The organism is Thermostichus sp. MS-CIW-34 (genome assembly GCF_054060435.1).
Genome location: NZ_JBSSDE010000001.1, coordinates 1 through 114,267, shown reverse-complemented (window position 1 = coordinate 114,267; position 114,267 = coordinate 1). Strand labels below are relative to the sequence as shown.

Sequence of the window (114,267 nt, the reverse complement as noted above, 5' to 3'; positions counted from 1 at the left end):
ACCATCATCTCTGGGATGGGCGAGCTGCACCTGGAGATCTTGGTGGATCGGATGCTGCGGGAGTTCAACGTAGAAGCCAATGTTGGTAACCCACAGGTGGCCTACCGCGAAACCATTCGCAAGCCGGTCAGCCGCGTGGAAGGCAAGTTTGTTCGCCAGAGCGGTGGCCGTGGCCAGTACGGCCATGTGGTGATCGACCTAGAGCCGGCGGAGCCGGGTACAGGGTTTGAGTTCGTTTCCAAAATTGTGGGTGGCGTTGTGCCCAAGGAATACATTGGGCCGGCTGAGCAAGGGATCCGAGAAGCCTGCGAATCCGGTGTGCTGGCGGGCTATCCCCTGATTGACATCCGCGCCACCCTGGTGGATGGCTCCTACCACGAGGTGGACTCCAGCGAAATGGCCTTCAAGATCGCCGGTTCGATGGCTCTGAAGGAGGCCGCTCGCAGGGCAAGCCCTACCCTGCTGGAGCCGATGATGAAGGTCGAGGTGGAAGTCCCTGAAGCCTTTGTGGGGGATGTCATCGGGGACATCAACGCCCGCCGCGGCCAGATGGAGGGGATGAATACAGAAGGCGGCATTACCAAAGTCAATGCCAAAGTTCCCTTGGCGGAGATGTTTGGCTATGCCACCGACATTCGCTCCAAGACCCAGGGTCGAGGCACCTTCACGATGGAGTTCAGCCACTACGAGGAAGTTCCTCGCAGTATCGCCGAAGCCATCATTGCCAAAAACAAAGGAAATGAGTAGCTGACTGAAACCAAAAAGGAAGTGACGATTCATGGCACGCGCTAAGTTTGAACGCACCAAACCCCATGTCAACGTTGGCACCATCGGCCATGTTGACCACGGCAAGACCACCCTGACGGCTGCCATCACCACCACCTTGGCCGCTTTGGGCCAGGCCACAGCCAAGCGGTACGATGAAATCGACGCAGCGCCAGAGGAAAAAGCTCGCGGCATTACCATCAACACCGCCCACGTCGAGTATCAGACTGCCAACCGTCACTACGCCCACGTGGATTGTCCCGGCCACGCCGACTACGTGAAGAACATGATCACAGGCGCGGCTCAGATGGATGGGGCCATCTTGGTGGTGTCTGCAGCTGATGGTCCCATGCCCCAAACACGGGAGCACATCCTGTTGGCCCGTCAGGTAGGGGTGCCCAGCTTGGTGGTCTTTCTGAACAAGGCAGACATGGTGGACGATCCAGAGCTGCTGGAGTTGGTGGAGCTGGAAGTGCGGGAGCTTCTCTCCAAATACGACTTCCCCGGCGACGACGTTCCCATCATCAGAGGATCGGCGCTGAAAGCCCTAGAAAGAATGACCGCCAACCCCAAAACCCAGCGGGGCGAAGATCCTTGGGTGGACAAAATTTATGAGCTGATGGATGCGGTGGACTCCTACATTCCCACGCCTGATCGGGATGTGGACAAGCCCTTCCTGATGGCTGTGGAGGATGTCTTCTCGATTACTGGTCGGGGCACGGTGGCCACGGGCCGGATCGAGCGGGGTCGCATCAAGGTGGGCGAAACGGTGGAACTGGTGGGCCTGCGAGAAACTCGCTCTACCACTGTTACCGGCCTGGAGATGTTCCAGAAAACCCTCGACGAAGGGATTGCCGGCGACAACGTTGGTGTGCTGTTGCGGGGCATTCAGAAGAACGAAGTGGAGCGCGGCATGGTGCTGGCCAAGCCCAAGACCATTACTCCTCACACCAGCTTCGAGTCTGAGGTGTATGTCCTCAAGAAAGAAGAAGGAGGTCGCCACACGCCGTTCTTCGCTGGCTATCGTCCCCAATTCTACGTGCGCACCACCGATGTAACCGGCACCATCTCTTCCTTTACGGCTGATGACGGATCCCAGCCAGAGATGGTGATGCCTGGTGACCGCGTCAGGATGACGGTGGAGCTGATCCAGCCCATCGCCATTGAGCAGGGGATGCGCTTTGCTATCCGCGAGGGTGGCCGTACCGTCGGAGCGGGTGTTGTCTCCAAGATCCTGAAGTAAGCTGCTTTTTCTCGGCAGGGATTGAGTGCTGGCGGCCCCAGACCAACTCAGTTGCGATAGTGGCGCGGAGCACTTTCCCTGCCAGCTTTTTTGAGTCCCCCTTTTTCTGGATTGCTCTCCGGCCATGCCTACCTTAACTCAACAGAAAATTCGTATCCGCCTGAAGGCTTACGATCATCGGCTGCTGGATACTTCCTGCGACAAAATCGTGGATACGGCTCGTCGTACCGACGCCGTGCCGGTTGGCCCGATTCCTTTGCCTACTCGGCGCCGCATCTACTGTGTGCTGCGCTCCCCCCACACCGACAAGGACTCGCGGGAACATTTTGAAACCCGCACCCACCGGCGCATTATCGACATCTATTCCCCCTCTTCCAAAACCATCGATGCTCTCATGAAGCTGGATCTGCCGGCAGGGGTAGATATCGAGGTGAAGCTGTGATGGATCTGCAGGGATCCCCCGCTTTCGCAGTCATTTCGTAGAGCTTGGATGAGGGCAGCAGCGGGTGACAACATCGGTTGATCCGGTCGATCGCGATAGTGGTGCAGACCCCTCTCAGGGGTTGGCAACTCCAGGAGCGGCCCAATCCCCCATCCCGGTTTTGGTGGTGGGGGCCCTGGGCAAAATGGGGCGGGAGGTGGTGCGGGCCGTTGCCCAGACGCCCGACATGAGGTTGGTGGGGGCGGTGGCCCGCTCTCAACTGGGCTCGGATATTGGCGAGGTGCTGGGCCTGGGATCCCTGGGGGTGGAGATTACCGATGACTTGTCGGGGCAGTTGCTGAGGTTGTCGCAGCGGAGCAACCGCGGCGTGATGGTGGATTTTACCCATCCTCGGTCGGCCTTTGAACATGTTCGCTCGGCCATTGCCTTTGGCGTACGCCCGGTGGTGGGGACGACGGGCCTGACGCCGGAGCAGGTGGAGCGGCTGCGGGATCTGGCGGACAAGTCGGGTGTGGGCTGTTTAATCGCGCCCAATTTTGCCATCGGCATGATTTTGCTGCAGCAGATGGCGCTGCAGGCGGCCCAGTATTTTGACCACGTTGAGATCATCGAGCTGCACCACAACCGCAAAGCGGATGCCCCCAGCGGCACGGCTCTACAGACGGCCCAACGGCTGGGACAATTGGGCAAAACCTTTAACCCGCCCGTTCGCGACAGCGGGACGGAGTCCTCAGTGGAAGAAAAAGAGCTGATCCCCGGTGCGCGGGGAGGGCTCTCTGGCCCCAACATTCCCATTCACAGCGTTCGTCTGCCGGGGTTGATCGCCCATCAGGAGGTCATTTTTGGTGGGATGGGGCAAACCCTCACCTTGAGACACGACACCACCGATCGGATAGCTTTTATGCCGGGGGTGATCCTGGGGATCCGCAAGGTGCTGCAGCTCAAAGGTTTGGTCTACGGGCTGGAGCAAGTGTTGAGCTAGCCGGTCAGGGGAGGGATCCCGGCCTCATCCAGAATGCGGGGGATGAGGTGCTCGGCTTTGACGGCCATCAGATGCACCCCGTGGCAGATTTGGCGGGCCTGCCGCACCTGTTCGGCGGCAATGCGGATCCCTTCTTCGAGGGGGTGGGCGGCGTTGGCCAGCCGCCGGATGATCCCGTCTGGGATCTGCACCCCTGGCAGGTTGCGGTTGATAAACTCGGCATTTTTGGCCGATTTGAGCAAAAAGATGCCGGCCAAAATGGGCTTGCCGGCGGGACGGCCCAACTTATCCATGAAGCGCTCCAGTTGCTCAAAGTCGGTAACCATCTGGCTCTGGAAAAATTGGGCCCCGTTTTCCAGCTTGCGGTGGAAGCGCCGCTCCAGGCCGGAAAAGCTGCCCGATTGGGGTTCCACCGCTGCCCCTGCCAACAGATGCGTGCCCCCATCCGGGAGAGGTTTGCCATTGCAATCGAGGCCGTTGTTCAGCCGTTGGATAAGCTGCAGCAGGCGCACCGATTCCAGATCGAACACGGCGCGGGCATCGGGGCAATCGCCGATGTGGATGGGATCCCCGGTGAGGGCCAACACATTGCGCAGGCCAAGGGCTGAGGCCCCCAACAGATCCCCTTGCAGGGCCAGACGGTTGCGATCTCGACAGGCCAACTGCAGGATCGGTTCAACACCCGCCTGATGCAACAGCACCGAGGCCGCCAACGGGCTCATGCGGGCCATGGCTCGGTTGGAGTCCGTGATGTTGATGGCATGCACCCGCCCCTTGAGCTGCTGGGCCAAAGACAGCAGGGTGCTGGTGTCGGATCCCTTGGGGGGGGTAATCTCGGCGGTGAGCAGAAATTCCCCCTGCTGGATGGCCTGGGCGAAGCGGGACAGGGGAGGTGATGAGGGGATCAGGGCCACAATTCCTGAAGGAAAGGTAAAACGGCTGGCTTATTATCGACTTTTCCGGGAGGTTTTTCCAGACAGGGCGCCCTTTCTCAGAGCTTGGGCGAGGGAAGGGGGCTGGGCGGGAGTTGCACCCGCATTTCCCCCAGCCATATCTTGGGATCCCCCTGTTGCAGATGCTGCCGCCAATCTTGTGCGGCTGCAGGAGGGATCCCGTCCGGGCTTAAAGTCCAGCTCCAGCCGATCACCTGAGGCCAGCGTTGGGCCTCTAGGGCTGCCAGCAGAGGTTGAGAGGCTTCCGAGCCCAGAGCTGGCCCGCGGATCACCACAGGCACTTCCGGGTTGAGGGCCTCAAGGCGGCGGTACAGCGGTTCAAAAGCGGCGGGATCCCCCGTTACCTGTAGGCTCAGCCAGTCCATCCCAGGGAAGTTAGCCCAGGCGGACACGGCCTCTGCATCTTCTCCGTCCAGCTCCACCACCCAGAGCAAATTGGCCGGGGACTCCGTCCCGCTAACGCGAACAGAGCGCAGGGTTTGCATCAGGTGTTGGTAGGCCCGTTGTTGCAGGGAGGACTCCGCACCGCTACCGCGAACGGGATCCCCGTCGCCAACAACGACGGCCAGGATGATGGGGGTGGCAAAGCGCTGGATCCCGCGGGCCCAAGAGCGCAAGGTCTCATCGTGATCCCCATTGGCCAAGGCAGAAAGTTGGGCTGGATCTAGCCGCAGGCGCAGGTAGGGGACTGAGCCGCTTTCCCGCAGGCGACTGGCCAACTGCTGTGGAAAGTCCTGGCGGGGATCCCAGAGGTGATCCACGGCTGCCCAGGCGGGGGGTTGACCGATGGCCTGGCGGTAGGACAAGAGCTGATCCCAAGTGGGAATGCCCGGCCAAGCAGCCCCGTGATATAGCCGGCCCGGAGGTGGCGGCAGCGGCCTACCCCGCAGAAAGGGGGCGGAATCGGGTGGGATTGGCGAGGTGAGAACAACCTCCAGCCGCAGCGGCGGCAAGACCTCACCGGCAGGGGGATGCGGCAGGGAGAAAGGGAGGATCCAACTGCGCTCCTGGAACTGGCCTCGGATGATCTGCTGAGGGTGAAAGTCCTGGGGAGGTGGCAGCGGTTCCAGCGGGTCTTCCCCCCAGAAAGCCCGTTGGATTACCAAGCGCACCCCTGCGCCGGGGTGGATCAGAGGCGTGGTGGTATCCAGGTGAAAGCTACCCCTGAGGCGGGTGGACGTCTCATTGGGCTCAACCCGGAAGGAGAAGGTGAGCTGGTCAGATCGGTAGGTGCCTGGAGCGGGGGAAGCAGTGGGGGGTGGGGATCCCGGCTGCCATCGGAGGCTCTCGCAGTCGGTGCAGGGGAGAATGGCCTGCGGATGGAGCGAAACGGGAGCCTCGCGGGCAGATTGCAATTGCTGGGGGCTGATGACAAAGCTGGCCCAAAGATGCTTCAGACGGGGATCCCGACCGGGCGAGATATCGGAGAAGGTTCGGCCCTCAGGAGTGGCCGTGCGGGTGCCGGCAGCCGTGCCGTCCAGAGGCACCGTGGAAACTGGGTCGCCAGCACAGCCCCCCAAAAAAACGACCGACAAGATCAGGGGCAGCGCCCAGCAGATTAAGGGTTTGAGTTTGCAGTTGGATGGCTGGATCATGATCTCACCTCAATACACCACTCCTGCCCGGCTACCGAAGGGAGTCGATGCCGCTCTCGTCTTGTGGACGGTGCGGTTCCCGACGGGGCACCAACGCAAACGGCCAGCAAGATCCCTTTCCCTCCGGTTGCTAGAGGGATCCTCGCCCAGAGGCACACCCTTTGAGATTGATCCCGATCACACCCGTTGCTGAACGGGAAAGGTCTCCGTCCTGCCCAGGCGAACTATCCCTGCGGCACGGTTGCGACTTCTGGGTAAATGGTCAGGATCCCTTCGTAGAGGATTTGGCCGGGCTGCAACTCCAAGCGGTCGATGCGCACGCCGGGATCCAACTGAATGGGGAAATCGGCCAGGCCGGGGATGGGGATCTCTTGGCCTTCGCTCACCCAGAGGGGATTGACCAGCCGCAACCGGTTGGGACCTTGGGCTTCTAGGCCGGTCAGCACCGTCACCGGCGCTTCCACCCCTTCGGGAGTGGTCAGGTTAGCCTGGATGCGCAGCCGACCCTGTTCCAGCGTGACCTGAGGCTGGCGGATAAGAAAAGGCACCACTTGGCCCCCAACAGGCAACTGCACCTGGGCCTGAGCCAGTTGGGCTTGGATGAGGGGAGCCTGGAGGGTGCGGTTCAGGTCTTCCTCGGTGAGGCGTAAACTCACCTGCACCGGCACAGGGGCCAATAGCCGCAGTGAGCTCCGTCCCTGGATGGCTTCGCCCACATTGAGGCGAATATCCTGGCCCCGCAGCCGCAGATGACTGATCTGAAAGCCTTGATAGCTGAGGTTGTCTCCCGACACCTGGGCCTGAGGGATCTGCCCGTTCAAAATCTGGGCGTCAGAGCCGACAATTTGCACTTGCAGGTTATCGACCCTCTGCACCTCAGAACGGATCCAAGCGGCCACCAAGGGGCTGAGAAGGGATCCGGCAATCTGGGCAAATCCGGGGGGCCAAGGCCAAAACATGGTGGGTAGGCTGAGCAGCAGAGCAAACCCCAGCCGCTGCCCTGCTTGCGAGAGCCGTTGACGGCGACAGGTTGCCGATTGGGCTTCGAGAGGAGACGGATCTGGAGCAGGCCGATGGCAAGACGTGAGCAGCACTGGATACCTCAGGAGCAACAACAAGCGATGGTTTCCACCCAACTACGACCAGACTAGGGCAGGACTTCTCCGCCGAACAGAGGGATCCCCCGCACACTTGGAGAGGCTATCCATCCGTCAACTGCCACCAAAGATACCCCAGCCGCAGGTAGTGAAGCCGTAGCCAGGGCAAAGGGAAAGAGCGGGGCGGCTGGCGAAACAGAGCGCTCATCTGAGAAGGGATCCCGGCGATCTCCTGGGCCAGCATTTTGCCCGCCCACACTGCTGTGGCCACACCGCTGCCGTGATAGGCCAAGCCGTACCACAGGCTGGGATCCGCCGGCGAAGGGCCAATATGGGGGTGAAACTGTCGAGAAAGGCAGACCAGTCCATTCCAGGCGTACTCGATCTCCACCCCTTCCCAAGCAGGGAAAAGACGATAGAGCTGTCGGGTCATCCAAGTGCGCAACTGCTGTCGCTCCGTCGGGGTATCGCGGGTGCCGCCCCGCCCCCCAAACAGCAAACGCCCATCCGGCAGTAGGCGGTAATAAAACAGCAGCCGCCGCATGTCGTAGAGCGGCGTCGGATCCCACCACCCCTGCGCTTTCTGCTCCTGAGGCGTTAGAGGTCGGGTGACCAGGATGTTGGACAGTGCCGGCAACAGGGATCCCGCCAGTTGGGGATACAGGGCCTCTGGGGTGTAGCCATTGGTGGCAATGACCAAGTGTCGAGCGCGCACCGTTCCTCCCGGCGTGTGACAGATGTGTTGGGATCCCACCTTTTCCCAGGCCGTGACCGGACTGCCGCTGTACAGCTTCGCCCCCCACCGGTGGGCCGCTTGGGCCAGTCCTTGGGTGAGCTTGAGGGGGTTGAGGCCAAACCCCACCCCGATGTGCAAAGCGCCGTGGTTCTCTTGGCTGTCGAAGCCGCGTTCCCGCAGCTCTTTGGGGTTGAGGAGCTGGGCCGGGTAGCCCGCCACCTGAGTACAGATCTGGTACTCGGCCTCCAATTCCGACCACGCCTGGGGACGATGGGCCACTGCGTAGCAGCCCTGTCCCTGGGCCTCTAGGGAGAAGCCCTCGCTGGCCGCCAGCTCCCGAACGGTTTCCACCGCCTGCCATTGATCCCGATAGTAGCGCTCCGTCTCCGCCAGCCCCACCCGCCGCACCATCTGGGTGTGGGTAAGGTGGCTCGACCCCACCCCGCAAAAGCCACCGTTGCGTCCCGAGGCCCCCCAACCCAGGGATCCCGCCTCCAGCAGGCAGGCAGAAATGCCATGGTCGCGGGCCAGGTGCAGAGCCGTCGATAGCCCCGTCAATCCTCCCCCCACAATGACCACCTCCGCGCCCACCTGCGCTTGCAAAGGTGCCGGATGCCGCCAGCCGGGATCTTCTATCGTGCTCTCCCAGTAGCTGCCGACCGGGCAGGCAGGATCGTAGGTGCTGGCAGGATAAAGGCCCTTTCTCATACGAGCAATGGGAAGAACATCTTGCTGGGCAACGCCGAAGTGCTCGGTACCGCTGAGGCGACCGGTCGCAGGACAAGTGCTGAAGGGGATCCCCTTACTCCTGGGCAACGCTGTCGCAACCGGCAGCAGCGGCCTCCATATCGGCAGGGGTATTGCAGTCCAGGAAGATCTCAGGAGTGTAGAGCTCCACCTCCTGTACCCGCCTGCCCAGATCCTGCAACAACCGGCGCAGGCCCAGGGTTTCTTCTCGGAGATCCAACAGCTTTTCCCGCAAGCGCCTGTCGATCAGGGTAGGGTGCCCCCGTCGCCCTCGATGCACCGGCACAGTAACCCAAGCGCGATGGCGCAGATGGTACTCCAGCAAGCTGTGGTAGATCCACGCCGGGCGGGGCTGATCCACCGCCGAAATGGCCAGCACCTGAAAATCGGCAGGGATCCCTTCCACCCCTACCCGAATGGAGTGGGTCTTGCCCAGCTCAGGAGCCGGATTGACCAGCACCTCTGCCCCTGCCAAGTGGGGTTGGGCTGCCGCCAAATGCTGGGATCCCAGCACCACCCAGGGTTGAAACCCCGCCTGTCGCCACTGAAAAATCTGGTAAGAGAGCAGGGTTTGCCCGTCTTTCCAGGGCAGAAAGGCTTTCGGCTCTCCCATCCGCGTGGAAAACCCAGCCGCCAAGATCAGCGCATGCAGCTTCGGCTCATTTGCCAAGGAGCTTCACCAGCAGAATGCCAAACAAATATAGAAACGTCACAGCCCCGGCCAAAAGGCTCTGGGTGAGGGGATCCGTCGAAGGGGTGAGAATGGCCCCCGCCACCACCGCGCCCAGAACCACGTAGCGCCAGCCCTTGAACATCTGCTCGGCAGTCACCAGCCCCAGCGCCCCCAGCAGCGCCTGCAAAATCGGCACCTGAAAGGCCAGGCCGGTGCTGAACAGCAGCAGCAGCACAAACTCAAAGTAGCGGTCGATGGACCAAGCCTGATCCACCACCCCTTCGCCGTAGCGGATGAAAAAGTTAAGCGCCGCCGGAATGAGGAGATAGTAGGCAAAGACCAAGCCGGCCACAAAGAGAAGGCTGGATCCCAGCACCACCGGCCCCAGCAGCTTGCGCTCCTTCACGCTCAGCCCCGGCAAGACGAAGCGGGCAATTTGGTAGAGCAAAAAGGGTGTGGCCAGCAATAGCCCCGAGTAGGCCGCCACCTTCACAGAAACGAAAAAATACTCCCCCGGCGCCAGTTGCAAAAAGGTAACCCCCCGAGCGGGCACCTCCAGCAGGGCGACAATGCGATTCACCACGGCAAAGCAGGCGATGATGCAGATCGCCACCGCGATCACGCTGGCCAACAGGCGGCTGCGCAGCTCTTCCAAGTGCTCCATCAAGGTCATCTCGACCTCGTAGGGAAACTCCGGATCCCGCACCCGACCAGACTCAGGGGCCGCCGCGGCTTGCTCCGGGGATTCGGTCTCAGAGGCAAGGGTCATGGGCCAAGGTGTAACGAGACGTTCCCCGCTATCTTAGCGCTGCCCCCTCTCCAGGGAAAAGCACTTGTCGAGCCGCTATAGGGGGATGTAGCCCTGGCCTGTTAAGGGGATCTTGGGGCCTGAGCAGAGGGGACGGGGAAGGGGAGTGGCTGCAATTTCTAGCGCTTGCCCAAGCCCAGCGCCTTTTCCACCTGCTGGGCGGCATAGGCCATGGCAAAACAGCAGATGAAGTAGATTAGGCCGATAAAAAACAGCACTTCCCGCTGGGTGCCTAGCCAGTTGGGGCTAGTGAACACCACCCGCCCCGCCTGCAGCAGGTCGATGAGGCCGACAATGAACACCAGCGACGTGTCTTTGAAGAGAGTGAGGAACTCGTTCACCAGCGCCGGAACGGCTGCCCGCAGTGCCTGGGGCAAAATCACCAAAGCGGTCACTTGAAAGGGGTTCAAGCCGAGTGCCCGTGCCGCTTCTAGCTGGCCCAGAGGGATCGACTGCAGGCCGCCCCGCACGTCCTCGGCCACGTACACGGCTGTAAACAAGATGAAGGCCACCTCCGCCCTGATGATCAGGTTGACGCTGATCCCCCCCAGAAAGAAGGGCACCAACAGCCAGGCGGCAAACAGAATGGTGGTCAGGGGCACCCCCCGCACCAGCTCGATCACCAGCGTGCAGAAGATCCGGATTACCGGCAACGCCCGATTGGCCCGGCCCAACGCCAGCAACACCCCAATGGGGAAGCCGATGATCATGGCGGCTGCCGCCAAGATCAAGGTCAGCAGCAGTCCAGACAGTTGCTCAGCCCGCACTGCCGGCCAAGGGGGGCCCAGGTCGCCCAGCAGCAGCTGCAGACAGAGGGGCAAGATCAAGGCCCAAACCCAGATGGAAGCCAGCCGCCAGGATTCCCGTCCCCGACTGAGGGCAATAGCGGCAAAAGTCGCTCCAGAGCAAACCGCCAGCCACCCCTGCGACTGGGTTCCCAAAGGCAGGAACGCGGCTAAGCCCATAGCAGCTCCCAAGAGAATGAGGTAGTGCAGCAGCACACCGCCCCAAGCCCCCCCCGCTACCCCTAGGGTGGCCAGCACAATTCCCAACACCGCCCACACCCGCCACAGTTGGCTGCTGGGGTAGGTGCCGCTGGCAAAGATTTTGAGGTTGGCCGGGATCACTTCCCAGCGGGCTTGAGTGAACGCCCAGTTCCAGAACAGGGAAATTGCCCAGGCCAACACCAAGGCAGAGACCAAGGTGAGCAAGGTGCTCAGCCAGGAGTCGAACAGGTTGCGGCGCACCCAAGCCAGAGGACTTTGTTTCTCCCTGGGGGGGAGTACCTTTTCTTCTACAAGGGGAGAGGAGAGACTGCTGGGCATGGGTTAGCGCTCCACCAATTTGACGCGGGCATTGAGCCAGTTCATGCCGTAGGAAACCACCAGGTTAAAGGTCAGGTAGGTGGCCATGAGGATGGCGAACATCTCCACCGAGCGTCCCGACTGATTGATGATGGTGCTGCTGATGTTGAACAGATCGGAAAAGCCAACGGCAATGGCCAAGCTGGAGTTTTTGATCAGGGTGAGATACTGAGTGTTCAACGAGGGGATCATGATCCGCAGGGCCTGGGGCACAATCACCAAGCGAAAGGTTTGCAGCTCCGACAGGCCGATGGCCCGGGCTGCCTCCCACTGCCCCCGCGGCACCGCCAAAAAGGATCCCCGCACCACTTCGGCGATATAGCAGCCGGTGTAGGTCACCAAGCCCAGCATCATGGCGGTAAACTCCGCCGAAAGTTGGATCCCGCCCCGGAAGTTAAAGCGCTCCAGTACCGGGACATCCAGCCGCACCGGCGGCTCTGGGAAGAGCACCCAGCAGGCCACCGCCAGCAGCGCCACCCCCGCAGCCACCCACAGGTTCCGCTGCCGGGATCCCAGCTCGGGTCGGCAGACTAGGAGCAGCTTGCGGATCCCCCACCCAGCCGCGATTACAATGGCCAGCGCGGGAACCAGCCAGCCGCTGGGATCCAACCCGGGCAGCTTCACTCCCCGCTGGTTGATAAAGACAAGCCCGCCGATGGAGAGACTGTTGCGCACCCCCGGCAGGGTGAGGATCACCCCCTGGTACCAGAAGATCACGATCAGCAGCACCGGGACATTGCGAAAGATCTCGGTAACAACGGTGGCCAGCTGGCGGGCCAGCCAGTTGCTGGAGAGGCGAGCCATCCCCAGGACAAAGCCCATCGCCGTCGCCAACACAATGCTGACTGCCGACAGCCAGAGGGTGTTCACCGCCCCCACCACCAGCGCCTTCAGGTAGCTCTCGGAAGGGTCGTAGGGGATAAGCCCTTCGGTGATGCCGAAGTTGGCAGAGTTGCCCAAAAAGCGGAATCCCAAGCTGATGCCCAGGCGACGCATGCTGGCGAGGAGATTTTGGGCGAGGATCCCGAACACCAGCAGCACGGCCACGACAAAGGCCACCTGCAGCAAGAGCTTCAGGATACGCTCATCCCGCCACCAGGGGGGGCGAAGGTGGGGCTGGTCGGACAGAGAAGTCATGCGGGGCAAGCAAAAATTCAGAGCACAGCAGAGAATAGGGGATCCCTGGCCGGTACTGACCAACCGGGATCCCTAGGCCCGGATTCCGAATCAGCCGATCAGCGGAAAGGCGGCGCGTACTGGATCCCGCCTTTGGTGTAGGGCTGGTTCAAGCCCCGCGGCACGCCCAAGGGGGTCAGGTGGCGGTCGAAGATCTCGCCGTAGTTGCCCACCGCCTTGATGACATTGACCACCCAATCCGGCTTCAGGCCCAGCAGCTCTCCCAGGTTGCCTTCCTGGCCCAAGAAGCGGCGAATGTCGGGATCCTCGGACTTGAGGAACTCGTCCACATTGGCGCTGGTGATCCCCTTTTCTTCTGCATAGAAGAGGGCGTAGACCGTCCAGTTCATAATGTCGGAGAAACTCTCATCTCCGTGGGGAACCAGCGGCCCCAAGGGCTCTTTGGAGATCACCTCCGGCAAGATCACGTGGTCGTCGGGAGAAGCCAAGCTGGCCCGGCGGGAGATGAGGGCGCTTTGGTCGCTGGTGATGGCATCGCAACGGCCCTCTTCGTAGGCGTTGAAAGAGGAATCATCGCCGTCGAAGGTTACTGGCGTAAAGGCAATGCCACGGGCGCGGAAGGTATCCGCCAAGTTCAGCTCGGTGGTGGTGCCGGCAATCACACAGATGGTGGCCCCGTTCAGGTCTTCCAGCTTTTCCACCCCCAGCGACTTCCGCACCATAAATCCTTGGCCGTCGTAGTAGGTGGTGGGGCCGAAGGTCACCGCCCACTCGCGATCCCGAGTGAGGGTCCAGGTGGTGTTGCGGCTAATCATATCGACCTCGCCCGACTGAATCGCAGACTGGCGATTGGCCGCCGTCAGGTAGACGTATCGAACCTTGTCCGGATCTCCAAAGAGAGCGGCAGCTACTGCCCGGCAGATGTCGATATCAAAACCCACATACTTGCCTTGGTCATCCAGGTTGCCGAATCCGGGCAGTTGGTTGTTTACCCCACAGATCAACTCGCCCCGAGCCTTGATGCGGTCGGTGAGCGGCCCCAGCTGCGCCCAAGCGGGAAGGGACTGCAGGCCCATAGACAACGCCAGTGCCCCGGCCAAGGGAGCCAATCCGTTCAAATGCTTTATCCAGTTCATAAAATTACCCCATGTCAATCCTCAAGATCTTCGTCGTCAACAGTCGTTCATACACGGCACTTCAACCGAGATACCGTGCCATTGGGTTACACTCCTGCCACACCCCACACCCCATAGAATGGTTTGCCATAGGCGCCTACGATTTTCTCAAAGCCTTACATGTCAGGGCGTATGGAAATGTTGCAGAGGCTACGGTTGTGGCTCGGCCAGTTCTGCCATGGTACCCATGCCTGCTTTGGTGAAACTTAGGGAGTCACCCACCCATGCAAGGATCCCCGCACATAAGGTCTTCACTCTCTCCGCAAAGTGCAGCCAGCGCTGACATTATCCAATGCGAAGATGTTCACAAATGGTACGGCGATTTCCACGTCCTCAAGGGCATTACCACCCGCATCCGCCGCGGAGAGGTGGTGGTGGTCTGTGGGCCTTCAGGCTCGGGCAAGTCAACGTTTATTCGCACGTTGAACCGCTTAGAAGAACACCAGAGAGGGCGCATTGTGGTAGATGGCATTGAGCTAACCAGCGACCTGCGCAACATCGATGCCATTCGCCGCGAGGTGGGCATGGTTTTTCAACAGTTCAACCTGTTTCCCCATCTCACGGTTTTGCAAAATGTAACCCTTGGCCCAATCCACGTGAAAAAGATGAAAAAAAGTGAGGCGATAGAGCGGGCTATGGAACTGCTAAGCCGCGTGGGGATCGCCGAGCAAGCAGAAAAATACCCGGGGCAACTTTCGGGGGGGCAGCAGCAGCGGGTGGCGATTGCCCGCGCCTTGGCCATGAATCCGGCGGTGATGCTCTTCGATGAGCCCACCTCGGCCTTGGATCCAGAGATGATCAAGGAGGTGCTGGACGTGATGCGGGAGTTGGCCCGCTCGGGGATGACCATGGTGTGTGTAACCCACGAGATGGGCTTTGCCCGCGAGGTGGCGGATCGGATTATCTTCTTCGACCGCGGCAAGATCGTGGAGGAAAACACCCCCCAAGAGTTTTTCAGCAATCCGAAAGAAGAGCGCTCCCGCCTGTTTTTATCCCAGATCCTTTCCCACTAGCGAGTCCTTCAGAAGGGGGTGAGGCGTGCCAGAAAAGCCCCCTCCGGCTCTTGATAGACAATCTGCCCCTGCCAGCCGTTGGCGTGGGCACACTGCAGCAGGGTTTCCGGATCTACAAATAGCCAGGGAAAGGGATCCCCCCGCTGGCCGTTGTACTCGGCTACAAAGTTCACTACCTTGGCTTTTGCCTCGCTCCCTTCCTGCCAATCTTCTGAGCCACCTGCTTCGAGGTGGGCAGGAGCGGCCAGCTTGCCAGAGGGATCTTCCAAGTTTTCTAAACGCCCTCCCTCTTCTGCCGGCAGATTCCGCAGATCTGCGAGGTCGCTGGCATCGCTCAGATCGGTGGAATCCAGGAGCAACTGGCCAGTGGGCTGAACCCAGTGGCGAGCCAGGCGCAAAAAACGCTCCAAGCCCGACAGGGATCCCGCCAAGCCGACGCCATTCATCAGCAACAGCAGCGTATCGAAGGGATCCTCCGGCCCCGGCCAGTGGAAAAGATCGGCGGCAATGCGGCAGCGCACCCCCCGCTCTGCCATGATCTGCAACGCCACCGGGGAGCGATCCAAGGCAGCCACGGCCAATCCTTCCTCCTGCAGCAGCAGGCTGTGGCGGCCCGTACCGGCGCCGATGTCTAGCACCCGACCGCGGCATAGATCCAAAGCCATGGCCTCCACCTCCGGCAGCTCCTGGGTGAAGAACACCTCTGGGGAGACCACCTGGGGCTCTTCCGCCAACGGGATCCCCTCCAGGCCGTAGGCATGCAAGAGCAGGGATCCCTTGGCCTGTCCCCGATGCCAGTCCCACAGCGCTTGCTCCAAGGGATCCTGAAGTGGGTAATTCTCGACAGCCTTTATCATGGAAGGGGAAAGCTAAACCATTGACCCGATGGCCATCGTCGCCTTTCTTTACGGTGCCGCTATCGTCCTTTTGCTGATTGCAGCAGTGGTTTGGGCAACATCTCGGCAGTTCAATGTGGAGACCGAGACGCAGATCGGCACCTCGCCAGAAGAGCCCTCCGAGACCTCATCCGTTCCCATTTCCATTGTGGAGCAGCTAGAGCGTCAATACCGCAACAGCCCTTCCTACCGTCCCGATCCGTGACATACTCCCGCACTCATGCTGATGCATAGTCGGAGATCCTTAGAGATCCTTGGAAAGATGACTTTTGAGGATTCCTGAGGATACAAGCAGTGTCTTTGCTGGCCAAAAGCTAGCGTTTTCTCTCTCTATAGTGTGATATATGGTTGCCAAGTCTCCACCACCCATTGTCTACATTGCCTTGGGGCTATTGCTACTCTGGGGCGGTCATCGCGCTTGGCAGGCGGGCTATGTTCGCTGGCCGGAAAGCATTTCTCTACCGCCAGTATCGCTGCCAGGGTTGGGGGGTGGAGCACAAGATCTGCTCCTGACCAGCGGCGAGCGCACCTTGTTTGCCGATAGCAGTCCCGCTGCCGTTGCCGCTGCAGAGCTGTTGCGCCAAGGTAACCTCAGCGCAGCCATCCCGGTGTTGGAGATGGGGCTGCAAAGCAACCGCAACGACCCGGAAGCTCGCATTTTCTTGAACAATGCCCGTGCCCAGCAGCAGGGCAGTCCCTTGAGCCTGGCGGTGGTGGTGCCCATCTCCAGCAACCCCAACCGCGCCAAAGAGACCCTGCGCGGGGTGGCGCAAGCTCAGGAGGAGCTTTTCCAACAGGGGGGAATCGGAGGACGGCTGCTGCGGGTAGTGATTGCCGACGATGGCGACAACCCTGAGCGAGCAACGGCGGTGGCCAAGGCTCTGGTGAGCCAGCCCGAGATCTTGGGGGTGATTGGCCATAACACCAGCGACGCCACCCTGGCTGCAGCCGAGGTTTATCAGCCTGCCGGCTTGGCCATGATCTCCTCCACCTCCACCAGCACCCGCATCAGCATGCTGGGGGATGCCATTTTTCGCACCGTGCCCTCGGATCAAGTGGCCGGCACGCAACTGGCCCGTTATGCTCTCAACACGTTGCGGTTGCAAAGGGTGGCCATCTTCTACAACCCCAACAGCGCCTACAGCTCCAGCTTGCGCGATGCCTTTGCCTCCACCCTGACCAGCGAAGGGGGCATCGTGCTGGCGGAGTTCGACTTATCGGCGTCGGACTTCAACCCCCAGGCCAGCCTGCAAAGGGCCGTCGGCCAAGGATCCCAGGTAGCTTTTTTAGCTCCCACGGCTTCCGTAGCCGAAAAAGCGCTGGCCGTAGCCCGCGAGAACGCTGCAACCGGTAAGCCCCTTGCTCTTCTGGGCGGCGATGTGCTCTTCAGCCTCACCACGTTGCAAGACGGGGGAGCAGCGGTAGAGGGCTTGGTGGTGGCGGTACCCTGGCATCCTCAGGTGCCGCGCAACCGCGGCTTTGCCCAGGCGGCGGCTCAGCTTTGGGGAGGGCAGGTCAATTGGCGCACTGCTCTGGCTTATGATGCCACCCGGGTTTTCTTGCAAGCTTTCAGCCAAGGAGCCACCAGCCGCAACGCTGTGCTGGCCCGTTTGCAGGATCCCAACTTCCTCCTCCAGGACGGCGCTTCCGGAGAAGTGCGCTTCTTGCCCTCCGGCGACCGCAATGCTCCCCATGTGCTGGTGCAGGTTGAGCCCGGCAACCGCTCCGGTACCGGCTACGATTTTGTGCCTCTCCCCTAGGGATCCCGGCAGACGCTACAGTGGGGGATGCTCTCAATCTCCTCAGAATCGAATGGATCCCATGCCCACTCGGATCACAGCCTGCTTTCAGGCGCTGCGCAGCCGTGGTGAAAAAGCCCTCATCCCCTACCTCACCGCTGGGGATCCCAACTTGGAAACCACCTTTGAGGCTTTGCAGGTTCTGGATCAGAGCGGCGCCGATCTTATCGAGCTGGGGGTACCCTACTCGGATCCCTTGGCGGATGGGCCGGTGATCCAAGCAGCAGCCACCCGCGCCCTCAGTCGGGGAGTCACTTTGGGCGCCATTCTACAAGGCTTGCGCTGTCTCTCGCTGCAGGCCCCCCTGATCCTGTTCACCTACTACAACCCCATCCACCAGCTCGGCATCCCCAACTTTCTGCATCAACTGCGGCAGGCCGGCTGTGCCGGCTTGGTCGTCCCCGATCTGCCTCTGGAAGAGGCGGGATCCCTGCGACAAGCAGCCCAGGCCGAAGAGATCGACCTCATCCTGCTGGTGGCCCCCACCAGCCCCCTGGAGCGCATGCGCCGCATTGCCCAGCAGTCCAGTGGCTTTGTCTACTTGGTGAGCACTACCGGCGTTACCGGCGAACGGGCCACCCTGGAAAAGCGGATCCCGGCTTTGCTGCAGCAACTGCGCCAACAAACCCCCCTGCCGATTGGGGTGGGCTTCGGCATCTCCACTCCCGACCAGGCCCGCCAGATCGCTCTCTGGGGAGCAGATGCGGCGATTGTGGGCAGCGCATTTGTGCAACGGCTGGCCAAAGCCCCCACGCCTGAAGAAGGACTGCAACAAATAGCTCACTTTTGTCGAGCCCTCAAAGCGGCCCTGCAAGAGGTGACCACTCCAGAGTGTTAACTTCTGTTCAGGAAGGTGCCCACTCAGACTGCTTCCATCTCAAAACAAATGTTTACATTTTGTGAGCCAGCCCGCAGACCCATTTCCCCCCTGCTGCGCCCCATAGTCCAGGGATCCCAGCCTAGGCAGACATTTTGGGGTTGGTAGGTTTGCAAATCTTCACAAAACACTCATCCATCCCGCGATATAAAATTAGGCTGGATGCTCGGCTGTCTGAAAGTCGCAGAGGTTCTTGACCTATCTAAAAATTTAGGGGTTCGGTGGGGGGTCTGCTGCCACGGAATCCTTGATTTTTGGGGGTCAAAGAGGATCCCGCAAAAAAGCTTGGGATTCGGCTTTTGGGAGGTTCAGCCAGTCGCTCACCACTTTTTGGAAAGACCAGAAGGAGATCCATCATGCAAGATGCTTTTACCCGGGTGATCGCTCAGGCAGATGCACGCGGTGCCTTTTTAAGTGACCAAGACTTTGACCGTCTGGCGGCTTTGGTGGCAGAGGGCAACAAGCGCCTAGATGCTGTCAACCGCATGACCAGCAATGCCGCCCAAATCGTAACCAATGCAGCTCGCTCTTTGTTTGCTCAAGAGCCAGATCTGATCGCTCCCGGCGGCAATGCCTACACCAACCGCCGCATGGCTGCCTGCCTACGGGACATGGAGATCATCCTGCGCTACATCACCTATGCCACCTTGGCCGGGGATAGCTCTGTGCTGGAAGATCGCTGCCTGAACGGCCTGCGGGAAACCTACATTGCTCTGGGGGTGCCCACCACTTCTGTGGCCAACGGCATTGCTGCCATGAAGAAAGAAGCCCTGGCCAAGATCATGGATCCGAAAGGCATCACCCCTGGGGACTGCTCTGCGCTGCAAAGCGAAGTGGCCAGCTACTTCGATAAGGCTGCTGCCGCCATCGTTTGAGCTTTGGGTCGAAGCCAGCTTGGTCGTTCCTTTCAGAATTGAGATCCGTTAGATCCCTCATTTCTGATAGGCAGGTGGAAATCCAGTCCGCCTTTCCTACAGAACGTCCATTAACAACACAATCGATGAATTTAGGAGTTGCAAGGTGAAAACTGTCATCACTGAAGCGATTGCTGCCGCTGACAATCAAGGGCGTTTTCTGAATGCCAGCGAACTGCAGGCCGTGAATGGTCGTTACCAGCGTGCTGCTGCTTCTCTGGAAGCGGCCCGTGTCCTAACCAACAACCAGCAAACTCTGGTGCGGGAAGCGGTGCAGGAAGTGTTCAAGAGGTTCCCTTACCTGACTCAGCCGGGTGAAATGGGCCACGGCGATGTGTTTCAGGCCAAGTGTGCCCGCGACATCGGCTACTACCTCCGCTTCATTACCTATTCTCTGGTTGCAGGTGGCACCGGCCCCCTCGATGAATACCTGGTGGCCGGACTGCGGGAAGTGAACCGCTCCTTTAACCTCTCTCCCAGCTGGTACATCGTGGCTCTGCAGTACATGAAGAGCCGCGCTCTGGGCATGCTGAGCGGTCAAGCGGCCAACGAAGCTGCCATCTACTTCGATTACGCCATCAACGCCCTCAGCTAGGGGATCCCAGGGCAGAGATCCCTGCTTGTTGGGAGGGGACGATCTCTTTCTTTGTCTTCCAATTGTGTGTCTCTCCAGAGCAGGCGACGGCTCCAAAGAGGTCTATTCCACCTGTTTCCAGGTTGGTTTGGCGCCTTGGCTTCTCTTAAGCCGGTTGGGTTGGTCGCCTGCTCTCCAGTCTGGGGTAGTTAGCCTTTGGATTGTAGGCATTGCCCAACGGCAGCGTGCTGGTTCGCGAGAATAGCCGGTACGGCTTGTTCGCTGGTCAGTTTGCCTGTCTTCCAAACGAAGTCTCATAGATACCTGGGGAAAGCGATGTTTGGTCAAAGCACCACCAGCCCTGAAGCCCTGACAGAAGCCGGCAGCCGGGTTTACCGAGTTGAGTACACCGGTCTGCTCAACCCGCCCGATGCTCTGGCCACCTCTGCCAAAGTTCGCCGCAGCACCCTGAGCACCACCGTTCCCTACAGTCGGTTGTCTGCCGAGATGCAGCGCATTCTGCGGATGGGTGGCAAAATCGTGCAGGTCACTGCCTTGTCGGGAGCCAATGCCTCTCCCGCTCAGGGCAACGGCGCTGCTGAGTGAGGGAGGCCCGACGGCCGACTGAAGTTACCGGCAAGGTTGCCCAGGTGTCATGAACAGCTCTGCAACGGTTCGTATGGCATCCAACACGGCGGTGCTGCCGCAGCAGCTCACTTGGGAGCAGGCGATAGCCCGGCTGCAGGGGGATGACTTGCAAGATCGCTACTATGCTGCCTGGTACCTGGGCACAGTTCGGGATCCAAGGGGGGTAGAGCCGCTGCTTTTGGCGTTGCAGGATGAGCGGGATCGCACTGCCTTGGGGGGCTATCCTCTGCGCCGCAATGCCGCTAAGGCCCTGGGGCAAATTGGGGATGCGCGGGCCGTGCCCGGTTTGATCGAGGCGCTCACTTGTACCGACTTTCATGTGCGGGAAGAGGCTGCCTATGCCTTGGCTCAATTGGGGGACAAGCGAGCGGTGGATCCCTTGCTGGCACTGTTGCAGTCCCGCGAGCAGGAGCAGCCCTGGGAAGCCCTTATCGAGGCCTTGGGTCAGCTTCAGGCCACCGAGGCTGAGGCAGCAATCCGGCCCTTTTTGAACCATCCCTCTGAGCGGGTGCGTTCGGCAGCGGCTTGGGTGCTCTATCGCTTTACGCAAGCCGAGGAGCTGACCCAAATCCTGGTGGCGCTACTGGCCCACTCCAACTCCAGCCTACGACAGGCCGCTTTGTTCGACCTGGCCGAATCGGGATGGGTGGCGGGGGCGCCGCTGCTGGCCACAGCCGACGTGGCTCTCAACCTGCGCATCAATGCTCTGAAGCGGCTGTTCGATGTGGCGCTTCAGTTGGGGTGGGTGCCGCTGGCTCAGGTGACGGCGGTGATCCTGCCGCAACTGGAGAAGCTCTTCTAGGATCCTGGGGCGCTCAGTGCCTTTGATCAGCGGTTTCAAGTGTACCTTTGACTATTCGTTGCCTATGTCCTCCGCCTCGGCTGCTCAAGCGTTTCCCATTGCTGTGGCTCAACTGGCAGCAGAATTGGAGCAGGCCACGTCGCCTGAGGAATTGTTGCGGGTGGTGAGGGCGCTGGGCGCTTTGGGCCAAGTGGAAGGGATCCCCATCTTAATTCGCGCCTTTGGGTTTAATCGCCCTGCAGTTGGGGAGGCTGCTCTGGAGGAGGTGCTGCGCTTTGGGGAAGCCGCGGTGCAGCCCTTGCTGAGCCATATTGACGGTTTCGATTACGGGGCGCGGGCCTATTCGGTGCGGGCTCTGGCCCGTATTGGCCATGGGGATGCCTACCCCTTTTTGGCGGAAGCCATTGTAGCGGACTTTGCCCCCAGTGTGCGACGGGCGGCGACCCGTGGGCTAGGACGAGTGGCGGCCAAGCGGCCCTTGCTCGATCAAGAGCGAGCCTTGCAACTGTTGCGGCAATGTCTTGCCGATGCCGATTGGGGAGTCCGCTACGCCGCCGTTGGATCCCTGACGGACTTGGCTCGCCAGGGTGAACAATCTCTGCGCCCCTCAGTCGAGGCTGCGCTCCAGATGGCCCTGGAAGATGCCGATCCTCTGATCCCTCTCCGCGCCCAGATGAGCTGGCAGGAATTGGCTGCCGAGCCTTAGCTTCCCTGCCCCACTGTGTTTTTCTTAAGTTTTTCTCGTTTTTTTAGGAGCACCATCTATGTCCCTTCCGTTGCTTGCCGATCGCCCCACCACCCAAAATGAACGGGTGCCTCGCTACTTTGTAGCCAGCGACGAAACCCCGCCGGTCTACCGTCCTGACGACCCGACAGGAATTGACAACATCATTCGCGCCGCCTATCGCCAGATCTTCAGCGAGCATCTGATGCTGGAGAGCTATCGGCAAAAAGCTCTGGAATCCCAGTTGCGCAACGGGGCAATCTCGGTCAAAGAGTTTGTGCGCGGCCTGGGCAAGTCGGAGGTGTACCGGGATCTGGTCATGGTTCCCAACGACAACTACCGCTTCATCGAGGTCACCTTCCAGCGCTTTTTGGGTCGGCCCACCTACAGCCAACAGGAGCGCATCAAGTACTCCATCATCGTTGCCACCAAGGGGCTAGATGGCTTCATCGACGCTGTGGTGGATAGCGAAGAGTACAATGCCGCCTTTGGGGACGATGTGGTGCCTTACCAACGCCGTCGCCTGTCGGAAAAGCCCGCCAACCTGGTGACCCCCCGCTATGGAGCCCGTTGGCGCGATGTCTCCGGCGTGAAGCGCTCGACGCGGGAAGTGGTGCGCACCTATCGTCTCACCCGTCCTCCCAAAGCCGGGGATCCAGAAAACTTCCTCAACATGGCCCGCATGCTCAATCCCAAGCCGGCAGCGCGGCAAAACATCAGCGTCTTCGATCTGAAGATCCCGGACATGACCACCAGCCGCCGCTAGGACTGGGCAAGCTTCCGGGGACAACCCTTTGCGGGCTCTGCCGGGCCGATCGATCCGAGGCTGTTCGGGTGGGTCGGCTCGCCGCTGTGTTTGAGCAGGATTCGTTATAATCTGGGTGATGCTTCTTAACACTTGGGTCGCATGAAGAATCCGGTTGTGCAGGCTTTTTTTGTCGGCAAAGCTGTGGCAGACGTTCTGCGCGAGCGTTTGGAAAGCGCCCTCACCGATATTGCCGGGGAAGTGGGCAAGGTGTGGGCTGAGCTGCAGGAGGGCTGGCAAACCTTTGCCCAGGATGTCATGACCCGGGCTGAGGCAGAAGCATCCATGGCCGCCCAGGAAAGGGTGCCGCTGCCTTTCCAGACAGAAGATTTGCAGGCAACTCTGGACGACTTGCGGGCGGAAGTGGCGCAGCTGCGCTCCGAGTTGCAGAAGTACCGGAGTCGAAACGCTTGAACGCGAGCCTTTTGGGATCCCGGACTTCTTTGGGATCACAACCCGTCAAGCCCTATACCGCCTACCGCTGGGCCCGGGAGAACTATACTCGCCAGGGCCGCATGCTGGACATTTGGCGATTTGTGCTCACCTGGCTGTTTTACCTTTGGCTGGATCAGCAGGCTTGGAGCTATGGGGGACAACCCACGCCCGAGCGAAAGGCCAAGCGCCGCCGGGCCAGAGCCATTTGGATCCGCGAAACGCTGCTTAACTTAGGCCCTACTTTTATTAAAGTGGGGCAGTTTTTCTCCACCCGCGCCGATCTCTTCCCCTCGGAATATGTCGAGGAGCTCTCCAAGCTGCAGGATCGGGTGCCTGCTTTCAGCTACGAACAGGTGGCGGCAATTGTGCAGCAGGAGCTGGGCAGGCCGATAACCCAAATCTACAGCTACTTTGATCCCACCCCTTTGGCCGCTGCCAGCTTGGGGCAGGTGCATCGCGCCAAGCTGAAAACCGGGGAAGAGGTGGTGGTGAAGGTGCAGCGTCCGGGGCTGACCCGGCTGTTCACCATCGATTTGGAGATCTGCCGTGGGATTGCCGAGTTCTTTCAGTATCGCACCTCTTGGGGCGGGCCGGGCCGCGACTGGATCGGCATCTACGAAGAGTGTCGGCGCACCCTCTGGGAAGAGGTGGATTACCTCAATGAGGGCCGCAATGCCGATACCTTCCGTCGCAACTTTCGGGATATGCCGCAAATTGCTGTTCCCAAAGTGTATTGGCGTTACACCTCTCCTCGCCTGTTGACGTTGGAATACCTGCCGGGGATCAAAATCAGCGATTACGAAGCCTTGAGTGCGGCAGGGTTGGATCGCAAGGTTTTGGCTCGTCTGGGGGCAGAGGCTTATCTGCGGCAACTGCTCAAGGATGGTTTTTTTCACGCCGATCCCCACCCCGGCAACATTGCCGTGAAGCCCGATGGCACGTTGATCTTCTACGACTTCGGCATGATGGGCCGCCTGCGCTCCGATGTGAAAGAAAAGCTGATGGGCACGCTGGCAGGTGTGGTCTCCAAAAATGCCGATCGGGTGGTGGCCTCGCTGGTGGAACTGGGGGTGCTGGTGCCCACCGCCGATCTGGCTCCGGTGCGCCGCTCGGTGCAGTACATGCTGGATCACTTTATGGACAAACCCTTTTCCAGCAACTCGGGAGAAATCTCGGTGGCGGCCATTAGCGAAGACCTTTACGAGCTGGCCTACGATCAGCCGTTTCGTTTTCCGGCTACCTTTACTTTTGTGATGCGGGCCCTGACCACGCTGGAGGGATTGGGGAAGGGGCTGGATCCGGAGTTCGACTTTATGGAGGTGGCCAAACCCTTTGCGGAAGAGCTGATGAGTTTAAACGGAAGCAAGACTGAGACCCTCTTGGCCCAGGTTGGCCGTCAAGCGGCTGAGTTCACCAGCAGCAGTCTCAGCTTGCCGCGCCGGATCGAATTGACCTTGAGCAAGATAGAACAAGGGGAGCTGCGCCTGCGGGTGCGATCCAGCGAGACGGAGCGCTTGCTGCGCAAGCTGAACAACACCGGGCTGGGAGTCATTTACGGGGTGTTGTTTGCGGCCTTTTTTTTGAGCGCAACTCAGCTCTTTTTGGCCGGACATGCTACCTTAACGGTTATCACTTTGGTTTTGGCTGCCCTCGCTGCTCTTGCTTTAATCAGAGTACTCTTAAGGTTGAATCGGTCAGAGCGATTGATGTGATGCGACGATATGCCTGCGCTACGGATCCCGGCAAGATCCGCAGCAGCAATCAGGATGCCTACTACTGCGATCCGGAGGGACGCTACTTTATTGTTGCCGATGGTATGGGAGGACATGCTGCCGGGGCTACAGCCAGCCTGTTGGCTGTCGAGACCATCCGAGAATATCTGGATCGAGGCTGGAAAAACGTGCCGGCACCCCGGTTGCTCAGCGAAGCCGTAGAAGCAGCCAACAGTGCCATCCTCAAGGATCAGCGGGAAAATCCAGAGCGGGCAGACATGGGCACTACGGTGGTGGTGGCCATGGTGGATCCCAAGGGCAACTGCTGGAGTGCTCACATTGGCGATTCTCGCCTCTATCGCCTACGGGGATCCGAAATGCAGCAAATGACCGAGGATCACACCTTAGTGGCTCGCTCCATTCGACTGGGGGAGCTGACCTATGAGCAGGCCCGGATTCACCCTTGGCGACATATTCTCGAGCGCTGCCTGGGCCGACCCGATGCGGGTCCACCTTCTGTGCAGCCGATTACAGTTTACCCAGGGGATCGCCTGTTGTTGTGTAGCGACGGCCTAACTGAGGAGCTGGACGACGAAGTGATCATCGAGTATTGCCTGCAGGTGGAAGATTTGGAGCAACTTCCCCTAAAGCTCATCGAGGCGGCCAAAGAGCGGGGCGGGCGAGACAACATCACAGTAGTGATTGCCGAATACGCCTAGTTTGCGCCCGGCTAAAGACGGTATTGGCGGTACACTTCGCTGGCCGCTCGGTGCAGCAGGGAGTGGCGATACACGAGGCGGTTGAGGTCTTTGCCGTAGCCGCCGCCGATGACGCAGGCGACAGGATAGCCCTGCTTTAGACAAGTGTTCAGCACCTGCATGTCTCGCCGAAACAGGCCCTGGTCGCTAAGGGCCAGCTTGCCCAGGAGATCTTCCTCGTGGGGATCCACACCGGCATCGTAGAGCACCAGGTCAGGGCGCACCTGAGCCAACAGATCGGGCAAGTGGTCGGCCAAAGTCTGGAGATAGGCTTCATCTTCCATGCCTACTGGCAGGGGCACGTCCAGGTCGCTCTGTTGTTTGGTGGCGGGGAAGTTGGCCTCGCAGTGCATGGAAAAGGTGAACACCCGCGGCTCGGAGCGAAAGATCCAAGCAGTGCCATCTCCTTGATGGACATCCAGATCCACGATCAAGAGCCTTTGCACCAGCCCTTGCTGCAGCAGGACTTGGGCGGCAATGGCCAGGTCGTTGAAGATACAAAAGCCGGAGCCGTAGGCGGGGAAGGCATGGTGGGTGCCGCCGGCGGTGTTGCAGGCCAGGCCGTGGCGCAGGGCCAATTGGGCGGTCAAGACGGTACCCCCCACCGCTCGACAGGTGCGCTGCACCAGCTCCGGGCTCCAGGGCAGGCCGATGCGCCGCTGCAGCTTGGCCTCCAGGGATCCCTCACAGTAGGCTCTGACGTACTCAGGGGTATGTACCGACTCAATCCAGGCGAGAGGGGGCAGCTCAGGGTGGTGCACTTGCTGGGGGCGGATCACCCCTTCCCGCAGCAGCAGCTCTTGCAAGAGGCGAAATTTCGGCATGGGAAAGCGATGGCCCGGCGGCAGGGGGGCACTGTAGTCGGGGTGGTAAACAATTGGCAAAGACATCAAGGGCAACTGGATTGACGGCGGCGAGCATGGCCTATGACGGCTCCAGTGCTTATGGTAGAGGTAGCCCGCTCCTGCCGGATCCCTTCGAGACTCTTGCAAACCTGTTCTCCGTACCGCCGCGATTCCCTATGTTTACTGCGTCGGATCCCTTTTTGGGTCGCCTCTTGGCTCAGCGTTATCGACTCGTACATCTGCTGGGACAGGGGGGCATGGGGCGAGTCTATTTGGCTCAAGATTTGCTCTTTGGTGGGGTGGAAGTGGCTGTCAAGCTGCTTTCCCAGCCGGCAATGGATCGGCGCACCCGCCTGCGCTTTGAACGGGAAGCGAAAGCCTGCGCGGCTTTGGGCCAAAAAAGCCTGCACATTGTCAAAGTCAATGACTATGGCCTTACCCCCGATGAGGTGCCTTTCTATGTGATGGAATACCTGAACGGCCAAACCCTCAAGGATATTCTGGCCGCAGGGGCTTTGCCTTTGGAGCGCTTCTTCCGGCTGGCCCGCCAAATTGGCCTGGGGTTAAAGGCGGCCCACGAGGGGATCCTCATGGAAGGGCAACGGGTGCAGGTGATCCACCGCGATTTGAAGCCGGCCAATGTGATCGTGGTGGCCGATGACAGTTTTGGGGAACTGGCGAAGCTGGTGGATTTCGGCATTGCCAAGCTGCTCAACAGCCATGAATCTTTGAGCTTTACCCATGCCTACCTGGGAACGCTGGCCTATTCTTCCCCGGAACAGCTGGAAGGGTTGCCGCTGGACGCCCGTTCCGATATCTACAGCTTCGGGATCATGCTGTACCAGATGGTGTCCGGGGAGATGCCCCTCAAGCCCACCACCGAATCTTTCCCGGGCTGGTACCAGGCCCACCACAAGCACCGGCCCATCCCTCTAGAAGACTGGGGACTGAAGTTTCCGCTGCCCGCCGGTTTGTCTGACTTGATCCTCGGTTGCCTGGCCAAAGATCCTGCCGCCCGCCCGCAATCGGTGGCCAATGTGTTGGCGGAGCTGGAGCACATTCAAGCCAGAGCACAGGGATCTATTGCCCCTCAGGTCCCAGTCGCCTCGTCGGAAGAGGCTGCCTCTGGCCCACTTTCTGGAGGTCTCCCTGCCGCTGCGCCGTCCTTGGTTACAGCCGGTACTCTGCGGCTCAGGCCCCTGACGGCGGCCACGGAGGTCGAGAACGGGGGATCCCTGCTTTGGGTGCGCCTGATTCCCTTTCTGATGGGCGGGCTGCTGGGCTGGGTTTTGGTGAGTTGGCAATGGGGACAGTTGCTGCAGCGCCCCTCGGCCCCCCGTGTTTCCGGGCCAGGATCTCGTCCGGCAGTGGAAGATCCCATTGCCCCAGAGAATGCCCATCCCCTGTCTGAGGAGAGTGGTTCGAGCGAGGAGCCGCCGCTGGAGGGGATCCCTGAGTTCCTTGTTTTGGCTTCAGAGCAGAGCAAACGGCGGGACCCGGCACCGGAGCTGGAACCCTACACCCGGAGCGAGCCGGTGTTTCGCGCCTTTCCCTTGGAGACTTCCCGCGAGACGGTACGAGCCAGCCTGGGATCCCCCAACCAGCAGGGGCAGGGCGCTTGGCCCAATACCGTGTACGACCTGTACCGCTTTGGCGGGGTGAACCTGGGCCTGCTCTACGACGCATCCAGTCTGGCCCTGCGGCAAACCGAAGCTACCGTCACCGCTGGCGTACCCACCCCGCAAGTGGAAGGACTCTTGGAGGATATGCTGCAAGCCCCCTTGCCTGCTCAACTGCAGCGAGAACTGCAGGCTGTGCGCGAGGGACGTTCCGGGCGAGTGCAATTCCGCGTTGGCCCCTGGGCCGGCAGGATCGAACGCAACGCCCAAGGCCATCTTTACATGGCCCTCTGGGATCCCGCGCTGCCCAGCGGTGCTCCACCCCCTTCTCCTGTCTCCTCTCCCACCCTACCCCCGGCTGCCCCTGTTGCCCGGCCTCCCAAGGCCCGTAACCTCAATTCAGCAGCAGGCGGCCCTCTTCCCGGCCAGACCATGCAGGAGCTGCTGCGCCGTGCGCGCGAATTGCGGGGGGACTGAGCCATGTCTGCTTCTGAAGACAAAAAGCCGCTGTTGGGCACCGTCGCTCGCTTCTTCAAAACCCTGGCCAGGCCCTTCCCTATCGGGCCTACGGCTCTCCTCAAACCCCCCGAACCTCCTCCCCCCAAGCGCCCGGTGCGCCTGTGGATTACCTGCCCGGGAGAGCCCCCTCGAGTGGTTGCCCTGAAGGGATCCGACATTCTCGGTCGCAGCCAGACGGTGGCCACCATTCGCATCCCTGCCCCCGCGGTGAGCCATCTCCACGCCCACATCCGTCCCCGCCCGGATTGGCGCCTGCCCGGTCTGGGTTGGCGGATCCCGTTGCCCTCTATTCTCTACTGGCTGGGGTGGAATGCCGGTCGCTACCAGCTAGAAGATCAAGACTCGACCAACGGCGTTTTCCGCCTCAAACCCTTCGGTGGCGCCGAGCGGGTGCGCCGGGTGATCTTGCGCCACGGCCAGCAACTGAGCCTTGGCCCGCCTCGGGATCCGGAGAGCGTCTGGATTCAAGTGCTGGATCCACCCCCACCACAGGTGTATGGGGTGCGCGGCTGCCTCATCCTGATGGTAGTCTTGGGGCTGGGGGCGAGGATTTGGATCGGCCATGAGTGGAGCAAGTTCTCAGTGGAGCCACCCCTCTCCGCAGATCGCAACCCCCTGATCGTCCTGGCCGGGGATCAGCAGACGGAGCTGCGCCGCCATCAGGGGGACACCTACCGGGAGCTGCCCGACCTGGAAGCTTTTGGGCCGATTTTGCCCAAGGTGGTGGTCGCCGCCGAAGATCACCGCTTTTACTCCCACTTTGGGGTGGATCTGCTGGGCATTGCCCGCGCCTTCTGGGTGAACCTGCGCTCAGGGGAGGTGCAGCAGGGGGGCAGCTCCATCAGCCAACAACTGGCCCGCACCGTGCTGCGGGACTACACCGGCTCCGGCAACACCTTCGGGCGCAAGCTGCGGGAGGCCGTCGCTGCCCTGAAGCTGGAACAGCGCTACAGCAAAGACGAAATCCTCGCTCTCTACCTCAACAATGTTTACCTGGGCAACGGCATCTACGGCTTTGAGACTGCTGCCCAGTTCTATTTCGGGATCCCAAGCCGCCAGCTCAGCCTTTCCGAAGCTGCGACTCTGGCGGCCATTTTGCCCGCGCCCAACGCCTTTAACCCTGTCGCCAACTATGATGCCGCCGTTCGGGGCCGGGATCGGGTGTTGGATCGCCTGAGCGAGCTGAAAGTCTTCCCCGAAGAGGAGATTCGGCGGGCCCGGCGCAGTCGCCTCACCCTCAACCCCAATTTGCGCTCCCAAACCTCGACAGTTGCTCCCTACTTTTACAGTGCCGTCTTCCAGGAGCTGCGGCAGCTCTTGGGCCAAGACCTCTCGGCAGAGGGCAACTTCATCATCGAAACCACGGTGCATCTGCCCTACCAGCGTTTGGCAGAGCAAGTCCTGGCCCAAACTGTGCGCGAGTCGGGATCCCGCTTGGGCTTCAGCCAAGGCGCTTTGGTCAGTCTCGACAGCCGCAACGGCGAAGTGCTGGCTTTGGTGGGCGGGATCGACTACGACGCCAGCCCCTTCAACCGGGCTACCCAAGCTCAAAGGCAGCCGGGCTCCACCTTCAAAGTGTTCACCTATGCGGCTGCCCTCACCCAGGGGATCCCTCTCTCCCAAGTGTTGTCTTGCGAGCCCCTCACCTGGGGCAACCTCACCTTTCGCGGCTGTCGCTCGGGATCGGCCCCTATGGATTTGGCCCGCGGCCTGATCCTCTCCGAAAACGTGATTGCCCTGCGGTTGGCCCAACAAGTAGGTCTAGAGCAAGTGGTGGCGACGGCCCGGCAAATGGGCATCCAATCGCCGTTGCAACCCTATCCTTCTATGGTGATTGGCACCATGGAGGTGAACTTGCTGGAGTTGACAGCAGCCTTCACTCCTTTTGCCAATCGTGGCCTTTGGTCAAGGCCCCACACCATCCGCCGCATCTTGGATAGCAGCGATTGCGCCAACCCCAACGACTTTCGCACCTGCCGTGAGATTTACCCTGGTCGGGAGGATCCCCGTTCTCAGCGACTTGTCTTACCAGAAACCGCCGCCCAACAGATGACAACCGTACTGCAAGGGGTGATCAGCTCCGGCACCGGTACTACTGCCCGGCTCGGCATTGGAGAAGCCGGTAAAACCGGCACCACCACCGCCAACAAGGATCTGCTCTTTATCGGCTACACGCCCAACCCTCCCCTGGTGACCGGCATTTGGCTGGGCAATGATGACTCCAGCCCAACACGAGGAAGCAGCAGCATAGCTGCTCAAACTTGGGGAAATTACACGAGGCAAGTCATTACCAATAGTTTGACGATGGTTCAATAGAGCAACTCCGAGAGCAGCCTTGGCAATTGGCAACCCCAAATCCTGACAACCCGACAGAAAACTCTCCTGCATCCCAAGTGAGAAATGCCTAATAACCAGTTTGGCCGTACCCCTCAATAAACCCACAATCTAGGTTCACCCACTTTCTCAGCGCAGATCTCGGCCAAAGGGCAACAACGACAAAATAATTAACTTCATGTGTTGTTTGGCAAAGGGGATCCCAACAATGGTGATTGCCAGAATCACAGCCCAGAAGAGATGGTTAAGCACCAACGGCCAGCCAAACAGCAATAGCCAGATGACGTTAAAGATCAGCAGCAGCGGGCTGTTGGCATCGGGATACTCCACCACTTCCTTTCCGAAGGGGGCAAGCACTGCAAACCCCAGTTTGATGCTCTGCCAGCCAAAGGGAATGCCGATGATTGTCAGGCAAAGGCTCAGTCCTCCTAAGATGTAGCCCAAACCTGTCAGCAAACCCCCGAAGATTAGCCAGATGATGTTGCCAATCAAGCTCATGATTCAGATCCTCCACCGTTGAGACCAAATTGCAGGGTACAAGAGCAGAACTAGCCTTCCTGTTCGACATCCATACTCTAACCAGCTGTTGGCCAAGACTGGGATCCCAAAATCTGCTTCTTTCCTGGGCTCTAGCGTTCTGCGTCACCGAGGGGAGCGGGCTCCATCACCGGAGGCACTGCGGCCCTATTCACCTTGCAGGGCAGAATGCGGTTCAGAAAGCGGAGGATCCCCCAAACCCAACTGACGGTGATCACCCAAAAGATCCACAACCCGCTTGCCCACGGTTGCGGCAAGTCCAAGGCCATCCCCCCAATCATTGGGCCAAGAGCAAACCCCGCCGCCCAGCAGAGGGAGTTGACCGACAGATACACCCCCCGCAAGTGATCCGGCGCCAAATCCGCCACCAAAGCAGAGGCAGAGGGGTTGTAGCTCACCAACGCCAAAGAGAGCACCGCCAGCGCCAAGACTGCCACCGCCGGGGCCGGAGCCCCCAATTCCGCCGCCAGACCGCTAAGCCAAACCAAAAGAAATCCCACCCCCCACATCAGGGCGGATCCCTGCAACCCTTGGATGCGCGTCCGGCGATTCAACCAACGGGCCACCGGCATCTGCAGCAGAGCGATTAAGGCCCCATGCAAGGCAAACAAAATGCCGATTTGCACCTCTGGGATCCCTACCCCATTGCGGAAGTAAAGGGGCATGCTGCTGCTGAGCTGGGCCACATAGGTGGTGAACAGGATATTCGACAGGCCAAACACCAAAAGGGAGCGATCTCTAAGGGCGGTTTTCCAACCTGCCAACACAGGCTCTGCTGCCGGACAAGTCGCCCGAGTTTCCCGGATAAAAAACCAAAGTACTGCCAGAAAGATTAGAAAAGTGACACCGTCGATTACAAACAAGAGCCGATAGGCCCCCGTCAGAGCCACCAGCGTGCTGGCCATAGCCACCCCAAGGCTGAGGCCCAGGTTATCCCCTAGACGGTTGAGAGCGTAGGCTTCGTTGCGCTGCTCACGAGTGGTTAGATCTGCTACAATCGCTTCCGCAGGCGGCCAGTACAACCCCTGCCCCAAGCCTGCAGCCATATTGGCCAGGGCAAAACTCCAGAAGTCATAGGAGAGCGCAAACCCAAACGACCCCAAGGTGGAAATAGCCAGAGAGAGGATCAAAGTGGAACGGCGCCCCCAAGCTCCATCGGCCATCGAGCCGCCCAGGATGCGGCCAAACACCCCGGCAAAAGCCATAATGCCTAGCCCCAGGCCCACTTGGGTGGCGGTCAGCCCCACCTGATTCACAAAAAAGAGACTGGCATAAAACAAGGTAAAGCCGGTTCCAGTTTGGGAAAGCAGCCGACCGATAAAGATCAGCCAAACCTGAAAACTGAGCTTCGGCCACCAAGAAGGGATCCACATGTTGAGTGCAGCAGGATGTTGAGTGCAGCAGGGGAGGGCCTACCTAGCCTACGGGATCCCGATCCTTGAGGCCAGGGCAAGGAGCCTGCTCTGACAAGTAAACTGAAAATTTGTGCAGCCAGGCTTGATGTTCGTTGCCAGAAGGCTCTTCACCCAGCGAGCCAGCAGACAGGGCAACCCATTTCCCCAACTCCAAATATTCGCTCAACAGCCGCGCCAACTTATAAACTCGATAATCGAGCTGCACTAAGCTACTTTTCATCTGCCCCAAAACACCCAGTCCTCTTCTGAGCCAACTTACAACCTTCAACCTTTCCCAAAACCTGCTGATCGCGTCAGCGGGACGGAGTCCTTGCAGGAAGCCAACCCCCATCTTGCTTGCTGCAGCCGAGGCGCAAGTTCCCTTTGCCCACAACAGAGCACCTGTAGCTCAGTCGCAAACCTGGACAAAGCTAGAAGAAGCTGTGCCTTACAGTTCTAGTACCAACAATTTTAACTAACGGGGGTGCGGGGGCAATAGGTCCCATGCTCTAGCCGCAGGGTGAGCACTGGGATACATGGATCCCCGCCATACCCCTGAGCGAAATCTGTAGTAAAGTCTACTTATGCTGGCGGTAACCTACAAGTACTGGGCTTATCCAGATGCCTCCCAACAAACCAGCTCACGGGCGGACGACGGGGATTGACCTGGTTTTGGAGCAATTCCTGACAACTTCAGAGGGCGCTTTTGGGAACGGCCCAAGGGCTTCAAAGCCCTGCAAGGCCAGCTGAGAAGGCTGCAACCCAGGGGGGCGAGAAAACAGCAGGGGTCTTGCCACTGGAAGAGAGCACCACTGCAGGTTGCCAGGATGCAGCAGGGCATTGCCAATGGTTGCCAAGAGTTTCATTTCCAGAGGGCCCATTGGCGTTGAGACCGAGGGCAGACCCTCTCTATCTTTTCTTTGTGGAAGATCTTTGTGGAAGACCTCAAGGCCAAGGGCTGGGCAAGGGGGATGTTGCCCAAGGATTGCGTCGAGGCTGCCTGGGGATAGATTCTCTGCCTTCTGGAGTGGGTTTGCTGGAAGGGTGGGGTGGACTTTGCCAAGGTTGACCCCAAAGGAAGCGGCCAAATCGGTTGCAAGTGCTGGGGGATGGTTAGCAACAGCTGGGCTGTCGGGGGGCCTCAGTGCCCTGAATGCCGGTACCGGGTGCATCGGGACTCAGCCTCAGCCTTGGGAACTGTGCTGGGTGGATTAGAGGTTGTTTTGCGAGCTGGCAGTGCCTAGGGGGGAGGCTGGGGAAGGGGAACCGCCTGTCCAGTTGTTCTGTCGGGGGTTGTAGACCCAGACAAGTGGCGTGGGGCAGGAATGCCCGACCGCGAGGTAAGGACTCCGTCCTGCTGACGGGAAGGGTGGCCCGCGCTCTGTCCATAGGATGAGCGCCGGGAGGATGTCACTCTTGCCGACTTTGGTGTTCGCGCCAGAACTGCTCCGCAAAAGCCACCGTCGGGTGGAGAGGGGCACGGGGTTTGCTGCGCAGGGGCATGTTGGCTTCTTCAGGGGTGCGGTTGCCCTTGCGTTGATTGCAGCGTTCGCAAGCCGTCACCACATTGTCCCAACTGTGGGATCCCCCTTTGGAGAGGGGCACGACATGATCCAAGGTCAGATTGTGGGTGCTGCCACAATACTGGCAGGTGTGGTGATCCCGCCGCAAAACCTCCCGCCGATTCACAGGGGGCACGCGCCAAGCGCGCTCTTTGCCCTTGATGGTCAGGCGAATATGTTCGGGCACTTCAATGACCTGGCTGGGGGAGCGCACCTTCCACACCGGCACATTCATCATCGAGAGCGGTTCGGCTTTGCCTGTTAGCAGCAGCACGATTGCCCGCTTGATATTGACCCGGCTGATGGGCAAATAGTTTTGGGAAAAGACAACGATCGACTGTTCCAGAAGGTGGGTAGCGGCAGTCATGGCTCAGCTCTTCCTTTTGCCGCCATTCTCCTGAGGAATCTTGCGAATGGCAAGCTTTTCCCCACCGCCATCGACACCGGCAGCGCTCAGACATTCAAGAGTTTCTTACGATCGCGAGCCAGACAGATGGGCTAGTATCCGGGTGATGGTTGGATCCCGTACCGCCCATGACTTACCCGCTGCACGTCGCCCTGGTTTGGCACCAACACCAACCCCTCTACAAAAGTCCGGTGGCGGGTAAATATCGCATGCCTTGGGTGCGCCTACACGGGATCAAAGATTACCTGGACTTGGTGTTGCTGCTGGAGCGCTATCCCCGCCTGCACCAAACGGTCAACTTGGTGCCCTCCCTGATTGTGCAAATCGAAGAGTACGTAGCCGGCTCGGCTTTTGATCCTTACCTGGAACTGACCTTATCCCCTGTCGAAAAGCTCAGCCCCGATCAACTGCGCTTTGTGGTCGAGCGTTTTTTCGACAGCCACTACCCCACCATGATCGAGCCCTACCCCCGTTACCGGCAGCTCTACAACCAACGGGAATCTCAGGGGGTGAACTGGTGTCTGCAGTACTGGACTCCGCAGGACTTCGGGGATCTGCTGGCCTGGCACAACCTGTCTTGGTTTGATCCCCTCTTTCAGGAGGATCCTGAGATTGAGGGCTGGATCAAAATGGGATCCGGTTTTACCCTGGCGGATCGGCAGCGGATCTACGCCAAGCAACAACAGATCCTCGGCGCTATCCTGCCCCAGCACGCCAAACTGCAGAGCAGCGGCCAACTGGAGCTGACCACCAGCCCCTATACCCACCCCATCTTGCCCCTGTTGGTGAGCGAGCGCTCGGCACGGGTGGCCCGCCCAGGGTTGCCCTTACCTCGCTACCCCTTTCACTGGGAGCAGGATGTCCACACCCAACTGGAGCGGGCTAAGCAGATCTATCGGGAGCGCTTTGGCCGCGAGCCGCGGGGCCTGTGGCCTTCGGAGCAATCGGTGAGCCCTGCCATTGTGCCGATTGTGCAAGAACAGGGCTTTGATTGGATCATCTCCGACGAAGGGGTTTTGGGGTGGAGCCTGGGCCAGCCTTTTCATCGCGATGGGCAGGGCCACATTCTGGAGCCGGAGAAGCTCTACCGCCCCTACCGCCTGGAAACCGAGCGGGGGGATTTGGCGATTGTCTTTCGGGATCACCGCCTTTCGGATTTGATTGGCTTCAGCTACAGCGCCATGCCCGCCGATGCTGCCGCCAAAGATCTCATTGGCCATCTGGAGAGCATCCGCAACCGCCTGCCCCAGGAGCAGCCCTGGCTGGTGACCATCGCTCTGGATGGGGAAAACTGCTGGGAGTACTACCCCCAAGATGGCCGGCCCTTCTTGGAAAACCTCTATACCCGCCTCAGCCAGCACCCGGCGCTGCGCTTGGTGACGGTCTCCGAGTTTCTGGATCAGTTTCCTCCCACTGAGTTTTTGCCGGCAGAGCAGCTGCACAGTGGCTCCTGGATCGAGGCGGACTTCACCACCTGGATTGGGGATCCCGTCAAAAACCGCGCTTGGGAGCTTCTGGCCCAAGCCCGTCAGGTGATTCAGGATCATCCCCGCGCCAATCCCCAAGCCTGGGAGGCCCTCTGGGCCGCCGAGGGATCCGATTGGTTCTGGTGGTTTGGGGCAGGCCACTCCTCCGCCCATGATGCCGTTTTCGATCAGTTGTTTCGGGAGCACCTGCAGGCGCTCTACACCGCTTTGGGAGAGGCAGTGCCGACCGTGCTGCGATTTCCCCTGGAGGATCATGACGGCCTAGGGGATCGCCTGCCGCAGGGGTTTATCCACCCGGCCATCAACGGTCGTCCGGCAGAACGGGAGTGGAGCCAAGCGGGGCGGGTGGAGATTGGAGCGGCCCGAGGCACCATGCACCGCAACAGCATTGTTCGTCGCCTCTGGTACGGGTTCGATCACTTCAACCTCTACCTGCGGCTGGATTTTAACTCGGTGGTGCAGCGGCCCAGGCAATTGCTGGTGCTGTGGTTCTACCCCAACCGTGTCACCGTCAACAGCCCCATTCCCCTGCAGGGGTTGCCGGCAGAAGCTCCTCTCAACTACCACTACCGCCACCTGCTGCGGTTGTCGCTGCCGCCTCCCGGCACCGGCCAGCATCCGGCAGAGGTGCAAGCCCAGCTCTTGCAGGCAGGGGAGTACCACACCTGGCACGCCATCGGCCATCAAGTGAAGGCGGTGGTGGATGCCTGTTTGGAGGTGGCCATCCCCTGGAGCAATTTGGGCGCCCAGCCGGGTCAGGAGCTGCAATTTGTCATCCTGGCCGCGGATGGCGAGACCTTTCAGGAAGGGATCCCGCCCAAGGCCACCATTGCCCTGCGCAGACCCTGAGAGTGATGACCAGCAGAGCTTCAAGTTATGTCGCGCGATCTCTATCCCCCCATCGAGCCCTACGATCAAGGCTTTCTGGCGGTTTCCTCCCTCCACACCCTGTACTACGAGCAGTGCGGCAACCCGGCAGGCAAGCCGGTGGTGTTTTTGCACGGGGGGCCTGGAGGCGGGATCGATCCCATCTACCGGCAGTATTTCGATCCCAGCCGCTGGCGGGTGGTGCTGTTCGATCAGCGGGGCTGCGGGAAAAGTCGCCCCTATGCCGAGCTGCGGGAGAACACCACCTGGGATCTGGTGGCGGATATCGAGAAGTTGCGCCAGCATCTGGGCATTGATCGCTGGTTTGTGTTCGGGGGCAGCTGGGGCAGTGCCCTTGCCCTGGCCTATGGGCAAACCCACCCCCAAGCCTGCCTGGGGTTTATCTTGCGGGGCATTTTTCTCTTGCGCCCTTTTGAGCTCCGCTGGTTTTACCAGTCGGGAGCCGGCTACTTTTTCCCCGATGCTTGGGAACATTACCTGGAGCCGATCCCTCCCGAAGAGCGGGATGACCTGCTGGCAGCCTACCACCGCCGCCTCAACGACCCAGATCCCCAGGTACGGCTGAGGGCAGCTCGCGCCTGGTCCGTCTGGGAGGCCAGCACCAGCAAGTTGATCCCCAGCCCAGAGCTCATCGAGCGCTTTGGTCGGGGAGAGTTTGCCGAGGCCTTTGCCCGCATTGAGTGCCATTACTTTGTCCACGGCGGTTTTTTGGATCCGGAGGATCAGCTCCTCAGGGGGGTGGGACGGCTGCGGCATCTGCCGGCGGTGATCGTCCAGGGGCGCTACGACGTGGTCTGCCCGCCCATCTCTGCTTGGGAGCTGCATCAGGCTTGGCCAGAAGCAGAGTTTCGGATGATCCCCGATGCTGGCCATTCCATCACCGAGCCCGGAATCCGCACCGCCCTCCTGGAAGCCACCGATCGCTTTGCCGGTTTGTGAGCCCCGCCGAGCCAACCCAGTGCTGCCAGGGATCCCAAGACCTTGAAGAATTGCTACAGGAAGGCCGGCAAAACCTTGGGATCCAGCCCAGAAGCACGGCCAAGCCTATCGACAGTTGGCGATTTTGGGTTTATCACTGAGGGAGGGGCGGTGCAAGCTGCCCACACCTGGCTGGTGCATCCACCCAAGTGCTTCGCGGATTCAAGCTCATTTCTACTTCACCGTTTCCAGGGTCGAACCATGCAGAAACCAACCCATCTGTTCAAGCTTGCCCTAGCCCTGCCCATCTCCTTCTTGCTGGCAGATGCAGTTGTGGCCTACCCCTGCGACTCGGTTGGGGGTGAAGCTTACAACCACCACGGCTCCACGGTTCAGGTCAGCAGCGACGCCAACAGCTTCGGGGTTCAGTGGTCGCCTGCCTCCTATGCTGTCGGCAACGGCTTCATTGGAGTTGCCATTGAAACGGTGAACGGCGAGCAAGCCCAGAGCGCCATCAGCCGTCGTCTGTTCGGCCCCGCACTTCGAGTTCAGGGGGTGCAGGTGGTCGGCTTGCTCCAGGATGGTCCTGCTCAACGAGCCGGTCTGGCCCAGGGCGATATTTTGATTGGAGTGGATGGGCAGCGGGTCACCTCCGTGCAACATGTGCAGCAGATCATCCAAAATACCCCGGTAGGCCAATCGGTGCCGATTACCTTCCGCCGTGGTGAGCAGGTGCTGTCAACGGTGGTTGTGGTGGGGGATGGCCGGGTGTTGCGCCCCTTGATGCTGCAGCAGCAGTGAGCCTTGTCGGGATCCCTACCCGGAGCTCTCTGTGAATGCCAATTGGAGTTCGGGATGGGCTGTCTGGGCAGTTTGCGGCCTCAACGGCTTGCTGTTTTTGGCCCTGGTTGCTCTCATTCCTGTCATTTTGAAGCTGCGCTCGGCTCTTGGGGTCACAGAGCAGGCCATGGCGGATTGGCGAGAAGCAGCTCAACAGGCCTTGGCTCCCACTCCCGCTGAGTTGCTGCGTCTGCGGGATCGTCTGCGCGAGAATCGCCATACCCTTGACCGCTGGCAACGTCGTTTGCAGTTCTGGCAAGGGATCCGCAGGGTGGCCGTTTGGCTGGGGCGTAGGCTTTGAGGGATATGGATAGCAACTATCCTGTCTCCAATCCCATCCGGTTGCAGGTCATGGCCAACGCTCTGGCGGGGATTGCCGAAGAGATGGGGGCGCGCCTCATCCGCGGTTCATACTCGGCCAACATCAAGGAACGGCGGGATTGCTCCACAGCTCTGTTTGACTCGCAAGGGGCTTGCATTGCCCAGGCAGCTCACATCCCAGTGCATTTGGGCGCCCTTTCGCAGGCGGTGCGAGCGGTGGTGGCAGCCAACCCGCGACCCGGAGATGTGTTTCTCCTCAACGATCCCTACCAGGGGGGATCCCATCTGCCGGACGTTACGGTGGTCGCGGCCATTCCCGGCTGGAGGGATCCCGACCGGATTTGCGCCTATGCTGTGAACCGTGCTCATCACGCTGATATTGGAGGGATGCGCCCTGGCTCCATGCCCGCCGACTCCACAGAACTTTGGCAAGAGGGGCTGGTGATCCCGCCGGTACGGCTGGCTGGGCTCTCTCTAGAAGGAGAGTTGTACTGGCAGGAGGATCTGCTGCGCCTAATCCTGGCCAATGTGCGCAATGCCGAGCAGCGGCGGGGGGATCTGCAGGCCCAGGTGGGGGCCAGCGCAGTGGGGATGAGCCGGTTTCGGGAGTTGCTGGCCCGCTTTGGAGAAGAGGAAGCTTGGCAGTTGATCGCAGGGGTCATCGAGTACAGCCGCCGGCGGATGCGGGCGCAAATTCAGGCTCTGCCCGATGGGATCTACACGGCTGAGGATTGGTTGGAGGGCTACGGGGATCCGCCCGCGCCCCTTGAGATTCGGGTGCAGGTGGAAGTAGAGGGCGAGAAGCTGCGGGTGGACTTCACCGGCACTGCTCCGGCCATGGCGGGAAACCTGAACGCGCCCCTGGCCGTCACCCGCTCGGCGGTGTTGTTTGCCCTGCGCTGTCTGTTGGATCCCACGGCCCCCAGCAATGTCGGCTTGGAGGATCCCATCGAGATCGTGGCGCCGCCCGGCTGCTTGGTGAATGCCCAGTTTCCGGCAGCAGTGGTGGCGGGCAATGTGGAAACCTCGCAGCGCATTGCCGATGTGGTGTTCAAAGCTCTGGCTCCCGTGGCCGGATTGCGGAGCATCGCTCAGGGGCAGGGCACCATGAACAACTGTGTGCTGGGCAACCGCCACTTCACCTACTACGAAACCTTGGGGGGTGGTCAGGGGGCCAGCCGACAGCGACCGGGCCTGGATGGAGTGCATGTGGGCATGAGCAATACCCTCAACACCCCCATCGAGGCTCTGGAGCTGGAGTATCCCCTGCGGGTACTGCGCTACGAGCTACGCCAGGATTCCGGCGGCCATGGCCAACAGCGGGGCGGCTGGGGGCTAATCCGCTCCATCCAGACTTTGCAGGATTGCACCCTCTCCCTGCTCACCGAGCGGCGCCACTATGCCCCCCAAGGAGAACAGGGAGGCGGGCCAGGCCAAGTGGGGATCAACCTCCTCAACGGGGATCCCTTGCCTGGCAAAATCAGCCGCTCCCTAAAAGCCGGCGACGTGATCACCCTCTACACGCCGGGCGGCGGGGCTTGGGGCTCAAACGAGGATGAGCAGGCTCCCGAACCCAGGTAGCGCAGGTGGTCAAGAAACAACTGCTCGCAGCGGCGAAGCACCTCATCGCGGCTGGCGAAGTGCTCCAGCCTTTGCACTTCTTGACCTTTCTCAAACAAAATTAGGGTTGGCAAAGAGCGCACCCGATAGCGGCGCGGCAGCCAAAAATTGTCGTCTACATTCACCCGCAGTACTTTGACCGCCCCTCCCCACTCGGCTACGAGACGGTCGGTAATCGGCTGAATGAAGCGACACAGGCCACACCAAGGGGCGCCGAAATCCACCAAAACCAACCCATCACTTGTCAAAAGTTCTTGATTAAAAGCATCTAAAGCAACTTGCAAGGCCATCACTCCCAAACTAAAGAAGTTCTTTGGGATCATGCTACCAGGCAACTTGGCTGGCTGCAGAAACCATTTGTGGATGGAAAGCATAAAGAATCAATACAAAGCTGAATACCCCCAGATAGGCCCAGCGCAGAAACTCTCGCGGGCGCAGTTGCTGTCGCTTCTGCAGAATGGCCAAGCCGGGGATCACGGAGGTGCGCGCCTTGAGATCGCGGAAGGCCTGCCCGTATTTCCGCTCCAGGCGGTGATCCCCGTGCCAAACCGCAAACAGGTGGTAGGCAATGAGCCCAAGCGAGGTCACCGCCATAAAGCTGGAGCCAATCCAAAGGGTATGGGCTACACACCAGATCACCTGGCCCACCATTTGCGGATGACGGGTGATGCGGATGATCCCGGTTTCAAACAGGTGGATCTCCGGCTTGCGAATGGCGGCGATCTCCAGCAAGTTGAAGGTGGCCGGATACAAAAAGAAAAAAGAGAGGGCAGACAAAAGAGCAACGGTGGTGCGAATGCCCGGGACGGCTTGGAGATCCCAGAGAATCACCCCGTCGTAGCGATGGTTAAAAAAATAGATCAGCAACAGTGGTGCCAAACTGAGGCTCACCAGAGCAAAGAAGATGCGGTACAGACGGGATCCCAGCCAGCTTTCCCCCCAGGGCCGCAAGTAGGCTAATCCGCTGTGAGCACAGGCAAACCCCAAGATTAGGGCCAGCATTGTCCAATGGGATCCGTACTGGCCCAGCTTCTGCAGAAAGTCGCTGAAGGGCGTGAACAGCATCTTTTGGATGACTCCTCTGGTGTTGCTGTGGCTTATGCTTAAAAATAAGTTACATTAGGTTCCCCATGCTCAAAACTTTTTTTCTGCGTCTTGTCAGCCTGCTCCTGTCTGTAGCCCTTTTGCTGGGATCAGGGAGTTCAGTTGCTCAGGCTGCCCGTCTCACCGGCAAGTATTACGAAGACAGCATGACCTTGATCCAAACCCTGCGCACCGTCCTTTCCGAAGGGGATCCCCTGATGAACCCGGAAGAGGCGCGAGCGGAAGCCATGCAAGCCATCCAGGAGTTTTCTGGGCGCTACCACGGCCATCGCTACGATAAGCTGCAGTCTTTTACCACTTTGCGCACGGTGTTTAACACGCTGGCCTCCCAGTACCGCACTTCCAGTCGACCTCTCAACCCCGAAAAGGTGGAGCGGGTGCTAATGCAACTGGATCGGGCCGAATTGGCCCTGCGCCGAGAAGGTTGAGCTTTTTTTAGATTGGATCTCCCCGATCCAAATCACAGGCAAATCTCCTCGCTGTGGCCAAACTGTTCCCAGTCCCCGGAAGCCAGCATCTCCTCAGATGTCTTTTGTCAGATGTCTTTTGGAACCTGAAGGGGAAGAGTAAGGCTTTCTTGCTCATTTCGATTTTCGATTGAGGACTTGGGAGGTCGTGATGGTCAAAAATCGTTGGGTTTTGCTCTCGCTGCTGCTGATGGTTGGAGCTGTTGCTTCTCACCCAGCTTGGCTCCTGTCTCGCCCAGCCCAAGGACAGGTTGTTGGGGCTGCCGAGGAGGGATCCCCAGGCCCTTTTTTTGCGACGGACGGCCTGGCCCTGCGGGGCTATGACCCGGTGGCCTATTTCATCGACGGCAAGCCGGTCAAGGGATCCCCAGAGTATGAATGGGAGTGGGGAGGGGTAACCTGGAGGTTTGCCAGCGCCGACAATCGAGAGCGGTTTCGCAACAACCCAGAGCGCTTTGCCCCCCAGTACGGCGGGTTTTGTGCCTGGGCCGTGGCCCACAACTACCTTTACCCGGTGGATCCCTTTGCCTGGAAAATCGTCGATGACAAGCTGTACCTGAACGCCAACCAGCGGGTACAGCGTAACTGGGAGCGCGACATCCCCGGCTTGATCAAGAGGGCAGATGCCAACTGGCCAGCTTTGAGAAGCCGATAGGCCCAAGTCCCTCTGGCCTGGGGTTCAATGGGCGAGGCGCAGGGTCACCTTGATGCCAACTCGGTAGGGGCCGCTTTCGCAGAGTTCCAGCTGGCCTCCCATTTCTCTCAGGAGCCGCTCGCTTACCCGCCAGACGGCACAGCCCTCTGTTTGAATGGGCACATGGCATCGCCCCTCAAGGTTCCACCCCAGGCACAGTCGCCCCTCTTCTTCTGCGGTGGGATAGGGGTGCAAAGCCATCGAACCGTAGCGTAGGGTGCGGATGCCCCAGCGACACACTCCCAGCAGCGCCTGCACCAAGCCGTGGGGATCCGCCCAAACGGTGAGGCTGTCGGGGAGAAGGGGCACCTCAAAGGCCGAGGTGGGTTGTAGAACCGGCCATTCGTAGCGAATGCCCTGATCCTGGGCCTGTAGGCGAGTTAGGCTGTACACATCCTGCAGGAGGGGGCGTAGTCGAGTCGGTTCCGGTCGCAGAGGTTTGATGGGCAGGTTATGGCGAGCCAGGCGGGTGTATTCCTCAAGCAGCTTGATCAGGCGCTCTACCGCCTCTTTGGCACTTTGAAGGTATTCCCGCTCCTCTTCGGGAGAGTCACATAGATCCGACAACACCAACTGCAGGGATCCCATCTGGCTGCTGAGGGGGTTGCGCAGCTCGTGGCCGATGCTGACGAGCAACTCTTGTTGAAAGGCCCGCATCACCTCAGAGCGTTCAAAAGCAAACTGCCAATCCACAGCCCCTTGCCCGTCGGCAGGGGCGGCCTGCTGGGGGAGTGGATCGGGTTTGGCTGCAGGCAAGGGTTTCCTCAAGAGGTGCTCCGAAGGAAAGACGGGGGATCCCGTCGAGGTTCAGATCCTTGGGTTTGGATCTTTGAGTTTTGGACAGCGAGGACTACGTCCCGCTGAGGCAATCGGGCTGCGGCAATACCCTGTCTTATGGGATCCTACCCTTTTCTATCCGACGAAGTGGGCGCTGACCACCCGTTCAACCCCGGCCAGATCTCGGTGAACTTGGATCTGCCGATAGCAGCCTCTAGCTTGCAACTGCTCCGCCACCCAAGGGGCTTGGCCTCGCATCACTTCCACCGCCCAAAAGGAGTTCGGGGCCAAGTAATCCGGTGCTGCTTGAATCAACAGCCGCAAGTGGGCTAGGCCGTCTTCTCCCCCATCCAGAGCTTGTCGCGGCTCGTGCAGTCGCACCTCTGGCATGAGCGAGGCCAGCTCGGCAGAGGGAATGTAGGGAGGGTTGGAAACCAGGCCGCGCAGCTGCCCCCGCCAGGGATCCAAAGGTACAAACCAGGATCCCAGCAGCAACTTCACCCGCTCCTGCAGATGGTGGGCTGCCACATTGTCTGCTGCAATAGCCAAGGCCTCTGGGCTAGAATCCACGGCCAGAAGCCGCAACTGGGGGTGCTGATGGGCCAACGCAATGGCAATCGCCCCGCTGCCTGTACCCAGGTCGGCAAAACAGGATCCCGGCGGCAGAGGATTGGCCTGTAGCCAAAGGGAAGCCTGCTCCACCAGCAGCTCGGTCTCCGGGCGTGGGATCAGCACCGCCGGCGTCACCCGCAAGCTCAAGCCCGCCCACTCAACTTTGCCCAACAGGTACTGTAGGGGGATGCGCTCTTCCACCCTTTGCCGCCAAAGGGCCTGCACCTCCTCCAGGGGATCCCCCTCCCCAGCCGGAGCGCGACCCATCAACCGCTCCAACGGCCCCCACCCCAGCCGTTCTTTGAGCAAAATCTCCACTTCCTCGGCAGGGATCCCAGCCGCTTTTGCCGCCCTCAGGGCTTGGGCACGCCACTCTGTTAACCGCTTCACCAGAGCAGACGGGGATCCCATCAGGGGCTTAGGTTAACGCTGAGGCTGGGGACTTGCGGAAGGATTGGCCGGTCGGGCCAGCGATTGGATGTACTCCAGCGCCGAGCGAGAGGGGATAAAAGCGATCTTCTGCACATCGGCCTGTGCGTCGGGAGCCAACATGCGCTCCACCACAATGGCCAGCGAGGTCACTTCAATCTGGGTCTTTCCAACTACATCCGGGTTCTGCGCCGCCGCCCGATCCAAAGCCCTCCGCAAATCGTTGCGGTCGAAGAAGAAGGGCACCACCTCATGGCCATCCTGCTCGATGGTCAGCAGCCCCTCTCCGGAGCGGCCATAGAACAGAGGCACACCAATCGCTTCTGCAGGCACATCTTGACCGGTTTCCTTCAGCACCTGCTTGGCTGCTTCCACATCAGAAGCCCGAGGCACCACCTCAAAATACAGGTCACTATTCTTGGCGCGCTCCTCTTCCGATTTTTCGTAGGCATACCCCAGCGAGAGAGGCACCACCCGGGCTTGACTGGCTATCTCGGGGTTGCTGGCTTTCACCTGCTCCAACATTTGTTGGGCCTGGGCCTGATCCAGCCAGAAGGAAACCACTTGGATGGTGCGGCCATCTCGCTCCACATTGGCGACAACGGGGGTGCCGTTCTGAGACACAATGGCAAAAACAGGCACCAGATTTAGCCGCTCCGCCACCTCTTGCCGGCTCATGGGGCCTGCCGCAGCCTGAGCCAGTAGAGCACTCTCCTGAGCCCAAACAGGAGTCACAGCCAAACCCCCCCAAGCCGTCCCGATCAGGATCCCGGCTATGCTGCTCACCTGAGCTGCACAGCGGCAGAGGGAGCGCACAGGCGATACTACATTACAACGCGTCATTCTCATCTCAACTCCCGGCATCGCGCCTTGTTCTGGTTGCTATGGGGTCAGCTTCCTAAGTACTAACCAACAGCCTGGGGCAAATCAAAAGCTGCCTAGATTAAACCCGCTCAACAGGGCTTAGGCTAGCGATGCGGCACACTCTCAGCCTTAGGATCCCGGTTGGCCATCGCTGACAACACCCCGGCACACCTATCTTGAAGAGCGCTCTTGGGCCACCCTAGAAGCCAAGGTTAGAACATCTGCTCGACCTCTGTCGAGGGGCAAAGCCCCTATTTTGGGTGGGGATCCCGCATCACCCAATACTATATACGGAGTCGCATACAACTGATCCACGCTAGATGCAGATCCCTCCGAGGGTTGTGTACCCAGCTCTCCCATAAAACGCTGCCTATTCCAGCCTTGTTCGGCGGTGTCCTGATGTAGCCGCGCAAACGTGGCAGCTGCTGTTAACTTTTGTTAAGGTAGGGGTGCGAACCCACAGCTGTAGGGAGCATTGAGTCATGGCTAAGATCTTCACCACTGAATTCAACCAATTTGAGACCATCAACGCTACTCAGGCCTGGTCTTTGTTTTTCACCATCAGCGCTTCCGATCGGCTGCTGGGTGACAACCCGGCTGTTGGCCGCTACCTAACGTTGGCTTTGTTCAGCGCCGTCCTCACCGGGATCCTGAATGTGCTGGTGGCTTCTTAGCTTATGGGGGTGTGGGGGTAGCTAAGCCCCGTACTGTACGTAGGGTCAGTGCCGGGATACAGATACCCCCACATGGTGTATGATGGGAGCAGTTGCACAAAACGGCTTTTGCCGGAATCTGGTGCGACTACGCGGTGGGACATCCCGTGTCTGCTCGCTGAGGGTTCTTGCGAAAGCTCCCCGATGAAGCGAGAAGCCCACCCTGTACCCGTAGGGTCAGCGATGGGAGTATGTCACCTAGACCCTTTGCGGACGGAACGAGTTTTTTGTTAAGAGGCCGCCGGCAGAGGCAGCTTGACCTGAGACAAGGGGATCCTGCTCTCAGGTTTTTTGATTTTGAATGGGAAAGGATCCCTTGTTCTCTTTGTGGGGCTGTCTTCCGATGAAAGCTGCTGGGATAGATTTCGCGGAAACGGATCACTTTGAGGCGCCGCCTCTGACCACCAAGTTGCCCCTGCTGCTGGCCCCGGCGGGGGATTGGGAGTGTGCCAAGGCGGCAGTGGAAAACGGAGCCGATGCCATTTACTTTGGGCTGGAGCGCTTCAACGCCCGGATGCGCGCCCGCAACTTTACGGAAGCGGATTTGCCGGAACTGATGGCCTGGCTGCACCGGCGGGGGGTACGGGGCTATGTTACTTTGAATACTCTGGTTTTTCCAAGGGAGCTGACGGAAGCCGAGGGATACATCCGCTCGATGATTGCGGCGGGGGTGGATGCGGTGATTGTGCAGGATATTGGCATCGCCCGCCTGATCCGGCATCTTTCCCCCGATTTCCCCATCCATGCTTCCACGCAAATGACCATCACCAGTGGAGTGGGAGCGGAGTTTGCCGCCGAGCTGGGCTGTGAGGTGGTGGTGCTGGCGCGGGAATGTTCCCTGCGGGAAATCGCCCAGATCCAGGCCTATCTGCAAGAGAAGGGATCCCCTCTATCTCTGGAGGTCTTTGTGCATGGGGCGTTGTGCGTGGCCTACTCGGGGCAATGTCTGACCAGCGAGGCGCTGGGGGGGCGTTCGGCCAATCAGGGGGAATGTGCTCAAGCCTGCCGCATGCCCTATGAGCTGGTGGTAGACGGGATCCGCCGCGACTTGGGGGAGAAGCGGTATCTGCTCAGCCCTCAAGATTTGGCCGGGCTGGAGGTGCTACCGGAGCTGGTGAAGCTGGGGATCCGCTGTCTGAAAATTGAGGGCCGGCTGAAATCCCCAGAATATGTAGCCAATGTAACGCGGGTGTATCGGCAGGCCTTGGATGCGCTGGGGGTGGGACAGCCGTGGCAGCCCTCGCAACAGGAACGCTACGAGCTGGAGATGAGCTTTTCTCGTGGGCTCTACACAGGCTGGCTGCGGGGCATCAACAACCAGGAGCTGGTGCACGCGCGGTTTGGCAAGAAACGGGGGGTTTACCTGGGGCAGGTGGTGGGGATCCAACAGGATCAGGTGGGGATCCGGCTGGAGGCACCCCTCAAAGCTGGGGACGGCGTGGTGTTTGACCAGGGGCAGCCGGAGTTGCCGGAGCAGGGGGGGCGAGTTTACCGGGTGCAAGAGAAGCAGGGGCTGGCCTGGCTCAGCTTCGGAGAGGGGGTCATTGATCTCAAACGTCTGCGGGTGGGGGATCGCCTCTGGAAGACCAGCGACCCGGAACTGGAAAAGCGCCTGCGCCAGAGCTACGCCGGGGATCACCCCCGCTTTCAGCGGCCCGTCCACATGGAGGTTCACGGCCAAGTGGGATCCCCGCTGACGCTGATCCTGCGGGATGAGCAAGGCCATACGGTGCAGGTGGATTCGCCGCTGCCCCTGGAAGCTGCCCACCGCCAACCCCTCACCACCGAAAAACTGCGACAGCAACTGGGCCGTTTGGGCTCCACTCCCTTCAAGTTGGGATCCCTGCACAATGCCTTGCAGGGGGAGGTAATGCTGCCGGTGAGCCTGCTCAACCAGATGCGCCGACAAGCGGTGGAACGCCTACAAGCTCTGCGAGCTCAGCCCCCGCGCTGGCAACTCAATCCCGAAGCTCGCTGGCAAGATCTGGTGCCTTCTCAGGAGGAGCCCGAAAGGGGATCCCCGCAGTTGGTGGTGTTGGTGCGGGATCCGGCGCAACTGCCGGCGGCGATAGCCAGCGGTATTAGGCAGATCTATCTGGAGTTTGAGGATCCCCGCCGCTATCGGGAGGTGATCCGCACAACCAAAGCCATCCATCCTGAGGTGGAGCTGTGGGCTGCCCCGCCCCGCATCACCAAGCCGGGAGAAACCTGGATCCTAAAGCAAGTGTTGGCCGCTGGGGCCGATGGCTACTTGGTGAGAAATTACGATCATCTCCGTTTCTTTGCCGGGCAGCGCTGCATTGGGGATTTTTCCTTGAATGTGGCCAATCCCATCACGGCCCACTATCTCAAAACCCGTTACAACCTGGAGCGCCTGACGGCTTCCTATGACCTCAACCATGAGCAACTGGGATCCCTGCTGCAAGCCGGCCCCGCCCATAGGTATGAGGTTACCCTTCATCAACATATGCCCCTGTTCCACATGGAGCACTGCGTCTTTTGCGCCTTTTTATCCAGCGGAACGGATTACACCAATTGTGGTCGCCCATGTGAAAAACACGAGGTGAAGCTGAGGGACAGGGCCAATGTCGAGCACATTTTGAAGGCCGATGCCGGCTGTCGGAATACCCTCTACAACGGCAAGGCCCAAACGGGGGCAGAATATGTGCCGAAATTATTGGCCTTGGGCCTGCGCTATCTGCGCATCGAATTTTTGCATGAATCCCCCGCCGAGATCCAACAAACCCTGCATCGCTATCAGCAACTCTTACAAGGACAACTTAGCGGATCCCAACTGTGGCAGGAGCTAAAGCTATACAGCCAATTGGGGGTTACGCGCGGGTCTTTGGAGAGTTAACGGCTGCGCTGTCTTTCTCTAGGGCGCCGGCTCTGCAGCTGTGCTCCGACCGGAGCAATGCGAAAAACATTCCGGCAAAGTTGGCGTAAAATTTCCTCAGGGTATTGTTATTCCCAGGTGCTTCCCCAACCTCTTCTCAGCTTTTTCTCTATCCTCTGGTTGCCGTGAAACACACCCTCAGCGCCCTCGTGCAGGATCAGCCTGGCGTTTTAACCCGCATTGCGGGGATGTTTGCCCGTCGCGGCTTTAACATCGACAGCCTCACCGTTGGCCCCACCGAACGACCGGGGATCTCTCGCATCACCATGGTGGTGCAGGGAGATGAACACGATGTGGAGCAGATGACGAAGCAGCTCTACAAGCTCATCGACGTGCTGAAAGTTACCGATATCACCCATGTTCCCTGCGTGGAACGGGAGCTGATGCTGGTCAAGGTCAATGCCAGCCCCGATACCCGCTCCGCCATTATGGATGTGGCCCAAATGTTTCGCGCCCGGATTGTGGATGTGGCGGAGGAGTCTTTGACTCTCGAGGTAACCGGGGATCCCGGCAAAATGGTGGCCATCATCAAGATGTTGACCAGCTTTGGCATCCGTGAGATCGCCCGTACCGGCCTGGTGGCTCTCACCCGCGAGTCCGGCGTGAATACGGAATACCTGAAGCAACACCCCACCTTAGTTACCGTCTGATGGCCTCAGGGGAAGCGATGCCAAAACTGGGGTGGAGTTGTAGGGGATCGGTTCTGCGGGGCACGATTAGCCTTGTGGCTATTGTGCTGGTGGGGCTGCTGGTCGGCTGTGGCCCCAGGCCGCCAAAACCGATTGTGCAGCAGGCCCTCGCCTATCAGATCGCTCATTTGTCCGGGCCGGTGGGATCCTTAGTGGGCAGCGACCGGTTGTCGGCACATCTGGAATTGCAGGATGTGAAAATCCGCCAAGATCGCCGTGAACCCTTGCTGTTGGCCTCAGGAGAAACCCTGGAAGGCCATCACCTCAGCGGCACCTACACCCTGAGCGTGCAGCCGCCGGGATCCCGCCGCCCCTATCGCCGCAAAGGGGATCCCTTCCAGATCACCCTGGCTCACCAAAAGGCACAAACTGTTGCTACACAACGCTCGCCCGACCGCGTCAAAACCGTGCCCGAACGGTGGCTGCTGGCCTACAGCTCACCGGATTCCAAGACTTGGGAGGTCATCGACTTTCTGCCTCAGCCCGCACCGGCACCGGAGTTGCCTCCTGCCGGGCCAGAACCTACACTGCCGGCAACTGCACCTGCTGCCGCCGACGTTGGCAGGACGGAGTCCGATGGAGCTCCCAGCCCTACCAATACTTCCACTCCCACCTGAAGTAGAGCATGACTCTAGTCAATAATAAGCTCAACTATACTGAAAATAATGTATAAGTATAATATGTTCAGTACGGATTACTACCAGTTGATCTTTCTGTTTACTTTCGAGTCTGCCAACATGGTAGCCAAAGCAAAGCAGAAAATTGGTAGTAAGACGACACGGAAACTGCGCTTTGGGTATTCTACTCAAAGCTTTGCGGGATACCGCCATTCTGTTTGGAAACAAACAGAATGCTATCGCTGCATAGTTGAACAGTGATGTTCAGCAGTGTTCAGCATAAATGTATCAGTTATGGGGATGTCCCAGCTCACCGCAGCAGAGCTGCCCCCCAGCCAAATAGCCCATCCACCAACAGGGTATTCAGCACTGCTCCCGCAAATGCCCAATGGTGCAAGCGGCGGGATCCCTGGACTCTCCACAATCCAACACCCAGCAACAGAAGGCCCAAGCCGATGCCCCAACCCAGGCCCCAGGGGGTAGCCATTTTGTCGAGGGCCGCCCTAAAAGGGACAACCGCCTGCTCCAACCGGTCAAACTGCATCGCCTGCCGCCACTCAGGCAGCAGCCCCACCGAGTGAATGTAGAGATCTGTAACCGCCGTACCCCACAGGGAGCCGAGATAAAACCAGGTACCGATGCGGGCAAACCGTCGCCGTGTCCCCCACCAGACAATCGGGATCCCCAAGGCTTCCATGGGCATGTGCCAAAGAGGCTCAAAGCGCAGCCAGCCCCAATACAGGGATCCTGCCAGCCAAGTCAGGGTAAAGCCGTACAGCAAATCTCCCCACAGGCGGGTACGGGGCTGGGAGTAGAGATGCAAGCTAAGGCCCAGCCAGCCCAAAGACATCACCAAACTGACCCAAGGGGCATATCGCACCAGGGGCGCTTGCACAAAAACCGGCAGGCACACCAGCAGAGCTGCCATTCCCCCAATGGCATGGTGGGATCGGAAACGCCTTTGAACCGAGAGAGGGCGGGGATCCAGCCCGGCCAAACGCTCAGAGGACAGCAGAGGCTCATCTTGGAGAGGGGGTAAAAAAGGTGTAGAAGACAAAATGCAATATTAAAAACCTTTACATCAGTTAACATAGCACCTTCTTTGCCCTTCCCTCTTCTCCCCAGCAGGAGCGGGGAAGCCTTGGGGGCCTGGCATTCTCTCTCCAGAGATGTCAGGGTGGGAAGGAGGTGCTGGCCGGAGGAAACCGTATGGACTTGTTGTTGGCAGGAGACATCGGGGGCACCAAAACCAGCCTCAGCCTTGTCAATGCCGAGGATCCCGAGCACAGCCTTTACCACTGCCGCTATGCCAGCCAAGATTACGCCAACCTCGCCCCAATGGTGGGAGAGTTTCTGGCCCAGGCTCGGCGGGAGCTGGGGCGAGATCCACAGCCTGCTGCCGCCTGTTTTGCAGTGGCCGGCCCCGTCATGGAAACAAGGGGCTCAGGGTCTGAGGGACAGACTGCCAAAGTGACCAACTTGCCCTGGGATCTGCAGTCGAGCCAATTGGCCGCAGAGCTGGGGATCCCGCGCGTAGCCTTGATCAACGACTTCAGCGCTGTGGGGTATGGCGTGCTTGCCCTCGGCGACCAGGATCTGGACACCTTGCAAGTGGGTGAGCGTCAACCGCGGGCTCCGATTGGCGTGATGGGAGCAGGCACGGGTTTGGGGCAGGCTTACCTTACCTGGGGAGAAGGGGGTTACCAAGTTCATGCCAGCGAGGGCGGTCACGTGGACTTTTCCCCGCGCACCCCTCTGGAGTGGGAGCTCTTGAGGTATTTGCAAAAACGGCACGGACGTGTCTCCACCGAGCGGGTGGTCTCGGGGCAGGGGATCGTTGCCATTTATCAATTTTTGCGGGATAGCCAGTGGGGCTCAGGAGAAGAACAGCTGCTGGCCCAAATTGAGGCTTGGGAAAAGGGAGCTAAGCATATTGACCCGGCAGCCCAAATTGCCAATGCTGCCATGGAAGCACGGGATCCTCTGGCGGTGGAGTGTCTGCGGCTTTTCATCAGCCTGTACGGGGCTGCAGTCGGGAACTTTGCCCTACACCTATTGCCGCGCGGGGGCCTGTTCATCGCTGGGGGGATCGCGCCCAAGCTCTTGCGCCTACTGCATCAAGGGGAGTTTTTGTCCTCGTTTTTGGACAAAGGGCGGATGCGTCCTCTTCTGGAGCAACTGTCGGTGCAGGTGGTGGTGAATGCGCAGGTGGGGCTGAGGGGAGCTGCTCGCTACGCCGCCAACCTTTGGTAGGGAGCAGCCGCTGCTACTAAGGTTGCCGCCCCTGGAACACCCCATCCAGCAGGTGATGGCAGCGACCCCAACGGATGCTGGAATCGTGCTGGAAAATCTCGCCCAGCCGCCCTTTGCTGGGATCCCAGACTTCTTCCTTGAGCCAGCAGATGGGGCAAGATGGGATTGCGCCTTTGCTTGGCTGGCCCCATACCGGAAAGCACTCCGCCTGGGGCTGCGCTATCCAACCGACAATGATTGCCACCACGCAGAGGGACTTCATAGAAACTTCATGGTTGATCCGATGAATCCAATCTTTTGGGCTTTGGGCATAGCTGTGCTGCTGGCCGTGGGCTTGGCAGCCTATCTGTTGACTGCTCGCAAATACGAGTCTCCCGCCTCTGTGGCCAAGTCTTACGACGAGTGGACTCGGGATGGGATCCTAGAGTTTTACTGGGGCGAACACATTCACCTAGGCCACTACGGCTCTCCTCCCCAACGAAAAAATTTTCTGCAGGCCAAGCACGACTTTGTCCACGAGATGGTGCGCTGGGGGGGGTTGGATCGACTGCCTGCAGGGACAACCGTGTTGGATGTGGGCTGCGGCATTGGTGGGAGCTGCCGCATCTTGGCCCGCGACTACGGCTTTGTTGTAACCGGTATCACCATCAGTCCTCAGCAGGTGAAGCGGGCCCAGGAGCTCACCCCCCCTGATCTGCCTGTCCAGTTTCAGGTGGCAGATGCCCTCGACCTGCCCTTCCCCGATGCCAGCTTCGATGTGGTGTGGTCCATTGAGGCAGGGCCTCACATGCCGGACAAGGCCCGCTATGCCCAAGAGATGCTGCGGGTGTTGAAGCCAGGGGGGATCCTGGTGGTGGCCGACTGGAACCAGCGGGACGACCGGCAAAAGCCCCTGAACTTTTGGGAGCGGCTGGTGATGCGGCAACTGTTGGATCAATGGTCACACCCTTCCTTCTCCAGCATCGAAGGCTTTGCCGAGCAGTTGGAGGCTACTGGCCTGGTGGCGGGACGGGTAGAAACCGCCGACTGGACTCAGGAGACCCTTCCCTCTTGGCTGGATTCCATCTGGCAGGGCATTGTCCGTCCCGAAGGGTTGCTGAAGTTTGGCTTGGTGGGCCTGATTAAGTCGCTACGGGAGGTGCCCACTTTCTTGCTCATGCGCCTGGCCTTCGGCACCGGCCTCTGCCGCTTTGGCATGTTCCGGGCCGTGCGAGCCGCCACGTCGGCAGACTCCACCCGCACAGAAGTGGTTGCCCACAGCAGCCAATAGGAGAATAAGAGAGATGACAACTCTTGCTCCCACTCCGGATACTTTGGCAGCCCTCTACGACGTGATTATCGTCGGCGGAGGCATCGCGGGCTTAACCCTAGCTTGTGCCCTGCGGGGATCCGGCCTGCGGTTGGCCCTCATTGAGGCCCAGTCGGCTGAGGCAGTCAAACAGCGCCCCCTGGCCTATGCCCTTTCGCCGCTGTCAATCCGCATCTTCCGGGCCGTCGGGGTGTGGGAGGCGCTGGCTCCCCACATTACGCCCTTTGCTCAGGTGATTTTAACCGACGCCAACGCTCCCCAGCGGGTGACGTTTAGACCGGAGGATGTGGGGGAAGCGGCAGTTTTCTACTGTGGCGAGCATGCCTGGCTGCAGCAGGCGCTCCAGGAGCAGGTGGCTGCCGATCCCAAAATTAGCTGCTACTACGAAGCCAAGGTGGAGAGCGTAACCTATGGGAAGGCTGCAGCCGAGGTAGAGCTGGAAACGGCCCAGGGGCGTCGCCAACTGCGGGCCTCCCTGGTGGTCGCCGCCGACGGCCTGCGCTCCCAGGTGCGGCAGTGGGCAGGGATCCCTAGCGACGGCTGGGACTATTGGCAGTCCTGCATCACCGCCTTGGTGGCCCCTTCCCAAGACCACCGAAACATTGCCTACGAGCGCTTCTGGCCTGCCGGCCCCTTCGCCATCTTGCCCCTGCCCGGCAACCGCTGTCAGGTGGTCTGGATCATGCCCCACGAGCAGGCCAAAGCCACCCTGGCCCTTCCTCAGGCCGACTTCTTGGCCGAGATGCAGCGCTACTACGGCGGTCAGAGCGGCCAGCTCACTTTGCTGAACCGGCCCCAGGTTTTCCCGGCTCGCCTACGGCAAAGCCGCCGCTACTATCAGCATCGTCTTGCCTTGGTGGGAGATGCCGCCCACCACTGCCATCCGGTGGCTGGCCAAGGGCTCAACCTCGGCATCCGCGACGCCGCTGCCCTGGCCCAGGTGCTCCTAGACGCCTGGAGACGGCATGAGGATCTGGGAGATGTCAAAGTCCTGCGCCGCTACGGTCGCCGTCGCCGCTGGGAAAACTGGGTGGTGCTGCTCTTCACGGATCTGCTCACCCGCACTTTCTCCAACTCCTACTGGCCCGTAGTGGTTATGCGGCGGTGGATCCTGAGAGGGATGATGGCCTTCCCCCCCCTGCGGTGCTTGCTGCTGTGCTTGATGACGGGACTTTGGGGGAGCTCTCCCTACAGTCCCAGCTCCTCCTTGGCCTTCTGAGCGGCCAGGAGCACCTCCGCATCCTCAGCCTGAGACCAGTCGGGGTCGGCGATCTCGGCGTAGAACCGCTGGTCGTAGGGGCGGGTTTGCACCACCACCGGCATGGGCACGGCATGGCCCAGAATTAGGGCTTGCTGTTTGGAGTCCAACTTGGCCAGCACCGTTTTCAAGTTCTGGCTGCCCGCCACCCCTGTGAACACCGCCTCGATATCTTGGTCGTCGTTGAGCAGCGCCGTAATGCGAGTGCCCAACTGAGACATCACCTCGCTGTCGATGCGGGAAGGGCGCTGATCCACCACCAGCAGCGTGACAAAGTACTTGCGCATCTCGCGGGCAATGGTGCCGAAAATGGTCTGCTTGGCTGCCCGCGGATTTAGAAAGCGATGGGCCTCCTCGATGGTGATGCACAGTTGACGGGGCTTGTCGAGGGGATTTTTGGATTGCAAGTACCGCTCCGTCTGGTGCACGTAGGCCTGGTGAATGCGGCGGGTGATGACGTTGGCAGCCAACATGTAGGAGAGCAGGTTGGACTGGGATCCAAACTCGATAACCACGTGAATGCCGCGGCTGAGGGCATCCAAAATCTGGCCGATGTAGTTGTGGGGCAGGGTGCTGCGGATGTACTTGAGGTTGTCAAGGCGGGTGAGCTTGCGCTGCAGGGCCATCATCGAGGCTTTGTTGCCCATTTTCTGTTCGCAAAACTCTTGAATCTCGGTGTTGGAAAGGCTCAAGAGGCGGCTGATCCAGTCGCGGCCAAACTCGTTGCGCAGGATAATGGCGTTTTCCAGGCTGGCTTCCGATAGGTTCAGCTCCTCTGCCAACAGGGCCAGATCCTCCACCTCGATCTGGTTGTAGGCGATGAAGAGCTCCTGCGCATCCCGCACCCCTCGCCGCCGGGTGGAATCGGGATCCAGGGTATAGATCTGTACCTGACCGGGAAAGAGCTGCCGCAAGCCCTTGACGGTGCTGGCGTGTTTGTCTTCGCTGGCCGCCTCCCAGCCGTACTCGGAGTGCATGTCAAAGATCAAGTTCACCGCTGCCCGTTTGCGGATGATGCCGGCCAGGATCAGGCGGGCTAGAAAGGACTTGCCGGTGCCCGATTTGCCGAAAATGCCGTTGCTGCGCTCCACCCAGCGATCCAAGTCCAAACAGATGGGCACAGCCATGTCGAGGGGCTGGCCGATAGCAAAGTTGCGCCGCTCCGGGTCGTCTTCCCAGCCGAAGACGGTGCGAAAGTCCAGTTCCCGTGCCTCATACACTTGCGAAAAATGGGCGGGCACTGTTTTCACGGGCAGCAGCTCCATGGCGCCAGCGGAAGGGGGTTCTTGGCCGAGGGGAGCTGCCAACGCTTCTGGCCGTTCGGGATTGACCAGGGGATACAGCCTTTCCCCTTCCGTTTGCCGCGGCACCAACATCAGCATCGGGGTGAGGGCAATAATGCCGTAGGTGCCGGTACCGGCCAGCACCTCCTGCAGCAAGGTCTCTTCCGGGCGGGGGGGATTGACCAGAATTTGGGGGTTGCTGGTTTCTAGGGTAACGTCAGTAAGCAGGCCAAAGAAGCGGTTGCGCTGCCCCTGGATCACCACGAATTTGCCCACCCGCAAGTCTTCTACCGAGACACCGGGATTGAGGCGAGCTTCCAGCCCTCGACTCAGGGATCCCTGAATCACGGTGGCCAAAGGTTGAGGAGGGGTCATGGCAGTGAGGGTTGGGTTCCAGATGCCTTATTCAGTTGCCCATCTGTAAGCGGGCGCTGGTGCGGGGGGCGCCATCCTGCACAATCCAGGTGCGGACGATCTCCACTTCCTCCGGCGTCCAAAAGCCCAGACGGGACAGGGGCAGCCCGCGGGCCTGAATGTAAGCAATCTTCGGGGAGTCGCCGCGAGCTTGGGGGCGGTTGAGCTGAACTCTAGTCTCGACTGAATGCAGTGTACATTATATATATTCAGTATGCCCCAATTTGTAGCTCCAAAGGGAACAGCAATAGGTTTAGTGCTGAACTAGAGGTCGTACTTTGTTATTAGGATTCAAGACGGAGTTAAGACTGAATAACAAGCAAAGGACACTGGCGGCGCAGCACGCTGGGGTTGCTCGGCACGCTTACAACTGGGGACTGGAGCTTTGTAAGCAAGCTGTGGCAGAGAAGCGGAAGATTCCCACGGCAGTTGATCTGCACAAGAAACTTGTAGCCGAGGTGAAGAGGGCTAATCCTTGGTACTATCAGGTTTCTAAGTGTGCCCCGCAGGAAGCTCTTAGGAATCTGGAGAGAGCAATTAAGAGGTGGCGTGCTGGGAAGTCTAGATTTCCAGTATTCAAGAAGAAGGGGAAGCTGGACAGCTTTTACCTAGAAGGTGGGATTAGAATTTCCGGCAACAAAATCAAGGTTCCGATTTTCGGCTGGTTAGCTTGTTACGAGGTCTTGCCTGCGGTTGTGCCCAAGAATGTTGTTATCAGCCGGCGGGCCCACCGTTGGTTTATTTCCTTCAAGTATGAGGCGCCTGAGCCAGGGGAGCTGGAGAAGGAAGGGGACGTCGTTGGGGTTGACCTAGGAGTTAACAATCTAGCCACGTGTTCTGACGGGGGGACTTTTGGCAACCCCAAGCCCTATTGTAAGGCTAGGAAGCGGCTGAGGAGGTTGCAAAGGCGGTTGTCCAGGAAAGTTAAGGGGTCGCAAAACCGGCGGAAGGCAGTTAAGAAGGTGGCAAGACTCCACAAGAGAGTAGTTGATATTCGTCGGGACAACCTACACAAGCTTACTACCTATCTAGCTAAGAGGTATCGGGTGGTAATTATAGAGGACCTGAACGTCTCGGGGATGCTCAAGAACCACAAGTTAGCTAGTAGTCTAGCCGAGTGTAGTTTCTATGAGTTCAGGCGACAGCTAGAGTATAAAGCTAGGCTCTACAGCTGTCAGGTGGTAGTGGCGGATAGGTTTTATCCGTCCAGCCAGCTGTGTTCTTGTTGCCAGCATAAACAGCAGATGCCGCTGCACCAGCGGGTGTTTCGTTGTGAGAGTTGCGGTTTAGAGAAAGACCGGGATCTCAACGCAGCGATTAACTTGGTGGGGTGGTATTTTGAGGTGTATTTACCCTCAACTACCCCCAGCTTGGGGGGAAGTCACGCCTGTGGAGATCCCGCTGCCGGGGTTGGGTTGCAAGCCCAGCTAGGCAAGGGTCGTAGAAGCAGGAAGAAAGCATCAACGCTGGTCGAAAGTCCACTTTTGTCCAATGTTGTTTAAGTCTTTCGGAGCGGTTAATGGCGTTGAGGATGTAGGCGTGGCGGCTCGTCCACCGGGGATTGATCAACTCGCTATTGGGATCCCCGGGCCTGACATAGGCCATCGTGGCCTCATAACTGTCCAGCAACTGGGTGCGCTGCCGTCCTGCCGGCTGATGGCAACCCACACAACTGGCTTCTAGCAGCGGTTTGACATCCCGTTCGTAGGTAAATTGCGGTTCGGTGCGAAAACTCAGCTGAATGGCCTGCTCGAGGGACAGCCCCTCTTGGGGAGAAAGCGTGAGGGTGTAACGGGTGCTAAAGCGCAAGGGATCCCGAGGCTTAAGCAACAACTCGTCTCCCTGCACATCAAAAATAACCGCTGCCGGCGGATCCAACTGAACCGCCAGACGTTGTAGATTGGGATCCAGTGGCCGATTGAATTGCAGCCGAATGACTCCATCCACAAAAACATCCTGCTGTTCGGGAGTAGGCTGGGAAGACACCCACTCCAAAAATGCCTGACTTTGAGAAGCATTCGACTGAGGCCAAACTTGCCGATGAGACTCGATGACAAAGAACGCTGCTGCCAACAACAGCCCCGCCCAAGTTCGCCACCGCCGCCAATGGCGAAAGACATTTGGCACAGTCGGAGTGTTCATTGTTGCAGACCCAATTTAACTGTTGTCAGAATAGCGAACTTACCCACACTTCAGCCATTGATGAGGTACAAACTGCCAGGGATCCCCAGCGGATCATGAGGATCCCTTGTTTGAAAAGTAGAGAAACAATAAACACCGGAGCGAAAGGAAGAAGTCGCTGCTCCCAGGCCCCTGAGGGCTAAAAAGAATACCGAGGGCTTTACCCTGGCTGAGATGAGATCACCAGCAGGGAAAAGCGGCACAGGGAGGCAGCAAATCAGTTGACCCGCTCCAGCTTGATGTTGTGGTGGCCCAGCTTGATCTCAAACTCATCTCCGGGCTTGAGGCCCATCTTCTTGGTGTAGGCAGCTCCGATCAGGAGATTGCCATTCTTATGAACCGAAACCCGGAAGGTAGGAGCGCGGCCACGGGATCCATTTTCGTCACTAGCGCCGAGATCCACGCCAACGGCCTTCAACAGGGCGTTGTTAAACTGCATCAGATTCACTCGCTCCTGACCATTCTTGGTGTAGGTGACATAACCACAGGCGCGAGCTTTTTCCTTGCGATCCGCATTTCCCATTGAAGTTACCTTGTCGAGGAGCTCTTGGCCAGTGAGTGGTTTTGGTTTACTGGTTGTAGCCATATCAAGATGGTTTTAGGGACAACTGTTAGTGTAGCCAGAAACAAACAGCGATTGCAATAGAGTTTGATCCAACTCTTCTTAATTAGAGGGAATGAGTGAGCGACTGCAATGGGATCTGAGGGCTGGTTGCGCAAAACAGCAGTGGGGAATTCCCTCTGAAGGCCAGAACCTATGGGGGAGACTTTGGCTGAAATGGGGAATGATAGGCTCTCAGGCCCTATTCTCGACAGGGTCATCCGTCCAAGTCAAAGTATCTTTGGGCGAGGGATCCCCGCTTCGCCGCCGGAATTGAGCAAAAGCAGGGAAACTGGAAACAAGGCTGTTTGCGTGTCACTCAATATGGATCCCTTTTGGTCGGGGCGGCGTCTCCTCATTGGGGTGAGCGGGGGGATTGCTGCTTACAAAACGGCAGCTTTGGTGTCTGCTCTGGTGCAGCAGGGAGCAGAGCTCAAGGTGGTTTTGACAAAAGCTGCGGAACATTTTATTTCTCCTTTGACTTTTGCCACCTTGTCCCGCCAGCCGGCTTTTACGGATGCCGCCTTTTGGCAAGCAACACGAGGACGACCGCTGCACATCGAGTTGGGGGAATGGGCGGAGGCTCTCCTCATTGCACCCTTGTCGGCCAACACCTTGGGCAAGTTGGCTCATGGGCTGGCGGATAACTTGCTCACCAATGTGGTTTTGGCTTCCCGGTGTCCGGTGGCGGTGGCACCGGCTATGAATACGCAGATGTGGAAGGCGGAGAAGGTGGCCGAGAATTGGCAGCGGCTACATCAGGATCCCCGTTTTTGGGCCTTGCCGACGGCCAGTGGCCGCCTGGCCTGTGATGCGGTGGGGGAAGGGCGCATGTTGGAGCCGGAGGCCCTGCAGGAGTATGTGCGGGCTTTGCTCTGGACAGGGGGGAAAAAAGATTGGCAAGGCAAGCGGGTGTTGGTGACGGCGGGGGGTACACGGGAGCCCATCGACGCGGTGCGTTTTATCGGCAACCCGGCCAGTGGTCGGATGGGAGTGGCGCTGGCGGTGGCGGCAGCCTGCCGGGGGGCGACAGTGACGCTGGTCCATGGGCCGTTGGGGATCCCCTTTGATCCAGCGCCCTTCGCCATTCGGGCCATTCCGGTGGAGACGGCAGCCCAACTGGAGGCGGCTTTGCAGGCGGAATTTCCCCAGGCGGATCTCTTGTGGATGGCTGCTGCTGTGGGGGATGTGCGCCCCTCTCAGGTTTACGCGGGGAAGCTGCCCAAAGCCGATCTACCCCAGATGTTGCCGTTGGAGCCGATCCCTGACCTGCTGGCAGCTCTGGCCCGCCACAAACGCCCTGGCCAACGCCTCATCGGCTTTGCCGCTCAAAGTGGGGATCCCTTGCCACCGGCCAGAGAGAAGCTCCGCCAAAAGGGCCTGGATGCTATTGTGGCCAACCCCATCGACCAACCGGATAGCGGCTTTGGCAGCAGCCACAACCAAGGCTATTGGATCCCCCAGCAGGGAAGTCCAGAGCGGATCCCATTGGCAACCAAGCCAACCCTGGCCCACCGGCTGCTGGATCTGGCCCGGCAATTGGAGTTGGGCTACTTTAGTTAAACTCCCTCTCCCTCTGGAAGAGGGGCCGGGGGTGGGGGCTGTGCGGTACAGAACGCTAAACTTCCCGGAATAGCTGTTCGCGAACTGCCTCAAGAACCTGTGTAAAGCCACAGGGGCAAGCCCGAGGTGCTCACTTCAAACTGCAGACGGGCCAAGGCTTCTGCTGCCGGCAGAAATCGAGACCAACCTCTGCGCCGCGGGAGCAGGTCGTAGAACTTCGCATCCGTCGGCAAACCCGCCAGCTCTGCCGCCCAAAGGCGGGCATCTTCTTCTGTGCCCAAGCGATCCACCACACCCAAGTGGAGGGCCTGCTCTCCGCTGAAAATGCGGCCATCGGCAAAAGTTTTGACCACATTCAAACTCAACTTGCGGGCAGCAGCAACCGTCTGCACAAACTGGCCGTAGGTAATGTCGATCAACTCTTGCAGGATGTTTCGCTCTTCTGGGGTCAGCTCGCGATCAAACGAGAGAATATCTTTGTAGGGGCCAGACTTAATCACCTTAAATGAAATCCCCACCTTATCCAGGAGGCGTTCGATATTATTGCCTCGAATGATCACGCCAATGCTACCGGTGATCGTTCCTGGGTTGGCGACAATTTTTTCGGCTCCCATGGCAATATAAACCCCCCCAGAGGCGGCAATGTTGCCAAAGCTGGCGACAATACGGGTGCCCTTTTTCTCTCGCAAACGCAAGAGGGCATTGTAGATTTCTTGGGAGTCGGCCACCGTCCCACCTGGACTATCGATGCGCAGCACCACGGCAGGGATATGGTTTTCTTCCGCCTCTTTCAGGGCCTTGAGAACCCGCTCGCGAGCTTTGCCATCAATAGCCCCTGCCACCTCAATGCGGCCGATTTGCCGGCGCAAGCCACCCAAGAATAACCGCTTCAGCATGGAAAAAAACTGGATAGAGATAAGTGCATATTCTGTATCATGAATGGCGGCTCATGGCTTGGTCAACCAGTTGCCTAGACGTTGCCATACACCGGGATCACCGCCCCTCGCAGATCCCGCGCTGCTTCTGAGACCAAAAAGGCGATCACCTGCCCGATGGACTCTGGCTTGACCCACAGCTCGGCTTGCTCGGATCCCATGGCAGCTCGGTTGGCCGGCGTGTCGATGAGGCTGGGCAGGATGACGTTGGCCGTGATGTCGGTGCCTTGGGTTTCGGCGGCAATAGTGCGGGTCAGGGCCACCACCCCCGCTTTGGAAGCGCAGTAGGCGGCCAATTGCGGGCCCGGCTCCACCGCTCCTCGGGATCCCACCGTTACAATCCGCCCATAGCCCTGTTGCCACATTCTGCGCAGGCTGTGCTTGCAGGTCAGAAAAGTGGTGGTGAGGTTGAGGTCGAAGTCGCGATACCAGTCCGCCAAGCTGTACTCGTGGGTGGGGCCCATGGCAAAGCCCCCCACCAGGTGGATCAGCCCATCCACGCGGGGTAGGTCGGCAATGACGCGGGCAACCGCCGCCTCATCTGTTAAATCCACTTGCACAAAGCGAACCCGATCCAGAGCATTGGCCGGCAGGCGCTCCCGCAAAATGGCAAGATCTTTCTCTTGGCGATAGGTCAAGGTCAGCTCTGCTCCGCTGGCCAGCACCACGGGAACCACCCCCAAACCCAGCCCGCCTGTGCCACCGGTCAAGAGGATTTGCTTGCCTTGGTTGCCCTGCATGGATGCACCTGCATTGACGAAAGGGATCCAGAACAAGATCGGGAAGGGACTTCAAAAACCCCAGAGGATGTTTGGGTTCGTCCAACTGAGCTTCCCTCTCTTACCCTACCCTGGTTCCTGCCCCTCTTGAAGAACAACAGCCCTTTTGGGCGCTTTCTCCAGCAGCAGGTCGCTCAAGGCCAGCCAGTGGGGCAGGGCCAGCTCTTCGGCGCGGGCATCGGGGTTGAGGCGGAGCTGAGCCAAAGCTGCTGCAACCGCTTCTCGCTCCACCAAGCTTCCCAGGGCATTGACGAGCTTCTTGCGACGGGTGGAGAACCCCTGCCGGAGGAGTTGGTGAAACCAGCAGGGATCCCGGACGGGGGTGGGGGCGGGGCGGGGGGTGAGGCGAATCACAGCAGATTCCACCTTGGGGGCGGGCTTGAAAGCGGTGGGGGGCACCCTGCAGATCAGCTCGCAATCGGCCAAATACTGCGTCCGCAGGCTCAGAGCACCATAGGCTTTGCTGCCGGGGCCGGCCTGCAAGCGCTCGGCCAGCTCTTTTTGCACCAGAAGGACAATGCGCTCGAACTGCCGAACCGGCTGGGCCGGGGATCCGAGCACCTTTTCCAGGATGGATCCGGTGAGGTTGTAGGGAATGTTGGCCACCAGCAGGCGGGGTTGAGGAGGCAGCGGCAGGCGGAGAAAATCTCCCTCCAGCAGGTGAAAACGGGGTTGGCCGGCGAACCGTTTTTGCAGCAGTCGGCACAGATCCCGGTCGATCTCCACCGCCACCACCTGGGCGCCCTGGGCCAGCAATCGCCGCGTCAGTTGGCCGGTGCCGGGGCCGATCTCCAGCACCCAAGTGGGATCCGCGTCTCCCTCTAGATCATTCAACTGGGCAGCCCGCACAATCGCCTCGTGAACAGCGGGATCCTTGAGCCAATGCTGACCAAACCGTTTACGAGGATAGGGCATGGGGGAATGTTCGCGCAGTGCTGCGCCGCAACCGAGAGGTACCCAGAGCGGTTGAAGGAGAAATGGCCGGGTGGGTCATCGCTGGACTGAGTTGGGAACAGAAATCAAGGTGGGATCCGCATCCTCAGGTCTATCTCGGGCGGGTTGAGCAGGGAGCGCCTCTGGGTTCGGATCCCCGCTCAGGAGCGGCTTGCGGTAGAGGGGCACCGTAAAGGTGACGGTGGATCCCAGCCCTTCGCCCAGGCTGTAGAAATTGATTTCCCCTCCCATCGCCTCCACCAGGCGTTGGCTGATGGCCAGGCCCAAGCCCGTCCCCCCATATTGGCGGGTGGTGGAACCATCCACCTGCGTGAAAGCCTGAAACAGCTTCTGCTGCTTTTCCAGCGATACGCCGATCCCGGTGTCGATGACGCGGATGCGGGCCAAACCCGGGTTGCCGGGCAGGATATCCGCTCGCACGGTTACTGAGCCTTTGGGGGTAAACTTGATGGCATTCCCCACCAAATTGAGCATGACCTGCAACAGGCGTTGGTAATCGCCCAAGAGCAAAATCTGATCCGAGGTGTTGGGCAGGTGGAAGCTCAGTTGTAGGCCCTTTTGGCTGGCCTGCAAGCTGGTCTTGGCCTCCACATCCTTAAACAAAGCTCGCAGGTCGCAGGGCTGGAACTCCAACTGCATTTTGCCCGCCTCGATCTTGGCGATATCCAGCACATCGTTGATTAGGGCCAGCAGGTGCAGGGCAGAGCGATAGGCCTCCTGCAAGAAGTCCAGCTCCTCTTCGCGGTTTTCGGCCATCCCGTCCAGCACCAGCTTGATAAAGCCGATGATCCCGTTTAGGGGGGTGCGCAGCTCGTGGGAGGTGTTGGCCAGGAATTGGCTTTTCAGTTTGTTGGCCGATTCCGCTTGGGCACGGGCCTGCTCCAGCTCCTTATTTTTCTGACGCAGAGTTTGGTTGGCTAACTGCAAGCGGGTTGCCAGTTGGCGACTTTGATCCAGCAAAATGGCGTGGGCAATGGCTGCGCCCAGGTAGGTGGCAATGCTCTGGAGTACCTGAATGTGGCTTGGCTGCCAAACAGGAACCCTGTTCGGATCCAGCATTTCCAGCCAGAGCAGGCTGTTGGCGTAGCCCTGGTAAGACATGGCAATGGCCAGATGTCGCCCCGCCTCCACCGGTTCTTCCTGTCTGAGGGCCTGCAACAAATGGGGGTAATCTGCCAGCTTCAGGGTCTGGTGGAGGAGGGAGGGATCCCCAGGATGGCGGCGGTACTCGGCATTGACCGTGAGGGAGTCTTGCCCCACCTCGTAGAGGGCCATCAGGCAGCGATCTACCTCAAACAGTTGCCCCAACTGCTCCACGGTCTGCTGGCACAGTTGCCGGATATCCAGGGAATGCCGGATGTTGCGCACCAACTGCGTCGTGATCCCCTGTACCGGATCGGCCGGGAGAGCATGGGGCTGGCTGTTGGGGCTGCTGGTTCCTCCGGCCAACGCAAAAGGCGTAGCCCCCAGCAACTTGCCCACTGCCGCAACCGCCACCACCTCCCCTTCCATGTCCCGTACAGGGTTGAGCGAAAGATGCAGATGCAACTTGTAGCGGGGCGAGAGCACCTGACATTCGTAGGAGAGGGGATCCCCGCTTGCAAAGACCTGGTTGAGCTTGGCTTCGTACTCTCCAGCGTTGGCCACCTCCCAGATTTGCTGTCCGCTCACGATGTGCTGAGGGTGGATGCCATATTTCTCGGCATCTTCCCAGTAAAAACTCCAGAAGCGCCTCTGGCGATCCTGCGTGTAGAACATCGGAGTGGGTCGGAGGGCGCCCATTTGGGATGAAGCCACCATTGCGCTAGGGGAACGTAGGCCAAAACTCAGGTTTTTCCAGAGGAAGCCGGGCTGGCCGGATCAGAGGCCGGGCGGGTTAGTGGGGCAGAGTCCTTGTTGAGGCGGGCGAAGATCATGCGGCCTGCTGAGGTTTGAATGGCGCTGGTCACAACCACAGAGCGGGTTTTGCCCACAGAGCGCTGCCCTTCTTCCACCACCACCATGGTGCCGTCTTCCAAGTAGCCTACCCCTTGACCTGGCTCTTTTCCTTCGCGGGTGATCTTGATATCAAAGCTGTCGCCGGCAACATAGATGGGCCGCAGCGCCTCGGCCAACTCATTCACATTCAGCACCTTGACCCCCTGCAGAGCCGCCACCTTCTTCAGGTTGTAATCGGTGGTGAGCAGCGTTCCCCCCACGGTTTGGGTGAGGCGCACCAGCTTTTCATCGACAGTGGTCAGATCTGGATAGTTGGCTTCGTGAATAACGAAACGATCGGGGTAGGCCTCTCGCAAAGACTGCAGGGTATCCAAGCCTTTGCGGCCCCGCTCTCGTTTTTGGGCATCGGCTTTGTCGGCAATGGTCTGCAATTCCGTCAGCACAAAGCGAGGAACCACCAGGGTTCCTTCCAAAAAACCTGTCTCGATTAACTGAGCCACTCGGCCATCGATGATGGAGCTGGTGTCCAAAACCTTGGCCGTGGCAGCCACCACATTGCCCTCCGCCCAGAGGGCTGCCTGCAAAGCATAGTTGGGGTTAAACAGCCGCAGCAGCGAGGGGCCGTGGGTATCGGCCAGGCTGACCCCCAGGTAAGCAAAGGCCAAGCTGAAAAAGACCGAAGCCAGCGGCTCGAGGAACCTATTGAGTTGGGGGGGCAGGGGCAGCAAGTAGACAGGAGCCATGGCCAGATTGGCAATCACCAAGCCGATCACCAACCCCACCGAGCGGCTGATCAACACGTCCGGCGGCAGGGAGCGCACATTGGCCTCGAAGCGACGGTAGCTCCAGCGCACCAGGGATCCCAGAGCCAGTCCTGCCAGCACGCCAAAGCCGCTGGTGACGACACGGGCTCCTTCCACATTGGCCCCCTGAATGGCAGCAGGAGGGAGCAAATCCAGGCCATAAAACCCGAGGCCAGCTCCCGCCAACATGAAGATCGCGATCAGTAAAGCGTCTAGCATAAGAAAAAAGACGGCCCTGCTGAGTGGGTGATGCTGCTGGGAATAGGCAAATCTGCTTCCTACTCATTCTAGTCGTCTGGTGTTGGAGGGATCCGGACAACCAAGCCAGCCCTCCCCCAGAAGGATTCAGACTATGCTGAAATCATAGCGATCCCTTGCCAGCTTGAGGGATCTGTGGATAAACCGCTACAATCCAAATCTCAACGAGGCTAAAAGCAACCATGGCACAAGCACTGGAACTCAATACCGAGAACGTCGAGAAAGTCCTGAACGAGCTGCGTCCTTACTTGATGGCCGATGGGGGCAATGTGGAATTGGTGGAAATCGATGGCCCGGTGGTCAAGCTGCGCTTGCAGGGGGCCTGTGGAGCCTGCCCCAGCTCGACCATGACTCTAAAGATGGGCATTGAGCGCAAGTTGCGGGAGAGCATTCCCGATATTTTGGAGGTGGAGCAGGTATTCTGAGGGGCCCTGTAGGTTTTTGTGAGATTCCTTTAGGGTTCTTTATCATGTGTTGGACTATGTGCCTTGATAAATAGCCTCGGGTGGCTCTCTGCTCCCCACTTCTTTCTTCTGTGCCTTCTTCAGAGCTAGCGCATGTCTGTTCTCCTCTCCATCGCCATTCTCGCCCTGCTGATCCTGGTGCATGAGGCAGGGCACTTTGCGGCAGCCAAACTCCAAGGGATCCATGTCAACCGCTTCTCGCTGGGGTTTGGGCCGGTGCTGTGGCGATACCAGGGCAGGGAGACAGAGTACGCCATTCGCGCCCTGCCGCTGGGGGGCTACGTGGGCTTTCCTGACGAGGATGAACATTCTCCCTACCCCCCCGACGACCCGGATCTGCTGAAAAACCGCCCCGTGCTGGATCGCCTGGTGGTGATGAGTGCAGGGGTGATGGCCAACCTGATCTTCGCCTATCTGGTGCTGGTGTTGATGTTTGCCTCGGTGGGGATCCCCTCGGTAACGCGCATCCATCCCGGCATTCTCATCCCTCAGGTGATGCCCGATAGCCCGGCGGAGCGAGCTGGCCTGGAGGCAGGGGATGTGGTGTTGCAGGCAGCCGATCGCGATTACAGGGGGATTGCCGACGAGACGGCGGCCTTGGCAGCCCTGAACGATTTTCAGGTGCTGATCCGCAGCAGCGAGAACCGGCCCATTCCCCTGGAGGTGCAGCGTGGGGAAGGGGATCCCCTGCAGTTGACGGTGATCCCAGAGGTGCGGGGAGAGACGGTGGCCATTGGAGTGACCTTGGCCCCCAATCAAGAGGTGACCTTGCGCCCCGCCCAGAGCGTGGCCGAGATCCTCACGGAGGCGGGAAATGCCTACCAGCGGGTGGTGATGCTCAATCTGAACGGCCTGCAGCAGTTGGTTCAGAATTTCCAAAGCACGGCTGCTCAGGTCTCCGGCCCGGTGGGGATCGTCAAGATTGGGGCGGATCTGGCCCGCGATGACGCCGCCAGCCTGTTTAATTTCACCGCTTTGATTAGCATTAACCTGGCCTTTCTCAACCTGTTGCCCTTGCCCGCCTTGGACGGGGGACACATTGCCTTTTTGATCCTGGAGGCGATCCGCGGCAAACGGCTGCCCAAGCATCTGGAGGAGCGGGTGATGCAGACGGGCTTGGTGTTGTTACTGGGATTGGGGGTGGTGCTGATCTTCAAAGACACCCTCGCCATTGTCACCGGGTCAGGCTAGGGGAAGATGGCCAGCAAACGGGCCCTGCGCCAGCGAGCTTTGGAGATCCTGCTTCGGCTGAAGCGCCACTACCCCAACTCCACCTGTGCCCTCCACTACCGGACGCCGCTGCAACTTTTGGTGGCAACCATCCTCTCGGCTCAGTGTACGGATGAGCGGGTGAATCAGGTAACGCCGGAGCTGTTTCGTCGCTTCCCGGATGCCCAGGCCCTGGCGACAGCGCCGCGAGAGGAGATCGAGGCTCTCATCCATTCCACCGGCTTCTATCGCAACAAGGCCAAACACATTCAGGAAGCCTGCCGCAGGATCTTAAGCCATTTCGGTGGCCAAGTGCCCCGCACCATGCCGGAGCTGCTCACCCTACCCGGCGTAGCCCGCAAGACGGCCAATGTGGTGTTGGCTCATGCTTTTGGCATCAATGCTGGGGTTACCGTCGATACCCATGTTAAGCGCCTCAGCCGCCGCCTCGGCCTCACTGAGCACGAGGATCCCGTGCGCATCGAAAAGGATCTGATGCAGTTGTTGCCGCAGGCGGATTGGGAGAACTGGTCTATCCGTCTGATCGACCACGGGCGGGCCATCTGCACTGCCCGCAGGCCTCTGTGCCAGCAATGTTTTTTGGCGGATCTCTGCCCCAGCGCTCCTCTTCTGGGATCGGCTGCACCGGCCGAGAAAACGGATAAAAAAGCTACAAAAGCCTCGCCGGCCTGAGATGATGGTTTCTAGGCGCCCCGCGTGGCTGAGCCCCCCATTCTTCCGGCGCTTGTTTTGGCCGCCTCTCGCCCTAGAATAAGCTCCATGCAGGATAAACCCATGTCAGTCGCGCCCCCCGTTCTGGTCATTGCCGGCCTGACGGGATCCGGGAAAACCTTGGCCATCCAGCAGTTGGAACAACTGGGGTACACCAGCCTAGAAGGGATCCCGCCTGCCCAGGTGATCCCCTTGGTTGAGGCGATGCGGACCCATCACGCTGCTTTGGCCATCAGCTTGAATCTCCACGCCCAGGAGTACCGGGATCAAGTTCCCACCCTGGCTGCTTGGGTGCAATCGCAAGGGATCCCTTTCCTATTCTTGGAGGCCCGCTCCCCAGTGTTGCTCAACCGTCTCAGCGCCCACCGCCGTCCCCATCCCTACGGGGAAGCTGCCGGTTTGTGGGAGGCCATTGAGCAAGAGCGGCTGGCTCTGGCCCCGGTGCGGGAACGCTGCACCCACTGGTTGGATACCTCCGACCTCAATGCCCAGCAACTGCGGCAGCAATTGCAAGCTTTGGTGCAAGGGATCCCCCAGCCCCTCAACCTAAGGCTGGTCAGCTTCGGTTTCAAATACGGCGTTCCCCCCGATGCCAACTTGCTGTTCGATGTGCGTTTTTTGCCCAACCCCTTCTTTCAGCCCCATCTGCGCCGCCTTACCGGGCAGGATCCCCTGCTGCAGGAGTTCTTGTTTGCGGATCCCATCACACAATCCACCTACCAGCACATCTTGTCCCTGATCAAAGCGTTTTGGCCCCACTACCGCGCAGAGCGTCGCCCCCACCTGACTTTGGCCATCGGCTGTACCGGCGGTCAGCACCGCTCGGTGGCCCTGGTGGAGCGCCTGGCCCAGGATTTGCAGCCTTGGACTGTCCCTGCCGGCAACCACGTTCTTCCCGACCTGAATGTTCAGGTTCAGCATCGCCATCTGCTCGACTCTCAGCGGGAGCTGGAAGCCCGCTTTGGCCCGGCGCCCGGCGAAGCCGGCGTTGCCCAGCAACAGGTTAGGATCCCTTTGGCCGGCGTTCCTGCACCTTCCCATGGCTAAGCCTGTGCCCAGCAACAAGTCCGCCGCTTGGGGCATTCGCCGCCGCAAGGCTGCTTGGCCGGGAAGTGGCTGGAAATGGCTCTTTCCCGGTTTAGCCGTTAAACGCTGGCTGAGCCTGGCGGTTGGGGGCGTGCTGCTGATGGTGCTGGGCATTGCCATCTGGACGGAGTTGACCCCCATCTTTCGCCTGAAGCGGCTGATCGACATCACCCTGCGCTTGATTACCACTTGGATCCCGAACAACATCAGTGGCCCCCTGGTGACTGGGATCGGGCTGGTGATGGTGGTGCTGGGGTTTCGCAGCGCCATGCGCTCCATCGAGGATGTGCTGATCCCCGAGGGAGATGAAGCGCTGGTGGATAAGCTGTTGTCGCGGCGGCGTCTCAGCCGTGGTCCCCGCATTGTGGTACTGGGGGGCGGCACCGGCCTCTCCAACCTGCTGCGGGGTCTGAAGCGCTACAGCTCCAACATCACAGCCATTGTCACGGTGGCCGATGACGGGGGATCCTCAGGGCGTCTGCGGCGGGAGATCGGCGTTTTGCCCCCCGGCGATATCCGCAACTGCCTCACTGCTCTGGCCAACGAAGAAAAGCTGCTCACCGAGCTGTTTCAATATCGCTTCCAGTCGGGGGAAGGGCTGAGCGGCCACAGCTTCGGCAATTTGTTCATCACTGCCCTCACCGCGGTAACCGGCGGCGACTTGATTCGGGCCATCACTGCCACCTCGCAAGTCTTGGCCATTCAGGGGCGGGTGCTGCCGGCCACCCTGGCGGATGTTACCCTCTGGGCGGAGCTGAGCGATGGCCGCCGCGTGGTGGGAGAGTCCAACATTGCCAAAGCCGGAGGACGCATTTGCCGAATCGGCTGTGACCCCCCCAACCCTCCCGCCCTACCGGAAGTCATCGAGGCTATTGAGGCGGCAGAGTTTGTGGTGCTGGGGCCGGGTAGCCTCTACACCAGCATCATCCCTAACCTGTTGGTACCGGAAATTGTGGAAGCTCTGGCCAAAAATATGGCCCCCCACATCTACGTCTGCAACATCATGACCGAGCCGGGGGAAACCGACGGCTATACCGTTGGGGATCACGTCATGGCTTTGGATCGGGTGGCAGGAGTGCGCCTATTTGACGGCGTGCTGGTGCAGCGGGAGCCACCCTCCCCACGTGCTTTGGAGCATTACCGCCGCAGCGGTTCTGAGTTTGTGGTGCTGGATCCCGACAAACTGGCTTACCTGGGCTGCCGTGCCGTTTTGGCTAACGTCATGCAAGAGGATCCAGAGACCGGCTTGGTGCGCCACAACCCCGAACGCCTGGCGGCAATGCTGATGCGCTGGTTCGACAGACATCGCCCCCTCTAGGTTGGCCCAGGCTATTCTCCGCTGCTATTGCAGGCGGGAATAGGGACGGGGATAGGGTTTGCCCATCTGTCGAGCCAGGTACACCTGAAAGGTTTGCGCCACCGCCCCTGCTCGCACCAGGGGAACCTCGGCCACAGGCTCGATTTGGGCAAAGTAGTCGCCATAGGTGGCTGGGATCCCTGCCCTCGGCTGGAACAGCTTGGAAGTGATGAGCAGCCCATCCTGCCCCAGCCAATCCTGCGGCTGCGACCAAAAGGCAAAGCCCCGCAAATCTGCATCCAGGCAGGTCAGAGGCTTGTCCGTCAGCGGAGCCAGGGCCATGGCGATCTGACCGCCCAAAAAATAGGCATTGGTAAAAACGAACTCTGCCTCCTCAAGGGCCTGAGCCAGGCGGGGATCCGTCCGAAACCGCTGCCGCAACTGCTCAATTTCAATGAGCTGAGTAGAGGGATCCTGCTCCACGGGCCACAGGCCCATCCCTCCCGGCTCTTGCAGCAGGCCATAGCGCACATGGGCCAGCCCCACCCCCACCACCAAGCTGACCATCACCGCCGTCCCCACTAAGGTTCGCTTCGCTCCCGGCCACCGTTCCCAGAAGGATCCCAGCAGCAGCGTCAGCACCCAAAACCCCGGCATGGGCCAGGTGGGCAAGATGGGCCGGTAGCCTCCCATCAAGGTAAAGGCCAACACCAGCGGTAATCCACAGGCCAGGATCAAAAGGTGCTTGAGCTCTTCATCCGTCAGCCGCATCCCGCGGAGAATCTGCAGGGCCACCCGACCCGTCCCTGCCAAACTTGCCCACCCCAAAGGGATCCCCAAGCTGGGGAACAGGTAAAAGATTTCAGAAAGGATCGTCAGCCCCAGCGCTTGCAGTTGATACCCTGCCTCCGGCACCGCCCGCCCCCCCTGAAAGCGAAAGGAGACCCAATCCTGCTGGGCGTTCCAGATCAGCACCGGGCTGAAGGCCAGCACAAAACCCAGCACCGCCAGCACCGTCCAGCCCGACCTCAAGGCACAGCGATGAACTGGGCTGAGCAGACAAAAGAGTACCAGGCCAAACCCCAAAGCCAAGCCGTGGTATTTCCCCAAGCAGGCCAGCCCCACCAAGAGACCTATGAGCGCTAGCCTAGGCCCTGGCCGATAGCGAGCCGCCCCATAGACAGCCAATTTCCCCTGCCCCAAAGGCACCGGGAAAAACTCCTGGCTGGCCACCCACAAGGTTGCTGCCGTAAAAAAGATCAGCGGACTATCCGGCAAGGTCAGCACCCCAAACCCAATCCAAAGGATGGGTGCGATGCTGATGGCCGCCAAGCTGATCAGTCCCGCCCGATCAGAGAAAAGGCGCGCTCCGGTGTAGTAGAGGAATAGGGAAGAGCCACAATACAGCAGCAGGGATCCCAGTCGAATAGAAAAAGCCGACACCTGGCCGGTCAAGGCAGGCCCCAAGCCCGTTGTCCAGGCCACCAGCGGCGGATGGTCAAAATAGCTCCAATCCAGATGGCGGGTGTAGAGGTAGTAGTAGGCTTCGTCAAAGCCCGGCGGCAAAAGGGCAGCCACCAGGCCCCGCATGAACAAGCCCAACCCCAGGATTAGCCAAACCGCTCTAGGCAATGGAGGGGATCCCTATGGGCAGATGGACAGATCTAACTTACCTTGAATACCTCTCGGGGCTACGTCCCTCTAGTATTATGATTTTGCCTCCGGCAAAATGACCGGACACCCCAAAAATTGACCCAGCTTCTCGGCCTCTGCCCGCGCCTCTGGTTCCTTATCAGTGTAGCAGACTGACAGCAAAGGTTTCCGCGATTGCAATTTCACTTCTACCGAAAAGAATTCAACAAAATTCCTTTTGGCCTGAACCAAAATCTGCTGTACATCTCCAAAGGAATAAGTTTTCCGCCCTAGCGACCCAAAAGGAGTAAGGTGCTCCTCTTGGATTTGGTACCTAGAGCGGTCAAACGTTAGACGGCGACACCAAAAAGACACCTTCAGCATGAGAGCTCCTACCCAAAGAAGTAGAGCCAGAAATAGCCCTGGAAGGAGAGAATACAAGATCGCAAACACTAACTCCAGTAAGTGAAATCTATCGATATCTATCAAGAGCCGACTCTCTGTACTGTTCACAAAAGAATCAACGCGCCTTGCCAATTCCTGAGCTTCACTTTCACCAAAGGCCAACCAGGCTGGGGTTTCCCCTGTAGGCTTTTCCAGCGTGACATAGTAGCGCTCAGTCCTTTCTCCGTCGTCATCCTCCTCAATTTCAGTTTTGACTGCAGCTCCTCTTACATCTATGTGAAGTGTAGTTTGGCTCGGCAAAGGTAGAAACGGCTGGAAAGACACTTCACAATTAACCGTAGACTGGTCAACTCGAAAACAAGTGAAACGGCGCTCACCCTGGGAAGACCAGATCGAAGATAAAGCCATAAAAAGGATGAACGCAAAGAAACAGATAAAAACAAAAGTAGCAAGAGACCCAAGGAAACCTACAGAAGACTCTTGGTACACGCGCTTGTTGGGGCTCTCCTCCACGCATTTCATAGACTCAACTCCGGGAAAGCTGGATTTGTTTAGATTATGGCTTGCTAGTCTGCCGGTCGTCTGTTTCCGAGAATACGAAGCGTTTAAAAAATTATGAAAAGCAGTAAGTCCTCCGGTTTTCGCTGTGCTGTATTCAACTTCCCCTCTCTCCAACCAGGAGCGGAAATTGAGTGGCTGACTGCACGAGGCGCCGGGAAGAGGTTTTAAATCAAGCAAGTTAAAGGTTTGAGCTGTTGAATGTACGCAAGTGAGTTGGGTTTTTCATATCCTCCCAGTTTCTTTTGAATGTGATTTAAAACTGCGGATCCAAGTGCGAAAAGTCTGAGGATTTGCCCGCACCTAATTCATGTTCTGAGGTATTATGTTATCTCCAATACCTCTAAAATGTCCTGGCTGCTTTTCGGGATCCCAAGGTCTCTTCCAAAAGCTGTGGGGTGGCATAACAGAGGGATGAGCGCCAAACTAGCGGTGGTGCTCATGTGAGGATTGCAATGGAAGGCAGACCTAGGGCTAGGGTAGGGCGGCCTGTGCCGAAATCTCTGGAGACAAGGCAAAATGGCCGGCAACTTGCTCAACGGCGCCGACGCAGAGGTTCTTGGATCCCTTCACCGCGAAGCTCTAGGCAGTGGGGAACAGCGCTGGGATGGCTCTTGGGGGAGCGGATCCCGACGGCCCGCCAGCTTGACTTTCGCGCCGGCATGACCGGACTGGCTTTAATCATCGCCGTATTTGTAACAGGAGCACGTCTGGTTTATTTGCAACATCAACAGGCACCCCTGTTGCAGCAGCGAGCCGAAGCCCAGCAGCGAGCCCAGCTAAGACCTTTCATTCCTCGTCGCTCAATTGTGGATCGTCATTCTATTGCCAAGCAGCAGGCAGAATTGCTGGCCGTAGATCGCCCCGTCTATACTCTCTGGGCTCATCCCCGCCTCTTTGGCAAACGCACTCCAGAGGAAATTGCCACCGCTCTTGCTCCCCTGTTGCGGCGTCCAGTAGAGCAACTGGCGCAGCGGCTATCGGCCAATCAGGCAGTGCGGGTGGAGCGCTGGGTATCCCAGGAGGTGGCAGATCAAATTCAGGCTCTGCATCTGGATGGCCTGGAGCTGGTGAGCGAGCGGCAACGCATTTACCCCCAAAAAGAGATGGCCGCCGAGGTGGTGGGCTATGTGGATCTGGATCATCAGGGCCAAGCGGGAGTCGAATATTCCCGGCAAGAGCTGCTGGAGCGTACTGTTCAGCCTGTTACCATTCCTCGCGATGGCTACGGACGACTGTTGGCTGCCGAGGTGCCGGAAGGGCTGCTGCAATCTGGCGAGACGGTGCTGCAACTTACCCTAGATATGCGCCTGCAAAGAGCTGCCCGCGCTGCCCTGAAAGTGCAACTGGAGCGGTTTCGAGCCCTGCGGGGCACGGTGATTGTCCTCCAGCCCCAGACAGGGGAAATCCTGGCGCTGGTGAGCGAGCCCACCTATGACCCCAACCGCTACTTTGAGTATGACCCCGGTCTTTTTCGCAACTGGGCCGTAACGGATTTGTATGAGCCGGGATCCACCTTCAAGCCCATCAACATTGCCATTGGGTTGGATGCTGGAGCCTTTACAGCAGATGAACGGGTCTATGACGAGGGTCGGATTCTCATCGGTCAGTGGCCCATTCAAAATTACGACTACCACCAACGAGGGGCCCATGGCTGGATGAGCGTCACGGATATCCTGCGGCAATCCAGCAATGTGGGCATGGTACATCTGATGCGCAAGCTGGATCCCCGCCAGTACTACAATGCCTTGGTGCGGCTGGGGTTCAACGAGCGCAGTGGCGTGGATTTGCCCTTTGAGCCGGCCAGCCGTTTGAAACCGCTGCGACAGTTTGTTACGGTGCCGGTGGAGCGGGCCACTGTCGCTTTCGGCCAGGGGCTGGCCCTCACTCCTCTACAGTTGGCTGCCATGCACTGCATCATTGCCAATGGCGGACTGAAAGTACAGCCCCATGTGGTGCGAGGCTTGGTGGAAAAGGATACGGATACTCTGGTTTGGGGATCCCCGCAGCCGCAGCCGGTGCGGGTACTATCCGAGCAAGCCACGCTGGCAGTGCGTATCCAAATGCGGGATGTGGTGGACTTTGGCACCGGGCAATCGGCCAAGATCGAGGGGTATGAGATCGGCGGCAAAACCGGCACTGCCCAGAAAGCCGGGCCACGGGGGGGCTATTTGCCCGGCAAGCGCATCACCAGTTTTGTGGGCTATTTCCCGGCCATTCGCCCCAATTACGTGATCTTGGCGGTGATCGACGAGCCCCAGGGGGAAGATGCCTTCGGCTCGACGACGGCTGCTCCCGTTGTTCGCTCGGTGATCCAGGAGATCATCGCCCTAGAGGGGATCCGCCCCAACTCTACTTAGCGCAGCTATAGGAACAAGGGGCGAAGGTGGATGCCAAAGGGGGCCCAGACAGTGAGGAAATGAGCGAAATGCCCATACCTCCGGATTGGCTCTTCCTGGAAAAAGCCATACTCAAGACTGGCCACCCACAGAGTCCGACTTAACCTCTGCACTCCTCCAGCTCAGCTTGGAGTTGAGGTAGAAGTTCCAGAATACAACAATACCGATGGCAATTAAGTTGGCCAACAAATAATGAATGCCCAAGCGCTCGCTCAGCAAGGTCACCAGTGAAGTGTTGAGAACCAAGCCAATTAAGCAGATAACGTTAAACTTCGCCAACCGCTGCAGGCGATTCCAGGGCCCCGGCTGCAAGCGGGTCACATGGCGAAAAGTCCACAGGTCGTTCCAGAGGAAGTTATTGAGAATGGCCACCTCCGAAGCAACCAGCTTACTGGTTATGAGATCCCATCCTAAGTTGGTGGGATCGTGCAAAACATAGAGCAAAGCCATGTCCACCAAGGTGCCGGATAGGCCAACCGTGCTGAAGCGCAAAAAGGATCCCACCTGCCCTAGCGAAAAGCGCAGCACCATCAGGTGGTGGAGATATTGGAGACAAGTTTGCAGTTGGATTTTGCTCTCCCCGTTTTGGCGCTCCTGAAAGATGTAGCCGACTTCAGCAATGGTTTTCACCCGGCCCCGAGCCAGCACCTCGATCAGCAGCTTGTAACCCTTGGGGTTGAGCGGGATCCCGGCAATGGCTTGGCGTCTGACCAGAAACAGTCCGCTCAACGGATCGGAAACACGGCTGAAAACTCCCGGCAGCAGAACCAGCCCAATCCATTGGGCCCCGCGGGAGACAATGCGCCGGCCCAGGCTCCAGTGGCTCACCCCTCCCGATGGTGCATAGCGGCTGCCCACCACCAAATCTGCCCCTTTCTGGATGAGCGGCCACAATTTGAGGACAATCTCCGGCGGATGCTGCAAATCCCCATCCATAACCCCCAACACCTCGCCGCGGGCAGCTTGCCATCCCCGCAGCACGGCAGTGGCCAGGCCTCGTTCGTGGTGGCGACAAATGACTTGCAGTTGAGGGAATTCTTTTTGCAATCCTTGGGCCACTTTGGCAGTGTAATCGGGGCTATTGTCATCCACCACAATCAACTCATAGCTTCCAGGCAGAATCGTGTCTAGGTGGGCACACAACTGCCGGATCAGGCTGCAGATACTGGAGGCTTCGTTGTAGGTGGGAATGACCAGCGAAAGTTGCACAGGGCTGGGGCAAGACAAAGGCGGGATCTGAAGAGGGACTACAGGGGGATGGGTGGATGAAGCAGGAGCTACATAAGGCATAAAGACTCAGTCCCGCTGACGCGAACAGCAGGCCATCCAAAAACAATGAAACAAAGACTCTCAGCCCAGGGCTGCAGATCCCAGGACTGCCTTGGTTCACATTGGATCCACAGAACGATCCCCTATCGTACTGATCGATGAGCCGCAGGGCTAGACCTTTCTCTACCTACCCAGCTTCTGAGGACTCAGTCTCACTGACGCGAACGGGAGAGGTCACCTGGCTAAGGGGATCCCGTAGAGGGGCTCATCAACACCGGGATCTGGGCCTGAGCAGAGGCAGTCTCAGGCAGCGAGGGGGCAGGGGTGAAACTGGGGTAGGGGATGCGCTCGTGGTTGGATTCCCGCCAGACCTCCACGAAAGCGTCTGCCACCACCTCCAAATCCTCCAGCGTCAGCCCACTATCAACCAACTGGCCATCTTGCCAGCGGGCCTGGGCAATTTTGCGGACAACAGCCTTTGCCCGCTCGACCACATCGGGACCGAAGCCATCGCTCAGAGTCATGCTGCGCAGGGCGGCTTCACAGGCATCGGCCATCATCACCACCCCCGTCTCCTTGCTCTGGGGGATCGGGCCATCGTAGCGGAACGGCTCTTCGGGTACGGGCTGACCCCCGGCTTTCATCTGGGCTTGATGGTAGAAATAGGCAATCAGGATCGTCCCCTGGTGCTCAGGGATAAACGCCTGGACGGCGGTAGGCAGATTATATTGCTTGGCCAGGCGCAAGCCATCGCTGACGTGGGCCTTGATAATCTGAGCACTGCGATAGGGATCGTCCAGTTGGGTGTGGGGGTTGAGGCTGCCCATCTGGTTCTCGATGAAGTAGCGGGCCTGCAGCATCTTGCCGATGTCGTGGTAAAGAGTGCCGGTGCGCACCAGCTCCACGTTGAGGTTCAGCTTCTGGGCAGCCCGTTCTGCCAAAGTGGCCACAAGCAGAGTGTGCTGGAAGGTGCCGGGGGCCTCTGCAGCCAGCCGCCGCAGCAGCGTGCGATTGGGATTGCTCAACTCGATCAGACGAATGGGGGTGGCTAAGTCAAATAGGCGCTCCAGGTAGGGGCTGGCTCCCAGGGCAACAATGCTCCATCCCAAGCTGGTTCCCCCTGCCAAAGCCATGGCCAACAGGTCGATGCCACCGGTGGTGGCCAAGCTAACCGCCCCGTAGGCCAGCATCTGCACCGCTGCCGCTCCTCCCCCCAGCAAGGCCAGCTCTTCTCGGGAGCGGGAACGCCCGGCCAAGGCAGAGGCCACCACACTGCCGGACAACAAGGGCACGACGGTGAGCAGGTTGGCAGAGGAGACCAAGGGCAAAAACAACGCCTGGCCCACCACCACCACCAGGCCCAGCCCTGCCCCGTAAAAACTGCCCAGCAACAGCCCCACCGCCGGCAGGGAGCTGAACTCCAGCTTGAACAAGGCCGCCAAAAGGGGAGCGGTCAGGGAAACTATGAGGATCAACACCCGATCCCGGCGGCGCAACCCTGGCCGCAAGCGTTGCTGCAGAGGCACAAAGACAGCCAGGCCCAGGCCCATCACGCCGGCCACCCCCACCAAGCCCCAGACGTTGATCCCGCGCTGGGTAAGCCCAAAGTGATCCAAGATGAGAAAAATTTCGGGAGTGATGAGCTGATCTGCTCGCACGATCACCTGGTTCTCGGCAACCGAGATCAGAACCGGCTCGACTTTTTCCAGCTCGGCGCGGATGCGCTGCTCGGTGCGCTGGGGATCCACCTCCACATTGGGAATGAGCACCTGCTGCAGCCACTGATAGACCAGGGCCTGCAGCTCCTGTCGTTGGGCAGCATTGCCCGGAAACATCAAATCGTCCAGTTGGGCTTGGATCCCTTCGGCGCGAACTTCGCGGGGCAGGCCATCCACAATCCCTATCTTCTGCAGGCGCTCCAAGACCCGCCGGCTCAAGGTTTGCAAATGCTGCCAATCCGCATCTGCCAAGTTGAGAACGGTGGCCGGGACAGGGGGGGTGAGCTGCTCCAGAGCCGGCAAAGCTGCCCGATAGCGCTGCTGCGCCGCTTCCACCTGGGCAATCAACTGGGTATAGGGATCCGTCGCCGCCATCTGGGTGGCCGATCCGTCCAACCAGACCCGCTGCCAAACCTCGACAAGCTCTTGCTTGGCCCGCTGCTCCGGAGGAAGCTGCTCCGGTCGCCCAGAAGAGGGCTCTTCTGAAGGAGATGGGGTGGCTCCGCGGATGGCCTCTTGTCGGGCGCGAGCCTGGAAGGGTTCCCACTCCTCCGGGGAAAGCTGGCGCAGGTAGATCTGCGTTGGCAGAGACAGCAACTGGACAGAAACATAGGGCAGAGGCCCTGCCTCTTGTCGGATGGCTTCCACCTCAGCCAGGAGACCCTCCAGGTTTTGCCGCATGCTGTCGTTGGCGGTGCTGTTGATTTTGAGGGCCTGAACCACCCGCCGTCGCGCCTCAGCTTGTCGGGCCTGGGTAGCCTCCACATCTTCAATCTCCGCCGCAGCAGGGGCGAGAAACGTCTGCGGAGAACGGCTGCCGACGGTCAGTTGTGGTTCGTTGTAGTAGCGGATCCCGTGGACAGCAGTGAGGGAGAGAAGCGCTATGGCATAGCCAGCAACCCGTTCCGAAAGGGAGAGCCTGCTCTTTCGAGGGGGGGCTGCCTGGCATCCCCGAGTCCAGTGTTCCGCGTTCGCGTCGGCAGCGCGAAGGGCTTTGGGCGTGAGCGGGTTTTTCATGGATTGGCCTGGCAGCGTCTTTCTCTTTTCTATCCCCTTTTGGCCGGGTAGCCCAGGAAGAGGATCTCAATCGCCGATGGTAATCTGCCCCACCATACCTGCTTCTGCATGGCCGGGAATGGTGCAAACCAAAGCGTAGACTCCAGATTTCAGGGGAATAAATTGCCACTCCACCGAAGCGCCTGGCTTCAGTTCCAATTCTCGGATCTGGCCCTTAATTTCCACGCCGGCCACGTCCAACTTACGGGTCCAAACGGCATCGGCAAAATCTTTGGCGCTGAAATAATGTTTCAATTGGCTGGGGTTGCTCAGGCGAAGACGGTAGAGGCTGCCGTTGTGAAAAGACAGTTCCTTGGGCGCAAACACCAACTGATTGTCGGCAGTACCCAACTCAATAACCTTCTCCTGCGGCGTTTGTCTGGAGAGATCCCGCGCCTGCGCCAGGCCAGGGATCCCAATCATGAGGGCCGATAGCCAGATTCCCAGCACCAGGAAATGACAGAACCTGTTTAACATTGCAACAACGAGGAGAGAGGAAAGAGCAAAGAGAAAAGAGCAACGAGGAGAGAGAAAAGAGCAAAGAGAAGAGATTTCTCCTTCTCACTTCTCACTCCTCCCTTCTCACTCCTCTGCGAGTAGCCTGGAAATTCAAGATAGCATCTCTAGGCGGAGAGGTTTTGATTCCCTTCTGCCCTGTCTAGCCATCCACATCCTCGTAGAGCTGCACGGCTGGGGCTTCCTCTCCGTCTTTCCTTATTTCAAGGGCTACCGCAGCGGCGTAGCCACCGGCAACCTGAAGCGGTAAGGTCACCCAGCGGGAGTCCTCGCCCAAAGCTGCAGAGCCGGCCAGACCCCTGCCTGTTCCCTTCAGGAGCGCCTCCTTTTGTGTCCACATTTGAAAGAAAAGGGCATCCCGCTCTGGAGCTGGACAGCTGGCCAAACGGCCCTGCTCAGCAGCCGAAAAATAGCGTTGGGCGATGCGCTGCCAGCGGAGCACAGGTCGAACCCATTCCAGATCCACTCCAATGCGGTATTGCCATCTCAGGCCGATCAGGACGCGCTCGTGGGAGTGGCTGAGGTTAAACTGCAGCGGCAGGGGTGGATCCCGCCAGTAGGGTTTGCCGGTAGAACTGTGGTCGAGGGGGATCGCCTGGGGTGGAATGCCGCTGTAGCGGCTGAGCAAGCTCCGCAACCCAAGACGACCGGCCAGAAAGCGGCGCCGATCTGCCGGCAGTTGTAAACGCTCTGCCCGCCGACATTCTTCAGGGGAAAGAAGGCCGAGCTGGGGGAGCAACTTCTCCAACGGGGGGACTGTCTGCAGCCAAAGATGCACCTCTGACTTTCCCGACAACGGCTGCAGGGATCCCACTGTGAAGTTGGGTCTAGACAACTCTAAGGAATAAGGATGGGATAACATGGCCTTGAATTGGTGGGGTTGGCAATACCACCCAGACAGTACACCCTTTCCTGTACGCGCTCGCGAGGCCTGGTCTGACCTGATGCCCTCCTTCCACTATCCCCCCCGTCCTGACCGTGTCCGCGCAGCTCGTCAGCAGGCTATTCGTCAGGGGATCCTCTGGCTGTTGTTGGGGTTCACGGCTGTGTTGGCGGGTTCTGCCGGTGCCCTCCTGGCCGTGATGTTGCCCCGTCAGGTGATCCCAACTTCCCTCACACCTGCAGAACAAGAAGCCTTCCGTCCCGATGCCTTACGGGCTGCGGCTCTGGATCGCTCGTTGCATATCCTCATTCTCGGCACGGACAACCCGGATCCCACCCTGCCCTTGCCCACAGAGCGAGATCGCTTCCACACCCGCAGCGACACCATTCTCTTGGCCCGCTTTGATCCCCAGGCGCGGCGGATTACCGTTTTGTCCATCCCCCGCGATACTCGTGTGCGCTTGCCCGGCTTTGGCGTGACCAAGATCAATGCTGCCAACTTGGCAGGGGGCCCGGCGCTGACGGCCCAGGTGGTCAGCCACTTGATGGGTGGGATCCCGATTGACCGCTACATTCGCCTCAATACCGACGCTCTGGAAAAGCTGATCGACGCGGTGGGCGGCGTGGAAATCTACGTGCCGGAACCGATGCAATACGTGGATCACACCCAGCAGTTGTTTATCCACCTGGAACCCGGCTGGCAACGCCTCAACGGGGAACAAGCCCACCACTTTGCCCGCTTTCGCCGCGATCACCTGGGATTGGGGGATATCGGTCGGGTGCAACGGCAACAGGAATTGCTGCGGGCCCTGAGCCGGGAACTGCTCTCCCCTGCTGTCTGGCCGCGGATCCCAAAGATTTTGCAGGTTATCCGCACCAACCTCGATACCAACCTCACCTGGGAAGAGGTTCTGAGCTTGGCCAAGTTTGTCCTCACCTCTGGGGGCGATCGCATCGACCTGGTGCTGTTGCCGGGCCGCTTCAGCCAGCCGGGAGAATTCTCCACCAGCTACTGGCTGCCGGATCCAGCCGGGATCCGACGGGTGGCCGTCTCCCACTTTGGCCTGGAGGCAGAGGTAGCCCGCATTCCTCCACACCGCCTGCGCATAGCCGTGCAAAACGCAACCGGAGAGCCGGGGATGGCCCGCCGTATGGTGCAAGAATTGGTGAGGCAAGGATACGTCCATGCTTTTGCCGTGGAAGACAGCACTCAGGTGCTGCAGCAAACGGAGATCCTCGCCCAGAGCGGGGATCGGGAGGGGGCTAAACAGATCCGCGCCGCCATTGGCCTGGGAGAAGTGCGGGTAGAATCTACTGGCGTTCTCAACTCCGACGTCACCATTCGGATCGGCCAGGATTGGGCCCAACAACTTGCTTTGGATGAAGCGCTCCGCACCACTGATGGGAACGGCCAAGCCCAAGCTCCGCCCGGAGCAGCTCAGCTCTAGAGAGCCGGTTCGGTTGCGAGTGCGGATTTCCGAAAAAGAGCCTGCTTGTCGGGGACTTTTCGGTCTCTGTAGATTAGCACTGAGCTTGTTTGAGTGCTGAGCCACCTATGACCGTGCTGGAACAGGGATCCATCACCATCCACACCGAGAACATCTTTCCCATCATCAAGCAGTCTCTCTACTCGGATCGAGAGATCTTCTTGCGGGAGCTGATCTCCAATGCTGCTGATGCCATCACCAAGCTGAAGATGGCCAGCCTTGCCGGCGAAGTGGCAGATCTCCCAGAGCCGGAGATTACGATTGCCCTCAACAAGGAGGCCAAGACCTTAGCGGTGGCCGATAACGGCATTGGCATGACTGCCGAGGAAGTGAAAAAATACATCAACCAGGTGGCTTTTTCCAGCGCTGAAGAGTTCATTCAAAAGTACAAGGGCAAAGACGCAGAGCAAGCAATCATTGGCCACTTTGGTCTAGGATTCTACTCCTCTTTTATGGTGTCGCAGCGGGTGGAGATCGACACCCTCTCCTATCGGCCCGGCAGCACGCCGGTGAAGTGGGCTTGTGACGGCACCACTACTTTTACCCTCTCCGATTCTGAGCGCTCCAGCATCGGCACCACCGTTACCCTTCACATCACCCCCGAAAACGAAGAATACCTGGAGCCAAGCCGCATTCGGGAATTGGTTCGTAAATACTGCGATTTCATCCCCGTTCCCATCAAGTTAAACGGGGAAGTGATCAACAAGCAAAAGCCCCTGTGGAGAACTTCACCTTCCGAACTCAAAGATGAGGATTACCTAGAGTTTTATCGCTACCTCTATCCCTTTCAAGAGGATCCCCATTTCTGGGTGCACATCAACACCGACTATCCCTTCATCGTGCAAGGGATCCTCTATTTTCCCAAGTTGCGCCCAGATATTGATCCCACCAAGGGTCAAGTCAAGCTGTTCTGCAATCAAGTCTTTGTCCAAGATAACTGTGAGGAAGTTATCCCCAAGTTCCTCCTACCTCTGCGGGGGGCCATCGACAGTCCGGATATTCCCCTCAACGTCTCTCGCAGCTTCTTGCAAAATGACCGCACCGTAAGACGCATTGGGGATCACGTTGCCAAAAAGGTGGCGGATCGTCTCAATGAACTATACAGGGAAGATTACGAAAAATACGTCAAGGTCTGGCCCGACATCAGCCTCTTTATGAAGTTTGGGGCGATGAACAACGACAAGTTCTTTGCCCAGATTAAGGATATTCTCATTTTCCGAGTGGCCGGATCCCCTGCCGATAAACCCGAATATGTGACCCTGAAAGCATACCTAGAGCGCACCCGCGATAGGCAAAACAAGCGAGTTTACTACGCCACCGATGAGGCTGCCCAGAGTGCCTACATCGATCTCCACCGCTCTCAAGGACTGGAAGTGATCATGCTGGATAGCTGGATCGACAGCCACTTCAGCAGCTTTTTGGAGCGGGAATACAAAGAAGAAGGGATCCAATTTAAGCGGGTGGACTCTGAGCTGGATGAAACGCTGGTGGATAAAGACAAAGCCGCCGAAATTGTGGATCCGGTCACGCAAAAAACCCGCAGCCAAAAGTTGGTCGATCTCTTTCGGCAGGCCCTGGGCAAAGACAAGTTGCAGATCCAAGCAGAAGCCCTTAAATCGGAGTCGGTTCCGGCCATGATCTTGCTACCGGAGACGCTGCGGCGCCTGCAGGAGCTCAACGCCGTCATCCAGCAAAAGCCGCTGGAGTTTCTGGAAGAGCACACCCTGGTTCTGAACACGGCCCATCCCCTCATCCAAAACCTGCAATCTCTTGCCGATCGGGGGCGGGATCCCGACTTGGTTCACCTCATCTGCAATCACATCTACGATTTGGCTTTGATTACCCAGAAAAGCTTTGATCCAGCAGCCGCGCGGGCCTTTGTGCAGCGCTCCAACGAAGTGCTGACTCGGCTCACCCGCCCTCAATAGGCAGCGCTGTCCAGGGTAGACTGCAGGGCTTCCGCTCCACCGGGCAGAGACGGACGGGATCCGGCCCCGTTGCCGCTGTGGCCGTAGCTGCCTTGGAGCACGGGGGCAACTTGGCGCATCAGCGTCGCCATCTCCAGGGCACTCATGGCGTATTCCCAACCTTTGTTGCTCTTGACCCCGGCCCGCTCCAGAGCCTGCTGCAGGGTATCGGCGGTGAGGATCCCGAAAATGACCGGCACGCCGGTACGAAATCCTGCCGCCGCAATGCCTTTGGAGACCTCCGCCGCCACATAGTCGAAGTGGGGAGTTTGCCCGCGAATCACTGCCCCCAGGCAGATAATGGCATCATAACGGCGAGATTGGGCCAGTTGGTGGGCCAGCAAAGGCACCTCAAAACTGCCCGGCACCCAGTAGTAGTCCACCTGCTTGCTCTCCGGGCCGACATCCACACCATGCCGCTTCAGCGCGTCCTGGCACCCTTCCAACAATTTGCCGGTGATTAGGTCGTTAAACCGACCGATGACAATGGCCAGACGCAGATCCTCCGTCTGAACAAAATTGCCCTCGTAAACTGCCATCTGCGCTGCTCCAGACCTACCCAAGAGAAGAATAAGCGGGCCGACACGGCAAAACCACGCTTTCCCATCCTAATTCACTTTCACTGAGGGAGCCACGGCGCAGACGCCCCGGCCTTCATGCCCAGAGGTACTGCTCGAAACGATGGCTTGCTGGCCCTCTTGGCATTCAACTTCCACCCCGCCTTGGCAACCATCTGGGCTGACTCAAAAGCGGGAAGGAACATCAACGGGTAATTGTTGGCCAGGGGAGAATTTTCCCATTGCTGCGCAACCCTGGGCGAATACAAATGGCGGTGTTTGTCTTCCTGGCCGTTTCTTTTGATAAAGATCTATTAAAGATCTATTTTTGTGCGGAAAGACACACCTCTACCTGAGGCCAAGACCTAGCTTGGGTACATGACACAGCCGCTTTCTGAAATTGCCCGCGCCCAAGGGATCGGCTACTTTCTGCTCTCTTTTACCGACCTGCTTGGGATCCAACGGGCCAAGCTGGTGCCTGCTTCAGTTATCGACTTCATGGCAGAGGGTCAGGCTGGATTTGCCGGGTTTGCTGCCTGGTTGGACTTGACTCCAGCGGATCCCGATGTGTTTGCCCAGCCGGAGCGCGAGCGCCTGTTTCAACTGCCCTGGCAGCCGGAAGTGGCCTGGATGCCTGCCGATCTAATTCAGGTCAACGGGGATCCCTTGCCACAAACCCCCCGCTGGGTATTGAAGAAGGTGTTGTCCCAAGCAGAAGCCATGGGCTTTCAAGTCAAGACGGGGATCGAATGCGAGTTCATGCTTCTGTCGCCCGAAGAGTGGGCCATTTCCGATGAGCGCGACCGGCAGGCCAAGCCCTGCTATGACCAGCAAAGTTTGATGCGGCGTTTCTCGGTGATCCGGGACATCTGCGATGGCATGCAGAAGCTGGGCTGGGATCCCTATCAAAACGATCACGAAGATGCCAACGGCCAATTTGAAATGAACTGGCGGTTTGACGATGCCCTAGTTACGGCTGATCGCCACGCCTTTTTCAAATACATGGTGAAAAGCATTGCCGAAAAGCATGGCTATCGAGCTACCTTCATGCCCAAACCCTTTGCCCATCTGACGGGCAACGGCTGCCACACCCATATTTCTCTTTGGCAGGGGGAGCAAAACCTATTCGCCGATCCCCAAGGGGAATTGGGGCTTTCTCAACTGGCCTATCACTTCATCGGCGGGGTGCTGCACCATGCGCCTGCTTTGTGTGCCCTCACCAACCCGACGGTCAATTCTTATCGTCGCCTCAATGCCCCTGTCACCCTCTCTGGAGCCACCTGGTCTCCCAATACGATCAGCTACAGCGGCAATAATCGCACCCACGCCATTCGGATCCCGGATGCCGGGCGGTTTGAACTGCGTTTGGCCGATGCTGCTGCCAATCCCTACCTTTTGGCTGCCGGTCTCATTGCCGCCGGCCTGGACGGGATCCAACACCAACGGGATCCTGGCCCCCGCTGTGACAACAACGCCTACACCGATCCCCTCCCCAATGCCCAAACGTTGCCCGGCTCTTTGGTCGAAGCCCTCAACCATTTAGACCAAAGTACCCTGTTCCGTAGCAGGCTGGGGGATCCCTTTGTGAATGCCTACCTCAAGCTCAAACGCCAACAGTGGCAGGAATACAACCGTCAGATCACGCCCTGGGAGCGGGAAACAACCTTGGATTGCTAGCCCGGTAGTTGTTGTTATCTCATTACACCTTGAGAGAGGGCTTCCAACTGGCCTGGAGTGACCCTAAACCTGGGCCAACTGGTGTTGAGCTGCCTGCCGCATCACCTCCACCGGCACAGGCTTGCCTCCCAGCCAAAGCGATAGAGCCTTGGCCCCCTGGTGAACCAGCATCTCCAGCCCACTGATGGGGGTATAGCCCAACTCGGCGGCCATCCGCAGCAGAGGAGTGGGATCCGGCACATAGATCAGGTCGTAGACGATGGCACCTGGAGACAGCAGGCCCAGTTGCTCCCGGCTCAGGGGAGAGAGCTCCTGACCGCCAGGGGATCCCGGCTTGTGCATGCCCACGGGGGTGGTGTTGACCAAAAGCCGCGTCTGAGGTAGATAGCAATTCAACTCCGCCCAGTTCACCGTCTCCACCTGAGGCCAGGTCTGTTGCAAGGCCAGCAATGAGTTGGGGGATCGCCCCGCCACCCGCACCGGCCCCAGCCCCAACTCCAAACAGCCTTGGATGGCCGCCCGCGCTGCCCCCCCGGATCCCAGAATGAGAGTAGGGATCCCTTTTTCCAGGTCCAGCAAAGGCTGGACAAAGCCATCGATATCGGTATTGGTGCCCGCCCACCCGCCCTCTGGCAAGGGGTAAACCGTATTCACCGCCCCCACTGCTGCTGCCCGCGATTCAATCTGATCGAGCAAAGGGAGAATGGCCTGTTTGTGAGGAATCGTCACATTAAACCCCCGCACCCCGATGGCCGCCAGCCCTGCCACCGCCGCCGCCAAGTGTTTTGGAGCCACCGGAAACGGCACATAGCAATAGTTTTCCCCCATAGCTGCCAAAGCAGCATTGTGCATGGCCGGGGATAAGCTGTGGGCCACCGGATCCCCAACCAGACCAAGCAATTGGGTGCTTCCCGAAATCCGACCGTCCACCGGCTCAGCCAACTCCTCAAGGGATCCCTTAAGCCACTCAAGATTTAAAGACGATTTAAAAACTACTGAGACTCCGACTCAACCCGCTGCAGAGTCTGCCGGTAGCGATGGCGCCAGTCGGCCAACGATTCTTCCGAAATGTGGTCGATCAAGGTGCTCATCTCCGCCAGGATCTGGTAAACGCGGTCAAAGCTTTTTCGGGTTCGCTCTTCCTGTTCCGGTTGACGCGCCTGCACCATGTACAAGCTCATCTTGATGGTTTGCAGGCGGTTTTTGCCCAAATCTTCCAGCATTTCCCGAATCTGTCGGATTGCCTCCTGCCTTACCCATCTTTGTCGCCGTCGCAACAGCCAAAAGAGGATCCCGTGGACGACCCCTACCAAAGTGGCGCTGACCGCCGTTGCCATCTCCACCGTTCGCGTCAGCGGGACCGAGTCCTTAAAAGCGCTGCGGCTGGCCACAAAACCACTTAGCAGAATCACCCCTATTCCTACCGCCGTCAAGATGAGCTCAATGTTGTTTAGGAACCATCTTCCTGCTGGTCTCCAGATCCCAGATCCGGCCACTTGACCCTGAAGAATGCCCATCATAGCCTTTTGCACCTCCCTTCCGTCTCTCCCGTTCGCTCAGCCCATCACTACCTGCTCAGCCGCCCCAAGGCCAGGCGCGGTCTTCTACGGCTCAGTTGACGCTTCAGACAAAGCTGCCGGAGTTTTCGCCGCCGCAAGCGGAAGGGTCTATGGGCCAGGGATCCCGCTGTGGTTGACTCCGGTGCAGGAGCCTGCATCTTTCGACTCAGCTCTTGATGGTGTTGGCGGAGATCCTCAATCTGCCTAAGGCGAGTCTCCAGCTCTCGGCGCAGTTCGGCGTTTTCTTTTTCCAGACGCTGCAGGCGTTTCAGCAGCTCTGAGGACTCCGTTCCGCTGACGCGGTCGGAAACTGGGATGGGATGGGGAGCAGTCACCACCGAGCTGTGCACATTCCTGCTATCTCGCATAGCCTGGGCAGCCCGACGCAACAGAGCCACCCCCTTGGGATCATCGCTGTCCATGAGGCTGGCCGCTCCAAACTGGAGCTGTACCGGCAGCGCCCGCCCATTCACCACAAAGGGATCCTGAATCATCCGCTGACAGCAGCGTTCGGCAGCCATTTGCGCAGCAGCCAAGGTGCTCCCCGGCAGCAGAATGATAAACTGCCCCTCGTCGTAGCAAAACAGGTCGTCTCCATCGCGCAGGTTATTGGCCAAACGCTCCCTAAACAGTTTGAGCAGATCAGCCCGACCGTCAGCATCCAGCCCTTGTGCCAGAGAACCGAGGTTGGCCAAGCGCAGCACAAACAAGCTGAGGGGTTCCGATTGGGCACGGGCCTGGGCCACCCGCAGCGGCAAACGAGCCACCAAATCTTGACGGCTACCCACCTCCAAACCAATCGACTTGGGGGGAGAGGGAGGAGATTTTTGCCCGGTTTTGAGCAGATATTGCTGGCGGCGACTTTCTACAATGCGCAGCCCTGCCCGCACCCGCGTCAGCAGCTCTGCAGCCTGAAAGGGTTTGGAGAGAAACTCATCGGCGCCTGCCTCCAAAGCCCGCTCCATGCTATCGTTGCCCTCGCGGGCAGTCATAATGATGTAGTACACCCAAGCATATTCCGGCAGTTGCCGCAGTTGACGGCACAGGTCTAGGCCGTTCAGGGAGGGCATGACCCAATCGGCAATGATCAGATCTGGGGGTTGGCGGCGAATTTGCTCCAGCGCGGAGAGGCCATCCAAAGCATAAGAAATACTGCAGCCCTGCTTGCCCAAAAAGTTGGACAGCATCTCTGCCACCATGTAGCTATCATCCACAATCAGTACACGGGCTTGCAGACTGCCGTCTTGACTTCTGCCAGAGACGAGTTTCGCCTTCTCAGGCGCAGGAGCTGCACTAGCGCTCTCCGGTCTGGGATCCATAGACAAACTGAGGCAGGATGGCGAGAAAATCCGGGAAAGCAAACTACCCGCAACTTTCCATCGTTATTCTAATGCGGTAGCAAACAGCAGCCGCTTCAACTTTGCCGAGTTGGTTAAATTATAGTCATTTAAATAAACAGGAATGAAACATTTCTGTTGCATCGCTTCCCAACTCCCCTCTCCCAGAGGGAGAGGGGTTGGGGGTGAGGGCTGACTCCTTCTGGGGGAGGGGTTGGATGTGAGGGTGGTTTCCAGAAGCAGCGCGGAGCGCTTGGGCAGCAGTGCGGAACGCCTGGGGAGTGTCTCAATCTAGTTTGGAATGACCATAACCAAGTAATTGGATTATTGACAGATCATTGCGGAGCCGGTGTCTGTTGCTGTCCAAGGCTTGCCCTGAGTAGGAATCTTTTGGCGGGAGAGCTGAAATCCATGCGGTGAACATTTGTGAATCATTCCAGCAACAGAGCAGAGGCTTAGTAACGGAGCTCGAGGGTGACTTGGGCGCGCACGGTTTGCTGTCCCCCCTCCACCGGTGTGGATGCTGTTTCTAGACGGGCATAGTCGGCGCGGGCAAAGGGGATCGGCGGCGGGATCATGTAGCCATCGCTCTGAATCTGGATGCGCTCGACGGAACGGATGCTCAGGTTCAAGGCCCCCAGCACATCCTGGGCTTGACGTTGGGCATCTTGCACGGCTTGGGTTAGGGCTCGGCTGCGCGCCTCCAACAGGGTGGCTTCATCGGCCCGGAAACTGACCGATTCCACCTGGGTGGCTCCGGCGGCCACAGCTTCGTCCAGCACTTGCCCAGCTCTGGCCACAGGCACCTCGAATTGCAGACTGTTTTGCCCCTGTACACCCGTTAGGCGAGGTTGGCCATCCCGATAGTCGTATTGCGGGTAGAGGGAAATGCCGGTGGTTTGTAGAGCGCCTACTTGCAGCTCCTTGAGGCGATTGACCAGCCGCTCTGAGCGTTCTGCCACCTGTTGTTGTACCGATTGCGCCGTCTCCCCCTGGATCACCACCCCCAAGCGAATGAGGGCAATGGAGTTCTCCACCGAGACCGATCCCTGCCCTGTAACCGTCAACATTCGGGATCCCTCACCAGGACTGGCCATCGCTCCACCTCCGGCGATTATGTTCCAACCCAACAGGGCCACCGCCAGTACCAGGCCCAGCCACGCCACCCCCTTCAGCCCTTTCCAACCCCTGATCCCGTTCATCGCTTTCCCTTTCCATGGTTCAACCCTAGCCTACTCCCACCGCTCCTCTACCTGATCCGACAAAAGCCCCAGCCACCAGTTCCCTAACCTCACCCAGCCGGTGCGTTCTTGCCCCCACGGATCCCGTATCCGCACACGGAATACCCGTTGATACTTGGAAGTGCTCCCGGAAAAAGGCCCCAGCCGCCAGTACCGTGCCTCCTGGCTCAACAGGGAGTAGCCCTGCTTTGCCGCCCACCGCTGCAGCAATTCTTGGCTGCGTCTTTGTTCCCAGACGAAAATTCCCATGAAAAGGGCAACAGCAACCGCCGCCCCTACTAGGGCCAATGCCAGCTCAGACATGGGGTTAGACAGCAAGGCTACTGCCCATCCTATGGGAGTTGCTCCAATGCTGGGATCCCCGGCGGTCAAAGTTCACCTTCGTCGCCTCACCCGCCCTCAGACCTTGGACAAAGAGATCCCTGCTTCAACCCATCAGACCGTATGATTGAGGCAGGGTGGTCAAAACTCAATCGGTTCTCAAGTCGTTAAGGTCTCTTTACAGAATGGCCGAATCGAAACTGCGACAACTGCTGCACGATCTGGATGTTGAGCTGCAAAAAACCCCTGGCCTGGACGAAAAGCAGCGGCAGCACATTGCCACCATTCGCCAGGAAGTGGAAGCGGTGCTGGCCGAGCTGGGATCCCCGACCGAGAGCAAACCGAGCCAAGGCCCCAGGGATCGCATCGGAGAGGCGCTGGGCCTGTTCGAGACCTCGCATCCCAACCTTACCCTGATCCTGGAGCAGGTGATCGACACGCTGGCGGGAATGGGTTTGTAGTTTCATGGTCGGTAAAAGGGCTCACCAGAAAGCTCCCTTGCTTGCTAGCCTTGGTAATGCGTTGAAAGCTCCTGCTCTATGACCAGCACTCTCCACTCCACTTCGTTTAACACCGCCCGCTCCAAACAGATTTTTGCCCGGGCACAAAGCCTCATGCCGGGGGGAGTGAGTTCTCCGGTGCGCGCCTTCAAGTCGGTGGGCGGGGATCCCGTCGTGTTCGACCGTGTCTCAGGGGCCTACGCCTGGGATGTGGACGGCAACCAATACATCGACTACATCGGCAGTTGGGGGCCTGCCATTGTCGGCCATGCCCACCCCGAGGTCATTGAGGCTCTGCACCGAGCTTTGGAGAAAGGCACCAGCTTCGGCGCCCCATGCGTTCTGGAAAATGAACTGGCGGAGCGGGTCATTGAGGCGGTGCCCAGTGTGGAGATGGTGCGCTTTGTCAATTCCGGCACCGAAGCTTGCATGGCGGCGCTGCGCCTGATGCGGGCCTATACCGGTCGGGAAAAGGTGATCAAGTTTGAGGGCTGCTACCACGGCCATGCGGATATGTTTTTGGTGAAAGCCGGTTCGGGGGTGGCCACGCTGGGCTTGCCAGACTCGCCGGGGGTGCCCAAGGCAGCTACCAGCGCTACGCTGACGGCTCCCTACAACGACCTGGAGGCAGTCAAGGCCCTGTTTGAACAGCACCCCGACTCCATTGCCGGAGTCATCCTAGAGCCGGTGGTGGGCAATGCCGGCTTTATTCCCCCCCAGCCGGGCTTCTTGGAAGGCTTGCGAGATCTCACCCAAAAGTACGGGGCCCTGCTGGTATTTGACGAGGTGATGACCGGCTTTCGCATCAGCTATGGCGGTGTACAGGCCAAGTTTGGGGTCATCCCCGATTTAACGACCCTGGGCAAGGTCATCGGCGGCGGCCTGCCGGTGGGGGCCTACGGCGGTCGGCGAGAAATTATGGAGATGGTGGCTCCAGCGGGGCCGATGTATCAGGCGGGCACCCTTTCCGGCAACCCCCTGGCCATGACAGCAGGGATCCAGACACTGGACATTTTGCGCCGCCCGGGCACCTACGAGTATCTGGAGCGGATTACCGAGAAGTTGGCGACAGGGCTATTGCAGATCGCGCGGGAAACGGGGCATGAGATGTGCGGGGGCTATCTGCCCGGCATGTTTGGCTTCTTTTTTACTGCCGGCCCAGTGCGCAACTACGAAGAGGCCAAGACTTCCGATCTGCAGAAATTTGCCCCCTTCCATCGCGGCATGTTGGAGCGGGGAGTCTATCTGGCGCCCTCGCAATTTGAGGCCGGCTTCACCTCCCTGGCCCACACAGAGGCCGATGTGGAGAAAACCCTAGCCGCCGCGCGAGAGGTGTTGAGCACCCTCTGAGTTGACAATTACCCCCTCGCGAGCCGGGATCCCTGCTATGGCCGAGCACATCCACCGCAACTGGAGCATGACTCTAGTCAATAATAAGCTCAACTATACTGAAAATAATGTATAATATGTTCAGTACGGATTACTACCAGTTGATCTTTCTGTTTACTTTCGAGTCTGCCAACATGGTAGCCAAAGCAAAGCAGAAAATTGGTAGTAAGACGACACGGAAACTGCGCTTTGGGTATTCTACTCAAAGCTTTGCGGGATACCGCCATTCTGTTCGGACTCCGTCCCGCTGACGCGAATGGAAACAAACAGAATGCTATCGCTGCATAGTTGAACAGTGATGTTCAGCAGTGTTCAGCGTAAATGTATCAGCATCACCACCCAAGCTACAGAGAAGGGGTTTATCTTTCGCTGCCGGCTGCTCCAGCAAGATGGCTCTTGCGAGTCGGAGATTGGCACCAAAGCCTACGGCTACTTTCAAAACGAGGCCGAAGCTATTCTGGCGGGCATGGTCTGGATCGACCGGCAGCAACTGCCAGATCACCTAGACGGTCTACTGTTTGACAATGAGGAGCCGGAGAATTAGACAGGGGCTTCTTCTCGCACCAGCCGCTCCCAACCCAAGCCTTTGAGGGCAGCATTGCGCCGCAGCGGTCGGGTCACCAGCTCCAGCAGAGCCTGGGTGTTGCCGAAGCCGTGGATCTGGGCGAAGGTGAACTCCACCGACCACTTGGTGGTTATCCCCCGTGCCTCTAGGGGGTTGGCGTGGGCCATACCTGTGATCACCAGATCCGGCTGCAGGGCCTTGATGCGCTGGATTTGGTTGTAGTTATCCGGCTTTTCTACGATGGTGGGCTTGGGCACTCCCATCTCTTCGCAGGTGCGCTCCAAGAGGGCCAGCTCAGCCGCTTGGTAGCGTTTGTCCATGTAAGGGATCCCGATTTCCTGCACCGTCATGCCACAGCGCACCAGGAAACGGGCCAGCGAGATCTCCAGCAGGTTATCGCCCATGAAGAAAACGCTTTTGCCCCGCAGCAGCTCCAGATAATCCCGAACTTGGGGATGGTTCCACACTTCCGCTTCCCGCTCTGCCAAGCCTGGCGTCGGGATCCCCAATTCGCGGGCAATGGCTTCTATCCAGGCGCGGGTGCCATCCGGCCCGATGGGAAAAGGAGCGGTGATGAGCTTAGCCTTTTTGCGGCGTACCAGCGTGGTGGCCGTGCGGCTGAGGAAAGGATTCACCCCCACCACGTAGGTGCCCGGCTCGATGGCCGGCAGCTCTCCATAGCGTTTGGCCGGCAACCAGCCGGAGACGCGGATCCCGTGTTTCTTCAGCTCCAGGGTGAGTTGGGTAACCACCGGATCGGGCACCGAGCCGAAGATCACCAAGGGGGGATGCTTGTGGAAGCCTTCCTCCTCTTTCTTTGTTCCGGAGCGGAGCCCGTAAAAAAGCGCCTGGAGACCCCCGCGGGTTTCCTGCTCCTCTGCCCGCACCTGCTCTGGGCAGCGCTGAGCCATCGAGGCCAAAACCGTATCTTCCCCTTGGGTAAAGGCGTAGTCGAGGCCATTGGCCCGGGCCACCACAATCGGGATCCCGATCTCCCCTTCCAGCTTCTGGGCTAGGCCCTCCAGATCCATTTTGATGATCTCGGTGGTGCAGGTGCCGATCCAAACAATCACGCTGGGATTGCGATCTCGTTGAATTTGCAGGCACAGCCGCTTCAGCTCCTCATAGTCGTTGAGCTTGGCGCTAATATCCCCCTCTTCCAGCTCCGCCATGGCATAGCGGGGCTCGGCAAAGATCATCACCCCCATGGCGTTTTGCAGAAAGTAGCCACAGGTTTTGGTGCCGATGACCAAAAAGAAGCTGTCTTCAATTTTTTGATAAAGCCAAGCTACACAACTAATCGGGCAAAAGGTATGGTAGTTGCCGGTTTCGCACTGAAAGTTAAGGGCATTGGCACTATCCAAAGCAGCATTCATGCTCGTCTCCTAAAAACATAAAAGAAGGGAACGTTGCCAACTAGAGGGCTACCAACTGGGGCACACCCACCAATTTTTCGCTGAGATCCCAAAGCAATTTGGCCTTGGCATCGTCTGCCGCCTCGTCAGAGACTTCTTGGTTAAAGGGCTTGGCATTCTTGCGTTGCCGGTTGCCCCAGCTCCAGTAGAACCCCGACCGACGAAACTCGGGATCGGCCACCACTTGGGCCACCCGCTCTCCGGCCAATTCCTGAGAAACAAATCCGCCCGTGATGTTTTTTTGGAACCAGGGGAAAAGTTTCTGAAACAGGGGATAGTGATGGCGGAACAGAGCCGTGGTGGCTACACACCCCGGATAGAGAGAGAGGAACGTGATGCCTGTGCTCTCATGGAAGCGGCGGTGTAGCTCGCGCATGGTGAGGATATTGCAGACTTTGCTGTCTTTGTAGGCTTTCACCGGATCGAATTTGCCGCCGTCCGCCATGCTGATGGGATCCTTGAAGCCCTGGGCAAACCCCCGCAGATCCCCCAGGTGGGGTTGGGGTGGGATCTTACCCCCCAGCTCCTTGGGATTGTGGGTAACCGTGCCCAAGATCACCAGCCGCCGATCCGGATAGGTGGAGCGTTTCAGATCCTCCAACATCAAATGGCAGAGCAAGAAATGCCCCAGATGGTTGGTGGCCATGGTCAGCTCATATCCTTCCGGGCTGCGCAGGGGCTGCTTGAGCAGGGGCATGTAGATGGCGGCATTGCAGACCAAGGCGTCCAAGGAACGGCCCCAGTTGCGGAACTGCTCGACAAACCGCCGCACGCTGGCCAAGCTGGCCAGATCGATCTGCATCAGGGTATAGCTGCCCTGGGGGATCCCCACTTGTTGGGCCACCCGGTAGGCTTTGTCCAGATCCCGACAGGCCATCACCACGTGCCAGCCGCGCTTGGCCAAGGCCAAAGCTGAGTACAGGCCAACACCCGAGGAAGCTCCGGTAATCACGACGGTGGGTTGCTCTTGTCCTTGCATATCCAACTCCTGTGCCATTTCCTTCCCAAAGCGGGATCCCTACAGGATCCATCTTGGGGGGGAAAGCGGATCGGACAACAAATTGATAAGGTTTGCGACAGTCTTCCGAAACATTGGCTTCATCTTTGGACACACTGCCCCCACTGGCAGGGGATCCCTTACACCAAGGCCAGTTGGCGGGCTGGAGTGTTGTAAAAGTCGGAGAGCAAAGCAAACAGCTCCCGATCCTCGGCAGGTTGGGGCACGATCCCTTCCGGACGGGCCAGCAGCTCATCGGCGATGTTCAGGTAGTACTGGCAGACAGGCTCCAGGCTGGGATCGGTTTCCGCCATCTCGAAGAGGGTTTTGCCCTTGACCCGCGAGACGCGAATATCTTCAATGAGGGGAAGCACCTCGATAACCGGCATGGGAACTGCCGAGACGTATTTGTCAATCAGATCCCGCTTACTGGTGCGATTGCCGATCAGCCCGGCCAACCGCAGCTTGCGGGTTTTGGCCTTTTCTCGCACCGAGGCAGCAATCCGATTGGCGGCAAACAGGGCATCAAAGCCGTTGTCGGTTACGATCAGGCAGTAGTCGGCGTAGTTGAGGGGAGCCGCAAAACCGCCGCACACCACATCCCCCAGCACATCGAAGAGGATGACATCGTACTCATCGAAGGCGTTCAGCTCCTTCAGGAGTTTGACGGTTTCCCCCACCACATAGCCGCCACAGCCGGCCCCTGCCGGGGGCCCACCCGCTTCCACGCAGTCCACGCCGCCGTAGCCGCGGTAGATCACATCTTCTGGGTAGATGTCTTCGTGGTGATAGCCCTTGGCTTCCAGAGTGTCGATGATGGTGGGGATGAGAAAGCCGGTCAGGGTGAAGGTGCTATCGTGCTTGGGATCACAGCCAATCTGCAAGACCTTTTTGCCCCGCCTGGCCAAGGCCACCGAGATGTTGCAACTGGTGGTGGATTTGCCGATCCCACCTTTTCCGTAAACTGCCAACTTCACAGCGCGTTCCTCCATGGGGCGGACAAAGGACATTATCGGCAGCCAACCCGCCCCCTGAGAACTGTTGCGAAGGATAAAGGTGGATCCCTCAAAAAGCTAGAAGTTCCCAGATCTTGCAAATGGTCCTAAGAAAGTTCCCAGGGCTTCTCAAGTCGATTTTTGATGTTTTTCCCGATTTTAGTTTTAGATATACTTTCATCAGTGATCAAAAGAAAACAATTCCAGATGACAATTCACCCAAATCGGGAAGGATTCAGCTATGCCATGGCGCTGATCCCGTCCTCTTGGCTTGGCGCTGAGGCAGGTCTGGGCTGAGAAAGAATCAAGAATGGTCTCAATTCTGGGGGGAAGGTGGGGGGAACCCTTCGCTCTCAGGGATCGAAGGCAAAAGTAACTCGCACCGCTCCTGCAGAATCCACCTCGATCCTGCGCAGGAATTCCCGCAGGTAGGCACGCCGTTCGGTCTCGCTGAGGTCTTGCCAGAAGGGCGGGATGGAGAGGGTTTGGATGGTCTGGGTGAGGTTGGCGGGGGGGAGTTGCTCCAGCTTTTGGGCCAAGCGGGCCGTCTCTGCTCGCAACTGGTAGCGACGCTGGGCCAGGGAGGCCTCGTCCATTAGTCCAGATTGCTGCAGCTCTTCCAATTGCCGCAGCCGCTCGGCGTTGGCCTGGATTTGGGCTTGCAGCTCTTGGCGGACTTGGGTGAGGGCTTGTCGATCCAGCGTCTGGGCGCGTTGGGGCAGTTGTTCGCACACCTGCCGGATCACCTCCTGCAGGACTTCGGTGTAGGGGAGGCTGTAGCGACAGGTTTGGCAGCGCAGATAGAGGTAGGGGGATCCGTTCTTTTTCCCCTTGCGAGGGGTGGTTTGCACAATGCGCAGAAGGCTGCCACAAGCGCAGCAATGAACCAGGCCGGCCAAAGCGCGGGGAGCACTGGCGCTGCGGCGAGGGATCCCTTGGTTGCGTTTGAGCCAGCGATCGATCTGGGCGGCTTCCGTGCGGCTGAGAAGGGCCGGGTGAGTGTCCCGCAGGGTGGTGCCGTCGGCATAGGCCAGATCCCCGCGGTATACCGGGTTGAGCAGCCAGTTGCGTCCGGTGGCCACAGAAATCCGCTTGTGGTGTTTTTCCTCCAAGAAGCGCACCGCCTGCCGCAGGGATCCGTAGAGGAGAAAGTGCTGGAAAAAATCCTGAACGATGCTGGCCTGCCGGCGATCCAGCACGTAGCGTTCCCCTTCGCGGCGGTAGCCAAAGGGGGCAGGGCCAGGGGGGGGTTTGCCCGCCAGGCGGTTTTGGGCTTGGCTGCAGCAGAGGCGGCGGCTTTGCAACTGATGGGGGATCTCGGCCAGCAGGGGGATCCAATCGGCAGCCTCGGTGGGGGTTTGCAGACCGGATTCGGTGACCAAGCTGAGGCGGATCCCGGAGTGTTGGATTTGCAGCAGCCGCTCGTGGATTTCATCCGCCCGATCCCCCAGATCCGCCAGGCGCAAGAGCAGCACTTCCTGCACCCAGCCGGCTGTGATGCGTCGGAACAGCTCCTCCAGATAGGTTCGGGATCCCCAATCGTGCAGGATGGGATCGGCCCCTCGCCCCTGGAGCCAGGCCAACTCCTGTTCCGGCAAAGGAGCATGGGAAGGCGTGTAGAGGTAGCCGCAAACGCTCATGGACAAGCCATTCAACTATTGTCACCGCCGCTGCGCCAGAACGGAATCAAGCACCTGGCGAATGTTGCCCTGGGCCTGTTGCAAGTGCTGACGGGCCTCTTGAGCAGAGCACCCCAGCAAGGCCACAAGGATGGCGGTTTTGACCTCTCCATCACAAGCCTGCAGCAATTGGGCAGCCGCGGCGGGATCCAGATCGCAGGCCAAAGCCACTATTCGCTCCGCCCGCTGCTTGAGCTTGGCATTGCTGGCCTGGAGATCCACCATCAGGTTGCCATAAGTCTTGCCCAAGCGGATCATCACTCCAGTGGAGATCGTGTTCAACACCAGCTTTTGGGCTGTGCCGGCTTTCATGCGGGTGGATCCGAGGATTACCTCCGGCCCCACCAAAGGGGCAATAGCAATATCCACCTGCTCGGTTAGCGGGGAAGGGTGATTGCAGGCCAGGCCAATCGTGAGCGCCCCAATACTTCTGGCGGCTTGGATCCCACCCAGCACATAGGGGGTACGACCGCTGGCAGCAATTCCCACCACACTATCTTGAGCTTGGAGGTGGAGACTCTCCAGAGCGCGGGCAGCCGCTTCTGCGTCGTCCTCTGCACCCTCTACCGCCTGGGTCAGGGCTTTTTCCCCCCCGGCGATCAAAGCCACCACCTGTGCGGGGGAAGTGCCAAAAGTGGGTGGGCACTCAGCCGCATCCAGTACCCCCAGGCGACCTGAGGTTCCTGCCCCGATATAGATCAGCCGCCCGCCGTGACGCATCCGCTGGGCAATGGCATCGATGGCTTGAGCAATCGGCTCTGCTTGAGCAGCCACCGCTTCCGGCACCCGCCGATCCTCAGCGTTGATCTGTTTCACCAGTTCCCAGGTGCTGAGACGGTCGATCTCGGCTGTAGCCGGGTTGGGGCTTTCGGTCAGGGAGCCGGGATCCCCGGCCACTTGTGGAGAATCCATAGCAGTGCTTGCTTAGGGGAGAGGGATCTGCCTTCAGGGATCCTACACTTTGTCTTCTCGGATTCTATTGGTGGCAGGGGGCTCTCCTGAGGGAGCAGTGGAGGGAAAAACTGCGCCAACAGCACCACAACAAGGGCAAGGAGCACCAAGCCGGCCCCCTTCGCCAACGTCCATTCAACCAAAACCTGATACATTTACGCTGAACACTGCTGAACATCACTGTTCAACTATGCAGCGATAGCATTCTGTTTGTTTCCAACCAGAATGGCGGTATCCCGCAAAGCTTTGAGTAGAATACCCAAAGCGCAGTTTCCGTGTCGTCTTACTACCAATTTTCTGCTTTGCTTTGGCTACCATGTTGGCAGACTCGAAAGTAAACAGAAAGATCAACTGGTAGTAATCCGTACTGAACATATTATACATTATTTTCAGTATAGTTGAGCTTATTATTGACTAGAGTCATGCTCTGCCAGCGGAAACGCAGCGCGGCCATTCTCCAAAGATGCCCCCATCACAAGCGGCGACCAGCCCAAATACGCCTCAGTCGGCAGCCCAATCGGTGAATTGACGAAGGCGAGCGCCGCCCAGTGGCGGTACTCTAGAAGGTGTTCTAAGGACTCCGTCCCGCTACTGCGATGAGTAAGTCCATGCAAGCGATGGCAAGGACTCCGTCCCGCTACCGCGACCAGCCTGCCCTGCGCATCTTGATCGTGCGCCATGGTGAGAGCACCTTCAACCTGGAAAATCGCATTCAAGGCCGCTCCGATCTCTCCCGGCTCACCCCCACTGGAGAAGGGCAGGCGCAGCGTGTAGCCGAGGCCCTGGCCGGGATCCCGTTGGATTGCGCCTATTGCAGCCCCCTGTCTCGCGCCCTCGAGACAGCTCGCATCCTTTTGAAAGACCGAGAAGGGATCCCTCTGCACGTTACCGATCAACTGCGGGAGATCGACCTGACAGCCTGGGAAGGGCTGACCTTTGCCGAGGTGCAGGAGAAATACCCCGAAGATTACCACCTGTGGCGGCACCATCCCGACACCCTGGAGCTGGAGGGCCGCTTTCCGGTGCGGGATCTCTGGCAGCAGGCGCAGGGGTTTTGGGAAATGCTGGCTTTCCATCTGCAATCGGCTTCGGGCCCCTGGAACCATGGAGCGGATCCCTCCCAGAGACAGACCCTCAATATCCTCATCGTGGGCCACAGCGGCATCAATCGCGCCCTGGTCAGCACCGCCATCGGCCTGGGGCCACACCACTATCACCGCCTTGGGCAGGATAACTGCGCCATCAGCGTTCTCAATTTTCCCGAGGGCCTGCAGGGGCCGCCACAACTGGAATCTCTGAACATCACCGCTCACCTCGGCCAAGCCCTGCCCAAGCGCAAGCAGGGGATGCGCATCTTGCTGGTGCGGCATGGGGAAACCCAATGGAACCGAGAGCGCCGTTTTCAAGGGCAGCGGGATATCCCCCTCAATGCCACCGGGGAGGAACAGGCAGCCAAGGTGGCAGAATTTTTGGCCACTCAACCTCTGCAACTGGCCTTCTCCAGCCCCCTGAAGCGCCCTTGGGCCACAGCCGATGCCATCTGCAGCAACCACAGCAACCTCATTTTGCGCCCAATGCCCGACTTGCAAGAGATCTGCCACGGCGACTGGGAGGGCAAGCTGCAAAGCGAAGTCGAAGCCGAATACCCCGGCGAGCTGGAGCGCTGGCAACGGGATCCCGCCAGTGTGCAGATGCCCAATGGGGAAAACCTTCACCAGGTGTGGGAGCGCACTCGCTCCGCTTGGCAGGAGCTTTTGGCCATCACCGCAGCCCAGTTTCCTCAGGGCACGGCGGTTGTTGTTGCCCACGATGCCATCAACAAGGCGATCATCTGTCAGTTGTTCGACCTTTCCCCCCAAGCCTTTTGGATCTTCAAGCAGGGGAATGGCGCCATTACGGTGATCGACTATCCAGAAGGCAAGGAGGGTGCCCCGGTTTTGAAGGTGTTGAACCTCACCACCCATCTGTCGGGCCAGATCCTGGACTGCACCACCGCTGGAGCTTTGTAAAGATGGGCTCATCCCCTCTCCGCGAGCTAACAGGACGACTAACAGGACAAAATGTGCATCTCCAGGGAGTGCGCCTGTTGGATCCTTGGCGTCAGCGGGATGAAGTAACCGATGTGTGGTTGCAGGAGGGTCGTCTGCGGGCCACCGAGCCGGCAGGGATCCCTGCCGACATCCCCACCATCGATGGCTCAGGCTGGGTAGTGGGGCCGGGTTTGCTGGATCTGTATGCCCACAGCGGCGAGATGGTTGGCAGCGGTCGCGTAAGCGGTGCGGAGCACTTTCTGGCCCACAGTCGGGAAACCCTGACCTCTTTGGCTGCAGCGGCTTTGGCGGGAGGCTTTACCCAGGTGGGGCTTCTGCCCACCCCCCTTCCTGGAACCGGCCTATTTCCGGTGCTGGATCACCCGGAACACCTGAACCGCTACCCCCGCCAATTGGGGGATCCCCGCTGGCTGCCCTGGGCTGCCCTGAGCGTGGGTGGCCAAGGAGAAACTCCAACCCCCTGGGGAGAACTGGCGCAAGCGGGAGCAGTTGGTTTTGCAGAGGTTCAGCCGCTGCGCTCCCTGGCTCTGCTGCGGCGGGCTCTGGAGTATTTGCGGCTGGAGAATAAACCCCTGCTGCTCTGGGCCTGGGATCCCACCTTGGCCGGGCAAGGTAGCCTCTACGAAGGGATCTGGGCGCTGCGCCTAGGGCTGAAAGGGATCCCTGCCAGTGCCGAAACTGCCGCTCTGGCCCGTCTCTTGGAGGTGATCAGGAGCGTTCCTTCCCCTCCGCCTGTGCATATTATGCGCCTGAGCCAAGCCCGCAGCCTGGAGCTGATCCAACAGGCCCAAGCCGAAGGACTGCCGGTTACCGCCAGCACCACTTGGATGCACCTGATCTTGTCCGAAGAGGCCGTCCTTGAGCATCGCTACGATCCCCACCTTCGCCTTCTGCCCCCTCTTCCCAGCGCCGGCGACCGGGAGGCTCTGATCGCCGGGATCCGTTCCGGCAGCCTGGGGATCGCGACGGATCACCACCCCTACACCTACGAAGAGAAAACCCTGCCCTTTGCCGATGCCCCGCCGGGGGCGATGGGCCTGGAGCTGGCTCTACCGCTGCTGTGGCACCATTTGGTGGCAACGGGATCCCTGACAGCGCTGCAACTGTGGTCTGCCCTCAGCCTGTACCCGGCCCGCTGCCTAAACCTAGATCCGCCCACCCTCACCCCCCACAGCGACTGGGTGCTGTTTGATCCCACCCACCCTTGGACGGTTTCTGTTGCCACTCTCCACTCCCGATCGCCAGCGACTCCCTGGCTGGAGAAAACCCTGTGCGGCAAGGTGTTGCACACCCATGTCGAGGGGATCCCATCCCGCAGCTCTGCCCCTTGATCCCGAAGAAGGCCGACAAGACCTGTCCGGAGAAAGAGCCAATTCAAAGAGGGGGATCCCTTCCCGCCAGCGGGACGGGGTCCCGAATTCAAAACTCCCCGGCCAGAGCGGCTACACAACGCTCACACAGCTCTGGATGTTCGGCAAATTCCCCCACACGGGTGGAATAGTTCCAGCAGCGCACGCACTTTTGGCCGTCAGCCGGAAAAACAGAGACCTCCAAGCCTTGACCTGAGGTTTTCTCCAGTTCCACCTGTGAGGTGATGAACAAGTAGCGCAACTCGGCAGCCCGCTCCTGCAAAAGAGCGTATAGGCTGGGATCCGCTACCTTCAGGATTACCTTGGCCTCGGTGGAAGCGCCGATGGGCTTAAAGGACTCCGTCCCGCTAACGCGACCGGTACGGGCTTGCTCCAGAGCCTTGTTCACCTCTTGGCGCACCTCTCGCAGCTGCTCCCAAATGGCCGCCAACTGGGGATCCCGCCAGTGCTCCGGCAGCTTCATCCACCCCCCCTCAAACACCGAACGGGTGGGCTTGGGATAGGGCAGATGGCTCCAAATCTCTTCGGCCAGGTGGGAGAGAACGGGGGCGATGGCCTTGGCCAAGTTCTCCAGCAACAGGGAGAGCACCGTTTGACATTGGCGCCGCCGTAGACTTTGGGCATGGCTGATGTAGAGGCGATCCTTGCCAATATCCAGGTAAAAGTTGGAGAGATCCACCACACAGAAGTTCTGAATCGCCTGGAAAAAGCGGTAGAACTGATAGCTTGCAAAAGATTCGCCGATCTCGGATCCCACCTCGTGCAGGCGGTGCAGAATGTAGCGATCCAACTCCGTCAAGGCTTCAAAAGGAACGGCATCCTGAGTTGGATTGAAGTCGTAGAGGTTGCTCAGTAAAAAGCGAGCTGTGTTGCGGATTTTGCGATATACATCCGCCATTTGCCCAAGAATGGTCTTACCCAGCGGCACATCCCCGGAGTAGTCCACACTGGAGACCCACAGGCGCAGCACATCCGCCCCGTAGGCGGGATCCGTCTGGGGATCTTTGCCGCCGTTGATTAACACCAGCGGATCGATGACATTGCCCAGGGACTTGCTCATTTTCTGGCCTTTCTCGTCCAGCACAAACCCATGGGTGAGCACCGCCTTGTAGGGGGCATGGCCGTTGACGGCCACGGAGGTAAGCAAACTGGATTGGAACCAGCCTCGGTGTTGGTCGGAGCCTTCCAAATACAGATCCACCGGGTAGCCCAACCCCTGCGCCTTGGCCACTGCCGCCCAGGAAGAGCCGGAGTCAAACCACACGTCCATGGTGTCCATCCCTTTGCGGTAGGTGCGGCCATTGTGGCGGTACTTCTCCGGCAGCAACTCCTCCACCGGGCGCTGCCACCAGGCGTCGGATCCCTCCTGGGCAAAAATGGCCTTGATGTGGTCGAGGGTCTCGGCGGTGAGCAGAACCTCGCCGGTTTCTTCGTCGTAAAAGACGGGGATGGGCACGCCCCAAGCCCGCTGGCGGGAAATACACCAATCCGAGCGCTCCGACACCATAGCAGTGATGCGGTTCTCCCCGATGGCCGGGATCCATTTCACGGTTTTAATGGCCTGCAGGGCCAGCTCCCGGAAGCCAGCTACAGACGCAAACCACTGCTCGGTGGCCCGGAAAATCGTTGGCTCTTTCGTGCGCCAGTCGTAGGGATATTTGTGGTTGTAGGGCTCTTCCTTGAGCAAAGCCCCCGCAGCCTGCAGAGCCTGGATGACAGCAGCATTGCCGCTGGTCTCCGGCTTCTTGGAGAGCACATCCAACCCGACGAACTGGGATCCGGCCTCGGCGGTAAATCTCCCCTGATCGTCCACAGGGCTGAGAATGGGCAGACCATACTTTTGGCCGGTTTTGAAGTCATCTTCCCCATGCCCCGGAGCTGTGTGCACAATGCCGGTGCCGGACTCGGTGGTGACATAGTCCCCCAGCACGCAGAGGCTGGTGCGGTCGAAGAGGGGGTGCCGTCCTTGACTGTATTCCAGGGCGGATCCCGGCAGGGTGGCCTTGATCTCCAGAGGCGTCTCCAGAACCTTCTCCAGCCGCTCCCGCAGATCGGCGGCGATCAACAGCAGGCCGAAGCGGGGAGACTCCACAACTGCATAGGTGAGCTTGGGGTTAAAGCAGAGAGCCAGGTTGGCCGGGATCGTCCAAGGGGTGGTGGTCCAGATGGCTGCCCGCAGGCCCGGCATGAAAGGCTCCAAAACCGGCTGCGCCGCCGGGCTCAGGCTCTGCAGGGGAAAGGCCACGTAGATGCTGGGGGAGATGTGGTTGTCGGGGTACTCCAGCTCCGCTTCCGCCAGAGCCGTCTGGGAGCTGGGGCTCCAGTGGACGGGTTTGAGGCCGCGGTAGATGTAGCCCTTGAGGGCCATTTGTCCAAACACCTCAATCTGTGCGGCTTCGTACTCCGGCGACAGCGTCAGGTAGGGCCGATCCCAGGATCCCCATACCCCCAGGCGCTGAAAACTGGCCCGCTGCACATCAACGTAGTGCAGGGCGTACTCCTTGGCTTTTTGTCGCAGCTGCAGAGGGGTGAGGTTTTCCCGCTCCTGCGGGGTGAGGCTTTGCAACACTTTCAGTTCGATGGGCAGGCCGTGGCAATCCCAGCCGGGCACGTAGCGCACCTTGCGCCCTTGCAAGATGTGGTACTTGTTCACAATGTCCTTGAGGATCTTGTTGAGGGTGGTGCCCATGTGGATATCGCCATTGGCGTAGGGCGGTCCATCGTGCAGGACAAAGGGATCCCCAGGATTGTGGTCGGCAAGGCGCTGGTAGATTTGCTCTTCCTGCCAAAAGGCTTGAATGGCGGGTTCTCTCTTGGCGGCCTCTGCCCGCATGGGAAACTGAGTTTGGGGCAGGTTGAGGGTACTTTTGTAGTCCACGGCTGTAGTCCACGGCAACTCGAGCCAACTAGAGGGCGTCCTTCTATCCTACGCTGTTGCCTTATCCTCAGCAGTCCATCCCTCACCCCTCTTGTGGGACAGGGGATCCGAAGCCCACGGTCACCCAGAGCGCCTGGAGCTCTCAAACGGCTCCAACAAACCACCGCATGAACTCCCTGATCGAGAAAACAAGAAAAGATTTGTGCTAGTCTCAGGGTGTCGTTTAGTAAGGGAGGTTCCTGCGGATGCCAGATAGTAGTAGTTGTAAGGGTCGTCAAGTTGGGTTCAGCCGGCTGTGCGCCGGGGCTGTTCTCTAACGGTCTGAACTTAGATCCTTCAGTCTGCTGAAGAGTCTTCACGTTCTGGCTCGCTTGGAGTTCCTCCCGGCAGTCAGGTTCCAGTTGAAGGCCCGCTAGACCGCTCTTTCCCTGACCGCCTGTTGTTGCCTTGGGGGTGGGAGAGAGCGGATAGTTTTGCAGATAGCTGTAGCGGGGCTTGGAATGGACGGGCGTCTAAAGATGTCAATGTTTCTTGAGGTTGGGTCCTTTCAAGACACCTCGACCCAACCTTTCGAGACCCCTCGGGATTGTTCGGTCAATTGCTGGCAGGAGTGGGGCGATCCACCACCGGAGCACCAAGGGAGTCGCCGCTATCGCAACCGCTCAAAAATAGGGCCAGCACCAGAAAGCAAACAAGCTGAGGGGCGCATAGTTTCCCATCTTAACAAGCTCAACTGCCTGTCCAGATTACCCCAGAGCCATTCCTCATCATCCTGAAGATTTCCTAAGGGACGGTGGGGATGGCCAGGGATCCCTCCAGAGCCAAGCGATCGCTGACGATAAGACGCCGACTCTCCAGCGTGATGCCGGTTTGGTTAACCAACATCACAGAAATCCACTCAGAACGGGGTTCTTGCGGAGCATCTGCCTGTAGGAAGATCCCTCCGGCCTGTAGAGGTTCGAGAGCAAACGAGGTCACCTCTGGGTAGCCCGCCCCGGCAACGGGTTGTTCGGCAACGGCGCCCAACAACAAAGAGTGGGTGAGAGGCTCTGCCACAATCGCCTGCAGCGAATAGGTGGATCCCGGTTTGACCACCTCCGGCAGGTTCAAGGTGACGGTGGGAGGGGCAGATCCAGAGGTGAGGGTGCTGGCCTCCCGCAGCACTTCTTGGTCAATCAACAGCAGTTGTCCGGGATTGGCTGGATCCGGGCGATAGCGATTGCGCACCAGGGCAGAGGCTTCTACCTGAAAGTCCCCCCGCACCGAGGATTGGGATCCCTCTACTTGGCTGAGAATATCGGCAACAATCTCAGGGCCCACCTGCCGCCAGGAGAGGATCTGGGCCGAATAGGTGAGCTTGGGATGAGAGCTCCACAGCTTGCGGATGGCACCTTCCACCTCTTCCCGGTCCAGCCCATCTCGGTGGCGGAAGTCGGGGCTGTAGCCGGCCATCACCCCTGGCAAATCCCGCCGGTTGGCGGCGGCCACCTGCTGGCTTAGCCACTCCACCAGGGCGGCTGGCGGTGGGCTGGAAACTTGCCGCTGGATCCCACTTTCTAGGGGCATCGGGGCAGCTTGGGCCCAAGCCGAGGACTCCGTCCGGCTGACGTGACCGGCTGTCAATCCAAGGGGGATGCTCCAGCTCACGGCCAGAGCAAGGGGCCAAAGCAGTTGCGGAAAGTTAGATCGGGATTTCAAGCCATGGGCCTCCAGCCGGCAAATCTGGATCCCAGTCTAGCCTTAGGGCAGTTGGGATCCCAAAGTCCAGACCAGATAAGATCGATTGGAATAAGCTTTGGCTCATAGCGCCTGTTCTCCATGGCTCCCCAGCACTCTCCAGCTTTCTTGGCCCTGGTCAACGAGGCCAAAAGCCGCATCCAAGAACTGACAGTCGAGCAGGTCAGGCAAAAACAACTGCAAGGGGATCGCTTTTATTTTGTGGATGTGCGGGAAGAGTCGGAGTGGCAGGCTGGCCATGCTGCCGGAGCCATCCATTTGAGCAAAGGGATCATTGAGCGGGACATCGAGAAGGTGATCCCCGACAAAGAAGCGGAGATCGTCCTGTACTGCGGCGGCGGGTTTCGCTCCGCGTTGGCAGCCGATAATCTACAGAAAATGGGCTATCGTCGGGTGATCTCGATGGATGGGGGCATGCGGGCTTGGCGGGAAGCGGGTTTTCCTGAGGAGCGCTAGAGCTGGCGGATTTCTTCCCTCACCCATAGGAAGAGGGAGGTATTGGCTGCTATCTGGCTGCTATCTGAAATGGCCGACCACTGAAGGCGGGAAGTGGGGGCGGCCCAACCTTGTTTAGAATGGCGATAGCCTGGCCGTTTAGCTTTACCCCTCTGCCATGCTCCAAACCCTGCCCCGCCTGGATGTTGCTGCCCGTTTGCAGCAGTTGCGCCAGCTTCTGCGAGAACAAGATCTGGATGGCTTTTGGGTTCCCTCTGCTGATGAGCATCTCAATGAGTATTTGCCGGAACATCGCAAGCGGCGTCAGTGGATCACAGGCTTTACCGGCTCGGTGGGGGATGCCTTGATCACCCGGGACAGGGCTTGGCTGTGGGTAGATCCCCGCTATCACGAACAGGCGGAGCGGGAGGTGGATCCCAATCTATTGACAGTGATCAAAGGAGGTCTGCCGAATCAGCCCAGCCTGATGGAGATTGTGGAAGAGCTGGGATCCGGCTTTCGCCTGGGGGTGGATCCCTTTACGGTGGCGGTGGCCACCTATCGCCAGTTGCAGGCCCATGCCCAAGCGGGAGGGGTGCTCTTGATCCCGGTCATGGAAAACTTGGTGGATAAGCTGGCTCAGGGATCCGCTCCTGTCGCTCCCTTTGACCGGCCCATTGACTCGGTACCCACCCACCTAAGCGGGGCCACCCCTGCAGAAAAGCTGGCCCAAGTCCGGCAGGAGATGCGCCGCAAACGGGTGGGGCTGCTGCCCCTGACCAAATTGGATCAGGTGGCCTGGCTGTTTAACCTGCGGGGATCCGACATCCCCTACAACCCAGTGTTTTGGGCCTATGCTTTGGTCAGCCTAGATAGAGCGGCTCTATTCACAGATCTGGAGCGGCTCAGTCCCCCATCTCGGCAATTTCTGGCAGAAGCCGGGGTGGAACTCTGGCCCTACGAGACCTACAGCCAACAACTGCCCCAATGGGCCAAGAGCTATGCGCCGGTGGGCTTGGATCCCAAGCAGACCACCCAGGGCACTCAAGAGCTGCTGCAGGATGCGAGCTGCCGCGAGCTGGAGCACCCAGTAGAAGCCCTCAAGGCCGTGAAAAACCCCACCGAGCTGGAACAGATGCGCCTGGCCAACCGCAAAGCCAGCCGGGCCAAGATCCGTACCCTGGCCTGGATCGACCGGCAAATCCAACAGGGGATCCCCATCAGCGAAGCCGATGTGGCCGCCATCATGGAGGCCCATTACCGGGAGGAAGGGGAGTGGGTGGGCCTGAGCTTTAACACCATTGCCGGGGCAGGAGCCAACAGCTCCATCATCCACTACAGCACTCCGGATCCCCAGAAGCGCCTGCAACCGGGAGAACTGTTCCTTTTGGATTCGGGATCCCACTACTTGGGGGGCACCACCGACGATACCCGCACCGTTTGGATTGGCCCGCAACCCGCGGATCCCTTGTGCAAGCGGCGCTATACCGAGGTGCTCAAGGCCCACATTCAATGCGCCCGCCAGATCTTCCCCCCTGACACCTATGGGGTCTCGTTGGATGGGATCGCCCGCTCCACCCTTTGGCAGGCCGGGCTGGATTACGGCCATGGCACCGGCCACGGTGTCGGCGCCTTTTTGAATGTCCACGAGGGACCCAACGGAGTCCACCGCCGCGCCAGCACCCCTCTCAAGGTGGGCATGATCAACAGCATTGAGCCGGGCTACTACCAGCCGGGATGGGGTGGGATCCGCCTGGAGAATCTCTACGAGGTGATTGCCATTCCCGAGCCGGAGGGCTGGATGGGCTTTCGCTCCCTAACTTGGATCCCTTTCGATGGGCGCTTAATCGATTGGGAACTGTTGAACGAGGCGCAGCGAGCCTGGCTGGACGAGTATCACCGGCAGGTTTACGTCATGCACCACGCCACCTTGCCAGAACAGGATGCCGCCTGGCTAAAATGCGCCTGCGGACTGAGCTGATGTACTCGCAAAAGCGTTGCGCGGCGATTACAAATCCCCTGGCAAAGAACGCAGGAAGGATCCCCGCAGTTGACCACATGCGGCATTGCCATCCAAGCCACGGGTTTGGCGCACAGTGGCCCGCACTTGGTGCTGTTCGAGCTGGCGGACGAACTCTCTGACCCGTGTCGGGTGGGGGCGTTGATAGTCAGCTTCAGAGATGGGGTTGTAAGGGATCAGGTTCACGTGCAGTTGCACCCCTGACCGGCTGGCCTGCTGCAGCAATTGCGCCAGTTGGCGGGCATGAATGGGCAGGTCGTTGACCCCCGATAGCAGGGTATATTCAAAACTGACTCGCCGCCCGGTGCGCAGCATGTAGTCGCGGCAATCCTGGATCAGAGTGTCCAGAGGGTAGTGGGCTGCCGAAGGGATCAACCGTTGCCGCAGGTCTTGATTGGGGGCATGCAAGCTGACGGCCAGGGTAACTTGCAGATCCTGCTGCGCCAGCCAGGCAATTTGCCGGGGTACCCCCACCGTCGAGAGGGTGATATGCCGTTGGCCGATGCCGATATCTTGATTCAGGCTGCGGATGGCTTGTACCACCGTATCGCGGTTGAGCAGGGGTTCCCCCATGCCCATAAAGACCACATGGCTGACGCGACGGCCAAAATCTTCCTGCACCGTCAACACCTGATCCAGAATCTCGTGCAGCTCTAGGTTGCGCCGGTAGCCCATCTTGCCGGTGGCACAGAAATCGCAGGCCATCGGGCAGCCCACCTGAGAAGAGACGCAGACCGTCAGACGCTTGGCCGTTGGGATCCCTACCGTTTCGATCAACTGCCCATCCGCCAACCCCAGCAGAAACTTCACAGTACCATCGCGGGCCTCTGTCCGCTGCACAATGCGCGAGCGTCCCACTGGGTAGCTTTGCACCGCCTCTCGCCAAGCCCTAGGAAACACCGTCACCTGTTCCAGGGAGCGGATCCCTTTTTGGTAGATCCAAGCATGCAGTTGTTGCCCGCGATAGGCCGGCTGTCCTTGGGCAACCGCCCAGTCTTTCAGAGCAGACAAGGACTGCCCCAGCAGGGGAATGGGTAGGGCCGACATCAATACCATCTTAGACGAGATCTCAAGAGCATGACTCTAGTCAATAATAAGCTCAACTATACTGAAAATAATGTATAATATGTTCAGTACGGATTACTACCAGTTGATCTTTCTGTTTACTTTCGAGTCTGCCAACATGGTAGCCAAAGCAAAGCAGAAAATTGGTAGTAAGACGACACGGAAACTGCGCTTTGGGTATTCTACTCAAAGCTTTGCGGGATACCGCCATTCTGTTTGGACTCCGTCCCGCTAACGCGAATGGAAACAAACAGAATGCTATCGCTGCATAGTCGAACAGTGATGTTCAGCAGTGTTCAGCGTAAATGTATCAGGCACAGGAGTCCGGCTCCTCTACTCTAGCCTGTCCCTGCAACCCAATCCCCTTCAAGAACTCCGTCCGAGTGGCGCGAACGGCCTCGTCGCCACAGGGTTGCGGTTCCCCTGCCCATGGCAACAACTCCGCCAGAGACAGGGCGGGTGACGGTAAGCAACAATGCTCTCTTAAATCCCTTAAATTCCCTTAAATAAATTAAATCAAGTTGCCCAAGGGCTTTTCCACCCCGCACTCAAGTACAGGGCTACCAAGCTATTCCCTGGTGTAGTTTTGTAGAGTGTGTTATGGAGTGCGCCATCGGGACGGAGTCCCTGACAGTTGGACAAAGTCTGCAGGATCAGGAGCGCTCGATCTGAATCTTCTCGATTTCAATCCATTGAATCCATCTGAACCTATGTCTGTTTCCCCCCAACTGGCCCAACTGGCCACCTGGATGGCAGGGCACTTCAACAACCTGCAGCAGGCGCTCGCAGAGCCCGTCTGGTTTGCCAACATTCATGTGTACCAATGTCCCTTGCCTTGGTCGGTGTTCCAGGGGGTGGGGTTTTACGTGGAGCAACTGTACGACATTTATCCTGAGCAGCCTTACCGACAGCGGGTGATCCACCTCTTCGATACTCCAGATGGGATCCGGATTCAAAACTATGCTCTGACAGCTCCTGACTCCTACAGGTGCGCCGGTCGGGAGTTGTTGCTAAGCAACGCTTACGCGAAGGGGAAATTGGCCGGTCTGACAGCAGCGGAGTTGGAACTCTTGCCCGGCTGTGTCACCCAGGTGGAATGGACGGGATCCTGCTATCGGGGCCGCAGCCTGCCCGGCAAAGGCTGTATTGTTGAACGCAAAGGCAGAACCACCTATTTGTACAGCGAGTTTGAGATCGGAGCCGACTACTTTCACAGCTTGGATCAAGGTCGGGATCCGGAGACCGATCAAGTGATCTGGGGATCCCTATCCGGGCCTTTTCGGTTTGTCAAAAAGCAAGATTTTTCCCAGTACCTACCGCAGTGGGCTGAAGTGCTGAACCATGAGGCTGTTGGAGCAACTGGTTGAGCAGCTGCGGGCGCTGGGGATCCCGTTCGCGTCGTCAGCTAGAAATCGCAGGAGCCCCGCACTGTACCCGTAGGGTCAGTGTCGGGAGGAATGCGGAAGTTACGATAGAACCATGACCCAAGTCCTGAC

The 114,267-nt window shown here is 59.2% G+C and carries 102 protein-coding genes and 2 pseudogenes (1 of these 104 only partly in view); 54 read left to right on the top strand and 50 right to left on the bottom strand.

Annotated features, from left to right (window positions below; all coding sequences use genetic code 11):
* The 4 genes from fusA to dapB all read left to right on the top strand — a co-directional run.
* Positions 1-747, top strand: partial view of an elongation factor G gene (gene fusA, locus ACVWYY_RS00520; protein ID WP_457439255.1) — the 3' end only. Its footprint begins 1,377 nt before the window's first position; the window shows 747 of its 2,124 coding nt (coding positions 1,378-2,124); its start codon lies off the left edge, out of view; the stop codon is at positions 745-747.
* Positions 748-778: 31 nt separating this feature from the next.
* Positions 779-2,008 carry an elongation factor Tu gene (gene tuf, locus ACVWYY_RS00515; RefSeq protein ID WP_457439253.1) on the top strand — a complete coding sequence of 410 codons (1,230 nt, stop codon included), beginning with the start codon at positions 779-781 and terminating at the stop codon, positions 2,006-2,008.
* Between the two features lie 124 nt (positions 2,009-2,132).
* On the top strand, positions 2,133-2,450 hold the full coding sequence (rpsJ, locus tag ACVWYY_RS00510; protein WP_414328725.1) for a 30S ribosomal protein S10: 318 nt from the start codon (positions 2,133-2,135) through the stop codon (positions 2,448-2,450).
* A 121-nt stretch (positions 2,451-2,571) separates the two neighbouring features.
* Positions 2,572-3,432 carry a 4-hydroxy-tetrahydrodipicolinate reductase gene (gene dapB / locus ACVWYY_RS00505; protein WP_457439290.1) on the top strand — a complete coding sequence of 287 codons (861 nt, stop codon included), beginning with the start codon at positions 2,572-2,574 and terminating at the stop codon, positions 3,430-3,432.
* On the opposite strand, the gene ACVWYY_RS00500 is transcribed toward dapB, so the two are convergent.
* The 9 genes from ACVWYY_RS00500 to ACVWYY_RS00460 form a co-directional block, all read right to left on the bottom strand.
* Entirely contained in the window at positions 3,429-4,346 is a 918-nt protein-coding gene (locus ACVWYY_RS00500) for a methylenetetrahydrofolate reductase (protein ID WP_457439251.1), read from the bottom strand. The genes dapB and ACVWYY_RS00500 overlap by 4 nt on opposite strands.
* A 77-nt stretch (positions 4,347-4,423) precedes the next feature.
* The gene (locus ACVWYY_RS00495) at positions 4,424-5,980 is read right to left on the bottom strand and encodes a hypothetical protein (RefSeq protein ID WP_457439249.1); all 1,557 of its coding nucleotides are present in this window, start codon (positions 5,978-5,980) and stop codon (positions 4,424-4,426) included.
* 224 nt (positions 5,981-6,204) lie between these two features.
* Positions 6,205-7,074, bottom strand: a complete 870-nt coding sequence (locus ACVWYY_RS00490) for an LmeA family phospholipid-binding protein (protein ID WP_457439247.1) — start codon at positions 7,072-7,074, stop codon at positions 6,205-6,207.
* Positions 7,075-7,180: 106 nt separating this feature from the next.
* Positions 7,181-8,629, bottom strand: coding sequence for an NAD(P)/FAD-dependent oxidoreductase (locus ACVWYY_RS00485; protein ID WP_457439245.1), 1,449 nt, complete (start codon positions 8,627-8,629; stop codon positions 7,181-7,183).
* The gene (locus ACVWYY_RS00480) at positions 8,616-9,197 is read right to left on the bottom strand and encodes a nucleotidyltransferase family protein (protein ID WP_414421994.1); all 582 of its coding nucleotides are present in this window, start codon (positions 9,195-9,197) and stop codon (positions 8,616-8,618) included. The genes ACVWYY_RS00485 and ACVWYY_RS00480 overlap by 14 nt, the downstream gene beginning before the upstream one ends.
* Before the next feature lie 22 nt (positions 9,198-9,219).
* Complete coding sequence (gene tatC, locus ACVWYY_RS00475; RefSeq protein WP_457402151.1) at positions 9,220-10,002, bottom strand: twin-arginine translocase subunit TatC; 783 nt, start codon at positions 10,000-10,002, stop codon at positions 9,220-9,222.
* 158 nt (positions 10,003-10,160) lie between these two features.
* Positions 10,161-11,366 carry an amino acid ABC transporter permease gene (locus ACVWYY_RS00470; RefSeq protein ID WP_457439243.1) on the bottom strand — a complete coding sequence of 402 codons (1,206 nt, stop codon included), beginning with the start codon at positions 11,364-11,366 and terminating at the stop codon, positions 10,161-10,163.
* A 3-nt stretch (positions 11,367-11,369) separates the two neighbouring features.
* A complete protein-coding gene (locus ACVWYY_RS00465; protein ID WP_457439241.1) occupies positions 11,370-12,542 on the bottom strand; it encodes an amino acid ABC transporter permease in 1,173 nt (390 codons plus the stop codon).
* A 98-nt stretch (positions 12,543-12,640) separates the two neighbouring features.
* Positions 12,641-13,678, bottom strand: a complete 1,038-nt coding sequence (locus tag ACVWYY_RS00460; RefSeq protein ID WP_414373172.1) for an amino acid ABC transporter substrate-binding protein — start codon at positions 13,676-13,678, stop codon at positions 12,641-12,643.
* 263 nt (positions 13,679-13,941) lie between these two features.
* On the opposite strand from ACVWYY_RS00460, the gene ACVWYY_RS00455 reads away from it, so the two are divergent.
* Complete coding sequence (locus ACVWYY_RS00455; RefSeq protein WP_011432567.1) at positions 13,942-14,730, top strand: amino acid ABC transporter ATP-binding protein; 789 nt, start codon at positions 13,942-13,944, stop codon at positions 14,728-14,730.
* Positions 14,731-14,738: 8 nt separating this feature from the next.
* Here the strand turns inward: ACVWYY_RS00455 and ACVWYY_RS00450 are convergent, their stop codons facing one another.
* Positions 14,739-15,587, bottom strand: coding sequence for a class I SAM-dependent methyltransferase (locus tag ACVWYY_RS00450; RefSeq protein WP_457402156.1), 849 nt, complete (start codon positions 15,585-15,587; stop codon positions 14,739-14,741).
* A gap of 28 nt (positions 15,588-15,615) precedes the next feature.
* On the opposite strand from ACVWYY_RS00450, the gene ACVWYY_RS00445 reads away from it, so the two are divergent.
* The 12 genes from ACVWYY_RS00445 to ACVWYY_RS00390 all read left to right on the top strand — a co-directional run bounded on the left by ACVWYY_RS00445 (position 15,616) and on the right by ACVWYY_RS00390 (position 25,635).
* Positions 15,616-15,831, top strand: a complete 216-nt coding sequence (locus ACVWYY_RS00445) for a hypothetical protein (protein WP_011430147.1) — start codon at positions 15,616-15,618, stop codon at positions 15,829-15,831.
* Between the two features lie 139 nt (positions 15,832-15,970).
* On the top strand, positions 15,971-17,386 hold the full coding sequence (locus ACVWYY_RS00440) for an ABC transporter substrate-binding protein (protein ID WP_457402158.1): 1,416 nt from the start codon (positions 15,971-15,973) through the stop codon (positions 17,384-17,386).
* Positions 17,387-17,447: 61 nt separating this feature from the next.
* Positions 17,448-18,263, top strand: a complete 816-nt coding sequence (gene trpA, locus ACVWYY_RS00435; protein ID WP_457439239.1) for a tryptophan synthase subunit alpha — start codon at positions 17,448-17,450, stop codon at positions 18,261-18,263.
* Positions 18,264-18,658: 395 nt separating this feature from the next.
* Entirely contained in the window at positions 18,659-19,177 is a 519-nt protein-coding gene (locus ACVWYY_RS00430) for a phycocyanin subunit beta (protein WP_011432573.1), read from the top strand.
* A 145-nt stretch (positions 19,178-19,322) separates the two neighbouring features.
* Entirely contained in the window at positions 19,323-19,811 is a 489-nt protein-coding gene (locus ACVWYY_RS00425) for a globin family protein (protein WP_011432574.1), read from the top strand.
* 315 nt (positions 19,812-20,126) lie between these two features.
* Entirely contained in the window at positions 20,127-20,396 is a 270-nt protein-coding gene (locus ACVWYY_RS00420; protein WP_011432575.1) for a phycobilisome linker polypeptide, read from the top strand.
* Between the two features lie 49 nt (positions 20,397-20,445).
* On the top strand, positions 20,446-21,240 hold the full coding sequence (locus ACVWYY_RS00415; protein ID WP_071818148.1) for a HEAT repeat domain-containing protein: 795 nt from the start codon (positions 20,446-20,448) through the stop codon (positions 21,238-21,240).
* 64 nt (positions 21,241-21,304) lie between these two features.
* Positions 21,305-21,946 carry a HEAT repeat domain-containing protein gene (locus ACVWYY_RS00410; protein WP_414329023.1) on the top strand — a complete coding sequence of 214 codons (642 nt, stop codon included), beginning with the start codon at positions 21,305-21,307 and terminating at the stop codon, positions 21,944-21,946.
* Between the two features lie 58 nt (positions 21,947-22,004).
* Positions 22,005-22,730, top strand: a complete 726-nt coding sequence (locus ACVWYY_RS00405; RefSeq protein WP_457402163.1) for a phycobilisome rod-core linker polypeptide — start codon at positions 22,005-22,007, stop codon at positions 22,728-22,730.
* A gap of 141 nt (positions 22,731-22,871) precedes the next feature.
* A complete protein-coding gene (locus tag ACVWYY_RS00400) occupies positions 22,872-23,183 on the top strand; it encodes a DUF6825 family protein (protein ID WP_414343148.1) in 312 nt (103 codons plus the stop codon).
* Positions 23,184-23,212: 29 nt separating this feature from the next.
* The gene (locus ACVWYY_RS00395; protein WP_457402165.1) at positions 23,213-24,916 is read left to right on the top strand and encodes an ABC1 kinase family protein; all 1,704 of its coding nucleotides are present in this window, start codon (positions 23,213-23,215) and stop codon (positions 24,914-24,916) included.
* Entirely contained in the window at positions 24,916-25,635 is a 720-nt protein-coding gene (locus tag ACVWYY_RS00390) for a PP2C family protein-serine/threonine phosphatase (protein ID WP_011432581.1), read from the top strand. The genes ACVWYY_RS00395 and ACVWYY_RS00390 overlap by 1 nt, the downstream gene beginning before the upstream one ends.
* A gap of 11 nt (positions 25,636-25,646) precedes the next feature.
* Here the strand turns inward: ACVWYY_RS00390 and ACVWYY_RS00385 are convergent, their stop codons facing one another.
* The gene (locus ACVWYY_RS00385; protein ID WP_011432582.1) at positions 25,647-26,564 is read right to left on the bottom strand and encodes a histone deacetylase family protein; all 918 of its coding nucleotides are present in this window, start codon (positions 26,562-26,564) and stop codon (positions 25,647-25,649) included.
* Positions 26,565-26,695: 131 nt separating this feature from the next.
* Between ACVWYY_RS00385 and ACVWYY_RS00380 the strand changes: the two genes are divergently transcribed.
* Together ACVWYY_RS00380 and ACVWYY_RS00375 are read left to right on the top strand one after the other, a co-directional pair.
* Positions 26,696-28,615, top strand: coding sequence for a serine/threonine-protein kinase (locus tag ACVWYY_RS00380; RefSeq protein ID WP_457402167.1), 1,920 nt, complete (start codon positions 26,696-26,698; stop codon positions 28,613-28,615).
* 3 nt (positions 28,616-28,618) lie between these two features.
* On the top strand, positions 28,619-30,973 hold the full coding sequence (locus ACVWYY_RS00375; protein WP_457439237.1) for a transglycosylase domain-containing protein: 2,355 nt from the start codon (positions 28,619-28,621) through the stop codon (positions 30,971-30,973).
* Positions 30,974-31,120: 147 nt separating this feature from the next.
* On the opposite strand, the gene ACVWYY_RS00370 is transcribed toward ACVWYY_RS00375, so the two are convergent.
* The 3 genes from ACVWYY_RS00370 to ACVWYY_RS00360 all read right to left on the bottom strand — a co-directional run bounded on the left by ACVWYY_RS00370 (position 31,121) and on the right by ACVWYY_RS00360 (position 33,163).
* The gene (locus ACVWYY_RS00370; RefSeq protein ID WP_414343163.1) at positions 31,121-31,489 is read right to left on the bottom strand and encodes a YccF domain-containing protein; all 369 of its coding nucleotides are present in this window, start codon (positions 31,487-31,489) and stop codon (positions 31,121-31,123) included.
* A 131-nt stretch (positions 31,490-31,620) separates the two neighbouring features.
* Positions 31,621-32,901: an MDR family MFS transporter gene (locus tag ACVWYY_RS00365; RefSeq protein ID WP_011432585.1), complete on the bottom strand. Its 1,281-nt coding sequence runs from the start codon at positions 32,899-32,901 to the stop codon at positions 31,621-31,623.
* Positions 32,902-32,944: 43 nt separating this feature from the next.
* On the bottom strand, positions 32,945-33,163 hold the full coding sequence (locus tag ACVWYY_RS00360; RefSeq protein ID WP_414331694.1) for a hypothetical protein: 219 nt from the start codon (positions 33,161-33,163) through the stop codon (positions 32,945-32,947).
* Between the two features lie 769 nt (positions 33,164-33,932).
* Between ACVWYY_RS00360 and ACVWYY_RS00355 the strand changes: the two genes are divergently transcribed.
* Positions 33,933-34,166 (top strand): zinc ribbon domain-containing protein, encoded by a 234-nt coding sequence (locus ACVWYY_RS00355; protein WP_457405781.1) that lies wholly within the window; start codon positions 33,933-33,935, stop codon positions 34,164-34,166.
* A gap of 166 nt (positions 34,167-34,332) precedes the next feature.
* Here the strand turns inward: ACVWYY_RS00355 and ACVWYY_RS00350 are convergent, their stop codons facing one another.
* Entirely contained in the window at positions 34,333-34,851 is a 519-nt protein-coding gene (locus tag ACVWYY_RS00350; RefSeq protein ID WP_414350223.1) for an HNH endonuclease, read from the bottom strand.
* A gap of 167 nt (positions 34,852-35,018) precedes the next feature.
* On the opposite strand from ACVWYY_RS00350, the gene ACVWYY_RS00345 reads away from it, so the two are divergent.
* From ACVWYY_RS00345 to ACVWYY_RS00325, 5 genes are all read left to right on the top strand, one after another.
* Positions 35,019-37,226: a glycoside hydrolase gene (locus tag ACVWYY_RS00345; RefSeq protein WP_457439235.1), complete on the top strand. Its 2,208-nt coding sequence runs from the start codon at positions 35,019-35,021 to the stop codon at positions 37,224-37,226.
* 27 nt (positions 37,227-37,253) lie between these two features.
* Positions 37,254-38,204, top strand: coding sequence for a prolyl aminopeptidase (pip, locus tag ACVWYY_RS00340; RefSeq protein ID WP_414417410.1), 951 nt, complete (start codon positions 37,254-37,256; stop codon positions 38,202-38,204).
* A gap of 240 nt (positions 38,205-38,444) precedes the next feature.
* On the top strand, positions 38,445-38,984 hold the full coding sequence (locus tag ACVWYY_RS00335) for a PDZ domain-containing protein (protein WP_238376905.1): 540 nt from the start codon (positions 38,445-38,447) through the stop codon (positions 38,982-38,984).
* A gap of 31 nt (positions 38,985-39,015) precedes the next feature.
* Entirely contained in the window at positions 39,016-39,324 is a 309-nt protein-coding gene (locus ACVWYY_RS00330) for a hypothetical protein (protein WP_457439233.1), read from the top strand.
* 5 nt (positions 39,325-39,329) lie between these two features.
* Positions 39,330-40,925, top strand: coding sequence for a hydantoinase B/oxoprolinase family protein (locus ACVWYY_RS00325; RefSeq protein ID WP_457439231.1), 1,596 nt, complete (start codon positions 39,330-39,332; stop codon positions 40,923-40,925).
* Here ACVWYY_RS00325 and ACVWYY_RS00320 read toward each other — a convergent pair.
* Together ACVWYY_RS00320 and ACVWYY_RS00315 are read right to left on the bottom strand one after the other, a co-directional pair.
* Entirely contained in the window at positions 40,862-41,254 is a 393-nt protein-coding gene (locus tag ACVWYY_RS00320; RefSeq protein ID WP_041437173.1) for a thioredoxin family protein, read from the bottom strand. The two genes, ACVWYY_RS00325 and ACVWYY_RS00320, sit on opposite strands and share 64 nt — an antisense overlap.
* 34 nt (positions 41,255-41,288) lie before the next feature.
* A complete protein-coding gene (locus tag ACVWYY_RS00315; protein ID WP_457439229.1) occupies positions 41,289-42,029 on the bottom strand; it encodes an NnrU family protein in 741 nt (246 codons plus the stop codon).
* 65 nt (positions 42,030-42,094) lie between these two features.
* Here ACVWYY_RS00315 and psb27 point away from each other — a divergent pair, with 65 nt between their 5' ends.
* Both psb27 and ACVWYY_RS00305 read left to right on the top strand, forming a co-directional pair.
* Positions 42,095-42,496 (top strand): photosystem II protein Psb27, encoded by a 402-nt coding sequence (gene psb27, locus ACVWYY_RS00310; RefSeq protein WP_414408133.1) that lies wholly within the window; start codon positions 42,095-42,097, stop codon positions 42,494-42,496.
* A 190-nt stretch (positions 42,497-42,686) separates the two neighbouring features.
* Positions 42,687-43,190, top strand: coding sequence for a YHS domain-containing (seleno)protein (locus ACVWYY_RS00305; protein WP_457439227.1), 504 nt, complete (start codon positions 42,687-42,689; stop codon positions 43,188-43,190).
* A gap of 24 nt (positions 43,191-43,214) precedes the next feature.
* On the opposite strand, the gene ACVWYY_RS00300 is transcribed toward ACVWYY_RS00305, so the two are convergent.
* The 3 genes from ACVWYY_RS00300 to ACVWYY_RS00290 all read right to left on the bottom strand — a co-directional run bounded on the left by ACVWYY_RS00300 (position 43,215) and on the right by ACVWYY_RS00290 (position 45,896).
* Positions 43,215-43,985, bottom strand: coding sequence for a sensor histidine kinase (locus ACVWYY_RS00300; RefSeq protein ID WP_457439225.1), 771 nt, complete (start codon positions 43,983-43,985; stop codon positions 43,215-43,217).
* A gap of 156 nt (positions 43,986-44,141) precedes the next feature.
* Complete coding sequence (gene prmC / locus ACVWYY_RS00295; protein WP_414424626.1) at positions 44,142-45,029, bottom strand: peptide chain release factor N(5)-glutamine methyltransferase; 888 nt, start codon at positions 45,027-45,029, stop codon at positions 44,142-44,144.
* 12 nt (positions 45,030-45,041) lie between these two features.
* Positions 45,042-45,896: a Tic22 family protein gene (locus ACVWYY_RS00290; RefSeq protein WP_457439222.1), complete on the bottom strand. Its 855-nt coding sequence runs from the start codon at positions 45,894-45,896 to the stop codon at positions 45,042-45,044.
* A gap of 497 nt (positions 45,897-46,393) precedes the next feature.
* Here ACVWYY_RS00290 and ACVWYY_RS00285 point away from each other — a divergent pair, with 497 nt between their 5' ends.
* The 5 genes and pseudogenes from ACVWYY_RS00285 to ACVWYY_RS00265 form a co-directional block, all read left to right on the top strand.
* On the top strand, positions 46,394-46,585 hold the full coding sequence (locus ACVWYY_RS00285; RefSeq protein WP_457439220.1) for a hypothetical protein: 192 nt from the start codon (positions 46,394-46,396) through the stop codon (positions 46,583-46,585).
* Positions 46,586-46,967: 382 nt separating this feature from the next.
* Positions 46,968-49,481 carry a DUF3656 domain-containing U32 family peptidase gene (locus ACVWYY_RS00280; RefSeq protein WP_457439218.1) on the top strand — a complete coding sequence of 838 codons (2,514 nt, stop codon included), beginning with the start codon at positions 46,968-46,970 and terminating at the stop codon, positions 49,479-49,481.
* 164 nt (positions 49,482-49,645) lie between these two features.
* Positions 49,646-50,170 (top strand): acetolactate synthase small subunit, encoded by a 525-nt coding sequence (gene ilvN, locus ACVWYY_RS00275; RefSeq protein ID WP_011432604.1) that lies wholly within the window; start codon positions 49,646-49,648, stop codon positions 50,168-50,170.
* A 74-nt stretch (positions 50,171-50,244) separates the two neighbouring features.
* Positions 50,245-50,826: a hypothetical protein gene (locus tag ACVWYY_RS00270; RefSeq protein ID WP_457439216.1), complete on the top strand. Its 582-nt coding sequence runs from the start codon at positions 50,245-50,247 to the stop codon at positions 50,824-50,826.
* 54 nt (positions 50,827-50,880) lie between these two features.
* Positions 50,881-51,076: pseudogene (locus ACVWYY_RS00265) on the top strand (hypothetical protein); the annotation flags it as partial.
* 60 nt (positions 51,077-51,136) lie between these two features.
* Here the strand turns inward: ACVWYY_RS00265 and ACVWYY_RS00260 are convergent.
* The gene (locus ACVWYY_RS00260) at positions 51,137-51,883 is read right to left on the bottom strand and encodes a DUF3120 domain-containing protein (protein ID WP_457439214.1); all 747 of its coding nucleotides are present in this window, start codon (positions 51,881-51,883) and stop codon (positions 51,137-51,139) included.
* A gap of 152 nt (positions 51,884-52,035) precedes the next feature.
* On the opposite strand from ACVWYY_RS00260, the gene ACVWYY_RS00255 reads away from it, so the two are divergent.
* Positions 52,036-53,079, top strand: a complete 1,044-nt coding sequence (locus ACVWYY_RS00255) for a glucokinase (protein WP_414344654.1) — start codon at positions 52,036-52,038, stop codon at positions 53,077-53,079.
* A 16-nt stretch (positions 53,080-53,095) separates the two neighbouring features.
* Here the strand turns inward: ACVWYY_RS00255 and ACVWYY_RS00250 are convergent, their stop codons facing one another.
* Positions 53,096-53,341, bottom strand: a complete 246-nt coding sequence (locus ACVWYY_RS00250) for a hypothetical protein (protein WP_457439212.1) — start codon at positions 53,339-53,341, stop codon at positions 53,096-53,098.
* A 21-nt stretch (positions 53,342-53,362) separates the two neighbouring features.
* On the opposite strand from ACVWYY_RS00250, the gene ACVWYY_RS00245 reads away from it, so the two are divergent.
* Together ACVWYY_RS00245 and ACVWYY_RS00240 are read left to right on the top strand one after the other, a co-directional pair.
* The gene (locus tag ACVWYY_RS00245; protein ID WP_041436329.1) at positions 53,363-54,349 is read left to right on the top strand and encodes a methyltransferase domain-containing protein; all 987 of its coding nucleotides are present in this window, start codon (positions 53,363-53,365) and stop codon (positions 54,347-54,349) included.
* 13 nt (positions 54,350-54,362) lie between these two features.
* Positions 54,363-55,607, top strand: a complete 1,245-nt coding sequence (locus tag ACVWYY_RS00240; RefSeq protein WP_457439210.1) for an FAD-dependent hydroxylase — start codon at positions 54,363-54,365, stop codon at positions 55,605-55,607.
* Here ACVWYY_RS00240 and ACVWYY_RS00235 read toward each other — a convergent pair.
* The gene (locus ACVWYY_RS00235; protein WP_457439208.1) at positions 55,577-57,304 is read right to left on the bottom strand and encodes a helicase HerA domain-containing protein; all 1,728 of its coding nucleotides are present in this window, start codon (positions 57,302-57,304) and stop codon (positions 55,577-55,579) included. The genes ACVWYY_RS00240 and ACVWYY_RS00235 overlap by 31 nt on opposite strands.
* Positions 57,305-57,621: 317 nt before the next feature.
* Between ACVWYY_RS00235 and ACVWYY_RS00230 the strand changes: the two genes are divergently transcribed.
* The gene (locus ACVWYY_RS00230) at positions 57,622-58,845 is read left to right on the top strand and encodes an RNA-guided endonuclease InsQ/TnpB family protein (RefSeq protein ID WP_457387689.1); all 1,224 of its coding nucleotides are present in this window, start codon (positions 57,622-57,624) and stop codon (positions 58,843-58,845) included.
* 232 nt (positions 58,846-59,077) lie between these two features.
* Here the strand turns inward: ACVWYY_RS00230 and ACVWYY_RS00225 are convergent.
* Positions 59,078-59,485, bottom strand: a pseudogene (locus tag ACVWYY_RS00225) (Ig-like domain-containing protein); the annotation flags it as partial.
* Between the two features lie 256 nt (positions 59,486-59,741).
* Entirely contained in the window at positions 59,742-60,110 is a 369-nt protein-coding gene (locus ACVWYY_RS00220) for an AbrB family transcriptional regulator (protein ID WP_011432615.1), read from the bottom strand.
* A 339-nt stretch (positions 60,111-60,449) separates the two neighbouring features.
* Between ACVWYY_RS00220 and coaBC the strand changes: the two genes are divergently transcribed.
* Complete coding sequence (gene coaBC / locus ACVWYY_RS00215) at positions 60,450-61,688, top strand: bifunctional phosphopantothenoylcysteine decarboxylase/phosphopantothenate--cysteine ligase CoaBC (protein WP_414344656.1); 1,239 nt, start codon at positions 60,450-60,452, stop codon at positions 61,686-61,688.
* An 89-nt stretch (positions 61,689-61,777) separates the two neighbouring features.
* On the opposite strand, the gene sppA is transcribed toward coaBC, so the two are convergent.
* The 5 genes from sppA to ACVWYY_RS00190 form a co-directional block, all read right to left on the bottom strand.
* Positions 61,778-62,584 carry a signal peptide peptidase SppA gene (gene sppA, locus ACVWYY_RS00210; protein WP_457439205.1) on the bottom strand — a complete coding sequence of 269 codons (807 nt, stop codon included), beginning with the start codon at positions 62,582-62,584 and terminating at the stop codon, positions 61,778-61,780.
* Positions 62,585-62,658: 74 nt separating this feature from the next.
* Positions 62,659-63,363 carry a 3-oxoacyl-ACP reductase FabG gene (fabG, locus tag ACVWYY_RS00205; RefSeq protein WP_457439203.1) on the bottom strand — a complete coding sequence of 235 codons (705 nt, stop codon included), beginning with the start codon at positions 63,361-63,363 and terminating at the stop codon, positions 62,659-62,661.
* A 105-nt stretch (positions 63,364-63,468) separates the two neighbouring features.
* On the bottom strand, positions 63,469-64,317 hold the full coding sequence (gene rsmA / locus ACVWYY_RS00200; RefSeq protein WP_457439201.1) for a 16S rRNA (adenine(1518)-N(6)/adenine(1519)-N(6))-dimethyltransferase RsmA: 849 nt from the start codon (positions 64,315-64,317) through the stop codon (positions 63,469-63,471).
* A 75-nt stretch (positions 64,318-64,392) separates the two neighbouring features.
* Positions 64,393-66,114 (bottom strand): sensor histidine kinase, encoded by a 1,722-nt coding sequence (locus ACVWYY_RS00195; RefSeq protein WP_457439199.1) that lies wholly within the window; start codon positions 66,112-66,114, stop codon positions 64,393-64,395.
* Between the two features lie 68 nt (positions 66,115-66,182).
* Positions 66,183-67,316 carry a PIN domain-containing protein gene (locus tag ACVWYY_RS00190; protein WP_457387685.1) on the bottom strand — a complete coding sequence of 378 codons (1,134 nt, stop codon included), beginning with the start codon at positions 67,314-67,316 and terminating at the stop codon, positions 66,183-66,185.
* Positions 67,317-67,537: 221 nt separating this feature from the next.
* Here ACVWYY_RS00190 and ACVWYY_RS00185 point away from each other — a divergent pair, with 221 nt between their 5' ends.
* The 5 genes from ACVWYY_RS00185 (at position 67,538) to ACVWYY_RS00165 (ending at position 72,164) form a co-directional block, all read left to right on the top strand.
* Complete coding sequence (locus ACVWYY_RS00185) at positions 67,538-67,780, top strand: NifU family protein (protein ID WP_011432622.1); 243 nt, start codon at positions 67,538-67,540, stop codon at positions 67,778-67,780.
* A 132-nt stretch (positions 67,781-67,912) separates the two neighbouring features.
* Entirely contained in the window at positions 67,913-69,010 is a 1,098-nt protein-coding gene (gene rseP, locus ACVWYY_RS00180; protein WP_457439197.1) for an RIP metalloprotease RseP, read from the top strand.
* 6 nt (positions 69,011-69,016) lie between these two features.
* The gene (gene nth / locus ACVWYY_RS00175) at positions 69,017-69,721 is read left to right on the top strand and encodes an endonuclease III (protein ID WP_414383186.1); all 705 of its coding nucleotides are present in this window, start codon (positions 69,017-69,019) and stop codon (positions 69,719-69,721) included.
* A 102-nt stretch (positions 69,722-69,823) separates the two neighbouring features.
* Positions 69,824-70,807: an RNase adapter RapZ gene (gene rapZ / locus ACVWYY_RS00170; protein ID WP_457439195.1), complete on the top strand. Its 984-nt coding sequence runs from the start codon at positions 69,824-69,826 to the stop codon at positions 70,805-70,807.
* Entirely contained in the window at positions 70,800-72,164 is a 1,365-nt protein-coding gene (locus ACVWYY_RS00165; RefSeq protein WP_457402212.1) for a gluconeogenesis factor YvcK family protein, read from the top strand. The genes rapZ and ACVWYY_RS00165 overlap by 8 nt, the downstream gene beginning before the upstream one ends.
* Before the next feature lie 24 nt (positions 72,165-72,188).
* Here ACVWYY_RS00165 and ACVWYY_RS00160 read toward each other — a convergent pair whose 3' ends face one another.
* Together ACVWYY_RS00160 and ACVWYY_RS00155 are read right to left on the bottom strand one after the other, a co-directional pair.
* Positions 72,189-73,775 (bottom strand): ArnT family glycosyltransferase, encoded by a 1,587-nt coding sequence (locus ACVWYY_RS00160; protein WP_457439193.1) that lies wholly within the window; start codon positions 73,773-73,775, stop codon positions 72,189-72,191.
* 75 nt (positions 73,776-73,850) lie between these two features.
* Positions 73,851-74,702: a hypothetical protein gene (locus tag ACVWYY_RS00155; RefSeq protein ID WP_457439191.1), complete on the bottom strand. Its 852-nt coding sequence runs from the start codon at positions 74,700-74,702 to the stop codon at positions 73,851-73,853.
* 527 nt (positions 74,703-75,229) lie between these two features.
* Between ACVWYY_RS00155 and ACVWYY_RS00150 the strand changes: the two genes are divergently transcribed.
* Positions 75,230-77,098 (top strand): peptidoglycan D,D-transpeptidase FtsI family protein, encoded by a 1,869-nt coding sequence (locus tag ACVWYY_RS00150; protein WP_457416389.1) that lies wholly within the window; start codon positions 75,230-75,232, stop codon positions 77,096-77,098.
* Positions 77,099-77,209: 111 nt separating this feature from the next.
* Here ACVWYY_RS00150 and ACVWYY_RS00145 read toward each other — a convergent pair whose 3' ends face one another.
* The 4 genes from ACVWYY_RS00145 to ACVWYY_RS00130 form a co-directional block, all read right to left on the bottom strand.
* Positions 77,210-78,427, bottom strand: coding sequence for a glycosyltransferase (locus ACVWYY_RS00145; protein ID WP_457439189.1), 1,218 nt, complete (start codon positions 78,425-78,427; stop codon positions 77,210-77,212).
* A 221-nt stretch (positions 78,428-78,648) separates the two neighbouring features.
* A complete protein-coding gene (locus tag ACVWYY_RS00140) occupies positions 78,649-81,141 on the bottom strand; it encodes an HD family phosphohydrolase (RefSeq protein ID WP_457439187.1) in 2,493 nt (830 codons plus the stop codon).
* Positions 81,142-81,207: 66 nt separating this feature from the next.
* On the bottom strand, positions 81,208-81,657 hold the full coding sequence (locus tag ACVWYY_RS00135; protein WP_457402224.1) for a plastocyanin/azurin family copper-binding protein: 450 nt from the start codon (positions 81,655-81,657) through the stop codon (positions 81,208-81,210).
* Between the two features lie 181 nt (positions 81,658-81,838).
* A complete protein-coding gene (locus ACVWYY_RS00130) occupies positions 81,839-82,531 on the bottom strand; it encodes a 4'-phosphopantetheinyl transferase family protein (RefSeq protein ID WP_457439185.1) in 693 nt (230 codons plus the stop codon).
* Between the two features lie 25 nt (positions 82,532-82,556).
* On the opposite strand from ACVWYY_RS00130, the gene ACVWYY_RS00125 reads away from it, so the two are divergent.
* Complete coding sequence (locus ACVWYY_RS00125) at positions 82,557-84,026, top strand: LCP family protein (protein ID WP_457439183.1); 1,470 nt, start codon at positions 82,557-82,559, stop codon at positions 84,024-84,026.
* A 107-nt stretch (positions 84,027-84,133) separates the two neighbouring features.
* Complete coding sequence (gene htpG / locus ACVWYY_RS00120; protein WP_457439181.1) at positions 84,134-85,993, top strand: molecular chaperone HtpG; 1,860 nt, start codon at positions 84,134-84,136, stop codon at positions 85,991-85,993.
* Here htpG and ribH read toward each other — a convergent pair.
* The gene (ribH, locus tag ACVWYY_RS00115; RefSeq protein WP_011432636.1) at positions 85,987-86,571 is read right to left on the bottom strand and encodes a 6,7-dimethyl-8-ribityllumazine synthase; all 585 of its coding nucleotides are present in this window, start codon (positions 86,569-86,571) and stop codon (positions 85,987-85,989) included. The genes htpG and ribH overlap by 7 nt on opposite strands.
* A 396-nt stretch (positions 86,572-86,967) precedes the next feature.
* Here ribH and glnT point away from each other — a divergent pair, with 396 nt between their 5' ends.
* The gene (gene glnT, locus ACVWYY_RS00110; RefSeq protein ID WP_457439179.1) at positions 86,968-88,266 is read left to right on the top strand and encodes a type III glutamate--ammonia ligase; all 1,299 of its coding nucleotides are present in this window, start codon (positions 86,968-86,970) and stop codon (positions 88,264-88,266) included.
* Between the two features lie 63 nt (positions 88,267-88,329).
* Here glnT and ACVWYY_RS00105 read toward each other — a convergent pair whose 3' ends face one another.
* From ACVWYY_RS00105 to ACVWYY_RS00085, 5 genes are all read right to left on the bottom strand, one after another.
* Complete coding sequence (locus ACVWYY_RS00105; protein WP_457439288.1) at positions 88,330-89,196, bottom strand: shikimate dehydrogenase; 867 nt, start codon at positions 89,194-89,196, stop codon at positions 88,330-88,332.
* 62 nt (positions 89,197-89,258) lie between these two features.
* A complete protein-coding gene (locus ACVWYY_RS00100; protein ID WP_457439177.1) occupies positions 89,259-89,786 on the bottom strand; it encodes a hypothetical protein in 528 nt (175 codons plus the stop codon).
* A 47-nt stretch (positions 89,787-89,833) separates the two neighbouring features.
* Positions 89,834-91,024 (bottom strand): GGDEF domain-containing response regulator, encoded by a 1,191-nt coding sequence (locus ACVWYY_RS00095; RefSeq protein WP_457439175.1) that lies wholly within the window; start codon positions 91,022-91,024, stop codon positions 89,834-89,836.
* A gap of 593 nt (positions 91,025-91,617) precedes the next feature.
* On the bottom strand, positions 91,618-92,364 hold the full coding sequence (locus tag ACVWYY_RS00090; RefSeq protein ID WP_457439172.1) for an SIMPL domain-containing protein: 747 nt from the start codon (positions 92,362-92,364) through the stop codon (positions 91,618-91,620).
* Between the two features lie 30 nt (positions 92,365-92,394).
* A complete protein-coding gene (locus tag ACVWYY_RS00085) occupies positions 92,395-92,706 on the bottom strand; it encodes a hypothetical protein (protein ID WP_457439170.1) in 312 nt (103 codons plus the stop codon).
* A gap of 203 nt (positions 92,707-92,909) precedes the next feature.
* On the opposite strand from ACVWYY_RS00085, the gene ACVWYY_RS00080 reads away from it, so the two are divergent.
* The 3 genes from ACVWYY_RS00080 to ACVWYY_RS00070 all read left to right on the top strand — a co-directional run bounded on the left by ACVWYY_RS00080 (position 92,910) and on the right by ACVWYY_RS00070 (position 95,157).
* Positions 92,910-93,185, top strand: a complete 276-nt coding sequence (locus ACVWYY_RS00080) for a DUF4404 family protein (protein WP_414356579.1) — start codon at positions 92,910-92,912, stop codon at positions 93,183-93,185.
* Positions 93,186-93,263: 78 nt separating this feature from the next.
* Positions 93,264-94,574, top strand: coding sequence for a glutamate-1-semialdehyde 2,1-aminomutase (hemL, locus tag ACVWYY_RS00075; RefSeq protein ID WP_457439168.1), 1,311 nt, complete (start codon positions 93,264-93,266; stop codon positions 94,572-94,574).
* Positions 94,575-94,911: 337 nt separating this feature from the next.
* Entirely contained in the window at positions 94,912-95,157 is a 246-nt protein-coding gene (locus ACVWYY_RS00070; RefSeq protein ID WP_457439166.1) for a hypothetical protein, read from the top strand.
* On the opposite strand, the gene ACVWYY_RS00065 is transcribed toward ACVWYY_RS00070, so the two are convergent.
* From ACVWYY_RS00065 to murQ, 5 genes are all read right to left on the bottom strand, one after another.
* Positions 95,154-96,554 (bottom strand): ferredoxin:protochlorophyllide reductase (ATP-dependent) subunit N, encoded by a 1,401-nt coding sequence (locus ACVWYY_RS00065; RefSeq protein ID WP_457439164.1) that lies wholly within the window; start codon positions 96,552-96,554, stop codon positions 95,154-95,156. The two genes, ACVWYY_RS00070 and ACVWYY_RS00065, sit on opposite strands and share 4 nt — an antisense overlap.
* Positions 96,555-96,594: 40 nt before the next feature.
* The gene (locus ACVWYY_RS00060; protein ID WP_414330712.1) at positions 96,595-97,572 is read right to left on the bottom strand and encodes a protochlorophyllide reductase; all 978 of its coding nucleotides are present in this window, start codon (positions 97,570-97,572) and stop codon (positions 96,595-96,597) included.
* Between the two features lie 158 nt (positions 97,573-97,730).
* Positions 97,731-98,567, bottom strand: a complete 837-nt coding sequence (gene bchL, locus ACVWYY_RS00055; protein WP_041437180.1) for a ferredoxin:protochlorophyllide reductase (ATP-dependent) iron-sulfur ATP-binding protein — start codon at positions 98,565-98,567, stop codon at positions 97,731-97,733.
* A gap of 371 nt (positions 98,568-98,938) precedes the next feature.
* Positions 98,939-100,225, bottom strand: coding sequence for a recombinase family protein (locus ACVWYY_RS00050; protein ID WP_457402246.1), 1,287 nt, complete (start codon positions 100,223-100,225; stop codon positions 98,939-98,941).
* A gap of 21 nt (positions 100,226-100,246) precedes the next feature.
* Entirely contained in the window at positions 100,247-101,176 is a 930-nt protein-coding gene (gene murQ / locus ACVWYY_RS00045) for an N-acetylmuramic acid 6-phosphate etherase (RefSeq protein WP_457439162.1), read from the bottom strand.
* A 656-nt stretch (positions 101,177-101,832) separates the two neighbouring features.
* Here murQ and ACVWYY_RS00040 point away from each other — a divergent pair.
* Both ACVWYY_RS00040 and ACVWYY_RS00035 read left to right on the top strand, forming a co-directional pair.
* Positions 101,833-103,224, top strand: a complete 1,392-nt coding sequence (locus tag ACVWYY_RS00040) for a histidine phosphatase family protein (RefSeq protein WP_457439286.1) — start codon at positions 101,833-101,835, stop codon at positions 103,222-103,224.
* 2 nt (positions 103,225-103,226) lie between these two features.
* Positions 103,227-104,597 (top strand): dihydroorotase, encoded by a 1,371-nt coding sequence (locus tag ACVWYY_RS00035; RefSeq protein WP_457439160.1) that lies wholly within the window; start codon positions 103,227-103,229, stop codon positions 104,595-104,597.
* A gap of 88 nt (positions 104,598-104,685) precedes the next feature.
* Here the strand turns inward: ACVWYY_RS00035 and ileS are convergent, their stop codons facing one another.
* Positions 104,686-107,469: an isoleucine--tRNA ligase gene (gene ileS, locus ACVWYY_RS00030; RefSeq protein ID WP_457402267.1), complete on the bottom strand. Its 2,784-nt coding sequence runs from the start codon at positions 107,467-107,469 to the stop codon at positions 104,686-104,688.
* An 828-nt stretch (positions 107,470-108,297) separates the two neighbouring features.
* Positions 108,298-109,161: a hypothetical protein gene (locus ACVWYY_RS00025; protein WP_457439158.1), complete on the bottom strand. Its 864-nt coding sequence runs from the start codon at positions 109,159-109,161 to the stop codon at positions 108,298-108,300.
* 171 nt (positions 109,162-109,332) lie between these two features.
* On the opposite strand from ACVWYY_RS00025, the gene ACVWYY_RS00020 reads away from it, so the two are divergent.
* Together ACVWYY_RS00020 and ACVWYY_RS00015 are read left to right on the top strand one after the other, a co-directional pair.
* The gene (locus ACVWYY_RS00020) at positions 109,333-109,707 is read left to right on the top strand and encodes a rhodanese-like domain-containing protein (protein WP_457395431.1); all 375 of its coding nucleotides are present in this window, start codon (positions 109,333-109,335) and stop codon (positions 109,705-109,707) included.
* Positions 109,708-109,864: 157 nt separating this feature from the next.
* Positions 109,865-111,667: an aminopeptidase P family protein gene (locus ACVWYY_RS00015; RefSeq protein ID WP_457439156.1), complete on the top strand. Its 1,803-nt coding sequence runs from the start codon at positions 109,865-109,867 to the stop codon at positions 111,665-111,667.
* 27 nt (positions 111,668-111,694) lie between these two features.
* Here the strand turns inward: ACVWYY_RS00015 and rlmN are convergent, their stop codons facing one another.
* Complete coding sequence (gene rlmN, locus ACVWYY_RS00010) at positions 111,695-112,753, bottom strand: 23S rRNA (adenine(2503)-C(2))-methyltransferase RlmN (RefSeq protein WP_414349738.1); 1,059 nt, start codon at positions 112,751-112,753, stop codon at positions 111,695-111,697.
* 728 nt (positions 112,754-113,481) lie between these two features.
* Between rlmN and ACVWYY_RS00005 the strand changes: the two genes are divergently transcribed.
* Positions 113,482-114,138 carry a chromophore lyase CpcT/CpeT gene (locus tag ACVWYY_RS00005; protein WP_414400746.1) on the top strand — a complete coding sequence of 219 codons (657 nt, stop codon included), beginning with the start codon at positions 113,482-113,484 and terminating at the stop codon, positions 114,136-114,138.
* The last annotated feature ends 129 nt before the right edge of the window (positions 114,139-114,267 follow it).

Bases quoted from the DNA above. Each gene is read 5' to 3' on its own strand.
- htpG (WP_457439181.1), top strand. From the start codon at position 84,134: ATGACCGTGCTGGAACAGGGATCCATCACCATCCACACCGAGAACATC.
- psb27 (WP_414408133.1), top strand. From the start codon at position 42,095: ATGCTCAAAACTTTTTTTCTGCGTCTTGTCAGCCTGCTCCTGTCTGTA.
- ACVWYY_RS00305 (WP_457439227.1), top strand. From the start codon at position 42,687: ATGGTCAAAAATCGTTGGGTTTTGCTCTCGCTGCTGCTGATGGTTGGA.
- rseP (WP_457439197.1), top strand. From the start codon at position 67,913: ATGTCTGTTCTCCTCTCCATCGCCATTCTCGCCCTGCTGATCCTGGTG.
- ACVWYY_RS00450 (WP_457402156.1), bottom strand. From the start codon at position 15,587: ATGATAAAGGCTGTCGAGAATTACCCACTTCAGGATCCCTTGGAGCAA.
- ACVWYY_RS00140 (WP_457439187.1), bottom strand. From the start codon at position 81,141: ATGAAAAACCCGCTCACGCCCAAAGCCCTTCGCGCTGCCGACGCGAAC.
- ACVWYY_RS00365 (WP_011432585.1), bottom strand. From the start codon at position 32,901: ATGTGGATCCCTTCTTGGTGGCCGAAGCTCAGTTTTCAGGTTTGGCTG.
- pip (WP_414417410.1), top strand. From the start codon at position 37,254: ATGTCGCGCGATCTCTATCCCCCCATCGAGCCCTACGATCAAGGCTTT.
- prmC (WP_414424626.1), bottom strand. From the start codon at position 45,029: ATGGGATCCCCGTCTGCTCTGGTGAAGCGGTTAACAGAGTGGCGTGCC.
- ACVWYY_RS00080 (WP_414356579.1), top strand. From the start codon at position 92,910: ATGGCCGAATCGAAACTGCGACAACTGCTGCACGATCTGGATGTTGAG.
- ACVWYY_RS00370 (WP_414343163.1), bottom strand. From the start codon at position 31,489: ATGAGCTTGATTGGCAACATCATCTGGCTAATCTTCGGGGGTTTGCTG.
- ACVWYY_RS00320 (WP_041437173.1), bottom strand. From the start codon at position 41,254: ATGGCCTTGCAAGTTGCTTTAGATGCTTTTAATCAAGAACTTTTGACA.
- ACVWYY_RS00220 (WP_011432615.1), bottom strand. From the start codon at position 60,110: ATGGCTACAACCAGTAAACCAAAACCACTCACTGGCCAAGAGCTCCTC.
- ACVWYY_RS00460 (WP_414373172.1), bottom strand. From the start codon at position 13,678: ATGAACTGGATAAAGCATTTGAACGGATTGGCTCCCTTGGCCGGGGCA.
- ACVWYY_RS00185 (WP_011432622.1), top strand. From the start codon at position 67,538: ATGGCACAAGCACTGGAACTCAATACCGAGAACGTCGAGAAAGTCCTG.
- ACVWYY_RS00440 (WP_457402158.1), top strand. From the start codon at position 15,971: ATGGTTGCCAAGTCTCCACCACCCATTGTCTACATTGCCTTGGGGCTA.
- ACVWYY_RS00190 (WP_457387685.1), bottom strand. From the start codon at position 67,316: ATGCTAGACGCTTTACTGATCGCGATCTTCATGTTGGCGGGAGCTGGC.
- ACVWYY_RS00350 (WP_414350223.1), bottom strand. From the start codon at position 34,851: ATGACTGCCGCTACCCACCTTCTGGAACAGTCGATCGTTGTCTTTTCC.
- rlmN (WP_414349738.1), bottom strand. From the start codon at position 112,753: ATGTCGGCCCTACCCATTCCCCTGCTGGGGCAGTCCTTGTCTGCTCTG.
- ACVWYY_RS00235 (WP_457439208.1), bottom strand. From the start codon at position 57,304: ATGACCCCTCCTCAACCTTTGGCCACCGTGATTCAGGGATCCCTGAGT.
- ACVWYY_RS00375 (WP_457439237.1), top strand. From the start codon at position 28,619: ATGTCTGCTTCTGAAGACAAAAAGCCGCTGTTGGGCACCGTCGCTCGC.
- ACVWYY_RS00100 (WP_457439177.1), bottom strand. From the start codon at position 89,786: ATGATGGGCATTCTTCAGGGTCAAGTGGCCGGATCTGGGATCTGGAGA.
- ACVWYY_RS00095 (WP_457439175.1), bottom strand. From the start codon at position 91,024: ATGGTGGCAGAGATGCTGTCCAACTTTTTGGGCAAGCAGGGCTGCAGT.
- ACVWYY_RS00390 (WP_011432581.1), top strand. From the start codon at position 24,916: ATGCGACGATATGCCTGCGCTACGGATCCCGGCAAGATCCGCAGCAGC.
- ACVWYY_RS00125 (WP_457439183.1), top strand. From the start codon at position 82,557: ATGGCCTTGAATTGGTGGGGTTGGCAATACCACCCAGACAGTACACCC.
- ACVWYY_RS00465 (WP_457439241.1), bottom strand. From the start codon at position 12,542: ATGACTTCTCTGTCCGACCAGCCCCACCTTCGCCCCCCCTGGTGGCGG.
- fabG (WP_457439203.1), bottom strand. From the start codon at position 63,363: ATGCAGGGCAACCAAGGCAAGCAAATCCTCTTGACCGGTGGCACAGGC.
- ACVWYY_RS00470 (WP_457439243.1), bottom strand. From the start codon at position 11,366: ATGCCCAGCAGTCTCTCCTCTCCCCTTGTAGAAGAAAAGGTACTCCCC.
- glnT (WP_457439179.1), top strand. From the start codon at position 86,968: ATGACACAGCCGCTTTCTGAAATTGCCCGCGCCCAAGGGATCGGCTAC.
- ACVWYY_RS00020 (WP_457395431.1), top strand. From the start codon at position 109,333: ATGGCTCCCCAGCACTCTCCAGCTTTCTTGGCCCTGGTCAACGAGGCC.
- ribH (WP_011432636.1), bottom strand. From the start codon at position 86,571: ATGGCAGTTTACGAGGGCAATTTTGTTCAGACGGAGGATCTGCGTCTG.
- hemL (WP_457439168.1), top strand. From the start codon at position 93,264: ATGACCAGCACTCTCCACTCCACTTCGTTTAACACCGCCCGCTCCAAA.
- ACVWYY_RS00345 (WP_457439235.1), top strand. From the start codon at position 35,019: ATGACTTACCCGCTGCACGTCGCCCTGGTTTGGCACCAACACCAACCC.
- trpA (WP_457439239.1), top strand. From the start codon at position 17,448: ATGCCCACTCGGATCACAGCCTGCTTTCAGGCGCTGCGCAGCCGTGGT.
- ACVWYY_RS00070 (WP_457439166.1), top strand. From the start codon at position 94,912: ATGTTCAGCAGTGTTCAGCGTAAATGTATCAGCATCACCACCCAAGCT.
- ACVWYY_RS00255 (WP_414344654.1), top strand. From the start codon at position 52,036: ATGGACTTGTTGTTGGCAGGAGACATCGGGGGCACCAAAACCAGCCTC.
- ACVWYY_RS00290 (WP_457439222.1), bottom strand. From the start codon at position 45,896: ATGAGAATGACGCGTTGTAATGTAGTATCGCCTGTGCGCTCCCTCTGC.
- ACVWYY_RS00385 (WP_011432582.1), bottom strand. From the start codon at position 26,564: ATGTCTTTGCCAATTGTTTACCACCCCGACTACAGTGCCCCCCTGCCG.
- ACVWYY_RS00165 (WP_457402212.1), top strand. From the start codon at position 70,800: ATGGCTAAGCCTGTGCCCAGCAACAAGTCCGCCGCTTGGGGCATTCGC.
- ACVWYY_RS00245 (WP_041436329.1), top strand. From the start codon at position 53,363: ATGAATCCAATCTTTTGGGCTTTGGGCATAGCTGTGCTGCTGGCCGTG.
- rsmA (WP_457439201.1), bottom strand. From the start codon at position 64,317: ATGCCCTATCCTCGTAAACGGTTTGGTCAGCATTGGCTCAAGGATCCC.
- ACVWYY_RS00040 (WP_457439286.1), top strand. From the start codon at position 101,833: ATGGCAAGGACTCCGTCCCGCTACCGCGACCAGCCTGCCCTGCGCATC.
- ACVWYY_RS00155 (WP_457439191.1), bottom strand. From the start codon at position 74,702: ATGAAATGCGTGGAGGAGAGCCCCAACAAGCGCGTGTACCAAGAGTCT.
- ACVWYY_RS00090 (WP_457439172.1), bottom strand. From the start codon at position 92,364: ATGAACGGGATCAGGGGTTGGAAAGGGCTGAAGGGGGTGGCGTGGCTG.
- sppA (WP_457439205.1), bottom strand. From the start codon at position 62,584: ATGCTGAAGCGGTTATTCTTGGGTGGCTTGCGCCGGCAAATCGGCCGC.
- ACVWYY_RS00405 (WP_457402163.1), top strand. From the start codon at position 22,005: ATGTCCCTTCCGTTGCTTGCCGATCGCCCCACCACCCAAAATGAACGG.
- murQ (WP_457439162.1), bottom strand. From the start codon at position 101,176: ATGGATTCTCCACAAGTGGCCGGGGATCCCGGCTCCCTGACCGAAAGC.
- ACVWYY_RS00065 (WP_457439164.1), bottom strand. From the start codon at position 96,554: ATGAATGCTGCTTTGGATAGTGCCAATGCCCTTAACTTTCAGTGCGAA.
- ACVWYY_RS00325 (WP_457439231.1), top strand. From the start codon at position 39,330: ATGGATAGCAACTATCCTGTCTCCAATCCCATCCGGTTGCAGGTCATG.
- ACVWYY_RS00060 (WP_414330712.1), bottom strand. From the start codon at position 97,572: ATGCAAGGACAAGAGCAACCCACCGTCGTGATTACCGGAGCTTCCTCG.
- ACVWYY_RS00015 (WP_457439156.1), top strand. From the start codon at position 109,865: ATGCTCCAAACCCTGCCCCGCCTGGATGTTGCTGCCCGTTTGCAGCAG.
- ACVWYY_RS00410 (WP_414329023.1), top strand. From the start codon at position 21,305: ATGTCCTCCGCCTCGGCTGCTCAAGCGTTTCCCATTGCTGTGGCTCAA.
- tuf (WP_457439253.1), top strand. From the start codon at position 779: ATGGCACGCGCTAAGTTTGAACGCACCAAACCCCATGTCAACGTTGGC.
- nth (WP_414383186.1), top strand. From the start codon at position 69,017: ATGGCCAGCAAACGGGCCCTGCGCCAGCGAGCTTTGGAGATCCTGCTT.
- ACVWYY_RS00335 (WP_238376905.1), top strand. From the start codon at position 38,445: ATGCAGAAACCAACCCATCTGTTCAAGCTTGCCCTAGCCCTGCCCATC.
- ACVWYY_RS00360 (WP_414331694.1), bottom strand. From the start codon at position 33,163: ATGAAAAGTAGCTTAGTGCAGCTCGATTATCGAGTTTATAAGTTGGCG.
- ACVWYY_RS00380 (WP_457402167.1), top strand. From the start codon at position 26,696: ATGTTTACTGCGTCGGATCCCTTTTTGGGTCGCCTCTTGGCTCAGCGT.
- coaBC (WP_414344656.1), top strand. From the start codon at position 60,450: ATGGATCCCTTTTGGTCGGGGCGGCGTCTCCTCATTGGGGTGAGCGGG.
- ACVWYY_RS00285 (WP_457439220.1), top strand. From the start codon at position 46,394: ATGGCTAAGATCTTCACCACTGAATTCAACCAATTTGAGACCATCAAC.
- ACVWYY_RS00415 (WP_071818148.1), top strand. From the start codon at position 20,446: ATGAACAGCTCTGCAACGGTTCGTATGGCATCCAACACGGCGGTGCTG.
- ACVWYY_RS00430 (WP_011432573.1), top strand. From the start codon at position 18,659: ATGCAAGATGCTTTTACCCGGGTGATCGCTCAGGCAGATGCACGCGGT.
- rpsJ (WP_414328725.1), top strand. From the start codon at position 2,133: ATGCCTACCTTAACTCAACAGAAAATTCGTATCCGCCTGAAGGCTTAC.
- ACVWYY_RS00400 (WP_414343148.1), top strand. From the start codon at position 22,872: ATGAAGAATCCGGTTGTGCAGGCTTTTTTTGTCGGCAAAGCTGTGGCA.
- ACVWYY_RS00455 (WP_011432567.1), top strand. From the start codon at position 13,942: ATGCAAGGATCCCCGCACATAAGGTCTTCACTCTCTCCGCAAAGTGCA.
- ACVWYY_RS00135 (WP_457402224.1), bottom strand. From the start codon at position 81,657: ATGTTAAACAGGTTCTGTCATTTCCTGGTGCTGGGAATCTGGCTATCG.
- ACVWYY_RS00050 (WP_457402246.1), bottom strand. From the start codon at position 100,225: ATGAGCGTTTGCGGCTACCTCTACACGCCTTCCCATGCTCCTTTGCCG.
- ACVWYY_RS00085 (WP_457439170.1), bottom strand. From the start codon at position 92,706: ATGTCTGAGCTGGCATTGGCCCTAGTAGGGGCGGCGGTTGCTGTTGCC.
- ACVWYY_RS00495 (WP_457439249.1), bottom strand. From the start codon at position 5,980: ATGATCCAGCCATCCAACTGCAAACTCAAACCCTTAATCTGCTGGGCG.
- ACVWYY_RS00145 (WP_457439189.1), bottom strand. From the start codon at position 78,427: ATGCCTTATGTAGCTCCTGCTTCATCCACCCATCCCCCTGTAGTCCCT.
- ACVWYY_RS00315 (WP_457439229.1), bottom strand. From the start codon at position 42,029: ATGCTGTTCACGCCCTTCAGCGACTTTCTGCAGAAGCTGGGCCAGTAC.
- ACVWYY_RS00250 (WP_457439212.1), bottom strand. From the start codon at position 53,341: ATGAAGTCCCTCTGCGTGGTGGCAATCATTGTCGGTTGGATAGCGCAG.
- tatC (WP_457402151.1), bottom strand. From the start codon at position 10,002: ATGACCCTTGCCTCTGAGACCGAATCCCCGGAGCAAGCCGCGGCGGCC.
- ileS (WP_457402267.1), bottom strand. From the start codon at position 107,469: ATGCGGGCAGAGGCCGCCAAGAGAGAACCCGCCATTCAAGCCTTTTGG.
- ACVWYY_RS00195 (WP_457439199.1), bottom strand. From the start codon at position 66,114: ATGTTCTACACGCAGGATCGCCAGAGGCGCTTCTGGAGTTTTTACTGG.
- ACVWYY_RS00035 (WP_457439160.1), top strand. From the start codon at position 103,227: ATGGGCTCATCCCCTCTCCGCGAGCTAACAGGACGACTAACAGGACAA.
- ACVWYY_RS00240 (WP_457439210.1), top strand. From the start codon at position 54,363: ATGACAACTCTTGCTCCCACTCCGGATACTTTGGCAGCCCTCTACGAC.
- ACVWYY_RS00420 (WP_011432575.1), top strand. From the start codon at position 20,127: ATGTTTGGTCAAAGCACCACCAGCCCTGAAGCCCTGACAGAAGCCGGC.
- ACVWYY_RS00005 (WP_414400746.1), top strand. From the start codon at position 113,482: ATGTCTGTTTCCCCCCAACTGGCCCAACTGGCCACCTGGATGGCAGGG.
- ACVWYY_RS00445 (WP_011430147.1), top strand. From the start codon at position 15,616: ATGGCCATCGTCGCCTTTCTTTACGGTGCCGCTATCGTCCTTTTGCTG.
- ACVWYY_RS00280 (WP_457439218.1), top strand. From the start codon at position 46,968: ATGAAAGCTGCTGGGATAGATTTCGCGGAAACGGATCACTTTGAGGCG.
- rapZ (WP_457439195.1), top strand. From the start codon at position 69,824: ATGTCAGTCGCGCCCCCCGTTCTGGTCATTGCCGGCCTGACGGGATCC.